Consider the following 113,233-nt stretch of genomic DNA (forward strand, 5'->3'; position numbering starts at 1 on the left):
GGCCCGGTCTCGGACACGGCGTAGTTCGGGATCTGCGGGTCCATGTGCATCTGGGTGCCGATGCCGTGACCGACGTACTCGTCGACGACGCCGTAGACCCGGCCGTCGCGCTCGGCGGCGGCGTCGACACTGGCCTCGACGGCATCCCCCACGGCGAAGAGGCGACCGCCCACGGTCATGGCGGCGATGCCCGCGTAGAGGCCCGCCTCCGTGGCGGCGATGAGGTCGCGGTCGGCGGGGGAAGCCGCCTCGTCGCCACCGACGACGGCGGTGAAGGCGGCGTCGCCGTTCCAGCCCTTCACCTCGGCGCCGCAGTCGACCGAGAGCACGTCGCCGTCGTGGAGCACCCGCGAGCCCGGGATGCCGTGGACGACCTCCTCGTTGACGCTCGTGCAGAGCGTGTGCGAGTAGCCGGGGACGAGCTGGAAGTTCGGGATGCCGCCGTGGTCGCGGATGAAGGTCTCGGCGAGCGTGTCGAGCTGGAGCGTCGTCACACCCGCGCGCACCTCAGCCCGGAGCATCTCGAGGGTGCGCCCGACGAGCAGGCCCGCCTCGCGCATGAGCAGCAGCTGCTCGTCGGTGCGGCCCTGCAGCTTGCGGCGTCCGAACATCGGGGTGGCCTCAGCGGGCCGGCAGGGCGGCCATGACGCGGTCGGTGACCTCGTCGACCCCGCCCATGCCGTCGACCTGCACGAGGAGGTCGGCCTGCTTGTAGTGGTCGGCGAGCGGCGCGGTCTCGCGGCGGTAGATCGCCTGGCGCTCGCGGATGACCTCCTCCGTGTCGTCGGAGCGGCCGTCGGTCTGCGCCCGGTTGAGCAGGCGCTGCACGACGACGTCCTCGTCGACCGTCAGCTCGAGCACGGCGTCGAGCGCGTGGTCGTGGCGGGCGAGCATCGCGTCGAGCGCGTCGACCTGGCCGGCGGTGCGGGGGAAGCCGTCGAGCAGGAAGCCGCCCTCGGCGTCGGGCCAGGTGAGGCGGTCCTCGACGATCTCGTTCGTCACCTCGTCGGGGACGTAACCGCCCGCGTCGAGGATGGCCTTGACCCGGCGGCCGAGCTCGGTGCCGTCCTTGATGTTGGCGCGGAAGATGTCACCCGTCGAGATCGCGGGGATCGACAGGCGCTCGGCGATGCGGGCCGCCTGGGTGCCCTTGCCGGCACCGGGGGGGCCCAGGATGATCAGGCGCATCAGCGGAGGAACCCTTCGTAGTGACGCTGCTGCAGCTGGGCCTCGATCTGCTTCACCGTCTCGAGGCCGACGCCGACGATGATGAGGATCGAGGTGCCACCGAACGGGAAGTTCTGGTTGGCCCCGATCGCCACGAGCGCGATGAGCGGGATGAGGGCGACGACGGCGAGGTAGATCGCGCCGGGCACGGTGATGCGCGTCAGCACATAGTTGAGGTACTCCGCCGTCGGGCGGCCGGCCCGGATGCCGGGGATGAAGCCGCCGTACTTCTTCATGTTCTCGGCGACCTCGGTCGGGTTGAACGTGATCGAGACGTAGAAGAAGGTGAAGAAGAGGATGAGCAGCGTGTAGATCGCCATGTAGATCGGGTGGTCGCCCCGCACGAGGTTCTCCTGGACCCACTGCACCCAGCCCGGGGCCGTGCCGTCGGAGCGGGTGTTGAACTGCGCGACGAGGCCGGGCAGGGCGAGCAGCGAGCTGGCGAAGATGACGGGGATGACGCCCGCCATGTTGACCTTGAGCGGGATGTAGGTCGAGGTGCCGCCGTACTCGCGGCGACCGACCATGCGCTTGGCGTACTGCACCGGCACGCGTCGCTGCGACTGCTCGACGAAGACGACGGCGGCGATCACGAAGATGCCGAGGATGAGGATGAGCAGGAACGTCCCCCAGCCGCGGTTCTCCTTGATGGCCCACAACGAGCTCGGGAAGCCCGAGGCGATCGAGGTGAAGATCATGAGGGACATGCCGTTGCCGACGCCCTTGTCGGTGACGAGCTCGCCGAACCACATGATGAGGCCGGTGCCGGCGGTCATCGTGATGACCATGATGAGGATCGTGACCAGCGACTGGTCGGTCATGATGTTCGTGCAGCTGGCCCCGAAGAGGCTCGAGGGGTTGCGCGCGAAGGTGATGAGCGTCGCCGACTGCAGGATCGCGAGGCCGATCGTGAGGTATCGCGTGTACTGCGTCAGCTTCGTCTGCCCCGACTGGCCCTCCTCCTTGAGCGCCTCGAAGCGCGGGATGACGACCGTCAGCAGCTGGATGATGATGCTCGCCGTGATGTACGGCATGATCCCGAGCGCGAAGACCGAGAGCTGGAGCAGCGCTCCCCCGCTGAAGAGGTTCGCGAGGTTGAGGAACCCGCTCTGGTCGCCGCTGGCGTTGCCCTGCGCCCGGCTGGCGTCGAGGCAGTTCTGCACGAGGGAGTAGCTCACCCCGGGCGTCGGCACGTGGGAGCCGAGCCGGAACAGGGCGATGATCCCCAGCGTGAAGAGCAGCTTTTTGCGCAGGTCCGGGGTTCGGAACGCGCGGGCGAAAGCGGCAAACACAGGTCCTCCTGGGTCGCGCCGTGGGCGCGACGGGTCAAGTCGAGCGATCCGTCGAAGGTTAACGCACGTGCACAACGCCCCGGGTGCCGCTCCGGCCGCGCCGACGGTGGTCGGTGGGCCGGGAGGTGGCACCCGGGGCGTTGGTCACAGCGGGTGGTGCGTGGCCTGGCCGCACGAGGGGTCGTGCGGCCGGGCCGGTCACGCTCCGGTGAGCGCGGAGACCGTGCCGCCGGCGGCCTCGATCTTCTCCTTGGCGGAGGCCGAGAACTTGTGCGCCTCGACCTGCACGGCCACGGAGATCTCGCCGGTGCCGAGCACCTTCACCAGGTGGCCGTCGCGGACGGCACCCTTGGCGACGAGGTCGTCGACCGAGACCGAACCGCCCTCGGGGAAGAGCAGCTGCAGGCGGTCGAGGTTGACCACCTGGTACTCGGTGCGGAACGGGTTTTTGAACCCGCGCAGCTTCGGCAGTCGCATGTGCATCGGCATGGAGCCGCCCTCGAACCGCTCGGGCACCTGGTAGCGGGCCTTCGTGCCCTTGGTGCCGCGACCGGCGGTCTTGCCCTTGGAGCCCTCACCACGACCGACGCGGGTCTTGGCGGTCTTGGCTCCGGGGGCCGGACGCAGGTGGTGGACCTTGAGGGCCGAGCCCTCGGTGGTCTTGTCGGCCGTCTTGTCAGCCATGGTCAGTCAACCTCCTCGACGGACACGAGGTGCGTGACCGTCTTGACCATCCCGCGGATCTCGGGACGGTCCTCCTTGACGACGGTGTCGCCAATGCGCTTCAGACCGAGGCTGCGCAGCGTGTCACGCTGGTTCTGCTTGCCACCGATCTCGGACCGGGTCTGGGTCACCTTGAGACGAGCCATCACGCACCACCCTTTGCAGCCGCGGCCTCGGCGAGGCCGGCGGCACGGGCCCGGAGCATGGCCGCCGGGGCGACCTCCTCGAGGGTCTTGCCACGACGCGCGGCGACCGACTCGGGGCGCTCGAGGTCGCGCAGGGCCTGGGCCGTCGCGTGGACGATGTTGATGGCGTTGTCCGAGCCCAGCGACTTGCTGAGCACGTCGTGGATGCCGGCGCACTCGAGCACCGCACGCACCGGGCCACCGGCGATGACACCGGTACCGGGGGCGGCGGGGCGCAGCATGACGACACCGGCGGCGGCCTCACCCTGGACGGGGTGGGGGATGGTGCCCTGGATGCGGGGGACGCGGAAGAAGTTCTTCTTCGCCTCCTCGACACCCTTGGCGATCGCCGCGGGCACCTCCTTGGCCTTGCCGTAGCCGACACCCACGGTGCCGTCACCGTCGCCGACGACGACGAGGGCGGTGAAGCTGAAGCGACGACCACCCTTGACGACCTTGGCGACACGGTTGATGGTCACGACGCGCTCGACGTACTGGTTCTTGTCCTGGTCGCGGCTGTCGCGGTTGTCACGACCGCCGCGGTTGTCACGGCGGTCTCCGCGCTCGGTGCGCTCGCCGCCAGTGGCGGGGCCTCCGACCCCTCCGCCTCGACGCTGCTGTCCGGGCATCAGATGTTCCTCATCTCAGAGATTGCGTTCACGTGCTTGCTCACAGGGACAGACCGCCTTCGCGGGCGCCCTCGGCGATGGCCGCGACGCGACCGTGGTACTTGTTGCCGCCACGGTCGAACACGACGGCCTCGACACCGGCATCCTTGGCCCGGGCGGCGACGAGCTCGCCGACCTTCTTGGCCTTGGCCGTCTTGTCGCCTTCGAACGTGCGCAGGTCGGCCTCCATGGTCGACGCCGACGCGACGGTCTTGCCCACGGTGTCGTCGACGACCTGAACGAACAGGTGACGGCTGCTGCGGGAGACCACGAGGCGGGGACGGGCCGTGGTGCCGGCGATCTTCTTGCGACCGCGCACCTGGCGGCGGATGCGTGCAGCGGCCTTGCTCTTGCCGCGCTTGATGATCATTGCCATGGCTTACTTACCGGCCTTTCCGACCTTGCGACGGATCTGCTCGCCGGCGTAACGGACGCCCTTGCCCTTGTACGGGTCGGGCTTGCGCAGCTTGCGGATGTTCGCGGCGACCTCGCCGACGAGCTGCTTGTCGATGCCCTGCACGGCGAAGCGCGTCGGGTTCTCGACCGTGAAGCTGATGCCCGCCGGTGCCTCGATGGTGATGGAGTGGCTGTACCCGAGCGAGAACTCGAGGTTGGCGCCACGAGCCGCGACGCGGTAACCCGTGCCGTGGATCTCCATCTTCTTCTCGTAGCCCTCGGTGACACCGAGGACCATGTTGTTGATGAGCGAGCGGGTCAGGCCGTGGCGCGAGCGCGAGTCGCGCTCGTCGTTGGGCCGCTTGACCTCGAGGTTGCCCTCGCCCACCTCGACGGTGATTGGGTTCGGGACGGTGAGCTCGAGCTGGCCCTTGGGGCCCTTCACGAGCACGTCCTGACCCTGCACCGTGACGTCCACACCCGAGGGGATGGAGACCGGAAGTCGTCCGATTCGCGACATGTCAGTGTCTCCTTACCAGACGTAGGCGAGGACTTCCCCACCCACGCCCTTCTCGTGTGCCTGACGGTCGGTCAGCAGACCGGTCGACGTCGACAGGATCGCCACGCCGAGGCCGCCGAGGACCTTGGGCAGGTTGGTCGACTTCGCGTAGACGCGCAGGCCGGGCTTGCTCACGCGGCGGACGCCGGCGATGGAACGCTCCCGGTTGGGGCCGTACTTGAGGTCGATGGTCAGCGTCTGGCCGACCGTCGCCTCCTCGATCTTCCAGGAGGCGATGTAGCCCTCCGCCTGGAGGATCTCGGCGATGTTCTTCTTGAGCTTCGAGTACGGCATGGAGACGACGTCGTGGTGCGCCGAGTTGGCGTTACGCACGCGGGTCAACATGTCCGCGATCGGGTCTGTCATGGTCATGTGGGCTCTCCGCCCTTCCTCACCGGGGTTTCGGCCTCGGGCTCGATGCCCTGCGGCGGATGCCGCCGAAGCCGACCTACGGTGTCAGAGGTGTGTGTGGGTGTGGGGTGGGTCTTACCAGGAGCTCTTGGTGACGCCCGGCAGCTCGCCCGCGTGCGCCATCTCGCGAAGGCAGATGCGGCAGAGGCCGAACTTGCGGTACACCGAGTGCGGGCGACCGCACTTCTGGCAGCGGGTGTACGCGCGGACCTTGAACTTCGGCTTCCGGTTCGCCTTGTTGACGAGAGCGGTCTTGGCCATGTCAGTTCTCCTTGAAGGGGAAGCCCAGCTGCTTGAGCAGCGCGCGACCCTCGTCATCGTTGGTCGCCGTGGTGACCACGGTGATGTCCATGCCACGGACCCGGTCGATGCGGTCCTGGTCGATCTCGTGGAACATGGACTGCTCCGTCAGACCGAAGGTGTAGTTGCCGCGGCCGTCGAACTGCTTCGGCGAGAGACCGCGGAAGTCACGGATGCGCGGGAGGGCGATCGTCACGAGACGGTCGAGGAACTCCCACATGCGGTCGCCACGCAGCGTCGTGTGCGCGCCGATCGGCATCCCCTCACGCAGCTTGAACTGCGCGATGGACTTGCGCGCCCGCGTCACGACCGGCTTCTGGCCGGTGATGGCGGTGAGGTCGCGGACGGCACCCTCGATGAGCTTGCTGTCCTTGGCCGCGTCGCCGACACCCATGTTGACGACGACCTTGACGACACCGGGGACCTGCATGACGTTCGCGTAACCGAACTGCTCGAGCAGGGCGCCCTTGATCTCGTCCTGGTAGCGCGTCTTGAGGCGCGGCTTGGTGATGGTGCTGGTGGTCTCGGTCATCCTCAGAGGTCCTTGTCCGACGTGACCGCGACGCGCACGCGGGCGGCCTTCTGGCGGCCACCGCGCTCGACGGTCTCGACCCGCGTCTTGACGCGCGTCGGCTTCTTCGACTCCGGGTCCACGACGGCCACGTTGCTCACGTGGATCGCGGCCTCGGTGTGGGTCAGGCCACCGGTGCGCGTGCCGCGCGCCGTGGCGCCGGCCTTGACGTGCTTGGTGACGCGGTTGATGCCCTCGACCAGCACGCGCTGGTTCTCGGGGTACACCGCGATGACCTTGCCCTGCTTGCCCCGGTCGCCGCCGTTCTTCTGCGTGCGGCCGGAGATGACCTGGACGAGGTCACCCTTCTTGATCTTCATCTTGGCGGGTGCCTTCTTCGCGTTCGCCATGTTCACAGCACCTCCGGCGCCAGCGAGATGATCTTCATGAACCGCTTGTCGCGCAGCTCGCGGCCGACCGGGCCGAAGATGCGGGTGCCACGGGGGTCACCGTCGGTCTTGAGGATCACGGCGGCGTTCTCGTCGAACTTGATGTACGAACCGTCGGCGCGGCGGCGCTCCTTGACGGTGCGCACGATGACGGCCTTGACGACGTCGCCCTTCTTGACGTTGCCGCCGGGGATGGCGTCCTTGACGGTGGCGACGATGGTGTCACCGATGCCGGCGTACCGACGGCCCGAACCACCGAGAACACGGATGCAAAGGAGCTCCTTCGCACCGGTGTTGTCGGCGACGCGCAGTCGCGACTCCTGCTGAATCACTGTCTAACTCCTGTCGTCGTGCCGGTTCTCACTGGTTGCCCAGCTGAGCCTGGCCGAACGGAAATGGGGGGTGGCTTACTTGGCCTTCTCGAGGATCTCGACGAGACGCCAGTGCTTCGTCGCCGAGAGCGGACGCGTCTCCATGATGAGCACGCGGTCGCCGACGCCGGCCTCGTTCCTCTCGTCGTGCGCCTTCACCTTGCTGGTGCGGCGGATGACCTTGCTGTAGAGCGCGTGCTTGACGCGGTCCTCGACCTCGACGACGACGGTCTTGTCCATCTTGTCGCTGACGACGTAACCCTGGCGGGTCTTGCGGTCGTTGCGCGTCGCGGTCGCCTGGGCGGCCTTGTCCTGCTCGCTCATGCTCCAGCCTCCTCGTCGGCCTTGGCCTTCTTCTTCTCGGCCTTCGCAGCCTTCTTGTCGGCCTTCGCGTCGGCCTTGGAGTCGCTCTCGCTCGCGGCGGCGGGCGCGGCCGGGGCCGAGCCGATGCCGAGCTCGCGCTCGCGCATCTCCGTGTAGATGCGGGCGATGTCCTTCTTGACCGCACGGAGGCGACCGTGGTTGTCCAGCTGGCCCGTGGCCGACTGGAAGCGCAGGTTGAACAGCTCGGCCTTGGCCTTGCTGAGCTCGTCGGCGAGCCTGCTGTCGTCGAGACCGCGCAGCTGCTCGCTGGCCAGGTCCTTGGTTCCGACTGCCATCAGATGTCACCACCCTCTCGCGTGACGAAGCGGCACTTCATGGGGAGCTTGTGCATCGCGAGACGCAGGGCCTCGCGAGCGACCGGCTCGGTGACGCCCGACAGCTCGAACATGATGCGGCCCGGCTTGACGTTGGCGATCCACCACTCCGGCGAACCCTTACCGCTACCCATGCGGGTCTCGGCGGGCTTCTTGGTGAGCGGGCGGTCGGGGTAGATGTTGATCCAGACCTTGCCACCACGCTTCATGTAGCGGGTCATGGCGATACGAGCGGACTCGATCTGACGGTTGGTCACGTAGGCGGGCTCGAGAGCCTGGATGCCGTAGTCACCGAACGCGATCGTCGTCCCACCCTTGGCCGCACCGTGGCGGTTGGGGTGGTGCTGCTTGCGGTGCTTGACACGACGGGGGATCAACATGGTCAGGCCTGCTCATTCTCAGTCGCGGGAGCCGCCGGGGCGGACTCGGTCGCGGCTGCCTCGGGTGCCTGCGCGCCGGCGTTGTCACGCTCGCCACGACGGGCACGGTTCGGGCGGTCGGCGCCGTCACGACGCGGGCCACGCGACGGGCGCGGGGCGGCGGCCTGCTGGGCCGCGAGCTCCTTCGCCGTCATGTCGCCCTTGTAGATCCAGACCTTGACGCCGATGCGGCCGAAGGTCGTGCGCGCCTCGTAGAAGCCGTAGTCGATCTGCGCACGCAGGGTGTGCAGCGGGACGCGGCCCTCGCGGTAGAACTCGGTGCGGCTCATCTCGGCGCCGTTGAGGCGGCCCGAGACCTGCACGCGGATGCCCTTGGCGCCGGCGCGCTGGGCGGACTGCATGCCCTTGCGCATCGCACGACGGAAGGACACACGGGCCGAGAGCTGCTCGGCGATGCCCTGGGCGACGAGCTGGCTGTCGATCTCGGGGTTCTTGACCTCGAGGATGTTCAGCTGGACCTGCTTGCCGGTGAGCTTCTCGAGCTCGCCGCGGATGCGGTCGGCCTCGGCGCCGCGGCGACCGATGACGATGCCGGGGCGGGCGGTGTGGATGTCGACGCGGACACGGTCACGGGTGCGCTCGATCTCGACCTTGGCGATGCCGGCGCGCTCCATGCCCTTCTCCATCAGGCGACGGATGGAGACGTCCTCCTTGACGTAGTCACGGTAACGCTGACCGTCCTTCGTCGAGTCGGCGAACCAGTGGCTCTTGTGGTCGGTCGTGATGCCGAGACGGAAGCCGTGGGGGTTGACCTTCTGACCCATATCAGCGGGCTCCCTTCTTCTCACGCTGGGTGACGACCACGGTGATGTGGCTCGTCCGCTTGTTGATGCGGCCGGCGCGGCCCTGGGCGCGCGGGCGGAACCGCTTCATGGTCGGGCCCTCGTCGACGAACGCCGCCGAGATGACGAGCTCACGCTCGTCGAAGGCGACCGACTCGCGGTCGGCCTTGACGCGGCAGTTGGCGATGGCGCTCTCGAGCACCTTCTGCACCGGGTCGGAGGCCGACTGCGGGGCGAACTGCAGGACCGTGACGGCGTCGGTGGCGGCCTTGCCGCGGATGAGGTCCACGACACGGCGAGCCTTCTGCGGGCTGACGCGCACGTGGCGCGCCGAAGCCTTGGCTTCCATGACTTCTTCCTTGGTCTGGGTCGGGGCGGCCATCAGCGACGACGACCCTTCTTGTCGTCCTTGATGTGACCCTTGAACGTGCGCGTCGGCGCGAACTCACCGAGCTTGTGGCCGACCATCGACTCGGTGACGAACACCGGGACGTGCTTGCGGCCGTCGTGCACGGCGAACGTGTGGCCGAGCATGTCCGGGCTGATGACCGAACGACGCGACCAGGTCTTGATGACGGTCTTGGTGCCCGCTTCGTTCTGGGCGTCCACCTTCTTCTGAAGGTGGTCGTCGATGAAGGGGCCCTTCTTCAGGCTACGAGGCATTCCAAAGGCTCCTTATCAGCGCTTCTTGCCAGTACGACGGCGACGCACGATGAGCTTGTCGCTTTCCTTGTGACCCTTGCGGGTGCGGCCCTCGGCCTGACCCCAGGGGCTGACGGGGTGACGTCCACCGGACGTCTTGCCCTCTCCACCACCGTGCGGGTGGTCGACCGGGTTCATGGCGACACCGCGGACGGTCGGGCGCTTGCCCTTCCAGCGCATGCGGCCGGCCTTGCCCCAGTTGATGTTGCTCTGCTCGGCGTTGCCGACCTCGCCGACGGTGGCGCGGCAGCGCGCGTCGACGTTGCGGATCTCACCGGACGGCATGCGCAGCTGCGCGTAGGGGCCGTCCTTGGCGACGAGCTGCACGCGCGTTCCGGCCGAGCGGGCCACCTTGGCGCCGCCACCCGGCTTCAGCTCGATCGCGTGCACGACCGTACCGACGGGGATGTTGCGCAGCGGCAGGCTGTTGCCCGGCTTGATGTCGGCCGCGGGGCCGTTCTCGATCGGGTCGCCCTGCTTGAGGCGGTTCGGCGCGAGGATGTAGCGCTTCTCGCCGTCGGCGTACTGGACGAGCGCGATGCGCGCGGTGCGGTTGGGGTCGTACTCGATGTGAGCGACCTTGGCCGGCACGCCGTCCTTGTCGTGGCGACGGAAGTCGATGAGGCGGTAGGCACGCTTGTGGCCACCACCGATGTGACGCGTCGTGATGCGACCGGCGTTGTTGCGACCACCGCTCTTGGTGAGCGGACGGACCAGCGACTTCTCCGGCGTGCTGCGCGTGATCTCGACGAAGTCGGCGACCGACGAGCCACGGCGGCCCGGCGTGGTCGGCTTGTACTTGCGGATACCCATGTTCGTTTCCTTACGACTCGTCGAGCTCAGGCGCCGGCGCCGAAGATGTCGATCGTGCCCTCACGGAGGGAGACGATCGCGCGCTTGGTGTCCTTGCGCTTGCCGAGGCCGAAGCGGGTGCGGCGGGTCTTTCCCTGGCGGTTCAGGGTGTGCACCTTGTCGACCTTGACGTCGAAGATCTGCTCGATGGCGATCTTGATCTCGGTCTTGTTCGCGCGGGGGTCGACGAGGAAGGTGTACTTCCCCTCGTCGAGCAGCCCGTACGACTTCTCCGAGACGACCGGCGCGATGAGGATGTCGCGGGGGTCCTTGGTGTGGATGCTCACTTGGAGTCCTCCTTCACGGCGGCGAGGCCGGACTTGTCGGCCTTCACGGGGCCGGCGACGAACGCGTCGAGCGCCGCCTGCGTGAAGACGATGTCGTCGGCGCAGAGCACGTCGTAGGTGTTGAGCTGGTCGGCGACGAGCACGTGCACGTTCTGCAGGTTGCGCACCGACTTCAGCGAGACCTCGTCTCCGCGCGTCAGCACGACGAGCAGGTTCGGGCGCTCGGTGATGCCCGTGAGGGCGGCCAACGCCTGCTTCGACGACGGGGCGTCGCCGGTCACGAGGGCGTCGAGGACGTGGATGCGGCCGAAGCGGGCCCGGTCCGAGAGGGCACCGCGCAGGGCGGCGGCCTTCATCTTCTTGGGGGTGCGCTGGCTGTAGTCGCGCGGCTGAGGGCCGTGGACGACGCCACCGCCGGCGAACTGCGGCGCGCGGGTCGAGCCCTGACGGGCGCGGCCGGTGCCCTTCTGGCGGTAGGGCTTGCGGCCACCGCCACGCACCTCACCGCGGGTCTTCGTGGAGTGCGTGCCCTGACGGGCCGCGGCGAGCTGGGCCACGACGACCTGGTGGATGAGCGGCACGTTCGTCTGGACGTCGAAGATGTCGGCCGGCAGGTTGGGGGTTGTGGTTGCCATGTGGATCATGCACCCTTCGCAGCCGTGCGGATCAGGACGAGGCCACCGCGGGGGCCGGGGACGGCACCCTTGATGAGCAGCAGGCCCTTCTCGGCGTCAACGGCGTGGATCTGGAGGTTCTGGGTCGTCTGGCGGACGCCACCCATGCGACCGGCCATGCGCATGCCCTTGAAGACACGGCCCGGCGTGGAGCAGCCACCGATCGATCCCGGCTTGCGGTGGTTCTTGTGGGCACCGTGCGAGGAGGAGACACCGGCGAAGCCGTGACGCTTCATGACACCGGCGAAGCCCTTGCCCTTGGTCGTGCCCGTGGCGTCGACGCGCTGGCCGGCCTCGAACACCTCGGCCGTGACCTCCTGGCCGAGCTCGTACTCGCCGGCGTCGGACGTGCGCAGCTCGACGAGGTGGCGGCGCGGCGTCACGCCGGCCTTGGCGAAGTGCCCGCTCATGGGCTTGTTCACCTTGCGGGGGTCGATCGCACCGAAGGCGATCTGCACCGCGCCGTAGCCATCGGTCTGCTCGGCACGCACCTGCGTCACGACGCAGGGGCCGGCCTTGACCACGGTCACGGGCACGAGGCGGTTGTCGGCGTCCCAGACCTGGGTCATGCCGAGCTTCTCGCCGAGGACACCCTTGACGGTCTTCTGGGGAACGTTCGTCGCAATGGTCGTCATCTCACCCACCGCCTCAGAGCTTGATCTCGATGTTGACGTCCGCCGGCAGGTCGAGACGCATCAGCGAGTCGACGGCCTTGGGCGTCGGGTCGATGATGTCGATGAGGCGCTTGTGCGTGCGCATCTCGAAGTGCTCGCGGCTGTCCTTGTACTTGTGCGGCGACCGGATGACGACGAAGACGTTCTTCTCCGTCGGCAGGGGAACCGGGCCCACCACGGTCGCGCCAGCGCGTGTCACCGTGTCAACGATCTTCCGGGCCGAGTTGTCGATGACCTCGTGGTCGTACGACTTCAGCCGGATGCGGATCTTCTGTCCCGCCATCTGAAGTTACGTCTCTCTCTCGCCGTACTCTTCCTACCGGTTCCCTTGGCCCTCCGACCCCCGAGGTCGGGCGTGTCGCGCCCGCTCCGCGGCCCGGATCGCGCACCTGAGTGCCGATCCAGGGATGGAGTGCCCGGCCGAACCGGGCTGCCTGCGCTTCCCTCGGGCCTCCCGCGGCGCCCGGGGGCGTGCGGTGCAGTCCTGCAGAGTCCTACGAGGGGTGGCCTCGCCGACATGGGTCAGCGACGCGCGTCAAGCAACCCCGACAGTGTGCCAGAGGGCGCGGGGACGTATCAAATCGTGCGTCCGGCCCCGCTCCCGGATGCCGGGTGGCGGGCGGTCAGCGCGGGTCGAGGAAGGCGGCCAGCGCGGCGACGTACATCGGCACGTCGTGGGCGCCGCACAGCTCGCGGGCGCTGTGCATCGACAGCATCGGGGCACCGAAGTCGACGGTCGTGGCACCGGTGAGCGAGGAGGTCACCGGGCCCACCGTCGACCCGCAGGGCAGGTCGCTGCGGGTGACGAAGGTCTGCACGGGGACACCCGCCTGCTCGCAGGCGAGGCGGAAAGCGGCGGCGCCCACGGCATCCGTCGCGTAGCGCAGGTTGGTGTTGACCTTGAGCACCGGGCCACCGTTCATCGCGATGCGGTGCATCGGCTCGTGGCGGTCGGCGTAGTTCGGGTGGGTCGCGTGCGCCATGTCGCCCGAGGCGATGACGGTGGCCGCGAGGGCGCGCCAGTAGTCCTCGCGCGTGCCCCCGCCGGCGGTGACGATGCGCTCGAGCACGGAGGGCAGCAGGGTCGAGGTCGCACCGCGCTCGCTGGTGCTGCCGATCTCCTCGTGGTCGAAGAGCACGAGCACCGGCACGTGGGCGGGCTCGGACGCCGCGGCCCGCAGCAGCGCCCGCGTGCCCGCGTACGAGGTGGCGAGGTTGTCCAGCCGCGGGGCGGCGACGAGCTCACGCTCCAGGCCGATGCGGGCGGAGGGCTGCACGGGGTGGGTCATGACGTCGTAGGACAGGACGTCCTCGCGCTCGGCGCCGACCTGCTCGGCCAGGTAGGCGGTGACGTCGCCCGGCGCCTCCCCCAGCCCCCACAGCGGCACCATGTGCTGCTGACGGTTGAGCGAGAGCTCGTCGTTCTGGGTGCGGTCGAGGTGGATCGCCAGCTGGGCCACCCGCAGCAGCGGGTCGCGGTCGTGGAAGAGCCGGGTCGTCACCCCGTCGGCCGTGCGCACCGCGACCCGACCGGCGAGGCCGAGGTCGCGGTCGAGCCACGAGTTGAGGATCAGGCCACCGTAGGGCTCGACGGCGAGCATCTGCCAGCCGGCCTTGACGTGGTCGGCGTGCGGCTTGAGGCGCAGGTTGGGGCTGTCGGTGTGCGCGCCGACGACCCGGAAGCCGGCGGCCGGCCCGGCCCCGGCGGCGTGCGTCCCACGGGTGTCCCAGGCGATGAGCGAGCCGCCACGCAGCAGCAGGTGGGCCCCGGGCGCGGTCGGGAAGGGCTCGCGCTCGTCGAGCCGCACGAACCCCTCGGCCTCGAGGCGGGCCGCCGCCTGCTCGCACGCGTGGAACGGGGTCGGTGAGGCGTCGACGTAGTCGATGAGACCCTGCGCCTCGGTGTCGGAGTCGAAGCGGGGAGCGGAGCCGTCAGCCATGCGGGCGACCCTACCCACGCCCCCTGGGACGCCTGCGGGTGGCACCATGCCTCGATGCGACGCTCCGAGCTGGACGACACCCTCACCGGCCTGGCCTCCCGCGACCCGGAGGTGCGGGACGGTCGGGCGCTGCCGACGCTGCTCGCGGCGGTGCAGGCCGGCCTCGACGCCGACGACGCGGCCCACGTGGCGGCCGTGGCCCTGGAGCGGCTCGACCACCCCGAGACGCAGGCGCGCACGTTCGCACCGCTCGTCATCGCCGCCCTCGTGGAGTCGGGTCGCTTCGACCCGACGTGGTGGCACCGCGTCGCGCGGTGGTGGGTCGGGGAGCACGACCTGCGCGGCCACGACGACGGCCTGGGCTGGCTGCACGCCGTGGCCCACGGCGCCGACCTCGTCGCGACGTGTGCGGCCGCCCGGGTCGTCGACCCCGGCGACCTGCTCGACGCCACGGTCGCGCGGTGCATCGAGCCGACCGACACCGTGTGGCGCGACCAGGAGGACGACCGCGTCGCCCACGCGCTCGTGCAGGTCGTGGCCCACCCGGACCTCACCGCCGACCGGCTCGTCGCGGGCCTGTCCCCCGTCCGCCGGATGTTCGAGAGCGGTGAGCCCGGCCCGGTCCCGGCGCCGGCGACCAACACGATGCACGTGCTGCGCTCCCTCGTCGTGGCCCTCGGTCAGCAGCCCCTCTGGGACGACGAGCCGGTGCGGGTGCCGCTCGCCGACGTCGCCGTGGCGGAGGCCTGCTCGCTGCTCGCTCTCGTCACGCCGTGGTCCTGGCGCCCGGCCTGACGGCGGACCCGGCGGCGGACGACGCGGACTCGGCGGCCGCGAGGTCGGACTTCCAGACCCGGAACGACTCCTCGGTGCGGCCGCGACGCCAGTAGCCCGAGATCGACGCGTCGGCGCGGGGCACCGCCCGCTCGCGCAGCAGGTACGGCCGGATGCCGTGCATGACCGTGCGCGCCTCACCGTGCACGAAGGCGTGCACCCGGCCGTCGCGCCAGGGCAGAGCGCGCACGGCGCTGACGAGGGCCCGCTCACGCGGGCGCCCGCCCGGCTCGTCGGTGTCGTCGCTCGCGGGGTGCGAGGTGATGCTGTCGTTGAGCCAGATGACCTCGAGGCCGTCGGGCGCGCCGAGCTCGACCTCGTGCTCACGGTGCGGCACCTCGAGCACGGCGTATCCCACGGCGTCCGCAGGCAGGGCCTGGACCGCGGCGCGGATGGCGGGCAGGGCCGACTCGTCGCCGACGAGCAGGTGCCAGTCCGCGGTGGGGTCGGGCCGGTAGCCGCCGCCGGGGCCACGGGCCTCGAGGCGGTCACCGGGCCGGGCGCGGGCGGCCCAGGGACCGGCCACGCCCTCGTCGCCGTGCACGACGAACTCGACGGCGACCGTGCCGGCGGCGACGTCGGGGTCGAGGGCGGTGTAGGTGCGCACGACCGGCTCGTCGCCGTCCCCCGCCCCGGCGAAGACGAGCTTGACGTAACGGTCGGTGTCGGCGCTGCCCTCGAAGGCCGACAGGTCCTCGCTCGCGAACTCGACCCGCACCATTCCCGGGCTCACCGGTGAGGTGGTGGTGACGGTCAGGGCGGTGGTGCCGGGCACGGTGGTCCTCACGGGTCTGCGGTCACCCCCGAGGCGGCCGGTAAGGCGACCCTAACAAACGACCCGGGCACTCTCCCCCACCCCGGTCTGCGCGCGATCCCGCCCCGGCCGACGTCGTCCGGGTGGATCATCAGGCATGGGCGACGACGGTGACCGGCAGGCGGGTGTGGCGCGACTCTTCGACCAGCTGGCCGAGGTCTACGACCAGGGCGGGGTGCCGTTCTTCCGGCCGATCGCCGGGCGGCTGGTCGCGCTGCTGGCGCCGCAGCCCGGCGAAGAGGCCCTCGACGTCGGCTGTGGACGCGGAGCGGTGACCCTCCGACTGTGCGACGCGGTCGCACCCGGGGGCCGCGTGGTCGGCGTCGACCTGTCGGCCGCCATGGTCGAGCTGCTGCGTCGGGATGCCTCCCGGAGCGGTGTGACCGACCTCGACCTGCTCGTCGGTGATGCCGCCGACGTCGGTCTGGCGCCGTCGAGCTTCGACCTCGTCACGGCCTCGTTGGTGCTCTTCTTCAGCCCCGACCCCGCCGCCACGCTGACGCAGTGGGTGTCGCTGCTGAAGCCGGGAGGACGCATCGGCCTCACCACGTTCGGTGGGCGCGACGCCGTCTGGAGCGAGGTCGACGACCTCTTCACGCCCCACCTGCCGCCGGCCCTGCTCGACCCGCGGACCACGGGAGTGGACAGCCCCTTCGCGAGCACCGCCGGCCTCGAGGCCCTCGTCGTGCGCTGTGGCGCCGCCACCGTGCGGTCACGGCTCGAGCGCGTGGAGCTCACACTGCCGGACGCCGCCGCGTGGCGGGCGTGGACGATGAGCGTCGGTCAGCGGGCGATGTGGGCCGCCGTGCCGGAGACGGAGCGGGAGTCGCTCTTCGCCGCGGCCACCACGCTGCTCGAGCGGGCGCGCGGCGGGGACGGCCTGATCCGGCTCGGCCAGGACGTGCGCTACACGGTGGCGTCCCGCTGAGGCGACCGACCGGCATCCGGCCCGGGCGACCGCCCCACCGCTCGGGCACGCGGAAGGGCCCGCCCCGCCGAAGCGGAACGGGCCCTGCCGATGGTGCTGGTGCCGACCCGAGGGCCGGCTCAGATCACTTGAGGATCTTGGTGACGCGACCGGCGCCGACCGTACGGCCACCCTCACGGATGGCGAACTTGAGGCCGTCCTCCATGGCGATGGGCTGGATCAGCTCGACGACCATGTCGGTGTTGTCACCGGGCATGACCATCTCGGTGCCCTCGGGCAGGTGCACGACACCCGTGACGTCCGTCGTACGGAAGTAGAACTGCGGACGGTAGTTGTCGTAGAACGGCGTGTGACGGCCGCCCTCGTCCTTGCTCAGGATGTAGACCTGCGCCTCGAAGTCCGTGTGCGGGGTGATCGAACCCGGCTTGACGATGACCTGGCCGCGCTCGACGTCCTCGCGCTTCGTGCCACGGAGCAGGAGACCGACGTTCTCACCGGCACGACCCTCGTCGAGCAGCTTGCGGAACATCTCGACACCGGTGACGGTCGTCTTGGCCGGCGGGCCGGTGTGGATGCCGACGATCTCGATCTCCTCGTTGACCTTGAGGACACCGCGCTCGATGCGGCCGGTCACGACGGTGCCACGACCGGTGATCGTGAAGACGTCCTCGACGGGCATGAGGAACGGCTTGTCGATGTCGCGCTCGGGCTCCGGGATGGCCGTGTCGACGGCGTCCATGAGGTCGAGGACCGACTGGCCCCACTCGGCGTCGCCCTCGAGGGCCTTGAGCGCCGAGACCTTGACGACGGGGAGGTCGTCACCGGGGAACTCGTACTGCGAGAGGAGCTCACGGACCTCCATCTCGACGAGCTCGAGGATCTCCTCGTCGTCGACCATGTCGGCCTTGTTGAGCGCCACGACGATGTAGGGGACGCCGACCTGGCGGGCCAGGAGGACGTGCTCCTTCGTCTGCGGCATGGGACCGTCGGTGGCGGCAACCACGAGGATCGCGCCGTCCATCTGGGCCGCACCGGTGATCATGTTCTTCACGTAGTCGGCGTGGCCGGGGCAGTCGACGTGCGCGTAGTGACGACCCTCGGTCTGGTACTCGATGTGAGCGATCGAGATCGTGATGCCGCGCTGGCGCTCCTCGGGGGCCTTGTCGATGTCCTCGAACGCGAACTGGGGGTTCAGGTCGGGGTACTTGTCGTGCAGAACCTTGGAAATCGCAGCCGTCAGCGTCGTCTTGCCGTGGTCGATGTGACCGATGGTGCCGATGTTGACGTGCGGCTTGGTCCGCTCGAACTTTGCCTTCGCCACTGTGGGTCCTCCTCAGGACTTATGTGTGTGGTGCCGTACGACCAGGGCAGGACGTGGCGGCTGTGGGTGGATTCCGATGGAAGAGACTACGGGATGTCCCGCAGTCACTCGCCCCGGGTCTTCTTGATGATCTCCTCGGCGACCGCCTTGGGGACCTCTGCGTAGGAGTCGAACTCCATCGAGTAGTTGGCGCGTCCCTGGGTCTTGGACCGCAAGTCGCCGACGTACCCGAACATCTCCGACAGCGGGACGAGGCCCTTGACGACCTTGGCGCCGCTGATGTCCTCCATGGCCTGGATCTGGCCACGGCGGGAGTTGATGTCACCGATGACGTCGCCCATGTAGTCCTCGGGCGTACGGACCTCGACGGCCATCATCGGCTCGAGCAGCACGGGGTCGGCCTTGCGGATGGCCTCCTTGAGGACCATCGAGCCGGCGATCTTGAACGCCATCTCCGAGGAGTCGACGTCGTGGTAGCCACCGTCGACGAGCGTGGCCTTGATGCCCACGAGGGGGTAGCCGGCCAGCACGCCGTACTGCATGGCGTCCTGGATGCCGGCGTCGACCGACGGGATGTACTCGCGCGGCACGCGGCCACCGGTGACGGCGTTGACGAACTCGTACATCGAGCCGTCCTCGGTCTCACCCAGCGGCTCGAAGCTGACCTGGACCTTGGCGAACTGGCCCGAGCCACCGGTCTGCTTCTTGTGGGTGTAGTCGTACTTGAGGACGGGACGACGGATCGTCTCGCGGTAGGCCACCTGCGGCTTGCCGACGTTGGCCTCGACCTTGAACTCGCGCTTCATGCGGTCGACGAGGATGTCGAGGTGCAGCTCGCCCATGCCGGCGATGATCGTCTGGCCGGTGTCCTCGTCGTGGTGCACCTGGAAGGTGGGGTCCTCGGCCGAGAGCTTCTGGATGGCCGTGCCCAGCTTCTCCTGGTCGCCCTTCGTCTTGGGCTCGATGGCGACCTGGATGACGGGGTCGGGGAAGGTCATCGACTCGAGCACGATCTGCTCGTTGACGTCCGACAGCGTGTCGCCCGTCGTCGTGTCCTTGAGGCCGATGGCCGCGTAGATGTGGCCGGCCATGGCGTCCTCGACCGGGTTCTCCTTGTTGGCGTGCATCTGGAAGAGCTTCCCGATGCGCTCCTTGCGACCCTTCGTCGAGTTCACGACGCTCGTGCCCGAGCTGATGTGGCCCGAGTACACGCGGATGAAGGTCAGCGTGCCGAAGAACGGGTGCGTCGCGACCTTGAAGGCGAGGGCCGAGAACGGCTCGTCCTTGCTCGGCTTGCGCGTCAGCTCGACCTCCTCGTTGCCCGGCTTGTGGCCGATCATCGGGGGGACGTCGAGCGGGCTCGGCAGGTAGTCGACGACGGCGTCGAGCATCGGCTGCACGCCGCGGTTCTTGAAGGCGGAGCCACAGAACACCGGGTAGAGGTCGGAGTTGACCGTGAGCTTGCGGATACCCGCCTTGAGCTCGTCGGTCGTGAGCTCCTCGCCACCGAGGTACTTCTCCATGAGCTCGTCGTCGGCCTCGGCGACGCGCTCGACGAGGGCCGTGCGGTACTCCTCGGCCTTGGCCAGCATGTCGGCGGGGATCTCGGCGATCTCGTACTTGGCACCCATGGTCACGTCGCCCTTGGCGTCGCCGGGCCACACGAGGGCACGCATGTAGAGCAGGTCGATGACGCCGAGGAAGTCGTTCTCGGCACCGATCGGCAGCTGCATGACGAGCGGCTCCGCACCGAGGCGGTCCTTGATCGTCTGCACCGTGAAGTAGAAGTCCGCGCCGAGCTTGTCCATCTTGTTGACGAAGCAGATGCGCGGCACGTCGTACTTGTCGGCCTGGCGCCACACCGTCTCGGACTGCGGCTCGACACCCTCCTTGCCGTCGAACACCGCGACGGCACCGTCGAGGACGCGCAGCGAGCGCTCCACCTCGACCGTGAAGTCGACGTGCCCGGGGGTGTCGATGATGTTGATCTGGGTGCCCTCCCAGAAGGAGGTCACGGCGGCAGACGTGATCGTGATGCCGCGCTCCTTCTCCTGCTCCATCCAGTCGGTCGTCGACGCACCGTCGTGGGTCTCACCGATCTTGTGGTTGACACCGGTGTAGAAGAGGATGCGCTCCGTCACCGTGGTCTTGCCAGCGTCGATGTGCGCCATGATGCCGATGTTGCGGACCTTCTTGAGGTCCGTCAGGACGTCGAGTGCCACTTGAGGTTTCTCGTCTCAGTCGTCGTGGAGTGTTCTGGGTCCCGGGCGGATGCCGGTGAGCGGGCTCACCGGCATCCGTCCCGGACCGCCGGGGTCACCAGCGGTAGTGCGCGAAGGCCTTGTTCGACTCGGCCATCTTGTGGGTGTCCTCACGGCGCTTGACCGCGGCACCGAGGCCGTTGCTCGCGTCGAGGATCTCGTTCATGAGGCGCTCGGTCATCGTCTTCTCGCGACGCTGCCGCGAGTAGCCGACGAGCCAGCGCAGCGCGAGGGTCGTCGAGCGGTTCGGCTTGACCTCGATCGGCACCTGGTAGGTCGCGCCACCGACGCGGCGGCTCTTGACCTCCATGGCCGGCTTGACGTTGTCGAGCGCACGCTTCAGCGAGGCGACGGGGTCGGTGCCGGTCTTCGCGCGGACGCCCTCGAGGGCGCCGTAGACGATGGTCTCGGCGATCGACTTCTTGCCGTCGAGCAGGATCTTGTTGACGAGCTGCGTGACCAGCGGGCTGCTGTAGACCGGGTCGACGACGAGCGCGCGCTTCGGAGCGGGTCCCTTACGAGGCATATCAGCGCTTCTCCTTCTTGGCGCCGTACAGGCTGCGGGCCTGCTTGCGGTTCTTCACGCCCTGCGTGTCGAGCGTGCCGCGGACGATCTTGTAGCGGACACCCGGGAGGTCCTTCACACGACCGCCACGCACGAGCACGATCGAGTGCTCCTGCAGGTTGTGGCCGACGCCGGGGATGTAGGCCGTGACCTCCATGCCGCTGGACAGGCGCACGCGGGCGACCTTGCGCAGCGCCGAGTTCGGCTTCTTGGGGGTGGTGGTGTACACGCGGGTGCACACGCCGCGGCGCTGGGGCGAACCCTTGAGCGCCGGGGTCTTGGCCTTCGTGGCCTTGTCCTGGCGGCCCTTGCGGACCAGCTGGTTGATGGTAGGCAACCTGACTCCGTATGTGTTGCGGTCGGTCGGTCGTCCGGATGGACGGCTCCTTGGCTGTTCGGCGCGACCCCCGAGGTCGGGTGTGTCGCGGCCGGTGCTCTCCCCTGCACTCCCACGTCCGTGAGGACGGGACGCCCGGCGAGAGGTGTGCCCCGGCTGCGGTGATGTCGTCTGCCGCGAGGCGGTCGGACAGGGCACCGTGGTGGCCGTGGGCGCATGACTGAGGGCGTGCCTCAGACACAGTGTTCAAGCGTACCGGCGGGCCTGTCGGCCACCAAATCGGTCATGGGCCGCCACCGGGGTCGCGATCGGCCCGGACCACGCCTTCACCGCCGTCACCCCCTGCACAACGCACGAGGATGCCGTTCCATGCCCGTCGGGCGGCAAAGGGCGGCAACGGGCGGTGGTGCGGCTCAGCCGAGGCGCCAGTCGCCCGCGTACATGTGCAGGACGGGCAGGCCGAGCTTCTCGCGGGCCTTGGAGGCCCAGTCGGTGTGGAAGGTGTCCTCGACGGCGTGCGGCTCGGTGACGACGACGACCTCGCGGGCGCCGAGGCGGCCGACCTCCTCGAGCAGGGTCGGCATCGGGTCGTCCGCGGTGATCTCACCGGTGGCGGCGACGTCGTGCGACGCGAACTCGGCGAGGGTCGTGGCGAGCGCCTGCTCGGCGTCGGCGTGCGCCTCCTGCCGGTCGACGGGGCGCAGGCTGTCGAGGGCCTCGCGCATCTCGAAGAGGCTGAGGTGGTCGAGGAAGCTCGAGAGCACGTGTCGGTCGGTGTCGGCCGGGACGAGGACGCGGTAGGTCGCCTCCTCCTGCTGGTGCAGGGAGACGATGCGCTCGACGTCGACGGGCTTGAGGGCCTCCTCCGTCAGCACGATGACCGTGGGGGCGGCGGACGCGGGCTCGCTCATGCGCTCACCCTAGTCGTGCCGCCGCCCACCACCGGGACCGGTGGTGGGCGACGGGTGGGACGGCGCCGTGCGCTGTGAGGGGGTCAGCGCGTCAGCGCAGGGCCTCCTGCATCTGACGGGCGGTGACCGGGGTGGCGGCGCCGTTGTAGACGGCGTTCGTCACGACGGTCCACGCGGCCCGCGGCCAGGTGCGGAAGGTGATGTGGCCGCCGGCGATCGTCGCCTGGCCCTTGCCGACCGTGAAGGTGGCGATGTTCGCCGCTCCCCCGATGGCCTCGCTGCCGCGGGCGTAGCCGCTGACGAGCAGGTCGTCCTGGTCGGGGTAGCGCGAGGCCACCTGCGCGTCGCCGGTGACGGTGAACGCCGGGTCGTTGTTGAACCACACCGGCCACGACGACGGCATCCCCCACGCGGCCGGCACCTTCGTGTCGAACGTCTGCGCGAGCAGGGCGCCGGGCGCCGTGAAGGTGTTGCGGTCGGTCGGCGTGACGTTGGTGACCGGCAGCGACATCGCCGAGGCGGCCGTCAGCGACGAGCTGCCGAGCGCGACGAGGTTGCCGCCGCCCTCGACGAACGCCTTGAGCTTCGCCGGGCCGTCGGGCACACCACGGGCCCAGTGGAACTCCTCCGGGTAGCGCGCCGGGTCCAGGCCCGTCGTGATCGACGTCGCCGAGATGCCGGGGGCGAGCACGACGGTGTCGAACTGGCCGGCGAGGTCGGCGTAGTCGTCGGCCTCGATGACCTGCACGTCGACGCCGTACTGCTCCATCATCCAGCGCAGCCAGCCGCCGGGCATGTTGTTCGCGCCGCGCACGAGGCCGACGCGGGTCGTCGCCTCGAGCTTGATGCCGCGCACCTGCGGGGCGGCGGCGAGACCGTAGACCGGCAGCCCGGTCTCGGCGCTCGCGGCCTGCAGCGCCGCACGGGCGCCGTCGGCGCTCGCGGGCACGAGCAGCGCGCCGGGCGGCAGGGTACGGCCGAGCACGGGGACCCGCGCCGACGCGCGGTACATCGGCACACCGGCATCCTCGAGCCTCGTGATGACCTTGCCGAGGCCGTACGACGTCGGGCTGACGACGTAGGCGGCGGCCGCCTGCGCCTCGGTCGGGAAGACGGGGGCGGCGGGCGTGATCTGCGTGACCGCGGTGGTGGGGGCGGTGAACTCGTCCTCCACCGACGCGACCGAGACGCCCATGAGCAGACCGAGGTTGTCGGTGGTCTCGCTGTACGGGAGGATCAGCGGGCACGTGCTGCACTTGCGCGCGTTGTCCGGGTAGACGTCGACGCGCAGCAGCTGGTCGACCCAGCGGCCGAGCGGCTGGTTGGTGCGCAGGACGTAGCTGCCCTTGGGGTAGCGCACTCCATCGGCGGTGAACGCCGCGGTCGAGGCCTCGATGCGCACCTTGCCCGTCTCGAAGATCTTCATCATGTCGTAGAGGGCGTAGGGGTCACGCTGGTTGGCCGAGACGACGTAGGCGTACGGGCCGCCCTCGTAGCTCTCGCTGTTCGCGTTGACCTGGTAGGCGTTGCGGTACAGCCACTCCTGCGGGTTGCCGGCCACGGTCTCGAGGCCCGAGTACGCGGCGGTCTTGGCGTACTCGACGGTCTGCGCGGGCGTCCAGGTGTTGCTGTCGTAGGCGAGCGGGGCACGCAGCGTCGCCTTGGCCGGCGGCAGGATGCTGTCGGCCGTGTAGTTCAGCCAGAGGTTCGGGCCGAGGCTGGCGATCTCCGTGAGCCACGTCGTCGTGCCCTGGAAGGTGCTGTAGCCCATGACGTCGGCGTTCCACATGATGCCGTAGGCGTCGTCGGTGGCAGCGCCCTTCTTGCCGCCCGCGATGAGGTCGCGGTTGGCCTCCTGGCCGATGGCGTTGGCCGAGCTGACGGTGAGCGGGTCGAGCACCGGGCTCATCGGCTCGTCCCACGGGGGCGACCAGATGCGGGGGCTGGTCGTGCCGGCGCCGTGCATGTAGTGCTGCACGACGGGGCGGTACTTCTGCTCGAGGCCGAGGCGGATCTTCGACTCCGCCTGGGTGAACATGAACCAGTCGCGGTTGTTGTCGTGCCCGACGTACTTCTGGTAAAGGTCGGGGTAGATGCGCGCGAAGTCGGTGCCCGTCGTCGCGTTGAAGTAGTTGTTGATCTTGTTCGTGCCGTCGGGGTTCTGCGAGGGCACGACGAGCACGATCATCGAGCCGAGCACCTTCTCGGTGTAGTCCGAGCGCTCGGTGGCGAAGCGGTGCACGACGTCGACGACGGCCTGGGTGTTCATCACCTCGGTCGAGTGGATGCCGGCCTCCATGTAGTAGACCGGCACGCTCTGCTTCGCGAGGTCGCGGGCGTAGTCGTCGCGCGACATGCCGGCGGCCGCCGCCTCCTGCGTCATGCGGGCGGGGTCGGCGAGGCGGGCGTTGATGTCGAGGATCTGCGGCAGCCGCGCGAGGTTGGCCTCGCTGCCGAGCCGCACGACGGGGAACTCCTCGCCCTCCGTCGTCGTGCCGACGACCTCGTAGTCGACCTCGGGGGAGGCCGTGGCGAGGTCGCTGAGGTAGGCCTTGATGCGGTCGAACTCGGCCAGCTTGCCCTCGGTGCCCATGGCGAAGCCGAAGAACTCGGCGGGCGTGGGCACGTCGACCTTGGGCGCGTCGGTGGCCGCGACGAAGGCGCTGCCGGATGCCGTGGTGTTCCCGCCGCTCTGGCCGGGGGCGCCCCCGGTGCCGAGGGTGAGCGCGGCGGTGACCGCGACGGCCGAGGCGATGGTGAGCGTGCGGCGGGCGAGCGAGCGGCGTGAGGTGCGGGGGGCGCTCGGGGTGCTGCTGGGTGGTGGTTCGGGGGTGGGCACGGGGGTCCTTCCGTTCGGCGAAACGGCGACTGCGCCGGCCGGTCGGCCGGAGAAGGCTCACCCTCGCGAGGGGGTCGGGGGGCGGCAACCCGAAGTGGTGCGGTGGCCGCGATGCGAGACGGATTGCGGCACAGCCGGGTTCGCGGGGGCCATTCGTCTCGCCGGATGCCGGGTGGCCGGTTAGCGTCGAGGTGGGCCCGACGACGACGAGGGCCTTGGGACGGGTGCGAGGGGGTGGCGCGTCGTGTCGCGCATCGACGCCGTGGACCGGCAGATCCTGACCGAGCTCGTGGGCGACGCGCGCGTGTCGATGCGCGACCTCGCGGCGCGGGTGCACGTGTCGCGGGCCAACGCCTACGCCCGGGTGCGGCGACTGATCGACGACGGCGTCATCGAGCGCTTCACGGCGCAGGTCGCGCCCGAGGAGGTCGGGCTCGGCACGACGGCGTACGTGTCGATGCGCATCCAGCAGAACTCGTGGCAGGCCGTGGCCGACCACCTGTCGGGGGTCCCGGGTGTCGAACACATCGCGCTCTGCTCGGGCGACTTCGACGTCGTGGCGCTGGTGCGCACCCGCGACACGAGCCACCTGCGCGACCTCGTGCTCGAGGACATCCGCGCGGTGCCGGGCGTCGTGACGACGCGGACGGTCGTCGTGCTCGACGAGGTGCGGCCGGTGTTCGGTGTGGGTGGGGCGGCCACTGCTATGGCTAACGGAGCGGAGCCCGCGCCCGGCTCGTGACGGTGATCGTCACTCCCCCGCCGATGCCCTCGAGCGCCCAGCCCGTCATCGGCAGCTCGGCCCGGCCGGTGAGGGTGACGACGGCGGTCTCCCCGTCGGGAGTGGTCCAACCTCGACCGAGCCTTCGGCGAGGCAGGGCTCACGTTCTCCCGCACCGAGGCAGTCCGCGTGGCGCGTGCCGACAACGAGGTCGGACAGTCCTCGGCCTATCGTGCCGTCGCCGAACTCGTCTCGCGCCGAGTCCTTCGGCACGTCAAGACCGTGCCCTCGGACCCCAGCGACCGGCTCCGCATCGACCGGGACCGCGCCGAGGCCCAGGGTCTGCCCTTGTGGTACTCCCCAACCCTGCCGATCCCGACCGCCAAGCCGGACGCCTCCCGCCCGTTCTGAGCGACCCCGTATCAGGCTGACGTTCGGACGCGCCCCCTCTCCGTCCCCTCCACGACCACTTGAGAATGGGCGTCCCCTTTGGGCGTTCCGAGCCGCCTTGCCCGAGCCGAATCCCTCTGGGGCACAGGGCCTCTCTCTCATTCTCACCGGTCTGTTTCCCAAGGTGGAGAGCCTGAGAATCCGCCCGCTCCCTCAACGCCTCATAGCCCCCACAACGCGCCCAGCCCGCACCGGGCGCACCCAACAAGAAAGGCACCACCCCACCATGTCCTACTTCCACACCCCCGTCGAAGTCCTCCGAGTCAACGCTGACATGGCCGCGGCCCTAGACGCCGTCAATGCCGCTAACGTCGCACGGTTCGCCGCAAGCGAGCGCCAGAGCGAACTGCTTCACGCTGCCTACGACCTCGCCAACGAGCGCGGAACAGACCTTAAGACGCTCGCCGGAACGGGCGCCCTCGTCGACCTCCGAGCCGCAGAGAGGGCCTACACCTCAGCCGACGCCGCCGTCGACCGCGCCGAGCGGTCCGCCGACGAGGTCTTCGCCCGAGACGACGTCCGCCAGAGCCTCGTCCGCGCCGCATCCCGCTACTACCTCGACGCTCAGAGCCGCGCCGAGACCGGCCTCGACATCGCTCTCGCAGCCCTTACCGAGCGCCAGAGCGTCGAAGCAATGGCGCGCGTCGGGCTTGGTTCCCACCCCTACTTCGGGAACCGGCTGAACCCCATGGGCCTTGGCTCGGTCGTCGACGCCTTCACGACCTACGTCCGGATCGTCCCCGTCGACGCCGTCCGCGCCACCGCGGAAGGGAAGTGATCGACGATGTCGTCCGCATCCGACGCCGAAGTCCGCGCCGCCATCGTCGCAGTCCTCGGCCCCGAGACCGGCCGATTGCCCCTCCCCTTGAGCCAGTACACGTGGACGGAGCGCGTCGTCGCCGAGGTCGAGCGCAGCTCGCCCGTCACCCGCAGGACCATCGCCGTCGAGGACGACCCGACAGTCCTAACCCGTCACAGCGAGCAACTCAACGGAATCGCCGAGGTTGTGGACCGCGTAACCAGCGTGCACGGCCTGCCGAGGACGTGGTCCGACTTCCTCACTGAGGTCGAGGCCGAGCTCGCCCATGCCAAGCCCGCGTCTGACGACGCCGCGGCACCCGCGCCCGCACGTTCGACGCCGAAGCCGTGGCCCGCGAAGCCATGGGCACCTGACCCATCCTCCGAAGGGCTCGCCCGCAGGCTCCCGCGGCCGGACGAGCCCGCGCGGCATCAGCGCCCCGTAACTCCGCCTTCTCCTCGTTCACTCCCCGCGCCGCGTCTCCGTCGACGCGGGCGCCGAACCCCTACACAAAGGAACCCAACTCATGTCCCGCACGTATCGCCGACGCTCCAACTACGACGATCCCTTCGCTCCGCGGTATGCGCCCTACTCAGACCGCGCCTTCCTCCGACGCCGTTACGCTCACGTCGCCGACGCAACCCTGATGCGAAGCCGCTACGCGCACACAATGGCACCCCACAACACCGAAACCACCCGGCAATCGAAGGCCATTTGAGCGACTCCCCCGAGCAGGGCCGACTACTCAGGGGTCTTCTTCTGTCGCTTGGTCTTTGGCCCGGCAATACCATCAAGGACCCTTGATGCCAACGGATGCTTAAGGATTGCCAGCAGGCCAAGGACATCAAGAAGATTCGAAGCCAGCGCGTACAACTCGGGGTCAGTCAAGTAGATCTGCGCAGATCCAAGCACCATCATCACCGCCACCCAGATTTGCAGGGCCAGGCGCTGCCGATTTACCTCAGCGGGATCGGTCTTGAAGAAAGCAGCGCCCTCGGTCTGCTCAGGGGTGATGGGATTCCTTGCGAGCTCGACGAGCCCGCGCACAAGCGATGCTGGAGCAACTCGGGGGTAGGCCCCGGAGAGAGCAAGCGCCGCATTGGCGATGTCTGCGTAGAGGTCAGCCGCGCCTCGCGCAATGGCCCGCTCGTCGAGCCCCGCGGCGAAGCGAGGGGTCGCGCCACTGAACATGTCGCGCTGCCAGTCCGGCACCAGCGGCTTCTGGAACAACTGTCGCTGCCAGTCCGGCACCAGCGGCTTCTGGAACAACTGTCGCTGCCAGTCCGGCACCAGCGGCTTCTGGAACAACTGTCGCTGCCAGTCCGGCACCAGCGGCTTCTGGAACAACTGACGCTGCCAGTCCGGCACCAGCGGCTTCTGGAACAACTGACGCTGCCAGTCCGGCACCAGCGGCTTCTGGAACAACTGACGCTGCCAGTCCGGCACCAGCGGCTTCTGGAACAACTGACGCTGCCAGTCCGGCACCAGCGGCTTCTGGAACAACTGACGCTGCCAGTCCGGCACCAGCGGCTTCTGGAACAACTGACGCTGCCAGTCCGGCACCAGCGGCTTCTGGAACAACTGACGCTGCCAGTCCGGCACCAGCGGCTTCTGGAACAACTGACGCTGCCAGTCCGGCACCAGCGGCTTCTGGAACAACTGACGCTGCCAGTCCGGCACCAGCGGCTTCTGGAACAACTGACGCTGCCAGTCCGGCACCAGCGGCTTCTGGAACAACTGACGCTGCCAGTCCGGCACCAGCCGGATCTGAAACAACTCGCGTTGCCAGTCCTTGCTCGTCACACCCAAGGCCTGCCGCGGCCAGTCCTTGGGGGCGCCGCGTCCTGAGCCGCTGTGTTCCGTAGTCATCTCGTCCGCCCATTCCGACGTTCTCTCTGTTCAAGATCATGCACGACATCGATAGGAGGGTGACCCAACCCGCACATCGTGTCGGCCGGTAACGCCGCAGCCTCCCCCTTCGCCAGGACCGCGTCGAGCAACCCCTCCCGTACCCCCTCCCCCAGGGGCTCCCTCCCTATCGGTCCGCTCAGCAAGACGGGGTGCCTGCTAGCAGGCCTCCTGATTTCCCAACCCTTCAACGCAAAGAATCGAGCTTTCATGAGTACAAATGCGAACCGCGACGACCCTTTCCAGCCTCCCCACGTCGCCGACTCCCTATCGACAGCGCAAGACACAGAAACTGATCCGCTATCCGCGTGGAGCCTTCCCGAGCATTGGGGTGACGAGGCCCGAGATTCGTTCGCCGAGGTATTGGCCCACATGCCTAACATCGAAGGTCCGGACCTCAATGCCGCGCTCCAAGCCACGGAGATGGTGGACACCGCTACGCGACTAGACCGCGTGGCACGCACCGCCCACTACATGACCAAAGGCTCTGCCGGACAAGACGTCCTCCACCCGGCGGCGGCAGAGGCTCGCCTCAACCGCACTGCGGCCTCGGCTATCTTCGCGCGGCTCAACGGCGTCGCCCACGGCGCCCTCACTGCCAGCGATCGAGTACGCATGGCGGCACGTGTCCGGTGGAGCGGCGGCCACCGATGACGAGACGTCCGCCATCGAATCCAAGTGCCCAGAGTGTTGGCGCCGCCTCAATTGACGTCCCCGGCCCCGATCTTCCCCCGATCGCCCTACCCGCTCGGGGCGATTGGAATCTGTCGAACGTCTACGCCCTGGCAAGTGCCTACGCTGACGAGCTGGTGTCCAGTGCTGTTGACAGGGAAGACTATTGGAGCCCGACAACCAGGAAATGGCTCAGGCTCCAGGCCCTGGCCATATACGCCCTAATCCGCCACCTGGACGGCAGCACGTCCCGGTTGCAGCAGCAAGACCTACGTGGGCGCGCATTCGGCGACTAACTCAACCTCTGGCTGAACCGTACGCCGTAGGGCTTCAGCCTTGCGATCGAGTCGCTTACTCATGGCCGACAAAAAGGCGATGTAGCGGTTGACGTCAGACACAGTGGGCCGCCGCGACAAGTCGCCGTGCGAAATGTCGTTACGGCACTTGACTACGTCGGTCAGGCTGAGTCTGATGTTGACGGGCAGCGTCTCACCGTCGGCATCAGGAACGTCAATGTCACCATCACACACATTGCCTTTGCTACCCATGAGGACGAACAGTCGGTCAATGGTCAGGCCATATGCATTCGTGACCTCGCGGGACAGCGTTGCCGACTTCAGAGTCCCTGGAGGAGGCTTGGCAGAATCGTTCCATAGCGCCATTAGCGGCGTTAGCTTGCGCAGAAGCGTCGCCCGTTGCGCCGCATCATTGCTTTCCACAATTTCATTCAAGCGCGGGATTGTGTGGAGCTCTCGTAGGCCATTGGGGATTTGGCGAGATTCCAAAGTCCCTGAATCAAGTAGGTCTACGAAGTCCTCAGCAATTGCCTTGAGGAAGCTTTCGAAATGGCTGACGAGCAGCACAACGCTCGCCCGATAGACAGCATTGTTTTGCTCGACAGTTGGCAAATCCTCCTCGACATGCTCAGAGGTGAGCCCAAGAAGCAGTCGGACTTCGGACACGCCGAGCTCGAATTGATCGATCGTACTCATTTCAGAAGCCGAATCAAGATTTGGCGCTAGGTGAATCGGGTAGGCCGAGACCCTCTGGCAGGTTGACCCGTACGCCGCTTGAGCGGAGGCGATCCGCGACAACCCCAACCCGGTAGAGCATCCGTTGGCGATCCGCCGTGGCTCTCCCGATGGCTGTTCGGAATTCCTCCTCGCCCACGATGTCCTGCACCAAGCCTCGCAGCTCAGCCTTCTTGGCCTCATCGATCCCGTCGAGCTCGGCAAAGGCGAAGGGCACCATGAAGGCGTCGAACATCGCCTTATTGACCACGTTCTTTGAGCCTGGGACTCGGAAGGGGGCGCTCCCAAGGACATCATGAACGGTTCTACACGTGTGCTCGAAGAGCGTCTCTAGTCTGCCTTCAGGAGTCAGACTTCGGTTGGTTCGCATATACGTGTTGAGAAACTGGCGCAGAGGGGGCTTATATGCCTGAAGCCCCTCCGTCAGTGAGAAGAACCTGAGAATAAGCTCTTCGAAGTCCATTCGCCTATTGCTCGAGGTGCCAAGAAGGTCAATGAAGTATCCCTTGGTTGCAAGAACCTTGAGCGCGTCATTGAACGAGCCGCGATATACGGAGTTCCTAAGCTCTTGCGCCGTCAGCGTCGCGGCGCCCGTATTGAGGCGCTCGAAGACGTCAAACTTGATGTCGGGATTGCTGTCTTCGGTGATCACGATACAGCGAATGGTTCGATTCTCCAGACGCCGCTGGTCGCGTGGAGCAAGCTCCGAAAACTTCTTCCCGTCGAGTTCTGAGAGCACCGAAAGGCCACTCAGCGCGAAGTGGCCTTCCAGGTAGTTCTTGATCGTGGTGAGGCGCTGCAATCCGTCGATGACTTCATAACTGCCATTTTCATCTTCGGCGAAGTAGCAAACAGGAATCGGCACGTTGAGCAAAAGGGACTCAATCAGCCGACTGGCCTTCCCAGAGTCCCAAACATACTTGCGTTGATATTCGATACTGAGCTTGATTCGACCGTTCTGAATATCCGTGCTGATACTCTTCACGCCCAAGTCATAGGGCTGCGTCACCAGTTTGCGCTCATCCGCAGAAAGATCTAGCGCCTCGGCCTGTTCTTTCGACGGCTCATAGTCTTCCGCCTCGTCATCTTCCGCCTCCACATCCACGTAGGCTTCGGATGTCACGTTCGGGTCCTCAGACAAGATGTCTCCCTGTTCGTATGAGTGGCGCCCGGCGAGCCGAAGGCGTGTTGTGTGCCGAGTCAAACTACCAATGCTTGCTTCGTCTCGGAGGCATGGACACAAGCGACTGACTCAGACGATCTGAGCGGAAGGCGGCGAGCCGCCCGCGTGGTCTGCTTCGAGCAAGGAATCTCTGTGATTGTGCTCACCGTGACACGTGCGACGGCGACGACGATGCCGTCGACGAAGCGGCTCAGGCTCATCAGGCCCGTGCGGTCGGCCAGACCCTGCAGCGCGGTCGGCAGGTTGGCCCCGGCGCGGGCGTCGGCGAGACAGCGGCGCAGCTCGCCCGACAGCTCACCGTGCGAGAGCCGACAGACCCGTTCGAGGGCACCGGTGGCACCCTCCCCCGCGCTCACCGCGAGGGCGAGCAGCTCGGCGATGGTGGGGAACTCGTTGAGCATGCGCACCTCGCGCCGCCGCGCCGAGACCGACAGCGCGTTGTCGCGCAGCACGACCCCGAGGCCGACGCAGATGAGGGTCGTGAGCACGAGGACGGGGACGGACAGCCGTTGCCGGCTGACCGCGACGAGGCCGGTGGTGACGAGCCCCGCGAGACCGCCGAGCGTCCCCCACAGCACCTGCTCGGCCCGGAAGCGCTCGACGTCGGCCGCCCGGCCTGCCCGCAGCTGCCGTCTCACGACGGACGGCGCGCCGCCGAGCACCCGCTCGATGACGGAGCCCACACGGGCGACATACGGCGCGAGCAGCTCGCCGAAGCCGAAGGGTCCGCGGGCGGGTGCCGCCGACGCGAGCAGCGACGACGGCCTCGGGGTGTCGCGCAGGTAGGGCTCGAGGCGGTCGTCGAGGGTCGGACGTCTGCGGGCCGGCAGCCCGGCGACGATCAGCGACAGGCCCGCGAGCAGGACGATGCCCAGCACCGCGCCGGTCCACGACCACTCGGTCGCCAGGCCGGTCATCGCAGCACCCTCTCCTCGTCAGGGAGCCGCCCGACCCAGACCATCACCCGGTACGCGAGGACGGACAGGGCGGCGCCGATGGCGAGGATGAGCCAACCCGTCGGTGCCGAGTAGGCGCGCAGCGACTCACCCCGCAGGGCGAGCATGGCCAGGACCAGCCACGGCGCGGCGACGGCCAGCCGGGCGGCGTTGACGGTCCAGCCCTGTCGGGTCTCGAGCTCGGCGCGGGTGTGGGCGTCCTCACGCAGGAACGTCGAGAGCGTGCGGAGCAGTCGACCGAGGTCGCTGCCACCGACCTCACGGGCGATGCGGAGGGACTCGACCATGCGGTCGGCGACCGGGTCGCTGAGCCGCTCCTTGAGACGGTCGAGACAGTCGTGGAAGCGGCCGGTGGCGCGGTAGTCCTCGGCGAAGGCGACGAACGCCGGGCGCAGCTCGACCGGTCCGTGCACCGACAGCTGCGACAGCGCCTCCGGCAGGGCCAGACCGGCCCGGACGCCGGAGGTGATGTTGTCGACGGCGTCGGGCCACAGGTCGCGCATTTTGTTGCGACGGTCACGGGCGCGCATGCGCACGAGCGAGATCGGGACCGCACCGGACATGACCGCGAAGCACAGGGCGACGGGCAGGACCCTCGTCAGCACCACGCCGAGGGCGAGGACGAGCAGGAAGAGGACGACCGAGCCCACGAGGACGTTCACGGGTGTGACGGACGGGTAGCCCGCCTGGGGCAGGTGGTCCTGCAGCTCGGACGCGAACCGGCTGCGTTGCCGGCCCCGTCCGACGCCGGGGTCGGTGGGCCAGAAGGACCAGTAGATGCAGAAGACGCCGGCGCCGAGCAGCAGACCGACGGCGAGCGGCGAGCTCACGGGTCCTCCTGCGTCAGCAGGGCGGTCACGTCGTAGCCCGCCCGCTCGAAGGCCTCACGGCGGGGCGGGTACCCGTCGGCTCGCCGCAGCCGTCCGCCCCGGGTGACGAACAGGTCGGCGATCTCGATGACGTCGCCCTCGGCCCGGCCGGGGACGCCGACGATCTCGCGGACCCGACGCACACCGTCGCGCTCGAGGGCGACGTGGACCACGATGTCGACCGACGCGGCCACCGTCGGGACGACGAAGCGGCTCGACACGTTCTCACCCGCGAGCAACGGCAGCGTGCACATCTTTACGACCGCCTCGCGGGCGCTGTTGGCGTGCACGGTGCACATCCCGGGCACCCCGCTGTTCAACGCGATGAGCAGGTCGAGGCTCTCCTCCTGTCGCACCTCGCCGACGATGATGCGGGAGGGGCGCATGCGCAGGGCCTCCTTGACGAGGCGGCGCAGCGGGACCTCGCCCGTTCCCTCCAGGCTCGGCTGCCGGCACTGCATCGCGGCGACGTCGCGCAGGGGGATCTTGAGCTCGAACACCTCCTCGCACGTGATGACCCGCTCGCGCGGCGGGATCGCGGCGGCCAGGCAGTTGAGGAGCGTCGTCTTCCCTGCCTGGGTGCCTCCCGCCACGAGGACGTTGAGCCCGCTCGCGACGGCGGCGCCGAGGAACGACGCCGCCTGTCGCGTCAGCGAACCCAGCCGCACGAGGTCGTCGAGATGGTCGGCCTTGACAACGAACTTGCGGATATTGACCTGCCAGTGCGTCCTCGCGATGTCGGGGATGACGACGTGCAGGCGTGACCCGTCGGACAACGTCGCGTCGACGAAGGGGGAGCTGAGGTCGACCCGCCGGCCCGACGCCCGCAGCATCCGCTCGACGAGGTCGCGCACCTCGTCGGCGGTGAGGATCGTCGGCGTCAGCTCGGAGACACCGCCCCTCGCGACGAACACCTGAGAGGGCGAGTTGACCCAGATCTCCTCGACCGCCGGGTCGTCGAAGTACTGCTGCAGTGGACCGTAGCCGGCGACGACGGCCATGATCGCGTGCACCGCGACCCGCGGGTCCCCCAGCGCGGGCAGACCGCCGTGCAGCGATCGTTCGTCGTAGTCCTGCACCGCGTCCTGCACGAGCCGGTGCACGTCGGCCGCGTCGTGGGCCGGGTCGAGCCCGGACCGTCGGATGAGCTCGCGCACCTCGCCCTCGACATGGCGCACGGCATCGGTCGTCGACACCATTCGACCCCCTGACTGGTCAATGGATGTGGCACATCATGCACAGGATCGGCCTCGGCGTCACCCGTTGCCGGCCTGCGGCGTCGCCCCGACCGGGCCCCCACGGCCCGTCCTCGACGACGTTGCGGTGGACCATAGCCCACCCTCTCGGCCCCGTGTCGAGAGTCGTCCACAGCTGTGGATGCCGTCGACGACCGTCGCGCCGGATGCGCTGGACTGTGATCCCGGAGCCGATCACACCGCGTCGAGGAGGGAGCCGACATGCGCCTCCGACTGCGCCTGACCAACCGACGGCAGCCCGCCCGCCCGCCCGCCGACGTGCTCCTCGACTGTCCCGACGGCACCCGCCTCGGCGACGTGCGGTCGGCGCTCGCCCCAGACGAGGACGACAACCCGGGCGGCCCCTGCGCCGTCCGGGTCGGGGCGGTCGAGTTCGGCGACGACCACCCGGTCGGCACATTCCCGTTGCTCGACGGCGTCGAGGTCACGCTGGCCCCTGCCGGCGACCTGCGCACCGACCACGGGTCCACCCCTGCGGCCGGGCTGGTCGAGCTCCATGTCGTCGGCGGCCCGTCAGCCGGGCGGCGGTACCGCTTGGCGCGCGGTGAGCACCTCCTCGGCCGCGGGCCGGGATGCGGCTTCGACCTCCCCGACCTCGGCGTCTCGCGGGCTCACGCCCGTGTCGTCGTCGGCGACGAGGGCACGACCATCGCGGAGCTCGACCCGACCAACCCGACCCTGCTCGACGGCGTCCGTCTGCCCGCGGCGGGTTCGGCACTCGCAGCGGGCTCACGGTTGACCCTCGCCTCGACGACCCTGGAGCTGCGCCGGCCCACGAGCCGACCCGCGCGGGTGACGGTCGGGGGCGGTCGATGGCTCGTCCACCGGCCTCCCCGCTTTCCCGACGTGCACCAGGCGGAGAGCATCCCCCTCCCCGCCGAACCTGTTGCAGCACAACGCCTTCGGATGCCACTGCTGGCGTCGCTGGCGCCGGTCGTCCTGTCGGCGCTGCTCGCGTGGGTGATGCACTCACCAGCCATGCTGCTCTTCGCGCTCCTGTCCCCGGTCATGCTCCTCGGGCAGTGGTGGAGCGACCGACGGCACGGCCGGCGCTCGCACCGACGCCGGCTGGCCGAGTATCGGCTGGCCGTCGCCGAGGCCGAGCGCGAGTTCGCCAGGGCGGTCGACGAGGAGACCGCGGCACGTCGCGAGGCACAACCAGATCTCGCGACCGTCCTCGCCGTCGCCGAGCAACGCGACGCCCGCCTGTGGCAGCGCAGAGCCGGCGACGTCGACGACCTCGTCCTGCGACTGGGATCGGCCGACCAGCCCGCGCGTACCACGCTCGAACAGGCAAGCGGCAGTGCGAGTTCCGCGCCGCCCACCCACTCGGCGACCTGCCCCGACGTCCCGGTCGTCGTCGACCTCTCGACCACTCCGGTGGTGGGGCTCGCGGGTGGTCGGGCTCGGACGCTGTCCCTCGCCTCGTCGCTCATCGGCCAGGTGGCCGTCTGGCACTCTCCCCAACGGGTGAGCGCAGTGCTGATGAGCACCTCCCCAGAAGCCGAGCACGACTGGGCGTGGATGACGCGCCTGCCCCACCTGAGGGGTGACACGTCCTCGGTGAGCCTTGGACTGACCGATGGCACAACCAGTCTGGCAACTCGCGTCGCCGAGCTGAGCGACCACGTCGACCGCTTGACCGGCCCCTCAGGTGCCCCCGGTCGCGACGACTCAGGGATCTCGTCGACCGTCGTCGTCGTGCTGGACGGCGCTTCCCGACTGCGCACGGTCACCGGCGTGGAACGGCTGCTGCGGCTCGGGCCGGCGGCCGGGCTCCGCTTTGTCTGTCTCGACGAGAGGGCCGAGCGCCTGCCGGCCGAGACCGTGTGTCGCGTCGACGTGCATTCGGGGCCGGGCGCCACCGCGACGGTCACCCGCACCGGCGTCGGGCCCGCGACTCTCGTGCCCGACCTGCCCGATGTCGGCTGGAGAGAGAGCCTGGCCGCGGCGATGGCACCTCTCGACGACGCGACGCCGTCCGACCACGAGGGGTCCTTACCGGCATCCGTGCCCTTCGACCGACTCGCCGCCGAGGCGGGTGTCGACGTCCTCTCCACGACGGGTCTCGTTGCTTCGTGGTCGAGTTCACGATCTCCACGCGCTCTCATGGGGGTGACTGCCGACGGGCCGTGGTGGCTCGACCTCGCGACCGACGGGCCCCACCTGCTCGTCGGCGGCACGACCGGAGCCGGCAAGAGCGAGCTGCTGCAGACGCTCGTGGCCGGGCTGGCCTGTGCCAGCCCACCGACCGACGTCTCGCTCGTGCTCGTCGACTACAAGGGCGGCTCGGCCTTCGGTGAGTGCGCCGGGCTCCCTCACGTCCTCGGCCTGGTCACCGACCTCGACGCCGCCCTGACCGAGCGCGCTCTCGTGTCGCTCGAGGCAGAGCTGCGGCGCCGCGAGCGCGTGCTGTCGACGAGCGGTGCGAAGGACCTCGACGACCACCGCCGTCGTCGCGCCGCCGACCCCTCGCTGCCGCCGTTGGCCCGTCTCGTCCTCGTCGTCGACGAGTTCAAGGTGCTGGCCGACGAGCTGCCCGACTTCGTCGCCGGCCTCGTCCGACTGGCCGCCGTCGGCCGGTCACTCGGGGTGCACCTCGTGCTGGCCACGCAGCGTCCGGGCGGTATCGTCAGCGCCGACATGCGCGCCAACGTCTCGCTGCGCGTGGCCCTGCGCGTCCGTGACCGCAGCGACAGTGACGACGTCATCGAGTCCCCCGAAGCCGCGGCCATCAGCGACCGGATGCCGGGTCGTGCCTTCGCGCGTGACGCCGGGGGCCGCCTGACCGAGGTCCAGGTCGCCCACGTGGGTGCCGGCGTGACGGCGCGGTCCGCGACGACGGGCGCCGTCGTCGAGACGCCGGACCGCCTCAGGGCCGAGGTGCACGTCCGGCGGCTCTCGTTCCCGGAGCTGGGGCTGCCTCGACCGCTGACTCCCGGAGCCTCGTCGCATGGGGGCACGACGGTCCTCGCCGAGGTCGTGCGGTCGGCGCGAGCGGCCGTCGTGCGGCTCGGGCTGACGCCACCGGTGCCACCGTGGCCGCCGCCCTTGCCGGTGACGCTGCCGTTGTCCGTCCACGAGGCGGACGGGCCGGACACGGCCACCCTCGACTCCCGGTCTCAGCCAGGAGCGGTGAACTGGGGGCTGCGGGACGAGCCCGAGCACCAGCGTCAGGAGCCGATGACCTGGCATCCCGACGACGGTCACGTCGGCATCGCCGGGGGCGCCCGGACGGGTCGGACGACGGCGCTGCGCTCCCTCGTCTGCACCGTGGCAGAGCGGTACACGCCGGCAGAGCTGCACGTGCACGTCCTGCAGGGTCGCGCCGGCGGTCTCGACGACCTGCTGGGCCTCCCGCACGTCGGCGCGGTCATCGCGGCCGACGCCGACCCGGCATCCGCGAGGAGACTCGTCGCCCACGTGTCGGAGCTGTGCCGGCGACCCCGCACGGAGGGCGACCCCCTGACGGTGCTGGTCGTCGACGGCTGGGAGGCCGTCGACGAGTCGCTGGCCGGCGCCGACCACGGCGAGAGCAGTGACCTCCTGCTCCGGGCCGCCCGCGACGGCCTCGGAGCCGGCCTCCGCTTGTTCGTCGGCGGCGGACGGGCGGTGGCGTCCGGGCGGCTCGCGTCGGTGCTGCAACGGACCGTCGTGATGGCCATGCCGGACCCGCTCGACCTCACGCTCGCCGGAGTCGACGCGAGACGGGCAGGGGAGGCGAGCGGCCCGGGCCGCGGGTTCGAGCTGCCCGGCATGCACCTCGTCCAGATCGGGCACGTCGGCGTCACCCCTCACACCCTCGACCAGACGGTCGCGGCTACGGCCCTGGCGGCCCGGCTGACCGGACGCCACGTCAGCGTGCCGCGATCGAGGCGCGCGGCCCGGTTCCGGCCGGTCCCGACGGCGGTGTCGCTGCGCGACCTGGCCGAGGGCGACCACCTCGATGACGCAGGCTCTTGCGGGGTCGCCGTGGGGCTGGGACCGGACGACGTGGGGGCAGTTCGGCTCGACACGTCCGGTGGGCGGGTCGTGGTGTCCGGACCTCCGAGGAGCGGACGGTCCACCGCCCTGGCGACTCTCGCGGCCGGCCACCTGCGGCGCGGGCGGCACGTCGTCGCCGTCCTCCCCCGACGGTCGGCGTTGTCGCGGCTGAAGTCACGGTCACTGACCACCATCGCGGTCGACGACGTCGAGGCACTCGTCGCCACCCACCGCGACCATCGTGACGTCGGCGTCCTCGTCGATGACGCCGAGCTACTGGCAGGCACCCCGATGGAGGACGCACTCGTGCAGCTGAGCGAGATCGTCGGTGGCACCGGCGGGTTCGTGGCCGCCGCCGTCGACGCCGGTCGGGCGACGGGTATGTTCCGCGGCCTCGTGCCGACGCTGTGCCGTGACGGCGTCGGCCTCGTGCTGGCGCCCACGTCGGCCGCGGACGGCGACCTGCTGCGGGTTCGCCTCGACCCGGTCGCGGTCCGGCGCCCCGGTCTGGCCGTACTCGTGGACGGCGGTGTCACCGTGCCGGTGCAGGTCGCCGACGCGCTGGCCGATGTGGTCGACCAGCAGAGCACCTGACGGCGGGGGCGGCGACCTGTCACCCTGTGCGACAGCGCCGGGTGAGCCGGTGGCGTGTCACGACCGGGAGGAGCCGCCGTGCCCACAGGAACCCGAGAGCTGACCCTGCGCTTCCTCGCCGCGCCGACGGATGCCGGGTACTCCGGCAACGTCAGTGGTGGCCGGGTGCTCGAGTGGATCGACAAGGCCGGCTACGCCGCCGCCGTCGGCTGGGCCGGGAGGTACTGCGTCACGGCGTACGTCGGCAACGTGCGGTTCACGCGTCCGGTGGAGGTCGGCGACCTCGTCGAGGCCACCGGGCGCCTCGTCCACGCCGGACGCAGCAGCATGCACGTGCTGGTGTCGGTGAGCTCGGGCAACCCCCGCGAGGGCCACCTCACCGAGGCCACCGAGTGCCTGATGATCTTCGTCGCCGTCGACGAGGACGGCCGCCCCACGCCGGTGCCGGCGTACGACCCCGAGACGGACGAGGAGCGACGGTGGCAGGAGGCGGCCGTGGCCCGCATCGCCCTGCGCGCCGACATCGAGGCCGCCATGGGGGCGCAGACCTACAGCGAGGCCGGAACGGCGCCGCGGACCGTCCTGCGCTTCCTCGCCGCCCCCACCGACGTCAACTGGGGCGGCAAGGTGCACGGCGGCATCGTCATGCGGTGGATCGACGAGGCGGCGCACGTGCTGGCGACGTCGTGGACCGGCTCCGCCAACAACGTCGCGGTCTACTCGGGCGGGGTGCGGTTCTACCGACCGCTGCGCATCGGGCACCTCGTCGAGGTGGAGGCCAGGCTGCTGCTCACCGGCGACTCGAGCATGCACATCAGCGTCCACGTGCGCTCCGGCGACCCTGCCACCGGTGACCTCGAGCTGACGACCCACTCGCTCATCGTCTTCGTCCCCCTCGACGAGTCGGGCAGGGCGGTGACGGCGCGACCGTGGGTGCCGTCGTCAGCGGAGGACGTCGCCCTGCGTGACCATGCGCTCGAGCTCGTCGAGCTGCGCAACCACGTCGACGTCGAGCGCCACATCCCCTGAGTCAGCAGCTCGTTGGCCCGCACTCCGCCGCGGGAACAGCTCGTCGAGCGTGGAGGCGAACTCTTGCAGGCCCTCGATGGCGGAGAGGTGGATCGGCCGGAGGAACGACCGCAGGTCGTCACAGTCGGTCTCGGAGAGCGTGCGTGACCGGGGCGGCGGGGCGTCACTCATCGGCGGGGTCGGTGGCGGGACGCCGGCTCTGCTTCGGTCACCGGGAGGGGCGCCGGGGAGCAGCGGTGGTGCTTCGGAGTCGTAGCTGTGCCCGGTGCCGGTCGTCACCCTCACCGTGTGTCCACTCCGACCTGTACCGCGGCTGTCCGGGGGCAGGGTGGTGCTGGTGAGGGCGGGGTGCTCCTTCGTCAGGTTGCACGCGACGCACAGGCCCTGCCCGTTTGCCGCAGTGGTGGGTCCGCCGTCGGCGTGCGGGGTGACGTGGTCGATGTGGCGGGCGGGGGCGTCGCACCACGGGGTGCGGCAGGTCGCGGCGTCACGGGTGAGGACGAACCGGCGTAGCCCGTCGGTGAAGAGGCGTCGTCGCGAGTCCATGGCGACGAGCTCTCCGGTGTCGGGCCGCACGAAGAGTCGTCGGATCCAGACCTTCCCGGCGCGGGACAGACCACCCCCACGATCAGAGGCCTGCCCGCCGCCTGCGTCGGCGCTTAGAGGGTCGTCGTCCAGGTCGGACGGTCGCAGGTAGTCCCGGGCCCAGCCGGCGGGGACGGTGCCGTACCCGAGCAGCTGGGCCGGGGTGTCGGCGCCGTCACCGGTGTTGAAGAGGGCGTCGAGTCCGATGACGAGCTGCACCTCGACGTCTACCCCGGCCCGGTCAGCCGACTCCGGTGGCGGGGCGTCCGTGCCACGGGCGGGACGGGGCTGACCAACGGCGCCAGTCGCGTTGCTTGCGTCGTGCGGTGCCGACGGCTTGTCGGTAGCGGGCTCTCCGTCGAACTCATCGGGGGTGTCGGTCTGGGCGTCGGTGGCGGCGGCGTCGGTGGCGGTGGCGGTGGCGCTGTGAGCGGAGGTCTCGTCGATGTCACTTGGTTCGCTGGCGACGCGGCCGAGGACGCGGTCGACGAGGGTGTCGGCCATGACCTGACCCTTGCCCCGCTCGTCACCGGCCGCCTTCGCGCCCGCCGCCGCCCCGGTCAGCGCGGCGTACGCCGCGACGGCTTCGGCGGCGGGGAGCAGAGCGGTCAGGTAGGCCATCGTGTCCGGGGCCGCTTTCACGGTGACTCGCCGCTCCGACTCCGCCTTCCGGGCCCGCCGCAGCACGCTCTCCGGGTCCAGGCGGTACGCGACCGCGCGGACGAGACGGTTGAGCTCCCGGTCACCCAGACCGCCGAGGCGCTCGCCATAGGTGTCGTGCAGCTCCTGGTCCAGCAGACGCCGGTGCTCGGGCGACAGGATCGCGGCCTCCTTCGTGATGTTCAGGGCCCGCCACTCGCTCAGCACCCCCGCCTCGAGCAGCGCCAGCGTGTGCGGCATGTCGTGCGTGAGGGACAGGGAGAACCGGATGCCCTCGGCGCCCTTGAACGGTGACAGGTGTCGGGCCAGCGCGACCTGCGCCGCGACCCCACCCTTGGCGATGAGGTTCCGCCGGGACGAGGACACCGGCCGCTCCGGCTCACTCGAGCCGTCTGTCCCGCCGGGCCCGTCAGAGCCGGCCGAACCGCCAGAGCTGTCACCTGCAGCCTCATCGTTCGCGCGGGACCCGCGGGTGTCGGTGTGCGCGCCGAACTCGAGCGCCGCCGCCCACGAGGCCAGGTCCGCCTTCTCCCGCGCATGCAGCCAGCCGCCGAAGTCGTTCGCGTCCAGCGCCGCCTGCGACTGCGCCCGCCACCCGATCGACTCCTGCTCCTGCGAGGCCACGAAGCCCGCCGTCACCCGCACCTGCGCCGCAGAAGCCGCGGCCTTGACCCGCTCGAACGCGGCCAGGAGGTCGATGCGCTCCGCGTCGGTGAGGCGCCGCCGCGCCCCGGCCGCCGCCGGCCGGGACGGGTCAGATGGCGGCGCCGTCGTGCCGCTGGCGCTGGCGCTGCAGGTGCTCGCGCTACAGGTGCTCGCGCCGTAGGCGTGTGCGTAAGCGTGTGCGCCAGGGGCGTGTGCACCGTGGGTTCCGTACGAGCAGGTCTCGGCACCGGCCGTATCCACGTCCCCGTCCGAATCACTGCAGGCACCCGGCTCGGACTGCTCGACGGCCGCGAATGCCACCAGCAGGGCGTCGAGCCCTGCCGGTGTCATCAGCGCGTCGCTATCGAACATGTGTTCTATTGTAGCGCCTCGCAGCGCTGCACGCCAGCACTTTGCACAGGTCAATTCACCTGTCGTGCAGCAGGATCGGCGAGAAGACGGACGGTACATAGAACGCGCAGCCCTGACGACCAATCACGCGAGCAGCACGGGCTCGAACCCGGAGTGCGGGCAGGTCTCGAGGCCCCGCTCACACCCGACCACACGGCATCCGTCTCATTCGCGTGTCCCGATGGTGGACCGGTTAATGCCCTCGAAACCTCCGCACGGTACGACTGTCACATGACGACCCAGGACCGCACCGCGACCGAGCGCCTCCTCGAGGCCGACCGGCGCGAACCGAACGTCGCCACCTTCGCCGCGGGGGTGTCGTCGGCGCAGCAGCACGCCGCCCTGCGCGCCTCGGTGCGCCAGCTGGGCGCCCTGCTCGGCGAGGCCCTGACCCGCCACGAGGGGCCCGAGCTGCTCGAGCTCGTCGAGACGGTGCGCCGCCTCGCCCGCCGGCCCGACGCCGACGAGCTGCGCGCCACGCTGGCGGGCGTCGACGCTCCCACGGCGGTCGTGCTCGCGCGCGCCTTCACCGCCTACTTCCAGCTCGTCAACATCACCGAGCAGCTGCACCGCTGGCAGGAGGTCACCGCCCTCGAGCAGGGCCCCCTCGCGGCCACCGTCGAGCGCATCGGTGACGCGCTGGATGCCGGTCGCATCGACCGCGACCTCGTGACCGACGTGCTCGGCCGGCTCGAGTACCGCCCCGTCTTCACGGCGCACCCGACCGAGGCGACCCGCCGCACCGTCATCGACCTGCTGCGCCGCATTGCCGACACCGTTCACCTGCTCGAGGATCCGCGCCGCCCGGCCGCCGAGCAGCCGCGGCTCGACCGCCGCCTCGCCGAGCTCGTCGACCTGCTGTGGCAGACCGACGAGCTGCGCGTCGTGCGCCCCGAACCGACCGACGAGGCCCGCACCGCCATCTACTACCTGCACACGATCGCCGAGCAGGTCGTGCCCGAGCTGCTCGCCGAGCTCGACCGCACCCTCGAGACGATCGGCGTCCGGCTGCCCCCGGAGGCCCGCCCCCTGCGCTTCGGCGCCTGGGCCGGCGGCGACCGCGACGGCAACCCCAACGTCACCCCGGCGGTCACCCTCGAGGTCATCGGCCTGCAGCACGACGCCGGCCTGCGCGAGCTCGTCGCCCACGTCGAGGAGCTGCTCGCCGAGCTGTCGAGCTCGACCCGCGTCGTTCCCGTCACCGACGAGCTGCAGCAGAGCCTCGAGCGCGACGCCCAGGCCCTGCCCATCACCTACAGCACCGTCGAGCGGCTCAACGCCGAGGAGCCCTACCGGCTCAAGCTCAGCTTCGTGCGCGTGCGCCTCATGCGCACCCGCGAGCGCCTCGCCGGGGGCACCGCCCACGAGCCGGGCCGCGACTACGCCGGCTTCGACGAGGTCATGGCCGACCTCAACCTCGTGCGCGACTCGATGCTCGCCGAGGGTGACCGCCTCACCGCCGACGGCGCCATCCTGCGGCTCATCCGCACCGCGACCGCCATCGGCATGGGCCTGGCCACCCTCGACATCCGCGAGCACAGCGGCAAGCACCACGAGGCCCTCGCCGAGCTCTACGACCGCATCGGCGAGCTCGACACCCCGTACGGCGAGCTCGACCACGCCGAGCGGATCCCGTTGCTGAGCAAGGAGATGCAGTCGCGCCGACCGCTCACGGGCAGCGCGGCCGCCGACCTCGGCCCCGCGGCATCCGGTTCGCTCGAGCTGCTGACGACGATCCGGCGCGCCCTCGACACGTACGGCCCCGAGACCGTCGAGACGTACATCGTCTCGATGACCCACGACGTCGACGACCTCTTCGCCGTCGTCGTGCTGGCCCGCGAGGCGGGCCTCGTCGACATCGGCCCTGAAGCCGAGTCCACCACGGCGAGAATCGGTTTCGCCCCGCTGTTCGAGACCGTCGCCGAGCTCGAGGCCGCCGGGCCGCTGCTCGAGGCGCTGCTCGGCGACCCCGCCTACCGCCGCGTCGTCGCCGCCCGTGGTGACGTGCAGGAGATCATGCTCGGCTACTCCGACTCGTCGAAGGATGCCGGGATCGCCGCCTCGCAGTGGCAGATCCACCGCGCGCAGCGCGCGCTGCGCGACATCGGCCGGCGGCACGGGGTCGTGCTGCGCCTTTTCCACGGCCGCGGCGGGTCGGTCGGGCGTGGTGGCGGACCCACCGGCGAGGCGGTGCTCTCGCAGCCCTACGGCAGCCTCGACGGGCCCATCAAGATCACCGAGCAGGGCGAGGTGATGAGCGACAAGTACACCCTGCCCGGGCTCGGCCGCTTCAACCTCGAGGTCGCCCTCGCCGCCGTGCTCGAGGCGTCGGTGCTGCACCGCACGTCGCTGCTGCCGCAGGACGTCATCGACGGCTGGAACGGCACGATGGACCTCGTCGCCGGCCACGGCCAGACCGCCTATCGTGCCCTCGTGCGCGACCCCGGGCTCGTGCCCTTCTTCGTCGCCGCCACCCCCGTCGACGAGCTCGGCAAGATGAACATCGGCTCCCGCCCGGCCAAGCGCCCCGGCGGCGAGGGCGGCCTCGACGACCTGCGCGCCATCCCGTGGGTGTTCGGCTGGACCCAGTCGCGCATCATCCTGCCCGGCTGGTTCGGCGTCGGCTCCGGCCTCGAGGCCGCCCGCGAGGACGGCCGCGGCGAGACCCTGCGCGAGATGTACGGGTCGTGGGCGTTCTTCCGCACCTTCATGTCGAACGTGCAGATGACACTGGCCAAGACCGACCTCGAGATCGCCGCGAGCTACGTGCGCGAGCTCGTACCCGCCCACGCCGCAGGGCTCTTCGACGTCATCCGCGACGAGCACGAGCGCACGGTGCGCGAGGTGCTGCACGTCACCGGGCAGACCGAGCTGCTGCAGTCGGCGCCGATCCTGCGCCGCACCCTCGACCTGCGCGACACCTACCTCGCGCCCCTGCACGCCCTGCAGACCTCACTGCTGGCCCGGTCGCGCTCGCTGCCCGACGACGCGACGCCCGACCCCGACGTGCAGCGCGCGCTGCTGCTCACCATCAACGGCATCGCCGCGGGGCTGCGCAACACCGGCTGAGCCGCCCCGCCCTCATCCTTCACCGACCGCCGCGAGCAGCCGGCGGCCCTGGGCGAGCACGACCTCGCGCAGCTCGGGGGGCGACAGCACCTCGAACGGCCACGGGAGCAGGGCGATGTGCAGCGCCATGCCCGCGAGGTCGTTGCCGCCCGCCTCGAAGACGCAGTGGTCGGGCCCGTCGGCCGTCACCGTGCCGACCGACGGCGGCACCCGCTCGTCGACCTCCCGTCTCGGCGCCGCGATGCGCACCCGCGCCACGTGGTCGTAGCCCGACTGCGTGATCGAGCGCCGCACGAAGGTGGCCGCGTCGGGCGCCTCCCGCGGGCGGAAGCGCCACCCCCGGGCCCGGATGCCGTGCACCCGGTCGAGGCGGAACGTGCGCCAGTCGTCGCGGTCGAGGTCGAAGGCCATGAGGTACCAACGCCGCCCGGTCGACACGAGCCGGTACGGCTCGACCCGCCGCTCCCCCTCGCCGCGCGGGCCGACGTAGTCGAAGACGACCTGCTCGGTCTCGCGGACGGCCCGGGCCAGGGTCAGCAGCGTGCGCGAGTCGACGATGGGTCCGGTCGAGTCGAGGGTCACCGTCGCCTCGTGGATCGCCTCGACCTGCCCGCGCAGCCGCCCCGGCAGCACCTGGTCGAGCTTGGCCAGAGTGCGCACCGCCGCCTCGCCGAGCCCCTCGACCGTGCCGCCGGCGGCGAGGCGCAGACAGACCGCGACGGCGACCGCCTCGTCGTCGTCGAGCAGCAGCGGGGGCAGCCGTCGCCCGGCCCCGAGCTGGTAGCCACCGCCGGCCCCCTGCGCCGCGTTGACGGGGTAGCCGAGGTCCCGCAGCCGGTCGACGTCGCGGCGCACGCTGCGCGTCGTCACCCCTAGCCGCTCGGCCAGCTCGGTCCCGCTCCAGACCGGCCGTGACTGGAGGAGGTCGAGCAGGCGCAGGACACGTCTCGTGGGACCGCGCCCACCGGCATCCCGGCCCTGCGCCCCGCCGGGCACCCCGGGCACCCCGGGCACCCCGGGCACCCCGGGCAATCCATCGACATGGTCGCTCGTCATGCCCACACCCTCGCAGAGACTGCGGACAGGAACTGTCCTAGTTGGTCGAGAGAGTCGTGTCATGAACTCCACGACGGCCATCGACGTCAACGACCTGCTCGTCGAGCAGGTCGACTGGCACTGGCGGACCCAGCTGCGCCCCCGACTCGACGGGCTCACCGACGACGAGTACCTCTGGGAGCCGGTGGCCGGTATGTGGTCGGTGCACCCGCGCGGCCACGGGCGCACCGAGCTGCAGGGCGGCTCGGGCGACACGACCATCGACTTCGCCCACCCCGAGCCGACGCCCGCCCCGGTCACGACGATCGCGTGGCGCATCGCGCACCTCGTCGTCGGCGTCCTCGGGATGCGGGTGCACGGCCACTTCGGCGGGCCGCCCGTCGACTACCTCGGCTTCGACTACTCCCCGACCGCAGCCGGTGCGCTGGCCCAGCTCGACGAGCAGTACGCCGCCTGGCTCGCCGGCGTCCGCGGCTGGGGCGAGGAGGGTCTGCGCGAGCCGTGCGGCCCGGCCGAGGGACCCTGGGCCGAGCACTCCCGCGCCGACCTCGTCGCCCACATCAACCGCGAGCTGATCCACCATGGCGCCGAGCTCGCGCTGCTACGCGACCTCTACGCCCACCGCACGACCGAAACCCAGGAGAACTGACATGCCGTTCCACGTCCCACCCGTCGCCGACGAGCGCGAGGCCCTCATCGCCTTCCTCGACATGCAGCGCGACGCCTTCCCCGCCGCCGCCTACGGCCTCACCGAGGAGCAGATCCGCCTTGCACCGACCGCCGGCGCCCTGTCGATCGGCGGCCTCGTCAAGCACGTCACGACGTGTGAGCGCGAGTGGGCCGACCGCATCGCCGCCGCCCCCGAGGCGCCCACGGCTCCCGACGCCTCCGCCGAGGACCAGGAGCAGGCGTGGGGCGACGACTTCAGGGTCACCGACGACGACACCCTCGAGAGCCTGCTCGCCGCACTGGCCGAGGTGGGCGAGCGCACGCGCACCCTGCTGCGTACCGCCGACCTCGACGCCCCCGTCCCGGTGCCGCGCGACGCCCCGTGGTTCCCGCAGGACGTCGACGCGTGGTCGGTGCGCTGGGTGGCCATGCACGTCGTGGAGGAGCTGGCCCGACACGCGGGTCACGCCGACATCGTGCGCGAGTCCATCGACGGCGCCACGCTCTACGAGCTCGTGGCCGGGCGCGACGGCGTCCCCGAGACGCCGTGGCTCAGGCCGTGGCGCCCGCGCGAGGCCACTGCGCAGGACTGACCCCACCGCACCGGATGCCGGCCGGTCGACCCACGTCGCCCAGCCGGCTCCCAGCGCGCTCCCAGCGGCACCGACGCCCGGCGTTTGTACAGTGACGGCATGACGACGACGGCCACGGTGAACGTGCGGGGGCGGGTGCAGCGGTTCGTCGCGGCGCTCGACACCCACGAGCGCACCGCCGCCCCAGTCGCCGACCCGCGACAGCGGCGCGGCCTGCGCGTCGAGACCCTCATCGTGCTCGGCGTCTCCCTCGGCAGCTCGGCCGTTTACTCCGTGCTGCAGATCATCGACAAGCTGACCCGCGCCGCACCCCTGTCGGCCCAGACGACGTCGATGAACAACAGCCAGACGCCCGACCGGCCCTGGCTCGACCTCGCCTACCAGCTCGTCAACATCGCCATGCCGCTCGTACCGGTGCTGCTGGCCCTCTACCTGCTGGGCCACGTCGCCCGCCCGGCGGTCGGCGTGCGCGCGGGCCGCTTCATCGGCCTCGACCGCCGTGAACCCGGCCGAGACCTCGCCCGCGGGGCGGCACTCGCCGCGCTCATCGGTATCCCCGGTCTCGGTCTGTACCTGCTCGCCAAGGCGCTCGGCGTCAACACCCAGGTCGCGGCGGCCAACCTCACCGCCGTCTGGTGGGCGGCGCCCGTGCTCGTGCTCGCCGCCGTCGGCAACGCGGTGCTCGAGGAGGTCGTCATGGTCGGCTACCTGCTGACCCGCTGGCGGCAGACGGGGTGGTCGTGGCCGCTCGCCATCGGGCTGTCGGCCGTCATCCGCGGCAGCTACCACCTCTACCAGGGGTTCGGCGGGTTCGTCGGCAACATCGCGATGGGGCTCATCCTCGGCGTCGTCTTCGCGCGCACCCGGCGGGTCATGCCGCTCGTCGTCTGCCACACCCTGCTCGACGTCGTCGCCTTCGTCGGCTACACCCTGCTGCGCGCCAACGGCGTCTCGCTCTAGGTCGGCACGGCGACCCCAGCGGGTCTGCATACGATGTCGCCCATGAACTCGGCCCGGCAGGTGCGTGCCCGCCTGCTCGGGGACCCGGCCGACGACTTCCGGCGGCTGCGATGGCTCGGCTGGGGCGGGCCGCTGTTCTTCATGCTCGTCGGCGGGTTCATCCGCTTCTGGCACGTCGGCTCGCCGCACGAGCTCGTCTTCGACGAGACGTACTACGTCAAGCAGGGCTGGTCGATGACCCAGTTCTGGTTCGAGATGAAGAACAACCCGGTGCTCGACGAGGCCAAGCAGGTCGACCAGCACTTCACAGCGAACGACCCGATGATCTACGGCACCGAGGGCGACTTCGTCGTGCACCCACCGGTCGGCAAGTGGCTCATCGGCTGGGGGGAGGTGCCGTTCGGCATCCTCAACTCCTTCGGCTGGCGCTTCGCGGTCGCCCTCGCCGGCACGCTCTCGATCCTCATGCTCGGCCTCATCGCCCGTCGCCTGTTCCGCTCCGACCTGCTCGGCACCGTCGCCGCCGCGCTGCTCGCCTTCGAGGGCCACCACTTCGTCCACTCCCGTACGGGGCTGCTCGACATCTTCGTCATGTTCTTCGGGCTCGCCGCCTTCGGGGCGCTGCTCGTCGACCGCGACCGGGCCCGGGCGGTGCTCGCCGAGAAGGTCGCGGGCCGGCCACGCGACCTCGTCTCGTGGTGGGGCCCGTGGCTGGGCTGGAGACCGTGGCGGTGGGTGGCCGGGGTGATGCTCGGCCTGTCCACCGGCACCAAGTGGTCGGGCCTCTACTTCGTCGTCTTCTTCGGCGTCATGACGGTGCTGTGGGACGTCGGCGCCCGGCGGGCGGCCGGCATCCGGGGCTGGACCGTCGGCGGTGTTCTCAAGGACGGCCCCTACGCCTTCGTCCAGCTCGTCGGCACGACCGTCGTCGTCTACGTCGCCAGCTGGACCGGCTGGATCCTCACCACGGGCGGCAGCTTCCGCACCTGGGCCGAGACGAACCCGACGACGCACACGTGGCTGCCCGACTGGTGGCGTTCGCTGTGGGCCTACCACCAGCAGATGTTCACCTCGACGCAGGCGATCGACAACGAGCACCCGTACCGCACCAGCCCGTGGTCGTGGCTCATCCAGGGCCGCCCGACGTCCTTCTTCTACCAGGGGCCGAAGCTCGGCGACCAGGGCTGCACCGTCGACCAGTGCAGCCGGGCCATCACCTCCATCGGCACCGTCACGGTGTGGTGGGGCGCGACGCTCGCCATCGTCGTGCTGCTGTTCATGTGGGCGCTGCGCCGTGACTGGCGCGCCGGCGCGGTGCTCTGCGGGCTGGCCGCCGGCTACCTGCCGTGGTTCTTCCTCGCCGACCGCACCATCTACTCCTTCTACGAGGTCGCGTTCGTGCCGTGGGTGGTGCTGGCCTGCGTCTACGTGCTCGGCCTGCTCATCGGGGGCAGCGAGGCCTCGCCCGGACGGCGCCGCGTCGGGATCGCGGTGACCGGCGTCTTCGTGCTCTCGACCATCGCGCTGTTCGCGTTCTTCTACCCCATCTACACCGGCCAGGTGATCCCGCTGCAGGAGTGGCAGCGGCGCATGTGGTTCCCCAGCTGGGTGTGACAGCCGGTTTCTCGGCCCCTGCGGCCGGGTGGTACATTTCCTGACGCACGAGGGGCTGTGGCGCAGTTGGTAGCGCGTCTCGTTCGCAATGAGAAGGCCCGGGGTTCGAATCCCCGCAGCTCCACCCCGAGACGAAGGCCCGGTCACCCGACCGGGCCTTCGGCGCATCCCGGGTACGTCCTTCCCATGAGCGCTCCCGAGCCGGTCGACACCATCGTCATGGACGTCGACGGCACCCTCGTCGACAGCAACTACCAGCACGCCCTCGCCTGGTACCGCGCCTTCCGCCGGTACGGGGTCACCGAGCCGGTGTGGCAGATCCACCGGGCCGTCGGCATGGGCGGTGACCAGCTCGTCGCGCACGTCGCCGGCGACGAGGTCGAGCGTCAGCACGGTCACGCGCTGCGCGACGCGTGGACCGAGGAGTTCGACCCCATGCTGCCCGAGGTCGCCCCGCTGCCCGGTGCCCACGAGCTGTTGCAGGCCGTCAAGGATGCCGGCCTGACCCTCGTGCTCGCCAGCTCGGGCCAGCAGCAGCACATCGACGCCTTCCTCGACCTCGTCGACGGGCGTGACCTCGCCGACGGGTGGACGTCGTCGGACGACGCCGACGCGAGCAAGCCGGCCCCCGACCTGCTGCAGGTCGCGTTGGAGAAGGTGGGCGGGCGCCGGGGCCTCATGGTCGGCGACTCCATCTGGGACGCGCGGGCGGCCGCCAACGCCGGCATGCCCTGCGTCGCCATCCTCACCGGCGGCTTCTCGGAGCAGGAGCTGCGCGAGGCCGGCGCCCGCGAGGTGTACCACTCCCTCGACGACCTGCGTGCGGCCATCGCGTCGGGCGAGCTGACCGGCGGCGGCGAGCCGTCACCCCGATGAGCCCGCGGGCCCTCGTCGGCGTCTCGGGCTGGCGCTACCCGCGCTGGCGCGGCGACTTCTACCCGACGGGCCTGCCCCAGCGGCTCGAGCTGACCTACGCCGCCGAGCGCATGACCTCGGTCGAGCTCAACGGCTCGTTCTACTCGCTGCAGAGGCCGGCGTCGTACGCCGGCTGGTACGAGGCCACCCCGCCGAACTGCGTCCTCGCCGTCAAGGGCGGCCGGTTCGTCACCCACCTGAAGCGGCTGCGTGGGGTCGAGCGGGCCCTGGCCAACTTCTTCGCCTCCGGCGTGCTCGTGCTCGGCGAGAAGCTCGGTCCCGTGCTGTGGCAGCTGCCGGAGACGATCGAGTTCGACCCCGGCCTCGTCGGTGACTTCCTCGCCCTGCTCCCCCGCGACACCGACGCCACCGCCGCGCTGGCCGTGACGCACGACGGGAAGGTCAAGGGCGTCGACACCACGCCCCGCACCCACGGCGCGGTGCGGCACGCGCTGGAGCCCCGGCATCCGAGCTTCGACAGCGACCGGGCCCGTGCTCTCTGCGCCGAGCACGGGGTGGCGATCGTCGTCGCCGACAGCGCGGGCCGCTGGCCGACGATGCCCGATGCGACGAGCGACTTCCGTTACGTGCGCCTGCACGGCGAGACCGAGCTCTACGCCAGCGGCTACACCGACGCCTCGCTGGACCGCTGGGCGAAGCAGTGCGAGACCTGGCTCGGCGAGGGTCACGACGTGCACGTCTACTTCGACAACGACGCCCGCGGGCACGCTCCACACGACGCGGTGCGCCTGCTCGCCCGGCTCGGGGTGCCCACCGCCGCCACCACCACGCCGGACGCCACCTGACGCGGCCCGCCCGCTGCGGCTAGGTTCGTCGTGTGAGCCGCAGCGTCTACGTCGCCTCCCCCGAGGGTCTCACCGGAAAGTCCGCGGTGGCGCTCGGCCTGCTCGACGCGCTCGTGCGCGAGGTGGGCTCGGTGGGGGTGTTCCGCCCGCTCACCACCCTCGGCGGCTCGGGCCCCGACGAGGAGATCGACCACATCGTCGACATGCTCGTCAGCCAGCCCGGCATCGAGCAGACGTACGAGGAGGCGCTCGGCGTCACGTACGCCGACGCCCGGCAGGACGACGACGAGGCCCTGCACGTCATCGTCGAGCGGTTCGGCCGCCTGCAGGAGCGCTTCGACGTCGTGATCGTGCTCGGCAGCGACTACACCGACGTCTCGACCGGCACCGAGCTGTCGTTCAACGCGCGCGTCGCGGCCAACCTCGGCTCGCCCGTCGTGCTCGTCGTGCACGGTCGTGACCGCACCCCCGAGCAGGTGGCCGTCGCCGCCGAGGGCGCGATCGGCGAGCTGCGCGCCAACCACGCCACCCCGGTGGCCGTCATCGCCAACCGGGTCGAGGGTGACGAGGTCGAGGCCGTGCGCGGCGCCCTCACCCGCCTCGGGATGCCGGTCACCGCGGCCCTGCCGGAGAGCCCCCTCCTGCGCGCCCCCACCTTCCGGGCCCTGGCGCAGGCGACCGGCGCCCAGCTCGTGCTCGGCACGGACGCGTGGATGGACCGCGACAGCCTCGGCCTCGTCGTCGCCGCGATGAGCCTGCCCAACGTGCTGTCGCGGCTCGAGACCGACGTCACCGTCATCGCCCCGAGCGACCGCACCGACCTCGTCCCCGGCCTCATGCTCGCGCACCAGTCGGGCACCTTCCCCAGCCTCGCCGGCATCCTGCTGACGGGTGGCTACGAGATCCCCGACACGATCCGGCGGCTGTCGGCGGGCGTGCAGCAGGACCTCCCCATCGCCCTCACCGACCTCGGCACCTTCACGACGGCCGAGCGGCTCATGCAGGTGCGCGGGCCGATGACGAAGGGGTCGCGCAACAAGATCGAGACGGCGCGACGGCTCTTCTCCGAGGGCGTCGACCAGGCCGCGCTGCTCGAGGCCATCGACGTGTCGGGGTCGGAGGTGCGCACCCCGCTCATGTTCGAGTTCCAGCTCATGGAGCGGGCGCGCAGCGACCGCAAGCACATCGTGCTGCCCGAGAGCCAGGACGACCGCATCCTCGAGGCGGCGGCGATCCTGCTGCGTCGGGGCGTCGCCGACCTCACGCTGCTCGGCGACGAGAACACCGTGCGGGCGAGGGCCTCGGCGCTCGCCCTCGACCTCGACGAGGCGGCGGTGGTCTCGCCGACCGACCCGCTGCTCGTCGACCGCTTCGCCGCCGAGTACACGAAGCTGCGGGCGCACAAGGGCGTCACGTTCGAGCGGGCCCGTGAGCTCGTCACCGACATCTCGTACTTCGGCACGATGATGGTGCACCTCGGCCTCGCCGACGGCATGGTCTCGGGCGCCGTCAACACGACCGCGCACACCATCCGCCCCGCCCTCGAGTTCATCAAGACGCGGTCGGGCGTGCGCACGGTGTCGAGCGTCTTCCTCATGTGCCTCGACGACCGCGTGCTCGTCTACGGCGACTGCGCCGTCATCCCCGACCCGACCACCGAGCAGCTCGCCGACATCGCCGTGTCGTCGGCCGAGACCGCCCGCCAGTTCGGCATCGAGCCGCGCGTGGCGATGCTGTCGTACTCGACCGGCACGTCCGGCTCCGGCGTCGAGGTCGAGAAGGTGCGGGCCGCGACCGCGCTCGTCGCCGAGCGTGACCCGGCGCTGCTGCTCGAGGGACCGATCCAGTACGACGCGGCCGTCGACCCCGTCGTCGGGGCGGCGAAGCTGCCGGGCTCGCCCGTCGCGGGGCGCGCGACCGTCTTCATCTTCCCCGACCTCAACACCGGCAACAACACGTACAAGGCGGTGCAGCGCAGCGCCCACGCGGTCGCGGTCGGCCCGGTGCTGCAGGGCCTGCGGCGCCCCGTCAACGACCTCTCGCGCGGCGCCCTCGTCGACGACATCGTCAACACCGTCGCCATCACCGCCGTGCAGGCGCAGGGCCTGCCGCCCAGCCCACCACCCCCGGGGACACCGTGACCGAACCGCCCACGCAGCCGACCACCGAACCGACCACCGACCAGCCCGTCCTCGTCCTCAACGCGGGCTCCTCGTCGCTGAAGTACCAGCTCGTCGTGCCCGAGAGCGGGCACGTGCTCGCCTCGGGCACGGTCGAGCGCATCGGCGAGGGCGGCGGCGACGGGGGTGGTGGCCCCGCCGACCACGCCGAGGCGCTGCAGCAGATGCAGCAGCGGCTGCGCGACGACGGCGTCGACCTGCAGGCCGTCGGGCTGCGCGCCGTCGGCCACCGCGTCGTGCACGGCGGTCCCGACTTCAGCGACCCGGTGCTCGTCGACGACGAGGTGCTGAGCCGGGTGCGCGACCTCGTGCCCCTCGCCCCGCTGCACAACCCCGGCGCCATCACCGGCATCGAGGCGGCGCAGGAGGCCTACGACGTGCCGCAGGTGGCCGTCTTCGACACCGCCTTCTTCAGCGACCTGCCCGCCGCTGCCGCGACGTACGCCCTGCCGCGCGACCTCGCCCGCGAGCACCGGCTGCGGCGCTACGGCTTCCACGGCACGTCGCACCGCTACGTGGCCGGCGCCACGGCCGACCTGCTCGGCCGCCCGCTGGCCGACCTCGACCAGGTCGTGCTGCACCTCGGCAACGGCTGCTCGGCCTCGGCCGTGCACGGCGGCCGCGCCGTCGACACCTCGATGGGGCTCACCCCCCTCGAGGGGCTCGTCATGGGCACGCGCTCGGGCGACGTCGACCCCGGCCTGCACGCCTTCCTCCACCGCGAGGCGGGCCTCTCGCTCGACGAGGTCGACGAGCTGCTCAACAAGCGGTCCGGCCTGCAGGGCATCGCCGGGGTCAACGACTTCCGCGAGGTGGTGCGCCGCAAGGATGCCGGTGACGACGACGCGCGCCTCGCCTTCGACGTCTTCGTCCACCGTCTCAAGCACTACGTCGGCGCGTACCTGGCCCAGCTCGGCCGCCTCGACGTCCTCGTCTTCACCGCCGGCATCGGGCAGAACAGCCCGCCGGTGCGCGCGGCCGTCGTCGAGGGTCTCGGCGGGCTCGGCCTCTCGGTCGACCCGGAGCGCAACGAGGCCCGTAAGAACGAGGCCCGGGTCATCTCGCCCGACGGCTCCCCCGTGACGGTCGCCGTCGTACCGACGAACGAGGAGCTCGCCATCGCCCGCCAGGCGGCCGAGGTGCTCAGCCGCGGCTGAGCACCTCGCGCAGCGAGAGGGGTAGGCGGCCGGTGAGCCGCTCGACGTCATCGGTCACGCCGGCCAGCTCGCCGGCCGCGATGGCGGTGTACGTCGACACCCAGGCGTCGACCTGCCAGTCGGGCGCGCCGTAGACCGCACGGCTGGCGTACGCCTCCTCGACGGTCTCGTCGACGTACGTCGTCTCCAGTCCCTGCACCTCGGCCACGACGTCGGCCACCTCCGCCAGGGTCAGCGCCTCCGGTCCCGTCAGCGAGTACGTCTCCCCCGCGTGTGCGGCCGGGTCGCGCAGCACGGCCCCGGCGGCCGCCGCGATGTCGGGGTGCGACACGGCCGCCACGCGCCCGTCGCCGGCGGGCCCACGGATGGCGCCGTCCTCGCCGCGCAGCTGCCCGAAGAACTCGAGGTAGAGGTTGTCGCGCAGGAAGGTCCACGCCATGCCGGAGGCCCGCAGCGCCTCCTCGGTCGCCGCGTGGTCGCGGGCGAGGGTGAAGGTGGCGTCGGGCGCGGCCCCGTAGAACGAGACGTAGACGACGTGGCCCACGCCGGCCCGGGCGGCGGCCCGCACGAACCCGAGGTGCTGGCCGAGGCGGTCGGGGTGCTCGGCGGCCGAGACCATGAAGAGCGTCCGTACCCCCTCGAGGGCGCGCACGGCCTCGTCGTCGTCGCCGTAGGCACAGCGCCGCACGTCGGCGCCGTCCAACGCGGGCGCCCGGTCGGGGTTGCGCACGAGCAGCCGCTGCCGGATGCCGTCGGCCGCGAGGTCACGGGCCACGAGCCCACCCAGCCACCCGGTCGAACCCGTCACGGCCAGCGCTGGTGCGTCCATCGGCCCATGCTAGGGCGCGGACGGCACGGGCCGGGGTGCGCCGGGCATACGGTTGGGTCGTGACCGACAAGACCACGCCCCCCACCGACGCCCCTGCCGCGGCGCCGGTCGCCGGGGCGCACCACGACCAGGCGGACGTCCCCGCCGCCCGACCCGACCCGCTGTCCCCGCAGTCCATCGCCCGCCACACCGACGGCAGCCGCGCCGTGCCGCCGCTCGTGCGCGCCACGAGCGAGTGGGCCGCCCGGCTGCTCGTCATCGGGGTCGGGCTCTACGCCCTCGCCTGGGTGCTGCGCCAGGTGTCCGAGATCGTCGTGCCCATCGCCATCGCCGTGCTGCTCACGGCGCTGCTCGGCCCGCTCGCCAAGTGGCTGCAGCGCTGGATGCCGGCCGGCCCGGCCACGGGCTTGACCCTCGTCGGCCTCCTCGTCGTCGTCGGCGGCCTGTTCACCCTGGTCGGCTCGCAGTTCTCCAGCGGGTTCTCCGACCTCACCAACCAGGTGGCCGGCGGCCTCGAGCAGGTGCGCGACTGGGTGCGCACCACCTTCAAGATCACCGACTCGCAGTTCAACGACTACTTCGACACCCTCCGGCAGCAGGTCGGCAACAGCGGCAACCTCGGCGACACGGCATCCTCGATCGGGCTGAGCGCGACGCACTTCGTCGCCGGCATCTTCATCGCCCTGTTCGCCTTCTTCTTCTTCACCTACCAGGGCTCGAGCATCTGGGCCTGGGTCGTGCAGCTCTTCCCCCGGGTGGCGCGCCCGCGGGTCAACTCCTCCGGCCTCATCGCGTGGGGACAGCTGTCGGCGTTCGTGCGCGCGACGGTCATCGTCGCGCTCGTCGACGCCATCGGCATCGGCCTCGGCGCCGCCATCCTCAAGGTGCCCTTCGCCCTCGCGATCGGCATCCTCGTCTTCCTCTTCGCCTTCATCCCGATCGTCGGTGCGCTGCTCTCGGGCGCGGTCGCCGTGCTGCTCGCGCTCGTCGCGCACGGCCCCGGCATCGCGCTCATCATGCTCGCCGTCGTCATCGCCGTGCAGCAGGTGGAGTCGCACGTGCTGCAGCCGTTCCTGCTCGGCAAGGCCGTGCACGTGCACCCGCTGGCCGTGATCCTCGCGGTGGCGGGCGGGTCGGTCGTCGCCGGCATCGTCGGCGCGCTGACGGCGGTGCCCTTCGCCGCCGTCGTCAACGCGGTCGGCCGGCACCTGCTCTCGGGCGAGACGCCCGACGACATCAGGAGACAGCTCGAGGAGACCGCCGACGAGGGCGGCTCCACCGCCCAGTCGTAGCCCCCGCGCCACCGGACGCACCCTGACACGCGAGAACCCCACCGAGCCGAGCTCGGTGGGGTTCTCGCGTACCGGGTGCAGGCGCCCTGTGGGGCGACCGGCGGACGGCTACTGCGAGGCGGCGCGACGGGCGAACAGGCCGCGCTCGTCGAGCTCGTCGGCCTCGTCGGCGAACTCGGGGGTGGCGAAGACGTCGGCGGGGATGCCGTTCTCGGTGAGGCGGGGCTCGGCCTTCGCCTTGAGCGTGTACGTCGGGCGGGGCACGGGGACGGGGCTCCACGTGCCCGCGGCGGGCTCGGCGACCTCGTCGATCTGAGCGGCCGGGGCGGCCTGCGAACCGGCGGACGGACCCGTGGGCCGGGCCGCCGCAGCGGCCGTCTCGGCCTGGAGGTCGAAGGGCTTCGAGGCGGACGACACGGCCGGCGACGGGTCGGACGCGGCCGGGGCAGCAGCCGAGCGGCCCGTCTGCGAGGGGCGGGCGTAGAGGTGCGAGGCGACGGCCTGGGTGTCGTCGACCGAGGGCACGAAGGCGTCGTCGGCGTCGTCCACCACGTACTCGTCACGCGAGCGGGCGCGGTCGGAGGCCGCCTCGGTGCGCAGCCACACGACGACGGCGGCGACCGTCAGCAGGGAGAAGGGGATCGAGATCCAGGTCAGGGTGCCCGTGGCGACGAGCACGACCGAGACCGGCACCCAGAGCAGGGCCGCGAGCAGCAGGCCGGCCCGCAGCCGTCGCTGGCCGAGGGTGGGGCCCTCCGGTCGCACGGTGGACGGGCGGCGGGGCGGGGTCATCGGGGGCACCTCTGCGGTCTGGGGTCGGGCGGTCGTCGGTCGCGACGTCTCGGGACGAGCCGCCGGTGAACCGGTGACCGAGGGTATGGCGGCGACCTGTCGGCGCGAACCCGACCTGGCCGACAGCGGCGACCGGGCCGGGGTGACGGAGGCCCGGGCCGCGGACGATCGACGCTGCAGCACCCGCATGCCGGCGCTGAACGCGTCGGCCGAGCGGGCGGCGGCGGCGTGCTCACGGCGACGGACCCAGTGCTGCACCAGGAAGGCAGCCCAGATCGCGACGATGACGACGAAGATGAGGCTGCCTTGCACGAGCCCAACGGTAGGGCGAACGACGTTGTCTTCCCGGCACATCCGGAGCGTGTCGCCCCAGCGGCCGAACTCGGTTCGCCGCCGTCAGTCGTCGTCAGCCGTCGTCAGCCGTCCCGGCGTGAGACCCGCCCCAGCAACGAGCCGGCCGACTCGACCTCCTCGCGGGTGACGGCGAAGGTGCGGTGGTCGTGCCACCGGCCGTCGATGTGCAGGAAGCGCTGTCGAACGCCCTCGTCTCGCAGGCCCAGCCGCTGCACGACGGCCAGCGACGCCGTGTTGTCGCCGCGGACGTTGACCTCCACGCGGTGCAGCCCGGCCGGGCCCAGCGCGTGGTCGGCGACGAGCGCCACTGCGCGCGTGGCGATCCCGCGACCCGTGGCCGACTCGGCGAGCCAGTAGCCCACGGCCGCCGACTGCTGGGCCGCCCGCACGATGCCGAAGAGGTGCACCTGTCCGACGATGGCCCCGCCGACCTCGATGCACCACGGCAGCGACAGGTCGTCGCGGGCGTCGGCGTCGAGGTCATGCACGAAGCGCCGGAACGACACCGTCGGTCGCGGGCCGGACCCCGGCGGCAGCGTCGGCTCCCACGGCGCGACGAACGAGGCGTTCTCGCGGCGCACGCGGTGCCACTCCTGCTGGTCGGCGACGGTCAGCGGACGCAGCACGATCGCCGGATCGGCACTCGCGTCTCGCAGCACGAGGGGCCACGGCCCCGGTGACCCGGTCGTCGTCGACCGGCGCCCCCCGAGCCACTCAGGCCTGCGGATGGTCGCCCCCCGCGAGCTGCGACAGGGCGTGACCGAGGACGGGCTCGAGGACGTCGAGGGCGTCGCGCACGCCGCCGCGCGACCCCGGCAGGTTGGCCACGAAGGTCGCCCCCGTCGTGCCGACGAGGCCGCGCGACAGCATCGCCGTCGGCACGCCCTTGGCGACGCCGGCGGAGCGCAGCGCCTCGGCGACGCCGGGCACGAGCCGCTCGAGCAGCGGGGCGGTGCGCTCGGGCGTCTCGTCGGTCGGGGTCAGACCGGTGCCCCCGGTCGTCAGCACGACGGCGGGCCGGGCGTCGAGGGCCTCGGCCAGGGCCCGCCCGAACGGCTCCCCGTCGGCCACCACGACGGCATCCGGCACCTCGAAGCCCCACGCGCGCAGCCGCTCGACGACGACGGGGCCCGACGTGTCGGCGTAGACCCCGGCGGAGGCACGGTTCGACGACGTGATGACGACGGCCCGGCGGCCGGCGCCGAACGGCTCACTCACGCCAGTCCCCCGAGCGACCGCCCGACTTGGCCGTCACCCGCACGTCGGTGATGCGGGCGTGCTTGTCGACCGCCTTGACCATGTCGACGAGGGCGAGGGCGGCGACGCTGACGGCGGTGAGCGCCTCCATCTCGATGCCGGTGCGGTCGGCCGTGCGCACGGTGGCCTCGATCATCACGCCGTCGTCGACGACGGTGACGTCGACGTGCGCCGCGTGTACCGCCACGGGGTGCGCGAGCGGGATGAGCTCGGGCGTGCGCTTGACGGCCTGGATGCCGGCCAACCGGGCCACGCCGAGGGCGTCACCCTTGGGCACGGCCCCCTCACGCAGGGCCGAGACGGCCGCGGCACTGAGCAGCACCCGCCCGGCGGCGCTCGCCTCGCGCGCGGTGACGGCCTTGGCCGAGACGTCGACCATGTGCGCCGTCCCGTCGGACCGGACGTGGGTCAGGCCACCGGTGCGGCCGTGGTCGTCGGGATGCGGTGACACCTCAGACCTCGAAGTCGAGCAGCACGACGTCGACGACGTCGCCCGAGTCGAGCTGCGTGACGTCGTCGGGGACGACGAAGAGGGCGTTGGCCTTGGCGAGGTCACCGACGAAGTGTGACCCCTGACCGGCGACCGGCGCCGCGATGAGCGGCCCGTCGGGCGAGCGGGTCACGACGGCACGGCCGAACTGGCGACGACCGTCGGGCGAGGTGACGCCCGAGGTGAGGGCGGCCCGGCGCAGGCGGCGCTTCTCCGGCTGCAGACGCATGAGCCGGCGCAGGGCGGGTCGCACGAAGACCTCGAACGAGACGAACGACGACACGGGGTTGCCGGGCAGGGCGAAGAGCGGCACGCGGCGACCACCCGGCCCGGTGAGGAAGCCGAAGCCCTGCGGCTTGCCCGGCTGCATGGCGACCTTGACGAAGTCGACGCCCTCCGAGGACAGCGCGCTCTTGACTACGTCGTACGCGCCCATCGACACGCCGCCGCTCGTGATGACGACGTCGGCCTCGCCGACGACCGCGTCGAGCGCGGCGAGCAGCTCGGCCTCGGTGTCGCCGACGGCGGTGCGGATCTCGGCGGTGGCGCCGACGTTGATGGCCTCGGCCCACAGCATCGAGGAGTTGGAGTCGTGGATCTGCCCGCGCCCCAACGGTTCTCCGGGGCTCACGAGCTCGGCGCCGGTCGAGAGCACGACGACGTGGGGGCGCTGGTGCACCTGCACCTCGGCGTGCCCGCAGGCGGCGAGCACGGCGATCGAGCGCGGGCCGATGACGTCACCGGCCGGGACGACGAGGCTGCCCTGGCGGACGTCCTCGCCGCGGGGGCGCACGTACTGGCCGCGGCGGACCTTGGCGCGGCACTCGACCTGGCCGGCGGCCGCGCCGTCGGTGTCCTCGACGGCGATGACGGCGTCGGCACCCTCGGGCAGCTCGGCGCCGGTCATGATGCGCACCGCCTCACCCGGACCGACACGCAGGGCCTTGCCGTCGCCACCGGCGGCCACCTCACCGACGAGGCGCAGCCGCACGGGCCGCTCCCCCACGCCCGACAGCGAGTCTGCCTGGACCGCGTAGCCGTCCATCGACGAGTTGTCGAAGCCGGGCAGGTCGAGGCGGGAGCGGACGTCACGGGCCACGACGAGGCCCATCGCCTCGGTGAGCGGGAGCGACACCGTCGGGGCCGGCTGCAGGGCGCCGAGGATGGCACGCAGGTGCTGGTCGACGGAGCGGATGTCGCGGTGGCGCGGCGGCCGCGGCCGCTCGCCGATGACGGCTCCGTCCTGGATGCGCGCCAACCCGTCGATGAGCACGTCACCGACGCAGCGCACGTCCTTGCCGAAGACGGGGTCGCCGATGACGCGCAGGCTGGTGCACTCCGCCATCGACGGCACGCCGTGCCGGAAGCGGTTCTCGAAGCCGGGCACGAAGCGGTAGGCGGAGTCGAGGTCGACGTAGGGCTCGGGCCCGGGGCGGGCTGCCACGACGTGGTAGCTGTCGTCGAACGAGAAGTAGTCGGAGCGCAGCACGAGCAGGTCGTTCGTCGTCTTGACCGGGCGGAAGCGGGTGCGCGGCACGAGGATCGCCTCGGAGCCCTCGAACACCTCGATCGCCGTGCCCATGGCCGACTCGACCTGGATGACCTCGGGGCTGTCGGGGTCGGCCGGGTCGACCGACTTGTGGTTGACGATGATCGGCAGACCGAGCACGCCGCCGTGGCTCGTCATCCGCTCGCGCAGCACCTCGAGGTTGATCCAGATGTTGTTGGCGTTGAAGGTGCTGTGCCGTTCGATGTCGCGGAAGTAGCGCTCCTCCCCCTCCTCGACCATCGCCGTGTCACGCAGGATGAGGCGGCCGTCGCTCTTGCGCACGGCGAGGTGACCGCCCTTGCGGTCGCTCTTGGTGCGGCGGCAGACCTCGGCGACGAATGGGAGGTCGTGCTCGACCATCCACGCCGCGACGTCGGGGTCGCACGTGGCCCCGAGGTTGTCGCTGTTGGACAGGAACGCGAAACGGATCCCCTTGGCCAGCAGCGAGTCGAGCACGCCCGAGGTGACGAGCGAGACGTAGACGTCGCCGTGGCCGGGCGGGCACCACTCGAGCTCGGGGTCGGCCGGCCAGTCGACCGGCGTGAGGGCGCCGGGGCGCAGCTTGGGCTCGGCGTTCTGGATGAACTCGAGCGGCAGGCCGTCGACGGGCAGGTCGGGGTACTTGCCGAGGATCTTCAGCGACTCGTCGCTCGTGCGGAAGCTGTTCATCAGCACGAGGGGCAGCTCGACGTCGTACTGCTCGCGCAGCGAGAGCACCTGCAGGGCGATGATGTCCAGGAAGGTGAGGCCGTCCTTGACCTCGAGCGCCGACTTCGCCCCGGTCATGCCCATGCCGGTGCCCAGACCGCCGTTGAGCTTGATGACGGCCGTCTGTGACAGCGCGCGGCGGGCCTCCTCGGCGTTCACCGGGGCCTCGCCCAGCGCCCTGACCTCGCCGAGCGGCTCGATGGTCGCCTCGGGGATCGTGCCCTCGGCACCGTGCTCCAGCTCGTGGAAGTAGTGCTCGAAGACGGTGATGGCCTCCGGGCCCAGTCCACGCCGTCGCATGCGGTCGACAGCCTCGGCAAGGCCCCTGTGAGTCATGCGTTCCAGAGTACGGTGGACGATGTGGGGCAACTGGGAAACCGCAGAATGAAGCACGGATGAGCGCCCTTGACAAGGGTGATCTGCGTCACGTCCTCCGGCGAGAGCGTCGGGAGCGTGTGGCGGCCCTCACACCGGCCCGTCGCGAGGCCGCCGGGGCAGCCCTCGCGAGCGCCGTGCTCGGCTTCGTCCCACCGGATGCCGGGCCCGCGACGGTCGCCGTGTACGAGTCCCTGCCGGACGAGCCCCCGACCGGTGAGCTCGTGCGACGGCTCGTCGAGGCCGGTCACACCGTGCTCGTGCCGGTGACCCTCGACGACTGGTCACTCGACTGGACCCCGGCCCGCGTCGGCACGGTGGCCGACCGGGCGACGACCTCGAGGACGACCCGCGAGCAGACGGCCGAGGGTCTCACCCTGCTCGGCCCCGACGCCCTCGCCCGGTGCGACCTCGTCGTCGTGCCGGCCCTGGCCGTCGACGCCCACGGGTCACGGCTCGGGCAGGGCGGCGGCTGCTACGACCGGGCGCTCGCGCACCGCGACCCCGCGGCCCCCGTCATCGCCCTCGTGCACGACGGCGAGCTGAGCCCGACGCCCCTGCCCCGCGAGCCGCACGACGTCCCCGTCGACGGCTGGGTCACGACGACCGGGGAGGTCGGTCGGGCGTCCTCAGCCGGCGGGTGACCCCGGCGGCGTGAGCGTCAGCTCGACGTCCGAGGCGTCGCTCACCGCCTGACGGCTGAACGGCCACGGGAACGGCTCGTTCGCGACCCACGCGTTGATCTGGTCGGCGTAGTGCGCGTTGTAGGCGTGCCCCGACTGGCCCGTGGAGTTGACCCAGCGGGAGGCATCGAGGTCGGACAGGTCGACGACCATGCGCATCGACGGACCCGAGGTGACGGCGTAACCGGGCTCCGCGGCATCCCAGCCGTTGGCGTTGACGATCGAGCTGCCGCCGCCGAGCTCGATGCCGCCGCGGTCGAAGATGCTGCGGACGACCTCCGGCAGCGACGGGTCGCCCATGACCTGGTGCGTGAGCTCGAGCTGGTGCAGCCGGCCCCAGCGCCACGTCGCCGGCACCTTGCCGAGCTCGCGGGCCAGGTCGAGGCGCGCCTCGACGAGGGCCCGCTTGAGGATCTCGCCCGAGCCCTCGACGACGCCCGGGGTGGTCCGGTCGTCCCACCAGTCGTTGTCTGGGTCCTTGAGCAGCTGCTCCATGACGACCATCCAGCGGCTGCCGCCGTTGGGCGCGATGTCGTTGGGCAGCTCGTCGAACGTGTACTCGAGCAGGTGCTTCCACACCGCGTTGTAGTAGGCGGCCGAGGCCGAGTCGCGGCCCGTGCCGCTCGGCTGGCTGCCGTCCCAGTCGCGCAGCAGCAGCTGCGCCTGGGCGGTGAAGTCGTCGACCTGCACCTGCAGCAGCCGCTCGCTCAGCATCGGCGCGAAGGTGTTGCGCACGTCGCCCTGGATGTCGCTCATCTTCTGCGGCGAGACCTTGCCCGCCCCGTTGATGAGCTCACGGATGCGCTGGGCGCGGAAACCGGCATCCCACTCGGTCGTGAGGAACGGCTCGTCGGCCGCCGTGACGGCCTGGTTGGCCGTGACGATGTAGCCCTCGGGCGGGTCGTAGGCGTACGGCATCTCGTCGAAGGGGACGGTGCCGCGCCAGTCCCACTGGCTGTCCCAGCCGGGCGAGGGCCAGTAGCCGGGGGGCGCACCCGAGGTGGCCGAGCGGCGGACGGGGATGACGCCCGGCGCCTGGTAGCCGATGTGGCCGTCGGTGTCGGCGTAGACGAGGTTCTGCGACGGCACCGCGAACAGCTCGGCGGCGGAGCGGAACTCCTGCCAGCTCGTGGCCCGGTCCATCGCGAAGATGGCGTCGGCGGTCGTGCCGGGGGTCAGGGCGGTCCACGCGAGCGAGACGGCGAAGCTGCTGCTCTGCGGGGCCCCGCGCACGACGACCCGGTCACCGGCCTCCTCCACGGAGGGGACGGCATCCGAGAGGATCGGCCCGTGCACCGTCGAACGGACGGTGATCGGCACGTCGGCGCCGCCGGCGACCTTGATCGTCTCGGTGCGCGACTGCAGCGGCACCTGCTGGCCGTCGCGCAGGTACGTGTCGCCGGTGACCTGCTCGAGGTAGAAGTCGGTGACGTCGGGGCCGAGGTTGGTGAAGCCCCAGGCGACCTTCTGGTTGTGGCCGATGACGACGCCCGGCAGCCCGGAGAACGAGAAGCCGGAGACCTGGAACGGGCACGACGTCGAGAGCGTGCGGCACTGGAGGTTGACCTGGCTCCAGATGCTCGGAATGGCGAGGGACAGGTGCGGGTCGTTGGCGAGCAGCGGCTTGCCCGTCGTCGTGCGCGAGCCGGAGACGACCCACGAGTTCGACCCGATGTCCTCGCCCTTGCCGAAGGTGGCCGGGATGGCCTCGATGGCGGAGGCGGTGCGGTCGAGGGCCGACTGTGTCGTCGGGGCGCGCAGGGCGGACGCGACGGCCGGCACCGGGGCGGCGGCCTGCGACGTGGCGTCGGCCGACCGCGGCTTCCAGTCGTCGGACGACAGGATCGGCAGGTTCCGCTCGTACGGGTAGGGCGGGTAGAGCAGGTTGATCTGGCTGACGGGGGTGCGGCCACCGCGGGAGAGGCGGGCCCGGGTCAGCTCGTCGTCGTAGTCGCCGCGCAGGTCCCACGCCATCGCCTTGAGCCACGCGAGCGAGTCGACGGGCGACCACGGCTCGACCCGGTAGTCGGGGTTGCGGGTGGCGAGCAGGCGGTACTCGAGCGACATGCTCGCGGCCGAGCCCTCGGCCCGGATGTAGGCGTTGACGCCGTCGGCGTACGCCTGCAGGTACTGACGGGTCTCGGGGGCGAGGCGCGGCAGCTCGGCCTCGGCGACGCGGCGCCAGCCCATCGTGCGGATGACCCGGTCGGTCTGCAGGCCGCTCGCGCCGACGAGCTCGGACAGCCGCCCGGCGGTGATGTGGCGGCGCAGGTCCATCTCGAAGAAGCGGTCCTGGGCGCTGACGTAGCCCTGCGCCCGGAAGAGGTCGGTGGCGGTGTCGGCGTAGATCGTCGGGATGCCGCGGGCGTCGCGCGAGACCTGCACCTGACCGCTCAGCCCCTCGACCTCGAGTGTGCCCCCGGTCTGCGGGAAGGGCTGGCGGACGGTCGAGATCGCGAAGATGCTCAGTGCCACCACGGCGACGAGGACGAACGCGAGGGCCGACAGGCCGACGCGGCGGACGAGCTTCTTGCGGGGCACGGGTCGAGACTAGGCGATGCCGCAGGGCCCTTCGCGACGGCGCACGGGCCGGATGGTTGGATGGTCGCAGCGATCGCGGGAGGCCGGGCATGCCGCTGCTGACGACCATCACGTCGTCGGGGATGACCCTCGACGACCTCACGCGTGTGCTCCTCATCGGCTCGCTGGTCATGCTCGTGGCCGTCGCCGCCGTGCGCCTCTCGACCCGCTCGGGCCTGCCGTCGCTGCTCATCTACCTCGCGATCGGCCTCGCCCTCGGAAACGCCGGTGCCGGCATCCAGTTCGACAACGCGTCGGTGACGCGGGTGCTCGGCTACGCCGCCCTCGTGCTCATCCTCAGCGAGGGCGGGCTGACGACGTCGTGGGGCAACATCAAGGATGCCGTCGCACCCGCGGCGGTGCTCTCGACCGTCGGCGTCGCCGTGTCGGTCATCGTCGTCGCGGTCGCGGCGCACACGATCCTGCCGCTGTCGTGGACGATCTCGCTGCTCGTCGGCGCCATCGTCACCTCGACCGACGCGGCGGCCGTCTTCGCGGTGCTGCGCAACGTGCCGCTGCCGAAGCGGCTGTCGGGGATGCTCGAGGCGGAGGCGGGGTTCAACGACGCGCCGGTCGTGATCCTCGTCGTCGCCTTCGCCGCGCAGGGTGTGCCCGGCGCGGAGGCGGAGCCCTGGTACCTGCTCGTCGGCAGCGCCGCCTTCGAGCTCGTCGGCGGGGCGCTCGTCGGCGTCGCGGTGGGCTGGGTCGGCGGGCAGCTGCTCAAGCGGGCGGCGGGCGGGTCGTCGGCGCTGTTCTCCATCGGCATCGTCACCCTCACGGTGCTGGCCTACGCGCTCGGCACGGCCGTGCACGTCTCCGGCTTCCTCGCGACGTACCTGTCCGCGCTCGTGCTCGGCAACATGGGCCTGCCCTACCGCACGGCGTTCCAGAGCTTCGGCAACGCCCTGGGGTGGATCGCGCAGATCGGCCTCTTCGTGCTGCTCGGGCTGCTCGCCGACCCCTTCCGCCTCGACGAGCAGATCGTGCCCGCCGTCGTCATCGGGCTCGTGCTGCTGCTCGTGGCCCGGCCGCTGTCGGTCATCGCGTCGACGTCGTGGTTCGGGCTCTCGTGGCGCGACCAGGCCTTCCTGTCGTGGGCGGGGCTGCGCGGCGCGGTGCCCGTCGTGCTCGCGACCGTGCCGCTCGTCGTCGGCACGCCCGACACCGAGTGGATCTTCGACCTCGTCTTCATGCTGGTCGTCGTCTTCACCATCGTGCAGGCGCCGACGCTGCCGTGGGTGGCCCGCCGGCTCGGGCTCGTCGAGGACGTCCACTCGGTCGACGTCGACCTCGAGAGCACGACCCTCCTCGAGATCGGGGCCGACGTCCTGCAGGTCTCGGTCGGCGACCAGTCGCGCCTGCACGGGGTGGCCGTGTTCGAGCTGCGCCTGCCGAAGGGGGCCAACGTCACCCTCGTCGTGCGCGACGGGGAGTCGTTCGTGCCCGCGCCGCACACGACGATCCGGCACGGCGACCGGTTGCTCGTCGTCGCCCCGTCGAAGGTGCACCACCGCACCGAGCAGCGCATCCGCGCCGTGAGCCGGGACGGGCGGCTGGCGGGCTGGCCGTGATCGCTGGCCCGCTGGCCCGCTGGCCGTGACGTCCGGGGCGCGGGCGCCCGTGCGCGGCTGCGTACACTTCCCTGCGTCACCGCCGCGGTGACCGACCCCTGCACCAGACGCGCGAGGACCCGCCGATGCCCACCTACTCGTACGCGTGCACCTCGTGCTCGCACGCCTTCGACATCCGTCAGTCGTTCACCGACGACACGCTGACCTTCTGCCCCGAGTGCGGTGAGCACACGCTGCGCAAGGTCATCCACCCCGTCGGGATCGCGTTCAAGGGCTCCGGCTTCTACAAGACCGACTCGCGGGCGAGTGCATCGAAGCCGTCGGGCTCGAGCTCGGGCGACAAGGGCTCGGGCGACAAGGGCGACAAGGGCTTGGGTTCGGGTTCGGGCTCCTCGTCCGGTGGCGACACGTCAGGCGCCTCGGGCTCCTCGGGCTCGTCGGGTGCGGCGTCGAAGGGCACGGGTGCCGGGTCGTCCTCCTCGGGGTCCTCGTCCTCGTCCGGGTCATCGGGCTCGGGCTCCTCGTCCGGTGGCTCGGGCTCGTCGTCCACATCCTCCTGACGACGCGACGGCCGGACGGCCGTCGTCCACAGGCCCGTCGACGACCGCCGGTCGCCGGCGGGGCGCCCCTAGAGTCGGGGGCATGGCCGACCCTGCGCTGACCGCGTCCTCCCCCGCCCCGACCGTCGACGGTCCGCGGGCCGACATCGGCGTCATCGGCGGCTCCGGCCTCTACGACTTCCTCGAGACCTACGACACCGTCGAGGTCGACACCCCGTTCGGCCCGCCGAGCGACCCCCTCGTCGTCGGCGAGGTCGACGGCCGGCGCGTGGCCTTCGTCGCGCGGCACGGCAAGGGCCACCGCTTCGCGCCGCACCGGGTCAACTACCGCGCCAACCTCTGGGCGCTGCGCGCGGTCGGGGTGCGGCAGGTGCTCTCGCCGTGCGCCGTCGGGTCGCTGCGACCCGAGAACGGGCCCGGCACCGTCGTCGTGCCCGACCAGGTCGTCGACCGCACGTGGGGTCGCGGCCACACCGTCTACGAGCAGGAGGGGCCGGTCGTCCACATCGGTTTCGCCGACCCCTTCTGCCCGCGCGGCCGGTCCGTCGCCCTCGGCTCGGTGCGGCGGGCGGGCCTCGACGCCGTCGACGGCGGAACCCTCGTGGTCGTCAACGGTCCGCGTTTCTCCAGCCGCGCCGAGTCGGTCATGCACCAGCAACAGGGCTGGTCCGTCGTCGGCATGACGACGATGCCCGAGGCCGCCATCGCGCGCGAGCTCGCCCTGTGCTTCACGACCATCGCCATGGTCACCGATCACGACGCCGGGGTCGAGGGCGGCGAGGCCGTCTCGCACGACGAGGTGCTGCGGGTCTTCGCCGCGAACGTCGACCGCCTCAAGGGGGTCCTGCGCGACGCCATCGGCGACCTGCCCGAGCCCGAGTCCGACGCCGATGCGACGTGCCCGTGCCGACGGGCTCTCGACGGCATCGAGCTGCCGTTCGCGTTGCCGTGAGCCTGCCGTGGCCCCCGCGACGGCGGGCGGCGCCCAGCTCACGTCGTCGCCGCGCCCGCCGGGCCCGGGTCCGGCGGGTTGTGGCCGCCCTGCTCGCCGGCTCGGCCGTGCTCGTCACGCTCTCCGCGCTGGCCCGTGACCGGGCGCCCGTCGTCGGCGCGCCGACGGTGGTGGCCGTCCGGGCCATGGCCGCCGGCACGGTCGTCGGCGCCGACGACGTCGAGGTCGTGTCGCTCCCCGTCGCGCTGCGCCCCGAGTCGGCGATGACGGCATCCTCGTCGGTCGTCGGGCGCACGACCGCTGCGGCGCTCGAGGCCCGCGAGGTGCTGACCCCGCCGCGGCTGGTCGGCGCCGACCTGCTCGCGGGGCAGCCGGCCGGGCACGTCGCGATGACCCTGCCGGTGCAGGGGGCGAGCACGCTCGGGGCCACCGCCGGCAGCCACGTCGACCTCTGGGCGACGGGCACGGGCGAGCGCGCGGTCGACGACGCCGTGGTGCTCGCGGTCGCGGGTGGCGGCGCCAGCGCCCCGACGTTCGGCGAGCAGGCCCCGGCCACGGTTACGCTCGCCCTGTCGTCCGACGCGGCGGCCCGCGTGGCGACGCACCTCAGCGCGCTCGGCGCCGGCGACCGTTTCGTGGTCGCCCTCCGCCGTCTGCCCGCCTCGTCCCAGTAGTCTCCCCGTGTCACACCGTTCCGGGTGACTTCTCTGGCCACACCATCCACCGGCACGAAGGACACGACCATGCTCAAGGGATTCAAAGACTTCCTCATGCGAGGCAACATCGTCGACCTCGCGGTCGCCGTCGTCATCGGCACCGCGTTCGCGGCCGTCGTCAAGGCGTTCGTCGACGTCATCATGGGCCTGATCGGCAAGATCGGCGGCCAGCCCGACTTCAACGGCTGGACGCCCCTCGGCATCCCGTTCGGCGCCTTCATCACCGCCCTCATCAGCTTCGTCATCATCGCCGCGGTCGTGTACTTCGTGGTCGTCGTGCCGATGAACAAGCTCGCCGAGCGCCGCGCGAAGGGCATCGAGCCGGAGACGGAGGCCCCCTCGGAGGAGGTCGCCCTGCTCACCGAGATCCGCGACTCGCTGCGCGCCCGCTGACCCGAACGCCCGAGAGGGGCGGGAGCCGACCCGGCTCCCGCCCCTCTTCGCGTCCCCGCCCCGTTCGCGACACCGTCGAGAGGCCAGATGGACGTCACCGAAAGGCCAACCCGGATGCCGGTCAGCGCCGTCCGGAACCGGACCCGTGGCCCGATCGCGGGTGTCGGGAAGAGGCCACTCGACGGTCAAGGACGACCTCGGGTGTCGGGAAGTGGCCTCTCGACGGTTCGAGCGGTCAGGCGCGGTGGGGGTGGAGGTCCTTGTCCTCGTAGTCGCCGAGCACCTGGGCCAGGGCGAGCGGGCGCGCCGCCTCCTCGTGCCGGCCGGCCCGCGACAGGGTGCGACCGAGCAGCAGGTGCGCGTAGGCGTCGGTCGGGCACTCGTCGGTGAGCCGTCGCAGCACCGCCTCGGCCCGACCGAGCTGGGCCGAGTGGAAGTAGGCGCGCGCCAGCAGCAGGCGCAGGTCGGTGGTCGGGTGCAGCGAATGCCCGCCGGTCGAGGCAGCGGCCTCCTGCTCGACCTCGCTCACGAGGTCGGCGAGGGCCCGCGAGGCGGCCAGGTACTCACCGCGCTCGAACTGCTGCTGGGCCAGGGACAGGCGCAGGGCGAAGGTGCTCGAGGTCATGGCCGCAGAACGTCGATCGCCCGCGCGGCATTCCGGCCGGCGGTCGGCGTGGCGGGCGTGGCCGGAGCGGTCTACTCGTAGTGCGGCGGACGCTGCTGCCGCAGCCAGGTGTCGCGGGCTCCCTCGCTGCCGGCCGGGGCCTCGTCGCGCCCACGCTCGACGGGCGACTCCGTGTAGTCCTCGGCGTCGGCCGCCGCGCCGGTCCCCTTGCGGAACACCCGACGGCGCCGACCCCGGCGCCCACCGGAGTCCGAGCCGGCCGCGTCGTCGGCGTCGGTGCTGTCGTCGCGCTCGCCGGCTTCGGCGGCGTCGGCCTGTGCCTCGGCCGAACGTCCAGCCGTGATCTCCTCGTCGGCTTCCCGGGCGTCGGCGTCCACCGTCTCGGTGTGTCCCGCGGCGTCTGTCGACGCCTCCGACTCGACCGCAGGTTCGGCTCCCGCGCCGGCCTGACCCGTCGCAGGTGCCGCGGCCGCCGTGGAGCGCACCAGCCTGACGATGCGGGCCACCTCGCGGGCGGGGTCGCGGAAGATGTCCGTGCTCCACACGCGGGTGTGGGCCCAGCCGAGCCGCTGCAGCTGCTCGGGCCGCAGGCGGTCACGGTCGCGGGTGCTCGGCATGGCGGCGTAGCGGTCACCGTCCGTCTCGACGGCGACGAGGGCACGGCCGCGGTGGTGCGGGTCCTCGACGGCGAGGTCGATCCGCTGGCCGGCGCTGCCGAACTCCTCGTGGACGGTGAGGCCCTCGCGGCGCAGCCGCCGGGCGAGGTCGCGACGCAGGTGGTCGACCGTGGCACCGGGCGCACCGGCAGGGGTGGGCGTACCGGCATCCGCCGCCGGGTCGACTCCCCCGCGCTCGGCGTAGGTGAGGAAGTCGCGCAGCATGACGGCGCCTCGGGCCTTGAGGCGCTCGGGGTCGAGGTCGCTGCCGCGCAGGGCGGACACCACCGTCATGCGCACGCGGGCACGGGTGACGGCGACGTTGAGGCGACGCTCGCCGCCCTCGATGTTGAGGGGGCCGAAGCGGTGCAGCACCCGGCCGTGGCGGGTCTTGCCGTAGCCGACGGACAGGATGATGGCGTCGCGCTCGTCGCCCTGCACGCGCTCGAGGTTCTTCACGAAGAAGCGCTCCGGCGCCGCGTCGTCGAAGAAGTCGGCGACGTCGGGGTTGCTGCGCAAAGCGGCGGTGACGGCGTCGTCGAGGCGCGTCGCGTGCCGCAGGCCGAGCGCGATGACGCCGAGCGACTCGTCGGGGCGGGTGCGCGCGTGCTCGAGGACGAGCTGCACGACGCGCTCGACCTCGGCGTCCGTCGTCTCGATCGACGACTGTCCCTGCACGACGTCGGCCTGCCCGTCGACGGGCTCGAACGTGACGGCGGAGTCGAGCGACGTACCGGGGAAGGTCGTCAGCGCCCCGTCGTACATCGCGTCGTTGGCGAAGGCGATGAGGCGCTCGTCGCGGCTGCGGTAGTGCCACGTGAGCCGGCGCGTCGGGAGGGCGGCGGTGAGCACGTCGAGCACCGACTCGAAGCCGTCGGTGAGCACGTCGGGCTCGTCGGCGGAGCCCTGCTCGTCGTCGCTGACGACGGTGAAGAAGTTGGTCGGCGGCAGCTGGCGCTCGTCGCCCGCGACGACGACCTGACGGGCACGGGCGATGGCGGAGACCGCCTGGGCGGGCTGCACCTGCGAGGCCTCGTCGAAGATGACGACGTCGAACCAACGGCCGGGCGGCAGGGTCGAGGCGACGACGAGCGGGCTCATCGCCCAGCACGGCTTGATCGCCGTCAGGGCCGGCGCGGCGACCGGCATGAGGTCGCGCAGCGGACGGTGGCGCCGGGCCTTGCCGGCCTCGGCGCGCACGAGCGCCTCCTGGCCGGGGTGGTCGGCGACGACCTCGCGCACGTTGCGGGCGACGGCGGCCCGGACCCGGCCGACGGTGGCGATCTGGTGCGCCCGGTCGGCGGCGACGTACTCGTCGACGGCCCGGCGCAGGCCGGGCCCGTCGTGGCTGCCGTAGGCCGGGTCGCGCAGCATGATCTCCTGCGCGACGCTGGCCCACCACACGTACTCGACCTCGGACGTGACGTCGTCGGTCGCGACACCGCGGCGGGCGAGGTCGTCGACGGCGTCTCCGAGACCGGCCTCGCGCACCCCGTCGAGGGCGGCGGTCACGTGGGGCAGCACGGCGATGCGCTCCGGCCGGGCGGCCAGCTCGGCCAGCCGCTCGCGCAGCCGGTCGAGGGGCAGGTCGACGAGGCGCGGGCGCTCCGTGTCGGGGCGCAGGCGGGTGCCGAGCCACTCGAGGTCGCCGACGAGCCCGCCCAGCACCTCGATGCCCTCGTCGAGCCGCGGTGAGATCTCGGGTCGGCCGCCACCGCCGACGAGGTCGAACCAGTGCTGGCGCTGCTCGCTCGCCGACACGAGCTCGTCATGAAGGCGCGCCGGCGGGCGGCCGGGGCGCAGCAGCCGCTTCGTCTGGCGACGGATGCGCCAGCGGGAGAGCGCGCCCATCTGCACGTCGCGGTTGGCCCGCCAGTCACGGGTCGCGGTGGCGGCGATGTGCTCGTTGAGCGGGATGTCGAACACCTCGGGGCGGAACACCTCGAGGGTGTGCCGCACGGCGTGCATGGTGTCGAAGGCCGCCCGCCAGTCGCCGACCGAGTTCGCCTGCGGGACATGCGACTCGGCCAGGATGCCGTTGAGCTCGTGGGCGATGCCGTCGAGCCCACCCGTGCTGTACCGGGTCGTCACGTCGAGCGCGCGGGAGGCCTCGTCGGGGGTCGTGATGCGGGCCGCGAACCACGGGTCGTCACCGTCGGGGGCCCACGCCCCCAGCCCCGCGGCATCCCGCAGTCTGCGTCCTTGCTCGACCGCGCGGGCACGGGAGATGGACGCGATCGCGTTGCCGCGCAACCGAACTCGTGAGCTGGGCGACGGCTTGCGGGTGGCGAGCTCGGCCATGGCCTGCTCGACGTCGTGGGCCGAGACACCCCACGGCTCGCGCACGGCGTGCCGCGCGGTGAGGTGGCGGGTGACGCGCGAACGCCGGTCGCGCAGCGTGCCGACCGCGCCGTCGTCGGGCGCGGCCACGTGCTCGAGCGCGGCGTCCAGGCTGGTCGCGAACTGTCGCGCGACGGCCCGCTTGTTCGTCGTGCCGTCGTAGGCGTCGAGCACGAGGTCGCCGAGACCGAGTCGGTCGAGGCGGCCGAGCACGGCGTCGATGGCGGCGCGCTTCTCGGCGACGAAGAGGGCCGACTTGCCCTCGGCGGCCAGGGCCGCGATGAGGTTGGCGATGGTCTGCGACTTGCCGGTGCCGGGCGGGCCCTTGATGACGAGGTGGGCGCCGGCGCGGACGGCGTCGATGGCGGCGTGCTGGCTCGAGTCGGCGTCGAGCACGAGGTACTCGTGCTCGGGGTCCGGGTCGGGCTCGCTGTCGGGCAGGCGCAGTCGCACGGCGGCGAGCGCCGACTCGTCACCGGCGAGGGCGGCGACGACGTCGTGGTCGGCCAGGGTGGCGCCCTGCAGGGCGAGGTCGGCGACCATGGGCAGCTTGGCGTACGAGAAGGTGCCGAGCACGAGCCGGGGGGCGATCTCGAAGTCGGGCACGCCTTGGCACAGCCTCTTGAGGGCGGCGTACGACGGGTAGGGGTCGAAGGAGTTGCCGACCGTGGCCATCTCGGCCAGCGACTCGGCATCCAGCTCGATGCCCTGCTCGGAGCGCAGGTACTCGCGCAGCACGGGGTTGAGCTCGACCTCCGGCCCGAGGTCGAGCTCGAAGTCGTCCTGCGCGGCGCCCGTCGGGCGCAGCACGCACGGGCGCAGCAGCACCGGGGATGCCGGGGGGCGGGCCGCGCGCGGGACCGACCACGTCGCCATGCCGATGGCGACGAAGCCGGCGGCGATGCCGCGCTCCTCGCGCAGCTCGAGGGCCTTGCCGCGGATGGCGCGGGCCCGACGGCGGGCCTCGCCGAGGGCCTGCGGCTCGCGGACGAGGTCGGACAGGCGGGTCGGCTTGCCGGCGAGCAGCTTGGAGACGCCGCCGGGGTGGGCGGTCGTCAGGTCGAGGGTGCCCGAGGGCAGGTCGCGGTACCAGAGCAGCGTGTTGCGCCCGCCGAGGTCGACGAGGGTGCGCTGCCAGGTCCGGACTGCGGCGGCGACGCGCTCGGCGCGGGGGTCGGCGTCGGGCGTGGTGAGGGGGGCTGCCGACGCCGACACGCCCCCACGGGCAGGGTCGGGCCTGGATGCGTCGGTCACCCGTGAAGGCTAACGAATCGGAGGGGGTGCTCCGTCGTGGCTCGGCCAGCGGACGCCGGGCGTGGCCGCGGGAGGCCACCACCCGGCATCCGACGTGGCGGTGAGGTCAGCGGTCGATGAAGCGGGCCATGGCCTCGGGGTAGCGCTCCCCCTGCACCTTCACGCTCGTCGAGGCGTCGTCGAGCTCGGCGAGGTCGTCGGTGGTGAGCTCGAGCTCGGCGGCGCCGAGGTTCTCGTCGAGGCGCTCGAGGCGGCGGGTGCCCGGGATCGGCACGACCCACGGCTGCTGGGCGAGCAGCCACGCGAGGGCGACCTGCCCGGGGGTGGCTCCCTTGCGCTCGGCGACCGCCGTGACGCGGTCGACGAGCGCGAGGTTGGACTGCAACGCCTCGCGCTCGAAGCGGGGCAGGGTGGCGCGGATGTCACCCTCGCCGAACTGGGTGGCTGCGGTGACCTGACCGGTGAGGAAGCCGCGGCCGAGGGGGCTGAAAGGCACGAAGCCGATGCCCAGCTCGGCGATGGCGGGGAGGATCTGCTGCTCGGGCTCGCGCCAGAAGAGGGAGTACTCGCTCTGCAGGGCGGTGACCGGCTGCACGGCGTGCGCGCGGCGGATGGTGTCGACGCCCGCCTCGGAGAGGCCGAAGTGGCGCACCTTGCCGGCGTCGATGAGCTGTTTGACGGTGCCGGCGACGTCCTCGATGGGGGTGTCGGGGTCGACGCGGTGCTGGTAGAGCAGGTCGATGGTGTCGGTGCGCAGTCGCCGCAGCGACCCGTCGACGGCCTTGCGGATGCTGTCGGGGCGGCTCGTGACGCCGGTCTGGGTGCCGTCGTCGTCGAGGGCGAAGCCGAACTTCGTCGCGATGACGACGTCGTCGCGGACGGGCGCGAGGGCCTCGCCGACGAGCTCCTCGTTGTGCCACGGCCCGTAGACCTCGGCGGTGTCGAAGAGGGTGACGCCCCGCTCGACGGCGGCGCGGAGGAAGGTGACCATCTCGTCGCGCGGCGGGCGCTCGCCGAACGACTGGCTCATGCCCATGCAGCCGAGGCCGAGGGCCGAGACGGTGAGGCCGGACGTGCCGAGGGTGCGGGTCTGCATGGTGCTCCTTCTGGGCGGTGCGGTGCTGCGGGCCCCGTGGTGGTACCCGGATGCCGGGTGGTGCGGTTGCCGTGGGACCGATGCGCGCGGCTCTGAGGGTGGGGACGGGTCCAGTAGCCTTGGCCGCGTCGCCCCGCCCTCGTAGCTCAGGGGATAGAGCACCGCTCTCCTAAAGCGGGTGTCGCAAGTTCGAATCTTGCCGGGGGCACCACACGTTTGCGCAGGTCAGCGGCGGTGTCACTCATCCACTGCTCCCCCTTCAATGAGGCCGAACGGCTCGTTGTGGCACATCTGTGGCACATGGAGGTCCAGGGACAGGGCCACGGCGTCGAGGTCGTCGGGGAACAGACCGGCGTAGATGTCGAGCGTCATCGCGGCTGACGCGTGGCCGAGCATCTGCTGGATCGCCTTGACGTTCGCGCCACCGCGGACCGCGAGCGAGGCCGCCGTGTGGCGCAAGTCGTGCGGCGTCACCCCGACAAGACCGGCTGCCACGCAGGCCGGGTCGAACACCCGCCGTCGCCAGTTGTTGAGGATGATCGGGCCACCCATCGCGGCCGGGAACAGCAGGTCGTCGCGCTCCTTGCCCTGGCACATGCCGAGCAGCGCAGGCATGAGGGCCGGCGGCACCGGGACCGACCGGGTGCGATGGGTCTTCGGCGTCGAGAAGACCATGGTCGAGCCGACCCGGGTCACGCTCTCGGAGGTGGTCAGCCGTCGCCGTTCGACGTCGAGGCGGGTCAAGTCCCGGTGAGTGGTGTAGCGCTGCGTGATCCAGTGTTGCTTAAGCGGTCAGGGCGGGCATGGCGTCAGCTCCGATCTCGGGGTCGTTGGCGGTGATGGCGGTGAGCCGGCAGCGGGCGAGGACGTCGAGGCCGAGGTAGCGCCGGCCTTCGGCCCATTCGTCGGTCTGCTCGGCCAGGACAGCGCCGACGAGGCGCACGATCGCTTCACGGTTGGGGAAGATCTCGCGCTGACAACGCGGAGTCGGTGCGGCGGCGGATCTCGCGGTTGAGGCGCTCGGCGGGGTTGTTCGACCAGATCTGGGTCCACACGTCTTTGGGGAAGGAGGTGAACGCGAGGATGTCCTCACGGGCCTCAGCGAGGTGTTCTGCGACGGCGGGAAGCTTGTCGGTGACGTAGTCGATCAGCCGGTCGAACTGGGCGTGCACGGCCGGGGCGTCGGGCTGGTCGTACACGCTGTGCAGCATCGCCTTGACCGCGGGCCACATGCTCTTGGGAGTGATGCTCATCAGGTTCGCGGCGTAGTGGGTGCGGCACCGCTGCCAGGCTGCGCCGGGCAGGTTCGCCGCGATCGCCTCCCGCAGCCCGACGTGGGCATCGGAGGTGACCAGCCGGACCCCGGTCAGTCCGCGGGCCAGCAGATCGGCGAAGAACTCGTTCAGGTGGTGAGCAAGCCGCGCCGGTTTCGCTGGTCGCGACGCGCATGCCCAGGACCTCGCGGTGGCCGTCGCCGTTGACACCGGTCGCGACGAGAACCACGGCGTTGACGACACGGCCTCCCTCACGCACTTTCATCGTCAACGCGTCCCGTCGGTCAACCAGCGAGGAACGTGAACGGGCCCGCGGTGTCCAGGGGGCGGTGGCGGAACTGCTCGACGTGCTCGTCGAGGTCGGTGGCCATCCGAGAGACCTGCGACTTAGACAGCGAGTCGATCCCGTGCTCACAACAGGGTCTTGACCAGCTTGTCCATCCGGCGGGTGCTGACACCGGCGAGGTAGCAGTCGGCCACGACGGTGACCAGCGCGGACTCTGAGCGTTTGCGACGCTCGAGGAGCCACTCCGGGAAGTAGGTGCCCTTGCGCAGCTTCGGCACCGCGAGCTCGATCGTGCCGACACGGGTGTCCAGGTCGCGGTGGCGGTACCCGTTGCGTTGGGCCCCTCGTGTGCTCGAGGGGCGGCCGTACTCTGCGCCCACGACGGCGTCGGCGTCCGCCGACAGCAACGCGTTGATCACCGTTTGCAGCAGCGAGCGCATCATGTCGGGGCTGGCTTCGGACAACGCCTCGCCGAGCAAGCCGGCAGGGTCGACAATGTGGGGTGCGGTCATCGTGATGGCTCCGTTCGAGGGTGCTTTGGAAGGTTCACTCGAAGGATCACGCGGTGGCCGCACCCATGTCCACGACCGGGACGAACTCGGCGACCGCGCTACACCACTATCAGGGACTCAACTTTCGTGGCACACAGCGTCCGAGTCGACGGCCCCCGCGATCCCAACAACAACACCCGATCACCCACGCCAACACAGAGCCGAAAACTTTTAAAAACAGGTTCGAATCTTGCCGGGGGCACTGCATACGTCTCCAGGAGAATTGACGAACCGGCTGTTTCGCCAGTGTTCTGGCAACCCCGCCTGTGCGGCCTTGGGGCCATCCTGGTGCCGTCGGCCACCGACGGTGTTCTCTCGCCGGTGGGTCTTTGGGGACTGTTGACGGACGAACCTAGTCGTCTAGCGACTTGGGCTTCCGACAGTTGGAAGCGCTGATGACCTGTCTGTCGATGACAGTGTGGGTTGTTGGCCGTCCAAACTCCTGCACAGTCCGCACCGATGTGAAAATCGCGGCTGGCTTGCGCTCGCGCCGAACCATCGTGAGCGACCAGACGGCGACCGCGTTCCAGGGTGGGGCTGCACCCATCTTGGCCCTGGATCTTGAGCGACCACGCACCTACGTGGGGAGTATCTTTACGCGACTACTAATTTGCACGTGATGGCGTAAGTACCTGCCGCGCCAGACCGAACCTGCGAGACTGATCCTTTCACTCAGAGGTAGAAAGGAGCAGCAACATGGGTATTTGGGATCGTCTTACTGGCGCTGAAGCGGAACGGGAGCGCGAGGGCAGGGAGGCCGCCGAGGCCGCGCGGGCGGCCGCTGAGTCCGCGCAGGCGCGCGCTGACGCCGCGAAGGCAAAGTCCGACGCGACGGCGCAGCGGCTCCGCGAGCGACTTACGAGCGAGGTGGACGACCACCGTAGGACACAAAACAAGCTTGACGAGGCCCGCGGTGACCAGTTCAAGCAGAAGCAGGACAAGACACCGCCGGACCCGCGACTGGCCAAAGAACAGAGGTACCGCGAGGCTGGTGGCCACGATTCAAGACCCACCCGGTGAGTAACGCGGTTGCTAGCTTCGCCATTGGCCCTAATACAAGCTTGCATTGCAGACGCGCCTCAATCAACTTGTGATCTCGAAGTTGATTGAGGCTGTGAGCCAACACCGCCGGGCGCCTCGCTAGTCCGTCCCCGACGTGCCGCCCAATTGGGCGCGCCGCCACGACGCGCTTGAGATGACGGCCGCGCACGTTCAGCCCGATCTCAGCAAATGCCCCGTATCCAGTCACCACGCGCACTACCGTCGCTGCATGGGGAGACGGGGACGGGTCGACAAGACGTTCAAGGCCGCTGCGGTGGCCGGTCTGCTTGCGGCGGGGGTGTTCGCGGTCGTGCCGGGCCAGGCGCTGGCCGCCGACGCGAAACCCGGCCTGCCGAGCGAGATGGCCGGGTACTCGTACCTGACGGGGAACGTGACGAGCGCCCCACCGGGACGGGCCGTCGCCCTGTGGCAGTACGGCTTCGGCGTCGAGTTCATGGACTTCCCGCAGGCCGTCGTGCTGGGCGCGTCGAGCGACGTCTACCGCCGGCTCGACGTGGCTGAGGGTCGCCACGGCGCCGAGACGCAGGGCGATCCGGGCCCGATGCTGCTCTCCCCCGACGGCACGAAGGCCGCTGTCGGCCACTACGACATCGACCCGCCGGACCTCGCGGTCGTCGACCTCGCCACCGGCGACGTCACGACGCATCCGCTGCCGGAGGGCCACTCGGTCATCCCCCTCGCGTGGTCACCCGACTCCACCCGGCTCGCCTACGGCGCCTCGACCGGTCCCGACAACCCCTACTCCGGCGACCCCCGCTGGCCCGTCGGCTCACGGCTGTCGGTCGTCGACACGACGAGCGGCGCCGTGACAAAGCTGCCCGTCACCGACTACGCGGCGGTCGCCTTCGCGCCCATCGGCACCGACGTGGCCGTCGAGACACCGGGCTCCATCCGGGTGCTCGACGCCACGGGCGCCGAGCGGCGCAGGCTCCCCCTCCCGGCCGAGCGCCACCTCGCCGGGCCGTCGGCCTGGTCACCGGACGGGCGCCTGCTCGCCATCACGCGCCCGATGACGACCTGTTTCGACCCCGCCGACTACGTCGACCCGACCGGCCTCGTGCAGGACTGCGACCCCAGCACAGACGGCCTGTCGTTCGTCGACGCCACCGGTACCGGCGCGGCCGTCCCCCGCCCGCTGAAGGGCGACCTCTCGGGCACCCGCGACGTGCTCGGCTGGACCAGCCCCACCGAGGTCGTCGTCCTGGACGACCTCACCGCACCCACGTCCCCCGACTTCACCGACCAGAAGCACTGGGTGACAGCGGTGTCCGTCGACGGGCAGCAGAGCCGGCGCCTCATGTCCGTGCCCGACGACGGCAACTACGGCGTCGGCCGCTTCCACCTCGCCAGCGCCCTCGCGCCCGACCTCGAGGTACGCCCCGCCGGCAGCGCCGACCGCGGCACCTGGCCCACCGTGGTGCGCATCGGGGCGATCGCCGCCGCCCTCGGCCTCCTCGTCAGCTACGCCCGCAGTGCGTGGCGCGGGCGTCAGCGTGCCCGCCGGCGCGCGGCCTACCGCGCCGCCCGCCTCGCCGCCGCCGACACGGTGGCCGGCCACCCGGCATCCGCCCCGTAGCCCGAAACCGTCACGATGCGCGACGCCGGCCGTGTCGCGGCGGCGTCAGTCGAGCGCTCAGGGGTATGCGTACCCCATGAGCGACCGCCACCAGCGAGATGCCCCCGCCCCCGAGGATGCCGGCAAGCCGGACTCCCCGACCGACGTCACGAAGCCGTCGTGGAAGTACGTGCTCAAGCGCACGGTCCGAGAGTTCAACCGCGACGAGTGCACCGACATCGCCGCCGCCCTCACCTACTACGCGGTTCTCGCCCTCTTCCCCGCCGTCATCGCCCTGCTCTCGCTCGTCGGTCTCGTCGGGCAGGGCCAGCAGGTCGTCGACGCCCTGACCCAGGTGCTGCGCGACGTCGGCGGCGGCTCGGTCGCCGACGCCATCACCCCCGCGCTCCAGTCGCTCAGCTCGACCTCTGCCGCCGGGTTCGCCTTCGTCTTCGGCCTCGTGGCCGCGCTGTGGTCGGCATCCGGCTACGTCACCAGCTTCGGGCGCGCGATGAACCGCATCTACGAGGTGCGCGAGGGGCGCCCGTTCTGGAAGCTGCGCCCCGTCATGCTCGCCCTCACCCTCGTCACCGTCGTGCTCATCGCCCTCGTCGCCCTGTCGCTCGTGCTCACCGGCCCTGTCGCCCGCGCGGTCGGCGACGTCATCGGCCTCGGCGACACCGCCGTCACGGTGTGGAACATCGCCAAGTGGCCGGTCATGCTCGCCGTCGTCATCGTCATCGTCGCGCTGCTCTACTACGTCACGCCGAACATCAAGCAGCCGAAGTTCCGCTGGATCAGCGTCGGGGCCTCGCTCGCCATCGTCGTGTGGATCGTCGCCTCGGCCCTCTTCGGGCTCTACGTCGCCAACTTCAGCGACTACAACAAGACGTACGGCTCGCTCGCCGGTGTCGTCGTCTTCCTGCTCTGGCTGTGGCTGACCAACCTCGCCCTGCTCTTCGGGGCCGAGCTCGACGGCGAGCTCGAGCGGGGCCGTCAGCTGCAGGCCGGGATCGCCGCCGAGGAGAAGATCCAGCTGCCGCCGCGAGACACCACTAAGATCGACAAAGCGGACGAACAGCGCAAGGAGGAGATCGCCGAGGGCCGAGCCCTGCGGGAGTCGGAGGGCCAGACCTCCGACGAGCGCGAGGCCTCGTCACCCGACGGGGAGGAGCGCGTGCGGCACTGACGCCCACGCCACCCGCCCCCGGCGTCACCTGACTCGCAGACAGGGGTGATGAGGTGGGCACGTGCTGAGCACGAGGGCGAGTGCGGTCGCCGTGGCCGGGCCGGCGCTGCGCGACGAGTCGCTGGCCTTCGCGCGCGACGGCCACCGCGCCGCCGCCCGCGTCTGGGTCGAGGCGGCCTCGCGTGCCGGCGCCGACCCCCACGCCCTCGACCGGATGCCGGTGCGCTGGCTCGGGCGTCGCGCCGTGCTCGTGCGCGGCCCCCTCGCGGAACGACTCCTCGCCGACGAGACCGCCGTGCGACGCGGGGGCTCGCTGCCGCGGGCGCTCGCCGTCGGCGCCCTCGGCCGGGGCGGCACCCCCGGCGTCACCGAGGGTCCCGACGACGCCTCGCTGGCCTGTCGCAGCTCGGCCCTGGCCCGCGCCCTGCGCGCCGCCCCTGCCCGGCAGGTCGCGCTCGCCCTCGACCTTGAGCTCGACGAGATGGAGTCGGCGTGGCGGGACGCCGGCACCGGCCTCGTGCACGACTCGGCCTCCGTCGCCTTCGGTCGGGTCGTGCTGCGCTGGGCGGGGCTGCCCCAGTCGATCTGGGGCGACGACTTCCGCTGCCGCACCCTCGTGCGCGCGGCGGAGGCTTCGCCCGCGTCGGCGCGCTCGGCGATGTCGGTGCCCGATGCCCGACGGGCCCGGCGCTGCCGCGGCAGCTGGGAGGCGTGGGCGCTCGAGGCGGTGCTCGCCACCCGGTCGGGCGACGTCACCCCCCGGGTCGGCTCGCTGCTCGACGACCTCGCCGGCCTGCGCCGCTCCGACGGCGCCCACGTCGCCGCGCCGGAGGTCGCCTCGCTGCTGCTCGACGCGGTCGCGCCCGTCGTCGGGTCGGCCTGCCTCGCCGCCTGGACCGCCCTCGCGCTCACCCACCACCCGCACTGGCAGGCCCGCCTCCGCGTCGAGCACCTCGGCCCCCGTCGCGGTGAGGCCCGGGTGGGCCACCGCGCCCCCACCCGCAGCACCCGCGGCACCGCCCGCACCGCGTCGAGCACCCCGGCGACCCCGACCGGACCGGTCGCCACCGCCGTCGCCCTGGAGGCCCAGCGCCTGTTCTGCGCCGCTCCCCTGCTCGTCGTGACCGCGCGCCGCGACCTCGACGTCGCCGGCCTCGCCGTCGGCGCGGGCGACCGTGTCGTCGTCGACGTGCACGCGAGCAACCACGACGAACGCCGGTGGGACGACGCAGAGTCGTTCGACCCCGGCCGCTTCCTGCCGCGCACCGGCGAGCGACGCGCCGGGCCCCGTCCCTTCGACGCGACCCTCGACCCGGTGCAGCAGCAGCTCGTCACCGTGCTGCTCGCCGCCACGATGACGCGCATCGCGACGATGCTGCCCGACCTCGGCCCCGACACCGGGGCGGAGTCCGACGCCGAGGCCGACTCGTGGGTGCGCACGGCCCTCGGGACCCGGCCCGACGGCATCCGCGTCGACCTCACGGGCACCCGGTGAGGCTCGAGCGGGGCAATCTCGACGACCCGGCGCTCGTCGCCCTGCTCGAAGGCCACCTCACCGAGCTGCGCGCGCTCTCGCCGCCCGAGAGCACGCACGCGCTCGACGTCGACGCCCTCCGCGCGCCCGGCATCGAGGTGTGGGTGGTGCGCGATGGCACGTCGCTGCTCGGCTGCGCCGCCCTGGCCCCCCTCACGCTCGACGGCACGGATGCCGGTGAGCTCAAGTCGATGCGCACCGTGGCCTCTGCGCGGGGCCGGGGCGTCGGCGCCCTGCTCGTGGGGCGCCTCGTCGAGCGCGCCCGCGAGCGCGGCCTGGGCGGCCTCTGGCTCGAGACCGGCAGCGAGGAGTTCTTCGCCCCGGCCCGGCGGCTCTACGCCCGGGCCGGTTTCGTCGAGTGCGGTCCGTTCGGGTCGTACCGGCCCGACCCGCTGTCGACGTTCATGACGCTGCCCCTCGTCGGCGACCGGAGCCGCTGAGCCGACGGCGCCGACCCGGCGCGGACCTCACGACAGGTCAGGTCGGAAGAGGTCCTCGATGCGGCACTCGAAGGCGGCCGCGAGGCGGAAGGCGAGCGGCAGCGACGGGTCGAAGCGCCCCCGCTCGATCGAGATGACGGTTTGCCGCGAGACGCCCAGGCGCTCGGCGAGCTCGACCTGCGACCACCCCTGCGCGGCGCGCCGGGCGGCGACCTCGTTGTCGATCAGGACTCCCGGCGCGAGACGAGGACGTGGCGCAGGGTGAGGTCGGCCAGCCCCAGCACGACGAGGGCGACGAGGACGGGCTGGGCCGGCAGGTCGGCGTCGACGACGCTGACGACGGTGAGGGCCAGGCCCGCGGCGACGAGCAGGTCGATGCACGTGCCGGACGCCGCCTGCTCGGCCCACCGCGCCTCGACGCTCTCGTCGTCGTGCGGGTTCGGGCGGTGCACGTGCGGGTGCGCGAGGACGAGCCAGGCCAGCCCGGCGACCGGCCCCACGGCGCAGGCGCCGAAGACGAGGGCGGCGGCCCACGGGTCGCCGGGCCGGGCCCACGCCGCGACCAGGGCGACGAGGCCCACGACGAGAAACGTCGCCCCGGCGACGGCGAGGCGCACCCGCCACGGCACCGTGGCCGAAACCTGCTCGGAGGCGGACGGGCGGTCGGTGGTGTTCACGGGCTCCCCTGTCGACGGGTGGCCCTCGGTGTGACGGGGCCACGACGGCTGTCAAGCGTGCTTGACAGCACCAGCCTGACGGCATCCGACGTGGGTGTCAAGCACCCTTTACGTGCGGTCGGCGTCCGCCCGGTGCGGCCGCTCGGGGCCGAACCCGTGGTTCAGCCCCCACAGCACCGCCTGGCTGCGGGTCTGCACGCCCATCTTGCGGTAGGCCGTGCGGATGTAGCTCTTGACCGAGTTGATGCTGAGGAACGTCGCGGCGGCCACCTCCTGGTTCGAGCGGCCGAGGGTGATGAGCGCGACGACCTCCGACTCCCGCGGGGTCAGGCCCTCGTCGCGACCCGGCCAGTCGCCGGGATCGGCGATGCCGGTGCCGGCCTCGGGGCGCACGACGACGCCCCGCTCCCGGTAGGCCCGTTCGAGCCCGGCCACGAGCTGGCCGGCGGGGAGGCTCTTGGCGAGGTAGCCGGCGGCCCCGGCGGCCAGAGACCGCTCGATGAAGTCGTCCTCGTCGCTCCACCCGTAGACGACGACAGTCTCGGCGAGCCCGTTGGCGACGATCTTCTGCAGCGCGATGTCGTCGGTGCGGTCCTGCCCGAAGGTGTCGACGAGGGCGACGTCGACGGGCTCACCGACCGGTGCCTCGACGTCGAGCTCGACGAGGCGCACCCGGTCGCGGTAGGAGGCGAACATGCGGGCCAGTCCCTGCACGACGATCTCGTAGTCGTCGACGAGGGCGACCCGCAGCGGGCGGCGGTCGGCATCGGACACGACGGGGTCGTACCCGGTCGGCGAGGTCGGCTCAGCACACGGCCGCACACCCCAAAGGATGTGCCTCCCCTGTGAGTGCTCGCCTACGTTGCGAGGATGCCGTCACCGCGCCCGGTTCTGCTGGCCCCCGCCTCGGCGGGGGCCGTCACGGGCGTGCCCGACCTCGGGTCGGTGGCGAAGGCGGCCACCGCGGCGGCCGGTGACGTCGACGCCGCCCTGTGGCTGGCGCGGGACCTCGCCACCACCCTGCCCCTGCCCGGCTCGGGCGCCACCCGGGCGCTGTGGGAGGCCCTCGCCTCGCTCGGGGCCGCCGACCTCACCGTGGCCCGGGTGGTCGAGCCGCACCTCGACGCCCTCGCCGTGCTCGCCCAAGTCGAGGCCGACGGGCTGCTGCCCGACGGAGCCCTCGACGCCGTGGGCGTGGACGACGGAGCCACGTGGGGCGTCTACGCGGCCGAGGGACCGGGGGCCCGCCTCGAGGCGCACCCGGACCGCGACGCGTCGGGTCACGAGGTGGCCCTCCTCACCGGGCGCAAGCCGTGGTGCTCGCTCGCCGGCCGCGTGAGCCACGCCCTCGTCACCGCCTGGTGCGGTCCGGACGAGCGTCGCCTCTACGCGGTCGACCTGCGCCACGCGGGCGTCACCGTCGCGACCGACGTCGCATGGGCCGCGCGTGGGCTCACCGCCGTGACGAGCGGGCCCGTGGACCTCGTCGACGTGCCGGCCGTGCCCGTCGGCCCGCCCGGCTGGTACCTGCACCGCCCCGGGTTCGCGTGGGGCGGCATCGGGGTCGCCGCCATCTGGTTCGGGGGCGCCGTCGGCGTCGCGCGCCGGCTCGCGGAACAGGCCGCCCGTCGGGAGCCCGACCAGCTGGCCCTCGCCCACCTCGGCGCCGTCGACGGTGCCCTGCACGCCGCCCGGGCCGCCCTCGCCGAGGCCGCCGCGGTCGTCGACGCGACGTCAAACGGCACGAGCACGGGTGTCGACCCCGCCGTGCTCGCCCTGCGCACCCGCCAGGTCGTGGCCCGTGCGGCCGAGACCGTGCTCGAGCACGTGGCCCACGCCCTCGGCCCCGCCCCGCTCACCCTCGAGGACGAGCACGCCCGCCGGGTGGCCGACCTGCAGGTCTACGTGCGCCAGGAGCACGCCGAGCGCGACCAGGCCACCCTCGGGCGGCTGCTGCTGCAGCACGGCGACGCCCCGACCGACGGCCCGGCGCCGTGGTGAGCCCCACCGCTGCGGCCGCGACGCCTCCCACCTTCCGCCACGACGACGCCGGCACCCCCGAGCAGCAGTGGCTGGCCCTGCCCGACTGGGACGGGGTGCGCGCCCTCGAGCCGTTCGGCCCCTCGGGCGCCCGCCGGCTCGTGGTCGTCGCCGCGCACCCCGACGACGAGAGCCTCGGCGCCGGCGGCCTCATCGCCACGGCGGCCGAGCTCGGCGTGCCGGTCGAGGTCGTCGTGCTCACCGACGGGGCCGCCTCGCACCCGGGCTCGACCTCGGTGACCGGCGACGCCCTCGCCGCGCTGCGCGCCGACGAGACCCGCTCCGCCGTCACCGCCCTCGCGCCCCTCGCGGGCGTGCACCTCGTGGGGCTGCCCGACGGCGAGCTCGCCCGGCACGTCGACGCCGCCGTCACCGCCCTCGTCGCGGTCGTCGGCGAACGCGGCCCCGACACCCTGCTCGTCGCCCCGTGGCGGGGTGACGGCCACACCGACCACGAGGCCGCGTCGGTCGTCGCCTCGACCGCCGCCGTGCGCACCGACAGCCATGTCGTCGAGTACCCGATCTGGTTGTGGCACTGGGGAACTGGAGAGGACGTGCCGTGGCACGACCTCCGCGGTCTTCGGCTCGACGACGGCGCCCGCGCCGCCAAGGCGGCCGCCCTCGCGGCCCACGCCAGCCAGGTGACGCCGCTCTCGGACGGGCCCGGCGACGAGGCCCTGCTCTCACCGTCGATGCTCGCGCACTTCGACCGGCCCCACGAGGTCTTCGTGACGCCGCGCGCCCCGCACGACGACGACGCCTTCGAGCGCCTGCACCGTGAGGTCGAGGAGCCGTGGGACACCCCGACGTCGTGGTACGAGCAGCGCAAGCGCGCCGTCACCCTCGCCGCCCTGCCGCACCAGCGCTACGGCCGCGCCCTCGAGGTGGGCTGCTCGACCGGGCAGCTGGCCCGGGCCCTCGCCGACCGCTGCGACCACCTGCTGGCCCTCGACCGGGCCGACTCGGCGGTCGAGCGGGCCCGCGCCGCCATCGCCGGGCAGCAGCACGTCGAGGTGCGCCGGGCGACGGTGCCCCGCGACTGGCCGCACGCGCAGTTCGACCTCGTCGTCGTCAGCGAGGTGGGCTACTTCCTCAGCCCCCTCGACCTCGACGGCGTCATCGACCGCGTCGAGCGCTGCCTCGCCCCCGACGGCGCCGTCGTGCTGTGCCACTGGCGCCACCCGATCGAGGGCTGGCCCCTCACCGGTGACCGCGTCCACGAGCGCTGGGCCGAGCGCACCGGCCGCCCGCCCGTCGTCACCCACCTCGAGCGCGACTTCGCCCTCGTCGTGCACGCCGCCCGCGGGGTGTCCCCGTGAGCGCCGTGCCCGTCACACCGGTCGAGCGGGTCGAGGTCGTCGTGCCCGTCCGCGACGAGCAGGACCTGCTCGGTCGCTGCCTCACCGCGCTCGAGGTGGCGGTCACGCGGCTCGCGAGCGAGCGACCCGGCATCCGCTGCGGGGTGACCGTCGTGCTCGACCGCTGCACCGACGGCTCGGCGGGTGTCGTCGCCGGCTTCCCGACCGTGCGCGTCGTCACCTCGGATGCCGGCTCGGCCGGCGCCGCGCGGGCGTGCGGTCTGCGCCACCTCGACGACGCCACCGCCCCGGACGGCGTGTGGGTGGCCAACACCGACGCCGACAGCGTCGTGCCCGCGCACTGGCTCACCGGGCAGGTCGAGCTCGCCGAGGCGGGCGCCCGCCTCGTCGTCGGCACCGTCGCCCCCGACCCGGGCGACGTCGACACGGGCGTGCTCGACCGGTGGTGGGCCCAGCACCGGCTCGCCGACGAGCACGAGCACGTCCACGGCGCCAACCTCGGCTTCCGGCTCGACGTCTACCGGGCCGTCGGAGGCTGGGCCCCGCTCGCCGAGCACGAGGACCTCGACCTCGTCGTCCGGCTCCGCGCCCGTGGGGGCGCGGTGGCCACGGACGCCGTTCGGGTACTCACCTCTGGGCGACAGCACGGCCGCACGCCGGGCGGTTTCGCCCGGTACCTGCGCGAGCTGGCCGCCTCCACCCGACCGCTGTCGACCGCTCCCCCCGTGGTGGGTGGGCCGTGAGGAGTCCGTTGCACGCCGTCCCGACCCCCCTGCTCACGCCGCTGCCGACCCCCCTCACGCTGGGTCTGGCGACCCGACGCACCCGCCGACCCCTGCGCATCGGGGTGATCGGGCCCTGGAAGTACCCCCTCGTGCAGCCCTTCGCCGGTGGCCTCGAGTCGCACGTGAGCGAGCTGACCGCCCGCCTGCGTCAGCTCGGCCACGACGTGAGCCTCTTCGCCCGCGAGGGCAGCACCGGGGTGGCCACCGGTGACGAGCTCGAGTCGGGGTGGATCCCCAGCCTGGCGGCCACCCGCGACGTGTCGATGCCGTCGATGGCGGCCATGCTCGAGCACCACGCCTACCAGCGGCTCCTGCTGCGGCTCGTGCACGGCGAGGCGGAGCAGCGGTTCGACCTCATCCACATCCACGCCGTGCACCACCTGCCGGTCGCGATGGCCCCCTCGCTGCCGGTCCCCGTCATCGCCACCCTGCACACGCCGCCCACCGCCTGGCTGGAGTCGACCCTCGCCGTGACGCGCGGCGCCGGAGTGCGCTTCACCGCCGTCAGCTCGCACGTCTCGAAGGCCTGGTCCGTGCTCGAGCAGCGACCCGAGGTCGTGCTCAACGGCGTCGACACCGACGTCTGGCGCGCCGGGCCCGGCGGCGGCCGCGTCGTCTGGTCGGGCCGGCTCGTGCCCGAGAAGGCCCCGCACCTCGCCATCCGAGCCGCGCGCCTGGCCGGTCGCCCGATCACGATCGCCGGCCCGGTCAGCGACCCCGACTACGTGCGCCGCGAGATCGCCCCCCTGCTCGGTGACGACGTCACCTACGCCGGGCACCTCGGCCAGCAGGCCCTGGCCGCCCTCGTCGGCAGCGCCGCCGTGGTGCTCGCGACCCCGGTGTGGGAGGAGCCCTTCGGCCTCACCGTCGCCGAGGCCCTGTCGTGCGGCACCCCCGTCGTCGCCTTCGACCGGGGCGGCATCCGCGAGGTCATCGGCAGCTCGGGGTCGGGTGTGCTCGTCCCCGCCGACGACGTCGCGGCCATGGCCGCCGCCATCCCGCTCGCCGAGCGCATCGACCGCGAGGCGGTGCGACGTCACGCCGAGCGGCGGCTGTCACTGGGACGCATGGTCGAGCGCTACGTCGACCTCTACCGCGTCGCCGTCCGCGCCGGTCACGACCCAGAGGTCTCGCGCGGCGTCGTGACGGGCCAGGCCCAGGCGCTCGAAGCCCTCCAGCCAGCCCTCCATCGGGAACCAGCCCCACTGCTCACGAAAATGGTTGGCGTTGCGGACGACTGACTCGAGGTGACGCACCGGTGGGCTCTCGACCGGGTGGTGCTGGTGGTAGGCCTCGGCCCCACCGACCCAGTAGAGGCGCCCGCCGGCCGCGGCCAGCCGCATCCCGAAGTCGGTGTCCTCGCCGCCGTAGCCGCGGTAGGTCGTCGCGAACCCGCCGACCCGCTGCCAGTCGCGCGCCGACAGCGCGAACGACAGCGACCAGAAGAGGCGCAGGTCGTCGGCGAGCACGAGCTCGCCGGGAGGCGGCGCCGGCCGGGCCGGGTGGGGGTCGGCCAGCAGGTGCAGGCCCTCGAGGGGGTAGCCCGAGCGTGACCGCGGCGGCGGCAGGTAGGCGACCGGCCCCGACAGCACGACCGGCCCGGCGCCCGGGCCGGCCGTCGCCTCGACCCGCAGGTGGGCGTCGACGTAGGCGGCCAGGGTCGAGCGGGTGACGAGGCAGTCGACGTCGAGCATGACGACGAGGTCGCAGCCGGCGTCGACGGCGGCCGCCGCCCCGACGTTGCGCGCCTCTGCGAGCGGCAGCTCACCGTCGTCGGGGACGTGCACGAGGGTCGACACGACCGAGCGCGCCGAGCCGCCCTCGTCAACGAGGTCGGCGATCTCGCGATCGCCCATCGCGACGACGACGTGCACGTCGGCGCGGGGCTCGCTGCGCGAGAGGGCCCGCAGGTGGGCGATGAGGTGGCGGTGGCGCCCGGCGACGATGGTGACGACGCCGACCCGCGGTCGTCGGCCGGATGCCGGTGGGCCGGCCGTCGGGGCGGCCGCGGTCATCGACGCCCCGCCAGACCGGTCAACACGTCGGCGGCGCGGTCGGCGGCGCCCCGGTCGGACCACTTAGCCCACCCGGCACCGCCGAGCACGGCCGCCCGGTCGAGCACGGCCGGCCACTCCGTGGGCTCGGGCCAGCGGGTGAGCCCGACGGCGATGCCGTGGCGGTCGAGCACCGTGGCCGTCTCGACCTGCTCGTCGAACGGGCGGTCCTCCGCCACGACGACGGCCGGTCGGCGGGCCGCCGCCACCTCGGCGACGGCGTTCTGGCCACCGTGCACGACGACGACGTCGGCCTGCGCCAGGAGGTCGACCAGCTCGGCCGCGGTCGCGTGGACCGGCGGGCGGCTCCAGGTCCACGCGCCCGCCGTCGCCGCGCGGGCGGCCTCGACGTCGGGGCCGGAGCCCTCACCGCCGCGCCCCCAGAGCAGCAGCACCTCGCGCGGCCCACCACCCGGCTCGGTCGCCTCCACGCGGGAATCGGCCACGCCGTCATCCGAGATCGCCTGCGCCGCAGTGGTTTCGGCGTCGGCACCGGCGGCGGCGAGTTCGTCGAGGCGCGACAGGGCGCCGACGTGCGCCGTCTTGTCGAGCCACCGCTGCGGCCAGCTCTCGCTCGCGACACCCTCCGGCCAGAAGGCGACGAGGGCGTCGGCGAGGTCGTACGCGAGCACGTGCGGGGCGTCGGTGCGGTCGCCGCGCATGGCGACGACGGCGACCGGGACGCCCATGAGCCGCACGAAGACGGCGACCTCGACGGACACGTCGACGACGACGAGTCGGGGTCGCTCGTCGGCGACCCACCCCGCGATCGCCGCCATGCGGCCGGTGTGGCCGTCGTGGCCGGTCGGCGCCCAGTGCAGGGTGCCGCCGGCCGTCGGGTCGGCGAGCTCGTCGGGCGCGGGGACGGCGTCGTGGGGCAGGCGCAGCCACGGCCCCGCCCACCCCGCGGGGCGCGGCAGCGAGCTGAGGCCGGTGACGGTCACACCGCGCCGGGACAGCCGCTCGGCGAGCAGCGCCGCGCGGGTGACGTGGCCCGCGCCGTGGTGGTGGACGTAGTAGCCGATCACGCGGTCGCGCCAGGGGTCACGGCGTGAGGACGACCTTGAGGCAGCCGTCCTCCTTGCGCTGGAAGGTCCGGTACATCTCGGGCGCCTGCTCGAGCGGCACGTGGTGCGTGGCCAGGCCCTCGACGCCGAGCACGTCCTCGCTCTGGTCGAGCACAGCGGTGATCTCGTCCGTCCAGCGGCGCACGTGGCACTGGCCCATTCGCAGGGTGAGGCCCTTGTCGAACATGTCCATCATCGGCATGGGATCGGCCATACCCCCGTAGACCCCGCTGATCGACACGGTGCCGCCGCGACGCACGGCCGCGAAGGCGGTGTGCAGCGCCGACACGCGGTCGATGCCGAAGCTCTCGATGGCCGCGCGGGCCACCGGTCCCGGCATCCGTGACGCGAGGCCGATGACCTTCTCGGACACCGGGTTGCCGTGCGCCTCCATGCCGACGGCCTCGAGCACCGAGTCGGGCCCGCGGCCGTCGGTGAGCTCGCGCAGCGCCTCGGGGACGTCCTTCGTGGTACTGAGGTCGACGACGTGGGCGCCCCACTCGCGCGCCAGCTCGAGGCGCTCGGGCACGAGGTCGACGGCGTAGACCTCCTCGATGCCGAGCAGCTTGGCCGCCCGCACGGCCAGCTGGCCGACCGGCCCGAGGCCGAGCACGGCGAGCGAGCCACCCTCGGGGACGTCCGCGAACTTCAGGCCCTGCCACGCGGTCGGCAGGATGTCCGAGACGTAGAGGTAGCGCTCGTCAGACATGCCCTCGGGCACCTTGACGGGGCCGAAGTCGGCGTGCGGCACGCGCACCCGCTCGGCCTGGCCGCCGGGCACCGCACCGTAGAGCGAGGTGTAGCCGAACAGGCTGGCGCCCTTGCCCTGCTCGACGTTCTGTGTGGTCTCGCACTGCGCGAAGAGGCCGTGCTCGCACATCCAGCAGTGCCCGCACGAGATGTTGAAGGGGACGACGACGCGGTCGCCGACGGCGAGGTTCTCGACCGCGGTGCCGACCTCCTCGACGACGCCCATGAACTCGTGGCCGAGCACGTCGCCCTCGGTGAGGTAGGGGGCCAGCACCTTGTAGAGGTGCAGGTCGCTGCCGCAGATGGCGGTGGAGGTGACGCGGACGACCGCGTCGGTGGGCTCCTGGATGACGGGGTCGGGGACCTCGGTGATGCGGACGTCCTCGATGCCGTGCCAGGTGAGAGCTCTCATCACTCGACGCTAGTCGCACGACGGCGCGGGCTGAACACCCCAAGGGGTACGTTCGAAAACCCACCCGTCGGGGTGGTTGAACCGCACGGACGGCGGGTACCCAACCCGTACGACGTCGCGCCCGCTGACGGGCCGGCACCTCGGAAAGCAGACTCCGAGCCCCTTCGGAGGAGACCGCCATGCCCACTGCCCACCACCGAGGGTCGCGCCCCCTGCGCGTCGCCCTCGTCAACGACTACGAGATCGTGCTGCGCGGCCTCGCGCAGATGTTCCGGCCCTACGCCGACCGCGTGCAGCTCGTCGAGCTCGACGCCCGGCTGCCCGTCTCGCGCCCCGTCGACCTCGCCCTGTACGACACGCACGGCCGTGCCTCCGAGCACGCCGTCGACCGCCTGCTCGCCAGCCCCGGGGTCGGCGCCGTCGTCGTCTACGGGTGGGACGACGAGGCGCAGCGGGTCTCCCGGATACTGCGGGGCCGGCGCTGCGGCTACGTGTCCAAGTCCCTCGCCGCGGCCGAGCTCGTCACCGCGCTCGAGCGGGTCCACCGCCACGGGCCGCTCGTCTCGGTCGACTCGGGGGCGCCCGGCGCTCCGGGCACGACGTCACCGGCCGTCCCGGCATCCGTCCGACGTGCGCGACGGGGGCGGCACGCCTGGCCGGGCCGCGAGCACGGGCTGACGCCCCGCGAGGGGGAGGTCGTCTCGCTCATCGCGCAGGGCCTCAGCAACCTCGCCATCGCCGAGCTGACCCACCTCAGCATCAACTCGGTGAAGAGCTACATCCGCACCGCCTACCGCAAGATGGAGGTCGAGAGCCGCAGCCAGGCGGTGCTGTGGGCGGTGCAGCGCGGGTTCACCCCCGACACGCTGCGCATCGACGGCACCACCGGGCTGAAGGTGTCGTCATGACGGGCCCGGACTCGAGCGCCCGCCGCGTCGTGCTCGTCACCGGCGGCTCGAGCGGCATCGGCCTGGCCACCGCGCTGCGGCTGGCCCGCGACGGCGCCGACCTCGTGCTCACCGCGCGGTCGGTCGACGCCCTCGAGGCGGCGGCGCGGCAGTGCGAGGCCCACGGCGCCCGCGTGCTCGTCGCCCCGGCCGACGTCGGCGACGCCGACGCCGTCGACGGTGCCGCCGAGGCCGCCCTGGAGCGCTTCGGCCGTCTGGACGCCGTCGTCCACTCGGCGGCCGCGCTCGCGTACGGCCGGTTCGAGGACGTCCCGCGCGAGGTGTTCGACGCCGCCCTCACGACGACGCTGCTCGGCACGTCCAACGTGTGCCGCACGGCGCTGCGCCACTTCCACGCCACCGGTCGTGGCCGCCTCGTCGTCGTCGGCTCGCTGCTCGGCAGCATCTCGACGCCGTACATGAGCAGCTACGTCACGGCCAAGTGGGGCGTGCACGGGCTCGTGCGCACGCTGCAGATCGAGGCGCGCCAGACCCCCGGCATCGAGATCAGCCTCGTCGCCCCGGGCGGCGTCGACACCCCCGTCTACCGCCAGGCCGGCACGTACCTGCAGCGGCACGGCCGCCCGCCGCCCCCCGTCGACCCGCCCGAGAAGGTCGCGGATGCCGTCGTGCGCTGTCTCGAGCGCCCGAGCCGTGAGCGGTCTGTGGGCCTGGCCAACGGCATCGTCGTGGCGGGCTTCCGCCTGCTGCCCGGGGTCTTCGACCGGCTCGTCACCCCGCTCATGCGCCTCGGTGGCATCGAGCGGGTCCCGGTGCCCGACTCACCCGGCAACGTGCTCGAGCCCAACGGCCCGGGCGAGGCCGTGCACGACCGCTGGAACCGCTGGGGCGGGACGCGGGCGGTCTCGCCCGTCGTCACGCCCGAGCGAGCCCACCCGGAGCGGTCCGACGACGGCCCCGTGGGTCGCGACGGGCCCGACGGTCCCCCTGTCGACGGAGGTCCCCGATGACGAGCACCCGGCCCCTTCACCCCGTCGGGACGAACGCCCCCGACGCCCCCGACGACCCGGGCGGGTCCGGGGTGCGGGTGCAGCACGACACGAGCGCCGCCCCCGAGCACGTGTGGTCGATCCTCGCCGACGGCTGGGCGTACGCGACGTGGGTCGTCGGCGCCTCCCGGATGCGCCGCGTCGACCCGACGTGGCCGGCACAGGGCAGCCGACTGCACCACTCGTTCGGGCTCTGGCCGCTCGTCATCGACGACACGACGACCGTGCTCACCTCGGTCGAGCGGGCCGAGCTGACCCTGCAGGCGCGGGGGTGGCCCGCCGGTGAGGCGACCGTCTGGGTGACCCTCACCCCGCGCGCCGGTGGGACCCGCATCACCATCGTGGAGGACGTCACCACCGGCCCCGGCACGCTCGTGCCGCAGCCGGTGCGGCAGCTGGCCATCGCCCCCCGCAACCAGGAGGCCCTGCGCCGGCTGGCCTGGCTCGCCGAGGGCCGTGGTCGGCGGTCGGTCACGGGGGTGTGAGCAGCCGACCCCACACGGTCCGGTTGAGCCGGCGCCGCACCGGTCCGCTCCAGCCCTGGGCCGCGATGGCGACCCGGGCGGCGTTCCAGCCGCACGCGCCGTGCACCCCGCCGCCGGGGTGGGCCGACGCCCCCGCGAGGTAGAGGCCGTCGACGAACGTCTCGGGGCGGCCCAGACCCGGGGTCGGGCGGAAGAACAGCTGCTGGTGCAGGCCCGAGGTGCCGGCGTTGATGGCGCCGCCGACGAGGCTGGGGTCGCGCCCCTCGAGGTCGCCCGGCGACTGCACGTGACGGGCCACGACGGCGTCGCGGAATCCCGGCGCGACCCGCTCGACGGCATCCTCCATCCGCTGCACGTGCCGCTCGAGGCGGGCCCCCGTCCAGTCGCCGTGCGGGACGTGCGTGTACGCCCACGTCGACTCCGTGCCGGCGGGCGAGCGCGTCGCGTCGGCGGTCGTCATCTGGCCGAAGAGCAGGAACGGTCGCTCCGGCTCGCGGTGAGTGGACAGGTCGGCGGCGAAGTCGACGAAGCCGTCGAGGTCGACCCCGAGGTGAACGGTCCCCGACCCGGCCAGGTCCGGGTTTGCCCACGGCACAGGCGAACTCAGGCCCCAGTTGACCTTGATGGTGGAGTTGTCCCACTGGAACCGGTCGAGGTCGCGGCGCAGCCCGGACGGCAGACGGTCCTCGCCCACGAGGTCGCGGTAGAGGGTCGGTGCGGGCACGTCGGCCAGCACCGCCCGACGAGCCTGGATGCTGCTCCCGTCGGCGAGGCGCACGCCCCGGGCCCGTCGACCGCGCACGTCGACACCCGTCACCCGCGCCCCGGTGACGAACTGCACGCCGACGCTCTCGGCCCGTCGGCGCATGGCGGCGGCCAGCTGTCCGGCCCCGCCCCGCGGCACCGGGAAGCCGACGTCCTGACCGAGCATGACGAGCAGCCAGCCGAAGATGGCGCTGCCGGCGCCGTCGGGCGGCACGTCGCTGTGCATCGCGTTGCCCGTGAAGAGCAGCGGCGCGTGCTTGCCCCGGAAGCGCTCGTCGCCGAAGCGACGCACCGGGGTGACGGCGAGCCGGGCAAGCTCAAGGGTGCCCTGGGTGCCGAGGCGACGCAGCAGCCGCGCCGCCGCCGTCGTCGGCGGGAACGGGGTGAAGAGGGCGTCGAGCAGCGGGTCGCGCACGGAGTCCCACTGCCGGACGAGCTCGAGCCAGGCGTCGCCGTCCCCGGGGGCCTCGCGGTCGAGGCGGGCGGCGGTGTCGGCCGGGTCGTGGTGCAGCACCGCCGCGTCTCCGTCGTCGAGCGCGTGGCCGACGACGTCGGGGGCACGTTCCCACCGCAGCCCGTGGGCCGGCAGGTCGAGGCCGGTGATGACCGGGCTGGCGGCGGCGAGCGGGTAGAACGCGCTGAAGAGGTCGGTGACGTAGCCGGGGGCCAGCACCTCGGCGCTCGAGACCGCCCCGCCCACCTCGTCGTGGGCCTCGACCACGACGACGTCCCAGCCCGCGTCACCGAGGGCGATCGCCGCCACGAGCCCGTTGGGGCCCGCACCGACCACGACCGCGTCCGCCTCCTGCACCATGTGCTCCACCCTCTCGCGACGTGCTGCCGCCGGGGTCCGGCGGCCTCTCCCCTGCCACCTACCCACCCGCGCGCAGGGCACGACCCGGGCCACCCGGCATCCGGGCGGTCGGTGGGGCCGCCCACCGGGTACGGGCGCTGGTGGACCGGTCCGACGGCACCATCCCGTCCGGACCCCGTCAGACCTCGACAGACCAGACGGCAGGAGTGAGCGTGACCAACTTCGGATACACCCTGATGACCGAGCAGAGCGGCCCCAAGGACCTCGTCGAGTGGGCCGTGCGGGCCGAGCGGAGCGGTTTCGACTTCGCCGTCTCGAGCGATCACTTCTCGCCGTGGCTCAAGGAGCAGGGGCACGCCCCCTACGCGTGGACCGTACTCGGCGCCGTCGCGTACGCGACCGAGCGCATGGAGCTCATGACGTACGTGACCTGCCCGACGATGCGCTACCACCCGGCCGTCGTCGCGCAGAAGGCCGCGACGCTGCAGCTGCTCGCCGACGGCCGCTTCACCCTCGGCCTCGGCAGCGGCGAGAACCTCAACGAGCACGTCGTCGGCGAGGGCTGGCCCGGCGTCGACACGCGGCAGTCGATGCTCGCCGAGGCGATCGAGATCATCCGCGAGCTGCACACCGGTGAGCTGGTCACCTTCCGCGGCGACCACTTCGACGTCGACTCCGCGCGCATCTGGGACCTGCCCGACTCCCCCGTCGAGATCGGCGTGGCCGTCGGCGGCGAGAAGGCCGTCGCCCGCTTCGGCCCCCTCGCCGACCACCTCATCGCGACCGAGCCCGACGCCGACCTCGTCTCGGCGTGGAACTCGCGTTCCGGCGCGCCGGAGATCGGCCGCGCGGCGCGCGCCATCGGCCAGATCCCGATCAGCTGGGACCCGGATGCCGACACGGCGACCACCCGCGCGCACGAGCAGTTCCGCTGGTTCGCCGGCGGCTGGGCCGTCAACTCCGACCTGCCGACGCCCCACGGGTTTCACGGCGCCAGCCAGTTCGTGCGACCGGAGGACGTCGCGGAGACCATCCCGTGCGGCCCCGACCTCGACGCCATCGTCGACGCGGTCAAGCCCTACTGGGAGGCCGGGTTCACCGACATCGCGCTCGTGCAGGTCGGCGGCGACACGCAGCAGCGGTTCTTCGACGAGGCCGCCGAGCCCCTGCTCGAGAAGCTGCGGGCGGCCGCGCCGTCGACGTGACCCGAGGGCGGTCGCTCAGACCGTGATCCACCGCTCACCGGCGAGGGCCCGGGCCACGATGCCCGGGCCCTCGTCGTCGGTAGGGCCGTCGGTGGTGTCGGGTGGCCGCCCGGACAGGGTGGCGGAGGCCCACTCGGCGGCGAGCCCGTCGAAGACGGAGTGGCGGCCGAGCATGGCGTGCTTGCCCCCGGTGACGGTGACGTAGGCGACGTCCGCCGTACGGGCGAGGTCACGCGCCACGGCGGCCGACGCGGCCGGGCTGGCGACCCGGTCGGCGTCACCGTGCACGAGGAGCACCCGGCGGCCGGCGAGGTCGAGGCGTCCCTCCTGGGGGTAGACCCACGGCGCGAGGGCGACGACGCTGCGCACCGACGGGTGCTCGGCGGCGAGGATGGCGGCCCGCCCGCCGAGCGAGTGGCCGACGAGGCAGACCGGCAGCTCGCCGAAGCGCTCCTCGGCCCGGTCGAGGGCCCACCGGACGTCGTCGACGGGGGTGTGGCCGGCGTCCCAGCCGCGGCTCGAGTTGAGCAGCCGCTGCACGACGAGGCGGTCCCGACCCGCCCGCGCGACGCGCGCCGCGACCGGCACCATGCGCAGCACCGACAGCTGGGCCGGGCTGACCCGCGCCGCGCCGGCGCGGGCGGCACCGCCGTGCAGCACCAGGACGAGACCGGTCGGCTGGGCTGGTACGGCTGTGTCGACGACGCGGGCCCGGTTCACCCTCACGACAGTAGGCGAGCCCGGTGAGCCCCTCCCCGCCGGCCGGGTCGGGCGTATTCTGTCGGGCCATCCGAGACTGCTGCGTCGACTGCCAGGAGGAGCGATGGCTGTACCGATCGAGTACCCCGGGCCCGACCGGACGAGCGAGCCCGCCACCCACCTGCAGGAGCCGGACGTCGACGACGCGGTGGAGGCGCTCTACGCGGCCGACCTGCGCGACGACGGCTACGTCATGAACCTCACCCGCGTGTGGGCGCACGACCCGGCGACCCAACCGGCCCTGTTCGAGCTGGTCGGCGCCGCCGCCCGCCTCGCGGGACTCGACCTGCGTGAGCGGGGTCTGCTCGTCACGGCCATGGCGGCCACGCTCGGTGACGCGTACTGCTCGCTGGCCTGGGGGGCGCGGCTCGCGGAGGAGGTCGGGCCGGCATCCGTCGCCTCGGTGCTCACCGGGGCTGACGACCCCGATCTCGACGCGCGCGGCCTGGCCCTCGTGCGGTGGGCGAGGGTGGTGACCCGCGACCCGAACAGCACGACGGTGGCCGACGTGGACGCGTTGCGGGCGGCCGGGTTCGACGACCAGCAGGTGTTCGGGCTCACCCTCTTCGTCGCGTTGCGGCAGGCGTTCTCGACCGTCAATGACGCACTCGGCGCCCGACCCGACCGCCAGCTCGTCGAGGCCGCACCCGAGGACGTCCGGGCGGCCGTCACCTTCGGCCGACCGCCGGCCACGTCATCCAGCCAGGCGACGACCGGCCCGCTCAGCCCGCGGCGGTGACGACGCCCCGCAGCAGGGCCAAGTAGTCGTCGGCGCTGCGCGCACCGGTGAGGGCGGCGGACCGGTTGGCCACGACGACCGGCACCTGCGTGATCCCGAGGGAACGGGCGGCGTCCTCGTCGGCTCGCACGGCGTCCTCGTAGTCGTCGGCCGCGAGCACGGCGGCGGTACGGCGCTCGTCGAGGCCGCACTCGGCACCCAGCCGTTGCAGCACCTGGTGGTCGGCGATGTCGAGCCCCTCGGCGAAGTGGGCCCGGCAGAAGCGCTCGACCGCGGCCGACTGGAGCCCGTGCCCGCCCTGGGCGAGAGCGAGGGCGATGAGGCGCTGCGCGTCGCGGCTGTCGGCGGGCACAATGCGCTCGGGGTCGAACCCGACGAGCTCGTCGTCGTCGCCGGACCGCGCGACCTCCGCGGCGTCCGCGACGGCCCGCCGAACGGCATCCTCGTCGGTGGGGCCCTGCACGAGGGCCCGCCACGTCACCGTGACGTCGGACGGCCGCTCGAACGCGTGCACAGCCGCCTCGAGGCGCTGCTTGACGACCCACGACAGCGGGCTGACGAGGTCACCCCACAGCTCGAGGTCGACGGCGGTGCTGGAGTCGGCCACCTGCTGGTTCGTCGTGCTCATCGCGTCAGTCTGGCACGCAGCCCCGACAGCCTCCGGGTGGAGGTGAGGGCCGACCGGTGTCGGTGGGCGCGGGTCGAGGTGATGATTCGCTCCCTGCCGCGGCCGTCTACCTCGACCCGGCTCGCACCCGCGGGGGTCGAGGTGATCCGCGACCACCGACGGTCGGGTTCCACCTCCGCCCGACGAGCGGAGCGCCCCGGGACGAGGCGAGGCCCCGCCCACCGAATGGTGGACGGGGCCTCGGGATCCCGGGGCGGGGTCGCTCAGAAGCGGCCGTAGCCCGAGGGCGTGGTCCAGATCGAGTGGTTGCCGATCACGGTGCCGGGGCGCTGCGCGTCGACCATGCGGCCGGGGCTCACGTAGATGCCCACGTGGTAGGCCGGGTAGCCGAAGAACACGAGGTCGCCGGGGCGGGGGCTGCTGACGCGCGTGGCGGCACGCTGCTGCGCCGACGCCGTGCGCGGGATCGACACGCCGGCCTTGCGGTACACGTACGACGTGAAGCCGGAGCAGTCGAAGCCGCTCGGGGTCGAGCCGCCGTAGACGTAGGGCACGCCGGTGTAGTTGTAGGCGATGCCGACGATGCCGGATGCCGACGGGGCCGGGTTCGAGGCCGGCTTCGGGGCCGTCGTAGTCGTCTTCGTCGGCGTGCTCGAGGAGGACGAGGACGACGAGGAGGTCGAACGGCTCGAGGTCGAGCGGCTCGTCGTGCTGCTCGAGGTCGAGCGCGAGCTGGAACGCGTCGACACGGCGGTGCGCTCGGTCGAACGCGACGAGCGGGTGGTGCTCTGCTCGCGCTCGGCGGCAGCGGCACGGGCGGCGCGCGCCTCCCGGGCTTCGCGGGCCTCGCGCGCCTCACGGGCGGCCTCGGCAGCAGCGGCGCGCTGACGGGCCTCGCGGGCCTGCTCGGCGGCCTTCGCCTCGGCGCGGGCCTTCGCCTCGGCCTTGGCCTTCGCGGCGGCCACGGCACGCTGCTTCTCGACGACGAGGTCCTCGATGACGATCGGCTTGGCCTTGGGCGCGGCGGCCGGGGCGACGTAGCCGAACGCGGTGAGCGCGGTGGTGCGGGCCGAGTCGACGGCCTGCGGGCCGACAACGGCGGGGGCCGCGGCGACCTTGGCGTCGACGGCGGCGACGACGTTCGTGTCGTCGGCGGCGGCCGCGGGCTGGACGAAGGAGGCGACGAGGCCACCGGAGGCGGCCACGATCGCGGCCCCCTTGACGGCGGGCTGGGCGGACTCCTTGGCGATGAGCGTCAGCTCGGCAAGGGGGTTGAAACGGCCGGGGGCGCGGTGGCGCCCAGGAGCGTTGTGAGCCACGGGATCTACCTCTCGACGCCTACGAGGTGAGCTGTCGGGTTCGGGCTGAGGTACTGCCCGGTCCGTGGAGCCGCAATGGCTCGTGGGACTTCACCCCGAGGACGTCTCTCGACGCCCGTGGAAGTGGGTCCCCCGCTCCTGCCGTGAAGGGTTCAAGCCGACCTTCGAACCGGTGGCAGGACTCGGCGTTCCGGTTCGAAGCCCTCGCCCGACGGGTGGGTGAGTGCCCCCAAGGTAGCGAGTCACCCCCGCATTGTCACGCCAAGGTCACGATCCGGTCCGGACGGGAACTCCGCGCGACGCGCACCCGGCGTCAGACGGTCTCGCAGTAGACGTGCACGGCGACGTCGTCGGGCAGCGAGACGCCGCTCGAGGCCTCGCTCCCCTGGCGCACCGCGACGACGCGCCCGCCCTCGCGCACGACCTCGACGTGGCTGCCGGGCAGCACCCCGGCCGCGGTGAGCAGCGAGAGCGCGTCGGGGTCGACCTGCACCGGCTCGCCGATGCGGCGGATGACGACGACGCGGGGCTGGGCGCCGGCGGCCGCGGTGAGCGCGGTGAGCCCGGCGAGGAAGTCCTCGGGCTGCTCGACCCCGAACTCGTGCAGGCCGGGGATGGGGTTGCCGTAGGGCGACTCGAGACCCTCGCCGATGAGCCCGAGGATCTTGCGCTCGACCTGCTCGGACATGACGTGCTCCCACCGGCACGCCTCGTCGTGGGCGTACTCCCACTCGAGCCCGATGACATCGACGAGCAGCCGCTCGGCGAGGCGGTGCTTGCGCATGACCCGGGTGGCGAGCAGCCGGCCGTGGTCGGACAGCTCGAGGTGCCGGTCGCCCGACACGGCGACGAGGCCGTCGCGCTCCATGCGCGCCACCGTCTGCGACACCGTCGGCCCCGAGTGCCCGAGGCGCTCGGCGATGCGCGCGCGCAGGGGCACGATGCCCTCTTCCTCCAGCTCGAAGATCGTGCGCAGGTACATCTCGGTGGTGTCGATCAGGTCGGTCACAGCCCTAGCCTCTCAGAGTTCACGCCGCCCACGGCACCGGCGCCCGGGTGTCAGGACGCCGTCGGATGCCGGCGGGTCGGGTCGTGCCGCGGCACCCACACCCGCAGCCACCCGGCCCCGACGACGGCGCCGACGCCGAGCACGACCGAGCTGGCCCCGAGCGTCATGATGCCGCTCAGCCCCGACAACGCCAGCGGGCCCGCCGCCCTTCCCACGTCGGCGAACAGGCGCCAGCCGCCGAGGAACTGGGTGCGGCCGACGGCCGGTGAGGCGTCGGCCCCGAGGGTCATGACGAGGCCCGCCCCGATGCCGTTGCCGAGCCCGAGCACGGTGGCCGCGAGCGTGATGGCGACGAGGCCGGTGGCGAGCGGCAGCACCATCATCCCGATGCCGAGCACGACCATGCTGGGCACCGCGGCGGCGACCCGGCCGTAGCGGTCCATGAGCCAGCCGGAGGGGTAGAACAGCAGCATGTCGAGGGCCCCGGCCACGCCGAAGACGAGCGCGGTCTGGGACGGGGTGAGCCCCTGCGACTCGGCCCAGAGCGGCACGAGCGCCTCGCGCACCGCCCGGGCACCCGAGATGCACAGGGCACCCGTGCCGAGGGTCAGCAGCACGAAGCGGTGCTCTCCGAGGACGCTGAAGACCGACCGGTGGGCGACCGCGGCCGCGGCCCCGTCGGCATCCTTCGTGATGTCCGGCGCGAGCAGGACGAGGAGGAAGGCGGCCCCGGCGGCGACCGCCCCGACGACGTAGGCGGCCGCGACGTCGCTGCGCGCGATGACGAAGGCGCCGATGAAGGGGCCGATGAAGGCGCCGATGCGCGTGACGCCCCCGAGCGTCGACAGGGCCCGGGCGCGCATCGCGACGGGCACCGCCTCGGTGAGATACGCCTGGCGGGCCAGGCCGAAGAGCGAGCCGGCCAGGCCGATCACGAGCACGCCTGCGAACAGCAGGGCGAGGTGGCCGGCGAGCGCGCACAGGGCCATGCCGACGGCCTCGACCACCGCGGCGGTGAGCAGGGCGCGCCGCTCACCGATGCGGGCCGCGAGCGCCCCGGACGGCAGGTCGCCGAGCAGCTGGCCGACGCCGATGGCCGCGACGGCGAGGGCGGCGACCGCGACCGACGCGCCCAGACCGCGGGCCGTGACGGCCACGACCGGCATGACGGCCCCCGAGCCGACCGCGGAGAGCAGGCTCGGGCCGTACGCCGAGACGGCGATGGAGCGCCAGCCCCCGGGCACGCCGCCCGGTGCTCCCGCCCCGCCGACCGGCACGGCGGGAGGGGTCTCGGTCATGGCACGAGACCCTAACGATTGGGCATCTCGGGTGGCCGCCCGCAGGGGCTGTGGCGAGGCTGAGGGACGTGACGAGCCCCGGTGCGGACGGGCCGGTCGCGGCCTCGTCGCCGTGGCCGGTGCCCTCACCGACCGCTCCGACTGCCCCGTCCGCTCCGGCCGCGCGGTTGCCCGGCGGACGCTCGCTCGCCTGGGCCCTCGGGCTCGTCGTGATCGGGTCCCTCGTGCTGGCCCTCACGGTCCCCGTCGGGACGGCCGCGGTCGGCATCGTGCTCTTCGGGGTGCTCGCCGTCGTGCTCGAGCTGCGCTACCTCGGTGGCCGGTTCGGCCTCATGCCGGTGCGCTCGTCGGGCACGGTCACCCTCGCCGTCGGGGCTCTCGTCGCGGTGGCCGTCGCCGCCCGCGCGGTGGCCCCGGCCGGCCGCGGTGCGGGCGCCGTCGTCGGGGTCGTCGCGACGTACGGACTGCTCACCCTCGTCGCCCACCGCTGCCTCCGCGGCCGGGTTCGCCGGGCGGCCCTCGGCGTCGTCGCCGTGGGCGCGGCGCTGTCACTCGCCTTCCCCGACCAGCACCTCGTCGTGCTGGCGCACCTGCACCACCTCGTGCCGGCCGTGCTGGTGTGGGACTGGTCGTCGCGGCGCTCGGCCCGGGGCCGGCGGGCGGTGCGCTGGGTCGTCGCGGGCTGGGTGGTGCTCGTGCCGGCGCTGCTGCTCTCCGGGGCCCTCGACGGGCTGCTCCACGCCGACGTCGACCTCGTCCGCGGCCTCGCCGACGGCGCCGTCGGGGCGTTCGGGGCGCCACCCGGGGCGGGGGCGGGAGCGCTCGCCGAGCGCCTCTTAACCCTCTTCGCGTTCAGCCAGACCGTGCAGCTCGCGGTGTGGGTGGGCCTGCTACCGCACTGGGCCCCCGACGTGTCGGCCGACCTGGAGACACGGCTGCCGTGGCTCACCGGCGCCCGGCTCTGGGTCGTCGGCTTCACCGCCGCCGCCGTGCTGGCGGTGCTCTTCGCCCGCGACTACGCACTCGGCGCCCGGGTCTTCACAGCCCTGTCGGCGGCGCCGATGCTGCTCGAGCTCGCGGCGGTGCTCCTGCTCGTGGCCGGTGGCGCAGGGATCGTCGGGGTGGCGCGAGCGCGAGCCGACCTGCCCCCGGACGTCGGCGCACCGGCATCCGACGACGGCGGCGAGCGCGCCGCCTGAGCGCTCCCGCATGGCCCGCGCCACGGTGCGGAAAAGGTCTTGAACCGGTCGGGATGCCGACGTACGGTGCAAGGACCGAGCCCGAAGGGAGGTGGTCCGAGAAGTGTCTTCTTCTTCCGGAACGTACGAGGTGGCCACGCGATAGTCGCGTCAGCGACCCGTAACCATGGATGAAGCAGGGCGGTCCGACCACGGTCGGGCCGCCCTGTTCCGTTGTCGGTCGGTCGGATGCCGTCGGATGCCGTCGGATGCCGGGTCTCAGGGCTGGCGACGGGAGCGACGCCACGCGTTCGCGGTGGCGAGGTCGCCGTCACCGACGCGCGTGAAGACGATGCGGTCATGCAGCCGGTTGGAGCGGCCGGCCCAGAACTCGACCTCGTCGCACCGCACGCGGTACCCGCCCCAGAACGGGGGCACGGGGACGTCGGTGTCGTCGCCCGTGTCGGGGAAGCGCTGTGACACCTCGGCCCAGCGGCGCTCGAGCTCGTCGCGGCCGGTGGCGGGCTCCGACTGCTCGGACGCCCACGCCGACAGCCGCGACCCGTAGGGCCGCGAGTCGAAGTACGCCTCGACCTCGTCGCGGCCGAGCGGCTCGGCGCGCCCGCGGAAGCGGATGGCCCGGTAGAGAGCGGGCCACGTCAGGCTGACGGCGACGCGCGGCTCGTGCTCGATCTCGCGGCCCTTGCTCGAGCCGAGGTTGGTGACGAAGCCGGGGCCCCGCTCGTCGAAGAAGCGCATGAGCACGGTGCGCACGTTGGGCGCGCCCGAGCTGTCGACGGTGGCGACGGAGATGGCCGTCGGCTCCGGCACGTCGTCGCGCGAGCGGGCCACCTCGGCGGCGTGCTCGACCCACGCGTTCGCCTGCTCCCACGGGGTGGCGGCGACGGCCGACTCGTCGAGGCCCTCGCCGGCGTAGTCGATGCGCGGCACGTCGGGGCCGGGGACGGAGGAGGAGCTGCTCATGGGCCCAGACTAGGCTGGGCGGACGGCCCATCGACGGGTCGCACCGTGTGCCGCAGGGGCGGCACCACCGACCACGAGGAGTCCCCCGATGGCAGGCAAGGGCAAGCTGGTCGTCTCGGCCGTGCGGCTCGGGGTCAAGTACGGGCCGCAGCTGTGGGTGGCCAGCAAGGCACTGCGCGAGCCGGCCAAGGAGGCGGGCCAGAAGCTCGTCGCGAGCGACCGGGCGCGCAAGGCGGCGTTCGAGCATGCCCAGCGGCTCAGCGACGGCGCGGTGCTCAAGGTGCCGCGCACCGGCGAGACGGTGTGGGTCGTCTTCAGCGGCGACACGGCCGTCAGCGTCTACCCCACCGTCGACGTGCCCCTGTCGGCGCTCGTCGACCGGGCCGACCTGACCCGCCGGGTGCGCCCGGGCCAGCAGGGCTCCGTGCGCGAGCGGGCCAAGGACGCCGCCGACGCCGCGCTGCGTCGCGGTGACCGCCCGGGCGCGACGCCCCTGCAGGGCGAGACGACCGACCCGCGCGGTCACTGAGACCCGCGCCCGCAGGGCCGGCGGGGCCCGGGCTCAGTCGGCGACGACGATGCCGAGCTCGGACGCGAGCGCGTCGGCGAGCTCGATGACCTGGCCTCGGGACAGCGTCGCGCCACGGAGGCCGGCGAGCCCCCGGGGCTCGCGCAGCTGCGCGCCAGACAGGTCGAGCCGGGCGTAGCGGCCGCGGCCGAACTCCGGCGCGACGAGGGTGCAGCCCTCGAAGGTGAGACCGTCGACGGTCGTCTCCTGCAGGTCGAGCTCGGTGACGACGCAGTCGACGAAGGCGACGTCGCGCAGGGCGGCCCCGCGGAGGTTGAGGAAGTCGACCTTGCCGCCGACCACCGTGACGTCGCGCCACGACGCCCCCCACGCCGACACCGCGGCAAGGCGGCATCCGTCGAAGGTCGTGTCGGCCAGGGCGCCCTCCTGCAGCGCCAGCCCCGCGCCGTGCACGCGCTCCCAGCGCGACTCGGACCAGCGCGAGCCCTCGAGGTGCGCGTCGTCGAGGGCGGCGTCGGTCAGGACGCACTCGAGGAAGGCGCCCCCCTCGGCGTGCACGCCGCTGAAGTCGGTGCCCTCGAAGTGGATGCCGTCGTGGTGGCCGAGCGCGGGATCGAACCGGTCGTGGGGGTAGGGCTCGAGGTCGTCCGGCGGCGGGGTGGCGGGGCGACGGGGGCGCTGCGACGACGGCCGGGACATGCCGCCGAGTGTGCCAGCCTCGCGGCCCCCGTGGCCGTCTCCTCGGCGTCGTCCACAGCCTCCACGTCCGCCCGGTGGCGACTGTCGGTGGTCGCGCGCATCATGGGGTGACGGAGCCGGACGAGTCGGGAGCCACCCGTCCGCCGGGGCCGTGACGTCCTGAGCGGAGCCGCCATGACCACTCGCCCGAGCCGCCTGCTCGCCTGCCTCGTCGCCGCCGTCGTCGGCGCGGGCACGCTCACCGCGACGACCGCCCCGTCGCCCGCGCAGGCCGCCCCCGCGGTGCAGGTCTCGACGGTCGTGTCCGGGCTCGACCACCCGTGGGACCTCACCTTCGTCGGCGACCTCATGCTCTACGACCTGCGCGCCGGGTCGGTGTGGAGCCAGCGCGGCACGGCCGCACCGCGGCGGGTCACCATCAGTGGGTTCCCCACGATCTTCGCGAGCGGCGAGAGCGGGCTGCTCGGCATGGTGGCCGACCCGGCAGCCGCGACGAACAAGCGGTTCTACACCTGTCAGTCCGTCTCGACCGGGGGGACGCTCGACGGGCGGGTGCTGCGCTGGCGGCTGACCTCCGACACGACGGCGGTGTCCGACGGGGCGCCGGTCGTCACCGGGCTGCCCATCACGACGGGTCGTCACTCCGGGTGCCGCCTGCGCTTCGGCCCCGACGGCAAGCTCTACGTCGGCACCGGTGACGCGGCCGTCGGCACCAACCCGCAGAACCTCGCCTCGCTCGGCGGCAAGGTGCTGCGCGTGGGGTGGGACGGCTCTGTGCCGACCGACAACCCGTTCTACTCCCGCGGCGGCAACGCCCGGTACGTATGGACCTACGGGCACCGCAACGTCCAGGGGCTCGCCTTCCGTCCCGGCACGAGCGAGATGTGGTCCGCCGAGCACGGAACGAGCCGCGATGACGAGGTCAACCTGCTCGTCCGCGGCGGCAACTACGGGTGGGACCCCGTGCCCGGCTACGACGAGTCGCGCCCGATGACCGACCTCACCACATTCCCCTCGGCGCGCGTCGCCCGGTGGAGCTCGGGCTCCCCCACGGTCGCCACGAGCGGCGCGGCCTTCCTCACGGGCGCGGCCTGGGGCGAGTACCAGGGCTGGCTCGCCGTCGCCCTGCTCAAGGCCCAGGGCGTCTACCTCATGCGGCTGCAGCCCTCGCCGACGACGGGCGACGTCGTCTCGGTGCGTCGGCTGCCGGCCACCGAGGGCATCGGCCGGGTGCGCGCACTGCAGCAGGGTCCCGACGGCTCGCTCTACGTCACCACCGACAACGGCGGCAGCGACCGCATCCTGCGAGTGCGGCCGACGGCCACCGTGCCCACCGTACGTGCCGGGTCGCTCGTGACGCCCTCCGGCGTGACCGCGGTGCGCACCGGTTCGGCCATCACCGCCTTCGTGCGCAGCACGGGCGACCGCGTCTACTTCCGTCGCAGCACCGACGACGGGCGCACGTGGGGTGCCTGGACGTCCGCCGGGGTGACCTCGTCCGACGCCCCCTCCGCGGCGTCGTCGGCATCCGGACGGGTCGACCTCTTCACCCGCGACGCGAACCGCGCGGTCGTGCACACGTGGTTCACCGACGGCGTGCGGCGCGGCTCCGCGAACCTCGGCGGCGGCGTCATCAGCCAGCACGGCAGCTCGCTCGGTGACGGCACCCTCGACGTCTGGGCGGTCGCCCCGGCCGGCGGCGGGTTCCGCAATCGCTACGACGGCTCGCGATGGTCGGGCTGGCGCACCACCGGCGGCATCTTCACCTCGGCCCTGTCGGCGGCGGCGGTCCCCTCGACGAAACAGACCGTCGTGAGCGGTCGCGGGCAGACGGGCCGGACCTACGAGGGCGTCTTCACGGCGACCGGCGGCGGCGGGTGGCCCGTACAGCCCGGTCTGGCGTCCGGCTGGAGTGCCCGTGCCCTCGGCGACCGGTGGCCCGGCGGCCCGCGGCTGTCCGTCTCCGTCGGCCCGGACGGCAGCCCGGTGGTCGAGCGCAACGGCGCGTCGCTCGGGGTGACCGCGGTCTACACCTCCGCCCCCGACGTCGTCACCCGCAGCGACGGCACCTTCGTCATGTTCGGTCGTGGCGGGAACGGGCAGCTGTACCTCTTCGACGCGCGCACCGGGGGCTACGTGAACGTCTCGCTCGGGGGCGTCGTCACCTGACGTCCGAGGCGGCGAGGCGTTCCACCCAGCGGGCAGACAGGTCCACCTGCTGGGATGGTGGGGTTCAATGACGACCGGCGGCCGGGCAGTCCCGCGTCGCCGGAAACCGACAACCGCCACGGGCTCGGCACCGCACCGGCACCCCCGGTCAGGACCCGCCGACGTGCCGTGGCCGTGACCCGAGGGTGAATCCGTGACCGACGCACCGACCGCGACCCAGACCATCGAGATCCCTGCCGACCTGCTCCCCGGCGACGGACGCTTCGGCTCCGGACCGTCGAAGGTGCGCCCCGCCCAGCTCGACGACCTCCTCGAGATCGGGCGCACCGTGCTCGGGACCTCGCACCGCCAGGCCCCGGTCAAGAACCTCGTCGGCGACGTGCGCTCCGGCCTGCGCGACCTCTTCTCGCTGCCCGAGGGCTACGAGATCATCCTCGGCAACGGCGGCTCGACCGCGTTCTGGGACATCGCCGCCTTCGGCCTCGTCCGCGACCGCGCGCAGCACCTCGCCTTCGGTGAGTTCTCCAGCAAGTTCGGCGCCGTCACGAAGGCCGCCCCCTTCCTCGGGGAGCCCACCATCGTCAAGGCCGACCCCGGCACCCTCGCGTCGCCCCACGCCGAGGCGGGCGTCGACGTCTACGCCTGGCCGCACAACGAGACCTCGACCGGTGTCATGGCCCCCGTGAAGCGGGTCGAGGGCGCCGACGACGACGCCCTCGTGCTCGTCGACGCGACGTCCGGCGCGGGCGGCCTCCCGGTCGACATCACCCAGGCCGACGTCTACTACTTCGCGCCGCAGAAGTGCTTCGCCTCCGACGGCGGCCTGTGGCTGGCGGCGTTCTCGCCGGCCGCCCTCGCCCGCGTCGACGAGATCGCCGCGACCGGACGCTGGGTGCCCGACTTCTTCAGCCTGCCGACCGCCGTCGACAACTCGCTGAAGAACCAGACGTACAACACCCCTGCCGTCGCGACGCTCGCGCTCATGCGCAGCCAGCTGGAGTGGATGAACGGCAACGGCGGCCTTGAGTTCACGACCGGCCGCACCCTCGACTCCAGCTCACGCCTCTACGACTGGGCCGAGCGCACGTCGTACACGACGCCCTACGTGGCCGACCCGGCCGCCCGTTCGCAGGTCGTCGGCACGATCGACTTCGACGACAGCATCGACGCGGCCGCCGTCGCCAAGGTGCTGCGCGCCCACGGCATCGTCGACGTCGAGCCCTACCGCAAGCTCGGCCGCAACCAGCTGCGTGTCGCGATGTTCCCCGCGGTCGAGCCCGACGACGTGACGACCCTGACCAAGGCCATCGACCACGTGGTCGCCGCCCTGGCCTGACCTCCTCACGGTCAGCACACGCGCGGATGCCGCGGGGCCGGGCCCCGCGGCATCCGCGCGTGTGCTGTGTGTCCGTGCTCGGTGGTGTGCCGGTCAGCGCACGATGGCGGCGACCACGGCGATGACGACGAAGAGCACCAGCGCCGCGACGGTGATGCGGTGACGGAACTTGAAGCTCACTTGGCGACCTCGACCGGTTCGGGGGCGAGCCGGCGCACGCGCAGGTGGGGCCGGCGGCGCAGCTCGAAGCTGACCGCCACATTGTGACGCCGGTACACCCACAGGGCCACCGCCACCAGGCTGAGGCCGACGGCGAAGGTGCCGATGGCGATGGTCCAGCGGGCGCCGAAGGCGTCGCCGATCCAGCCGATGACCGGTGAGCCGATCGGGGTGCCGCCCATGAAGATGGCCATGTAGAGCGCCATGACACGGCCGCGCATGACGGGCTCGACGCTGATCTGCACCATGGCGTTCGCGGTCGTCAGCGCCGTGAGGGCGGCGAGCCCGGTCGGGACGAGCAGCACGGCGAACGTCTCGTACGTCGGGGCGATCGCGAGCAGCGCCGTCGAGACGGTGAAGCCGGCGAGCGCGACGAGCAGCACCCGCATGCGGGGCCGCTCGCGCCGAGCCGAGAGCAGTGCCGCCGCGAGCGAGCCGACGGCCATGATCGAGCCGAGCAGGCCGTACTCGCCCGGTCCCTTCTCGAAGACCTTGGTCGCCATGAGGGCCATCGTCACCTGGAAGTTCATGCCGAACGTGCCGAGCATGAAGACGAGGAACATCACGAGCATGATGTCGGGTCGGCCGCGCACGTAGCGCACGCCCTCCCGGATCTGGCCCTTGCCGCGGGCGCGCGGGGCGGGTGTCAGCTCACGGGCGTTCATCCGCTGCAGCGCCCACAGCACGAAGACGAAGCTGGCCGCGTTGACGAACAGGGCGGGGCTGATGCCGAACCACGCGATGACGAGACCCGCGACCGCGGGGCCGACGAGCCGCCCGAGGTTGAACGAGGCGCTGTTGAGGGCGACCGCGTTGGGCAGGTGGGCGGTGTCGACCATCTCGGAGACGAACGTCTGCCGGGCCGGGTTGTCGACCGCCGTGGCGATGCCCTGCAGGAACGCGAGGGCGAAGACGTGCCAGAGCTGCACGACACCGAGCGCTGTCAGCACCGCGAGGGCGAACGCGGTCGTGAGCAGCGCCGTCTGGGTGAGGAAGAGGATGCGCCGCTTGGGGAAGCGGTCGACGATCATGCCGGCCCACGGCGCCAGCAGCAGGAACGGCAGGAACTGCAGGCCCGTGACGATGCCGAGGGCGCTGGCCGAGTGGTCGGTCAGCTGCGTGAGCACGAGCCAGTCCTGGGCGACGCGCCCCATCCACGTGCCGACGTTGCTGACGATGGCGCCGGAGGCGTAGATGCGGTAGTTGCGGATGCCGAGCGAGTGGAAGGTGGGGCTCATTCGCCGGCCACCTTGGCCAGGACCGCCCCGGCCCGGCGCAGCAGCTGCAGCTCGTCCTCGGAGAGGTTCTCGAACCGGGCCAGCATCCACTCGTCGCGGTGCCGTCGGATGCG

At 72.1% G+C, this 113,233-nt stretch carries 108 protein-coding genes, 2 tRNA genes, 2 pseudogenes and 1 riboswitch (2 of these 113 cut by a window edge); of the genes and pseudogenes, 44 read left to right on the forward strand and 68 right to left on the reverse strand.

Annotation, left to right across the window (positions count from 1 at the left end; translation table 11 throughout):
* From map to DFJ68_RS10955, 25 genes are all read right to left on the reverse strand, one after another.
* On the reverse strand, positions 1-611 hold the 5' portion of the coding sequence (gene map, locus DFJ68_RS10835; RefSeq protein WP_121033119.1) for a type I methionyl aminopeptidase. It extends 238 nt beyond the left edge of the window; the window shows 611 of its 849 coding nt (coding positions 1-611); it begins with the start codon at positions 609-611; its stop codon lies off the left edge, out of view.
* A gap of 10 nt (positions 612-621) precedes the next feature.
* Positions 622-1,188 carry an adenylate kinase gene (locus DFJ68_RS10840; protein ID WP_121033121.1) on the reverse strand — a complete coding sequence of 189 codons (567 nt, stop codon included), beginning with the start codon at positions 1,186-1,188 and terminating at the stop codon, positions 622-624.
* Complete coding sequence (secY, locus tag DFJ68_RS10845) at positions 1,188-2,519, reverse strand: preprotein translocase subunit SecY (RefSeq protein ID WP_121033123.1); 1,332 nt, start codon at positions 2,517-2,519, stop codon at positions 1,188-1,190. The genes DFJ68_RS10840 and secY overlap by 1 nt, the downstream gene beginning before the upstream one ends.
* 198 nt (positions 2,520-2,717) lie before the next feature.
* Entirely contained in the window at positions 2,718-3,203 is a 486-nt protein-coding gene (gene rplO / locus DFJ68_RS10850) for a 50S ribosomal protein L15 (protein WP_121033125.1), read from the reverse strand.
* Positions 3,204-3,205: 2 nt separating this feature from the next.
* Positions 3,206-3,388: a 50S ribosomal protein L30 gene (rpmD, locus tag DFJ68_RS10855; RefSeq protein ID WP_121033127.1), complete on the reverse strand. Its 183-nt coding sequence runs from the start codon at positions 3,386-3,388 to the stop codon at positions 3,206-3,208.
* Positions 3,388-4,056 (reverse strand): 30S ribosomal protein S5, encoded by a 669-nt coding sequence (gene rpsE, locus DFJ68_RS10860; protein ID WP_121033129.1) that lies wholly within the window; start codon positions 4,054-4,056, stop codon positions 3,388-3,390. Before rpsE ends, rpmD begins: the two co-directional genes overlap by 1 nt.
* 40 nt (positions 4,057-4,096) lie before the next feature.
* Positions 4,097-4,471, reverse strand: coding sequence for a 50S ribosomal protein L18 (gene rplR / locus DFJ68_RS10865; RefSeq protein ID WP_121033131.1), 375 nt, complete (start codon positions 4,469-4,471; stop codon positions 4,097-4,099).
* Between the two features lie 3 nt (positions 4,472-4,474).
* On the reverse strand, positions 4,475-5,011 hold the full coding sequence (gene rplF / locus DFJ68_RS10870) for a 50S ribosomal protein L6 (protein WP_121033133.1): 537 nt from the start codon (positions 5,009-5,011) through the stop codon (positions 4,475-4,477).
* A 12-nt stretch (positions 5,012-5,023) separates the two neighbouring features.
* Positions 5,024-5,422, reverse strand: a complete 399-nt coding sequence (rpsH, locus tag DFJ68_RS10875) for a 30S ribosomal protein S8 (protein ID WP_121033135.1) — start codon at positions 5,420-5,422, stop codon at positions 5,024-5,026.
* A gap of 114 nt (positions 5,423-5,536) precedes the next feature.
* On the reverse strand, positions 5,537-5,722 hold the full coding sequence (locus DFJ68_RS10880) for a type Z 30S ribosomal protein S14 (RefSeq protein ID WP_020143231.1): 186 nt from the start codon (positions 5,720-5,722) through the stop codon (positions 5,537-5,539).
* A gap of 1 nt (position 5,723) precedes the next feature.
* A complete protein-coding gene (gene rplE / locus DFJ68_RS10885; protein ID WP_121033137.1) occupies positions 5,724-6,293 on the reverse strand; it encodes a 50S ribosomal protein L5 in 570 nt (189 codons plus the stop codon).
* A gap of 2 nt (positions 6,294-6,295) precedes the next feature.
* Complete coding sequence (gene rplX, locus DFJ68_RS10890; protein ID WP_121033139.1) at positions 6,296-6,682, reverse strand: 50S ribosomal protein L24; 387 nt, start codon at positions 6,680-6,682, stop codon at positions 6,296-6,298.
* A gap of 2 nt (positions 6,683-6,684) precedes the next feature.
* Positions 6,685-7,053, reverse strand: a complete 369-nt coding sequence (gene rplN, locus DFJ68_RS10895; protein ID WP_121033141.1) for a 50S ribosomal protein L14 — start codon at positions 7,051-7,053, stop codon at positions 6,685-6,687.
* Between the two features lie 75 nt (positions 7,054-7,128).
* Positions 7,129-7,416: a 30S ribosomal protein S17 gene (rpsQ, locus tag DFJ68_RS10900; protein WP_121033143.1), complete on the reverse strand. Its 288-nt coding sequence runs from the start codon at positions 7,414-7,416 to the stop codon at positions 7,129-7,131.
* Positions 7,413-7,751, reverse strand: a complete 339-nt coding sequence (rpmC, locus tag DFJ68_RS18965; RefSeq protein ID WP_121033145.1) for a 50S ribosomal protein L29 — start codon at positions 7,749-7,751, stop codon at positions 7,413-7,415. The genes rpsQ and rpmC overlap by 4 nt, the downstream gene beginning before the upstream one ends.
* Positions 7,751-8,170 (reverse strand): 50S ribosomal protein L16, encoded by a 420-nt coding sequence (gene rplP, locus DFJ68_RS10910; RefSeq protein ID WP_121033147.1) that lies wholly within the window; start codon positions 8,168-8,170, stop codon positions 7,751-7,753. Before rplP ends, rpmC begins: the two co-directional genes overlap by 1 nt.
* A 2-nt stretch (positions 8,171-8,172) precedes the next feature.
* A complete protein-coding gene (gene rpsC, locus DFJ68_RS10915; protein ID WP_121033149.1) occupies positions 8,173-8,994 on the reverse strand; it encodes a 30S ribosomal protein S3 in 822 nt (273 codons plus the stop codon).
* A gap of 1 nt (position 8,995) precedes the next feature.
* Positions 8,996-9,361 (reverse strand): 50S ribosomal protein L22, encoded by a 366-nt coding sequence (gene rplV / locus DFJ68_RS10920; protein WP_121035295.1) that lies wholly within the window; start codon positions 9,359-9,361, stop codon positions 8,996-8,998.
* A 32-nt stretch (positions 9,362-9,393) separates the two neighbouring features.
* Positions 9,394-9,675, reverse strand: a complete 282-nt coding sequence (gene rpsS / locus DFJ68_RS10925) for a 30S ribosomal protein S19 (protein WP_070191534.1) — start codon at positions 9,673-9,675, stop codon at positions 9,394-9,396.
* 15 nt (positions 9,676-9,690) lie between these two features.
* The gene (gene rplB / locus DFJ68_RS10930; protein ID WP_121033151.1) at positions 9,691-10,527 is read right to left on the reverse strand and encodes a 50S ribosomal protein L2; all 837 of its coding nucleotides are present in this window, start codon (positions 10,525-10,527) and stop codon (positions 9,691-9,693) included.
* Positions 10,528-10,553: 26 nt separating this feature from the next.
* Positions 10,554-10,853, reverse strand: coding sequence for a 50S ribosomal protein L23 (rplW, locus tag DFJ68_RS10935; protein ID WP_121033153.1), 300 nt, complete (start codon positions 10,851-10,853; stop codon positions 10,554-10,556).
* Positions 10,850-11,497 (reverse strand): 50S ribosomal protein L4, encoded by a 648-nt coding sequence (gene rplD / locus DFJ68_RS10940; RefSeq protein ID WP_121033155.1) that lies wholly within the window; start codon positions 11,495-11,497, stop codon positions 10,850-10,852. The genes rplW and rplD overlap by 4 nt, the downstream gene beginning before the upstream one ends.
* On the reverse strand, positions 11,494-12,162 hold the full coding sequence (gene rplC, locus DFJ68_RS10945; protein WP_121035296.1) for a 50S ribosomal protein L3: 669 nt from the start codon (positions 12,160-12,162) through the stop codon (positions 11,494-11,496). The genes rplD and rplC overlap by 4 nt, the downstream gene beginning before the upstream one ends.
* Positions 12,163-12,175: 13 nt before the next feature.
* Entirely contained in the window at positions 12,176-12,484 is a 309-nt protein-coding gene (gene rpsJ, locus DFJ68_RS10950; RefSeq protein ID WP_009775966.1) for a 30S ribosomal protein S10, read from the reverse strand.
* Between the two features lie 340 nt (positions 12,485-12,824).
* On the reverse strand, positions 12,825-14,141 hold the full coding sequence (locus tag DFJ68_RS10955; RefSeq protein WP_121035297.1) for a M18 family aminopeptidase: 1,317 nt from the start codon (positions 14,139-14,141) through the stop codon (positions 12,825-12,827).
* 54 nt (positions 14,142-14,195) lie between these two features.
* Here DFJ68_RS10955 and DFJ68_RS10960 point away from each other — a divergent pair, with 54 nt between their 5' ends.
* Positions 14,196-14,936 carry a DUF2785 domain-containing protein gene (locus DFJ68_RS10960; protein WP_147431564.1) on the forward strand — a complete coding sequence of 247 codons (741 nt, stop codon included), beginning with the start codon at positions 14,196-14,198 and terminating at the stop codon, positions 14,934-14,936.
* Here DFJ68_RS10960 and DFJ68_RS10965 read toward each other — a convergent pair.
* Complete coding sequence (locus DFJ68_RS10965; RefSeq protein ID WP_245963593.1) at positions 14,908-15,750, reverse strand: siderophore-interacting protein; 843 nt, start codon at positions 15,748-15,750, stop codon at positions 14,908-14,910. The genes DFJ68_RS10960 and DFJ68_RS10965 overlap by 29 nt on opposite strands.
* Before the next feature lie 136 nt (positions 15,751-15,886).
* Here DFJ68_RS10965 and DFJ68_RS10970 point away from each other — a divergent pair, with 136 nt between their 5' ends.
* The gene (locus tag DFJ68_RS10970; RefSeq protein ID WP_121033159.1) at positions 15,887-16,717 is read left to right on the forward strand and encodes a class I SAM-dependent methyltransferase; all 831 of its coding nucleotides are present in this window, start codon (positions 15,887-15,889) and stop codon (positions 16,715-16,717) included.
* Between the two features lie 124 nt (positions 16,718-16,841).
* Here the strand turns inward: DFJ68_RS10970 and tuf are convergent, their stop codons facing one another.
* From tuf to DFJ68_RS11000, 6 genes are all read right to left on the reverse strand, one after another.
* On the reverse strand, positions 16,842-18,038 hold the full coding sequence (tuf, locus tag DFJ68_RS10975) for an elongation factor Tu (protein WP_121033161.1): 1,197 nt from the start codon (positions 18,036-18,038) through the stop codon (positions 16,842-16,844).
* 104 nt (positions 18,039-18,142) lie between these two features.
* Positions 18,143-20,260, reverse strand: coding sequence for an elongation factor G (gene fusA / locus DFJ68_RS10980; RefSeq protein ID WP_121033163.1), 2,118 nt, complete (start codon positions 20,258-20,260; stop codon positions 18,143-18,145).
* Between the two features lie 94 nt (positions 20,261-20,354).
* On the reverse strand, positions 20,355-20,825 hold the full coding sequence (gene rpsG, locus DFJ68_RS10985) for a 30S ribosomal protein S7 (protein WP_121033165.1): 471 nt from the start codon (positions 20,823-20,825) through the stop codon (positions 20,355-20,357).
* Position 20,826: 1 nt separating this feature from the next.
* Positions 20,827-21,201, reverse strand: coding sequence for a 30S ribosomal protein S12 (gene rpsL, locus DFJ68_RS10990; protein WP_121033167.1), 375 nt, complete (start codon positions 21,199-21,201; stop codon positions 20,827-20,829).
* Between the two features lie 413 nt (positions 21,202-21,614).
* Entirely contained in the window at positions 21,615-22,112 is a 498-nt protein-coding gene (locus DFJ68_RS10995; protein WP_121033169.1) for a hypothetical protein, read from the reverse strand.
* 91 nt (positions 22,113-22,203) lie between these two features.
* On the reverse strand, positions 22,204-24,951 hold the full coding sequence (locus tag DFJ68_RS11000; protein ID WP_121033171.1) for a M14 family zinc carboxypeptidase: 2,748 nt from the start codon (positions 24,949-24,951) through the stop codon (positions 22,204-22,206).
* Positions 24,952-25,195: 244 nt separating this feature from the next.
* On the opposite strand from DFJ68_RS11000, the gene DFJ68_RS11005 reads away from it, so the two are divergent.
* The 3 genes from DFJ68_RS11005 to DFJ68_RS11015 all read left to right on the forward strand — a co-directional run bounded on the left by DFJ68_RS11005 (position 25,196) and on the right by DFJ68_RS11015 (position 26,900).
* Complete coding sequence (locus tag DFJ68_RS11005; protein WP_211333341.1) at positions 25,196-25,693, forward strand: Lrp/AsnC family transcriptional regulator; 498 nt, start codon at positions 25,196-25,198, stop codon at positions 25,691-25,693.
* Between the two features lie 168 nt (positions 25,694-25,861).
* A complete protein-coding gene (locus DFJ68_RS11010; RefSeq protein WP_121033173.1) occupies positions 25,862-26,083 on the forward strand; it encodes a hypothetical protein in 222 nt (73 codons plus the stop codon).
* A gap of 265 nt (positions 26,084-26,348) precedes the next feature.
* Positions 26,349-26,900: a hypothetical protein gene (locus tag DFJ68_RS11015; RefSeq protein ID WP_147431565.1), complete on the forward strand. Its 552-nt coding sequence runs from the start codon at positions 26,349-26,351 to the stop codon at positions 26,898-26,900.
* A gap of 762 nt (positions 26,901-27,662) precedes the next feature.
* Here DFJ68_RS11015 and DFJ68_RS11020 read toward each other — a convergent pair.
* The 6 genes from DFJ68_RS11020 to DFJ68_RS11040 form a co-directional block, all read right to left on the reverse strand.
* Positions 27,663-28,724 (reverse strand): hypothetical protein, encoded by a 1,062-nt coding sequence (locus DFJ68_RS11020; RefSeq protein WP_147431566.1) that lies wholly within the window; start codon positions 28,722-28,724, stop codon positions 27,663-27,665.
* Between the two features lie 1,046 nt (positions 28,725-29,770).
* On the reverse strand, positions 29,771-30,493 hold the full coding sequence (locus DFJ68_RS18110; protein ID WP_147431567.1) for a HEPN domain-containing protein: 723 nt from the start codon (positions 30,491-30,493) through the stop codon (positions 29,771-29,773).
* 13 nt (positions 30,494-30,506) lie between these two features.
* Positions 30,507-31,655: a DUF262 domain-containing protein gene (locus DFJ68_RS11025; protein WP_170165746.1), complete on the reverse strand. Its 1,149-nt coding sequence runs from the start codon at positions 31,653-31,655 to the stop codon at positions 30,507-30,509.
* 77 nt (positions 31,656-31,732) lie between these two features.
* Positions 31,733-32,632 carry a type II secretion system F family protein gene (locus DFJ68_RS11030; protein ID WP_121033181.1) on the reverse strand — a complete coding sequence of 300 codons (900 nt, stop codon included), beginning with the start codon at positions 32,630-32,632 and terminating at the stop codon, positions 31,733-31,735.
* The gene (locus tag DFJ68_RS11035; protein ID WP_121033183.1) at positions 32,629-33,501 is read right to left on the reverse strand and encodes a type II secretion system F family protein; all 873 of its coding nucleotides are present in this window, start codon (positions 33,499-33,501) and stop codon (positions 32,629-32,631) included. Before DFJ68_RS11035 ends, DFJ68_RS11030 begins: the two co-directional genes overlap by 4 nt.
* Positions 33,498-34,739: a TadA family conjugal transfer-associated ATPase gene (locus DFJ68_RS11040; protein WP_121033185.1), complete on the reverse strand. Its 1,242-nt coding sequence runs from the start codon at positions 34,737-34,739 to the stop codon at positions 33,498-33,500. The genes DFJ68_RS11035 and DFJ68_RS11040 overlap by 4 nt, the downstream gene beginning before the upstream one ends.
* 258 nt (positions 34,740-34,997) lie before the next feature.
* Here DFJ68_RS11040 and DFJ68_RS11045 point away from each other — a divergent pair, with 258 nt between their 5' ends.
* Positions 34,998-39,374: an FtsK/SpoIIIE domain-containing protein gene (locus tag DFJ68_RS11045; protein ID WP_121033186.1), complete on the forward strand. Its 4,377-nt coding sequence runs from the start codon at positions 34,998-35,000 to the stop codon at positions 39,372-39,374.
* A 78-nt stretch (positions 39,375-39,452) separates the two neighbouring features.
* Complete coding sequence (locus tag DFJ68_RS11050; protein WP_121033188.1) at positions 39,453-40,403, forward strand: acyl-CoA thioesterase; 951 nt, start codon at positions 39,453-39,455, stop codon at positions 40,401-40,403.
* Here DFJ68_RS11050 and DFJ68_RS11055 read toward each other — a convergent pair.
* Complete coding sequence (locus DFJ68_RS11055) at positions 40,317-42,272, reverse strand: HNH endonuclease (RefSeq protein ID WP_211333343.1); 1,956 nt, start codon at positions 42,270-42,272, stop codon at positions 40,317-40,319. The genes DFJ68_RS11050 and DFJ68_RS11055 overlap by 87 nt on opposite strands.
* Positions 42,273-42,315: 43 nt before the next feature.
* On the opposite strand from DFJ68_RS11055, the gene DFJ68_RS18295 reads away from it, so the two are divergent.
* Positions 42,316-42,474, forward strand: a complete 159-nt coding sequence (locus tag DFJ68_RS18295; RefSeq protein ID WP_170165748.1) for a hypothetical protein — start codon at positions 42,316-42,318, stop codon at positions 42,472-42,474.
* Positions 42,475-42,935: 461 nt separating this feature from the next.
* Complete coding sequence (ppc, locus tag DFJ68_RS11060) at positions 42,936-45,773, forward strand: phosphoenolpyruvate carboxylase (RefSeq protein WP_211333345.1); 2,838 nt, start codon at positions 42,936-42,938, stop codon at positions 45,771-45,773.
* A gap of 12 nt (positions 45,774-45,785) precedes the next feature.
* Here the strand turns inward: ppc and DFJ68_RS11065 are convergent, their stop codons facing one another.
* On the reverse strand, positions 45,786-46,829 hold the full coding sequence (locus tag DFJ68_RS11065) for a helix-turn-helix transcriptional regulator (protein WP_121033192.1): 1,044 nt from the start codon (positions 46,827-46,829) through the stop codon (positions 45,786-45,788).
* 61 nt (positions 46,830-46,890) lie between these two features.
* Between DFJ68_RS11065 and DFJ68_RS11070 the strand changes: the two genes are divergently transcribed.
* The 9 genes from DFJ68_RS11070 (at position 46,891) to DFJ68_RS11110 (ending at position 55,723) form a co-directional block, all read left to right on the forward strand.
* Positions 46,891-47,478: a DinB family protein gene (locus tag DFJ68_RS11070; RefSeq protein WP_211333346.1), complete on the forward strand. Its 588-nt coding sequence runs from the start codon at positions 46,891-46,893 to the stop codon at positions 47,476-47,478.
* A 1-nt stretch (position 47,479) separates the two neighbouring features.
* A complete protein-coding gene (locus DFJ68_RS11075) occupies positions 47,480-48,091 on the forward strand; it encodes a DinB family protein (protein WP_121033194.1) in 612 nt (203 codons plus the stop codon).
* 99 nt (positions 48,092-48,190) lie between these two features.
* A complete protein-coding gene (locus DFJ68_RS11080; protein ID WP_121033196.1) occupies positions 48,191-49,051 on the forward strand; it encodes a CPBP family intramembrane glutamic endopeptidase in 861 nt (286 codons plus the stop codon).
* 42 nt (positions 49,052-49,093) lie between these two features.
* Positions 49,094-50,665 carry a dolichyl-phosphate-mannose--protein mannosyltransferase gene (locus DFJ68_RS11085; RefSeq protein WP_121033198.1) on the forward strand — a complete coding sequence of 524 codons (1,572 nt, stop codon included), beginning with the start codon at positions 49,094-49,096 and terminating at the stop codon, positions 50,663-50,665.
* Positions 50,666-50,716: 51 nt separating this feature from the next.
* A tRNA-Ala gene (locus DFJ68_RS11090) sits at positions 50,717-50,789 on the forward strand.
* 62 nt (positions 50,790-50,851) lie between these two features.
* Positions 50,852-51,541, forward strand: coding sequence for an HAD family hydrolase (locus DFJ68_RS11095; RefSeq protein ID WP_121033200.1), 690 nt, complete (start codon positions 50,852-50,854; stop codon positions 51,539-51,541).
* On the forward strand, positions 51,538-52,386 hold the full coding sequence (locus tag DFJ68_RS11100; protein WP_121033202.1) for a DUF72 domain-containing protein: 849 nt from the start codon (positions 51,538-51,540) through the stop codon (positions 52,384-52,386). The genes DFJ68_RS11095 and DFJ68_RS11100 overlap by 4 nt, the downstream gene beginning before the upstream one ends.
* Before the next feature lie 32 nt (positions 52,387-52,418).
* Positions 52,419-54,527 carry a phosphate acetyltransferase gene (pta, locus tag DFJ68_RS11105; protein WP_121033204.1) on the forward strand — a complete coding sequence of 703 codons (2,109 nt, stop codon included), beginning with the start codon at positions 52,419-52,421 and terminating at the stop codon, positions 54,525-54,527.
* Entirely contained in the window at positions 54,524-55,723 is a 1,200-nt protein-coding gene (locus DFJ68_RS11110; RefSeq protein ID WP_121033206.1) for an acetate/propionate family kinase, read from the forward strand. The genes pta and DFJ68_RS11110 overlap by 4 nt, the downstream gene beginning before the upstream one ends.
* Here the strand turns inward: DFJ68_RS11110 and DFJ68_RS11115 are convergent.
* Positions 55,710-56,552, reverse strand: a complete 843-nt coding sequence (locus DFJ68_RS11115; RefSeq protein ID WP_121033208.1) for an SDR family oxidoreductase — start codon at positions 56,550-56,552, stop codon at positions 55,710-55,712. The two genes, DFJ68_RS11110 and DFJ68_RS11115, sit on opposite strands and share 14 nt — an antisense overlap.
* A gap of 59 nt (positions 56,553-56,611) precedes the next feature.
* Here DFJ68_RS11115 and DFJ68_RS11120 point away from each other — a divergent pair, with 59 nt between their 5' ends.
* Positions 56,612-57,844 (forward strand): AI-2E family transporter, encoded by a 1,233-nt coding sequence (locus DFJ68_RS11120; protein WP_245963594.1) that lies wholly within the window; start codon positions 56,612-56,614, stop codon positions 57,842-57,844.
* 108 nt (positions 57,845-57,952) lie between these two features.
* On the opposite strand, the gene DFJ68_RS11125 is transcribed toward DFJ68_RS11120, so the two are convergent.
* From DFJ68_RS11125 to DFJ68_RS11145, 5 genes are all read right to left on the reverse strand, one after another.
* Positions 57,953-58,948, reverse strand: coding sequence for a hypothetical protein (locus DFJ68_RS11125; RefSeq protein ID WP_121033212.1), 996 nt, complete (start codon positions 58,946-58,948; stop codon positions 57,953-57,955).
* Between the two features lie 104 nt (positions 58,949-59,052).
* Positions 59,053-59,616: a GNAT family N-acetyltransferase gene (locus DFJ68_RS11130; protein ID WP_245963595.1), complete on the reverse strand. Its 564-nt coding sequence runs from the start codon at positions 59,614-59,616 to the stop codon at positions 59,053-59,055.
* Positions 59,617-59,704: 88 nt separating this feature from the next.
* Complete coding sequence (locus DFJ68_RS11135; protein ID WP_121033221.1) at positions 59,705-60,208, reverse strand: MogA/MoaB family molybdenum cofactor biosynthesis protein; 504 nt, start codon at positions 60,206-60,208, stop codon at positions 59,705-59,707.
* Positions 60,201-60,626: a cyclic pyranopterin monophosphate synthase MoaC gene (gene moaC / locus DFJ68_RS11140; RefSeq protein ID WP_211333478.1), complete on the reverse strand. Its 426-nt coding sequence runs from the start codon at positions 60,624-60,626 to the stop codon at positions 60,201-60,203. Before moaC ends, DFJ68_RS11135 begins: the two co-directional genes overlap by 8 nt.
* A gap of 73 nt (positions 60,627-60,699) precedes the next feature.
* Entirely contained in the window at positions 60,700-63,294 is a 2,595-nt protein-coding gene (locus DFJ68_RS11145; RefSeq protein WP_245963596.1) for a UTP--glucose-1-phosphate uridylyltransferase, read from the reverse strand.
* Between the two features lie 95 nt (positions 63,295-63,389).
* Here DFJ68_RS11145 and DFJ68_RS11150 point away from each other — a divergent pair, with 95 nt between their 5' ends.
* Entirely contained in the window at positions 63,390-64,013 is a 624-nt protein-coding gene (locus DFJ68_RS11150) for a 5-formyltetrahydrofolate cyclo-ligase (RefSeq protein ID WP_121033228.1), read from the forward strand.
* Here the strand turns inward: DFJ68_RS11150 and DFJ68_RS11155 are convergent.
* A complete protein-coding gene (locus DFJ68_RS11155; RefSeq protein WP_121033230.1) occupies positions 63,999-66,593 on the reverse strand; it encodes a penicillin acylase family protein in 2,595 nt (864 codons plus the stop codon). The genes DFJ68_RS11150 and DFJ68_RS11155 overlap by 15 nt on opposite strands.
* Before the next feature lie 89 nt (positions 66,594-66,682).
* Here DFJ68_RS11155 and DFJ68_RS11160 point away from each other — a divergent pair, with 89 nt between their 5' ends.
* The 5 genes from DFJ68_RS11160 to mscL all read left to right on the forward strand — a co-directional run bounded on the left by DFJ68_RS11160 (position 66,683) and on the right by mscL (position 70,824).
* Complete coding sequence (locus DFJ68_RS11160; protein WP_121033233.1) at positions 66,683-68,203, forward strand: potassium/proton antiporter; 1,521 nt, start codon at positions 66,683-66,685, stop codon at positions 68,201-68,203.
* Between the two features lie 125 nt (positions 68,204-68,328).
* The gene (locus tag DFJ68_RS11165) at positions 68,329-68,763 is read left to right on the forward strand and encodes an FmdB family zinc ribbon protein (RefSeq protein WP_121033235.1); all 435 of its coding nucleotides are present in this window, start codon (positions 68,329-68,331) and stop codon (positions 68,761-68,763) included.
* 82 nt (positions 68,764-68,845) lie between these two features.
* The gene (locus DFJ68_RS11170) at positions 68,846-69,715 is read left to right on the forward strand and encodes an S-methyl-5'-thioadenosine phosphorylase (protein ID WP_121033237.1); all 870 of its coding nucleotides are present in this window, start codon (positions 68,846-68,848) and stop codon (positions 69,713-69,715) included.
* Positions 69,716-69,795: 80 nt separating this feature from the next.
* Complete coding sequence (locus DFJ68_RS11175; protein ID WP_121033238.1) at positions 69,796-70,389, forward strand: SAF domain-containing protein; 594 nt, start codon at positions 69,796-69,798, stop codon at positions 70,387-70,389.
* A gap of 69 nt (positions 70,390-70,458) precedes the next feature.
* Entirely contained in the window at positions 70,459-70,824 is a 366-nt protein-coding gene (gene mscL, locus DFJ68_RS11180) for a large conductance mechanosensitive channel protein MscL (protein WP_121033240.1), read from the forward strand.
* Positions 70,825-71,059: 235 nt separating this feature from the next.
* Here the strand turns inward: mscL and DFJ68_RS11185 are convergent, their stop codons facing one another.
* From DFJ68_RS11185 to DFJ68_RS11195, 3 genes are all read right to left on the reverse strand, one after another.
* Entirely contained in the window at positions 71,060-71,449 is a 390-nt protein-coding gene (locus tag DFJ68_RS11185) for a tetratricopeptide repeat protein (protein ID WP_121033243.1), read from the reverse strand.
* A 71-nt stretch (positions 71,450-71,520) separates the two neighbouring features.
* On the reverse strand, positions 71,521-75,699 hold the full coding sequence (locus DFJ68_RS11190) for an AAA domain-containing protein (protein WP_245963597.1): 4,179 nt from the start codon (positions 75,697-75,699) through the stop codon (positions 71,521-71,523).
* A gap of 106 nt (positions 75,700-75,805) precedes the next feature.
* Entirely contained in the window at positions 75,806-76,795 is a 990-nt protein-coding gene (locus tag DFJ68_RS11195) for an aldo/keto reductase (RefSeq protein ID WP_121033247.1), read from the reverse strand.
* A 135-nt stretch (positions 76,796-76,930) separates the two neighbouring features.
* On the opposite strand from DFJ68_RS11195, the gene DFJ68_RS11200 reads away from it, so the two are divergent.
* Positions 76,931-77,006: transfer RNA gene (locus DFJ68_RS11200), tRNA-Arg, on the forward strand.
* 26 nt (positions 77,007-77,032) lie between these two features.
* Here the strand turns inward: DFJ68_RS11200 and DFJ68_RS18740 are convergent.
* Positions 77,033-77,539, reverse strand: coding sequence for a tyrosine-type recombinase/integrase (locus tag DFJ68_RS18740; protein ID WP_245963598.1), 507 nt, complete (start codon positions 77,537-77,539; stop codon positions 77,033-77,035).
* A 40-nt stretch (positions 77,540-77,579) separates the two neighbouring features.
* Positions 77,580-78,867: pseudogene (locus DFJ68_RS11210) on the reverse strand (IS256 family transposase).
* 735 nt (positions 78,868-79,602) lie between these two features.
* Between DFJ68_RS11210 and DFJ68_RS18120 the strand changes: the two are divergent.
* The 5 genes from DFJ68_RS18120 to DFJ68_RS11230 all read left to right on the forward strand — a co-directional run bounded on the left by DFJ68_RS18120 (position 79,603) and on the right by DFJ68_RS11230 (position 84,686).
* Entirely contained in the window at positions 79,603-79,926 is a 324-nt protein-coding gene (locus DFJ68_RS18120) for a hypothetical protein (protein WP_147431570.1), read from the forward strand.
* A 250-nt stretch (positions 79,927-80,176) separates the two neighbouring features.
* Positions 80,177-81,544 carry a TolB family protein gene (locus tag DFJ68_RS11215; RefSeq protein ID WP_170165749.1) on the forward strand — a complete coding sequence of 456 codons (1,368 nt, stop codon included), beginning with the start codon at positions 80,177-80,179 and terminating at the stop codon, positions 81,542-81,544.
* 76 nt (positions 81,545-81,620) lie between these two features.
* The gene (locus tag DFJ68_RS11220) at positions 81,621-82,712 is read left to right on the forward strand and encodes a YihY/virulence factor BrkB family protein (RefSeq protein WP_121033251.1); all 1,092 of its coding nucleotides are present in this window, start codon (positions 81,621-81,623) and stop codon (positions 82,710-82,712) included.
* A gap of 61 nt (positions 82,713-82,773) precedes the next feature.
* Positions 82,774-84,207 carry a cytochrome P450 gene (locus DFJ68_RS11225; RefSeq protein ID WP_121033253.1) on the forward strand — a complete coding sequence of 478 codons (1,434 nt, stop codon included), beginning with the start codon at positions 82,774-82,776 and terminating at the stop codon, positions 84,205-84,207.
* Positions 84,204-84,686, forward strand: coding sequence for a GNAT family N-acetyltransferase (locus DFJ68_RS11230; RefSeq protein ID WP_121033255.1), 483 nt, complete (start codon positions 84,204-84,206; stop codon positions 84,684-84,686). The genes DFJ68_RS11225 and DFJ68_RS11230 overlap by 4 nt, the downstream gene beginning before the upstream one ends.
* Positions 84,687-84,713: 27 nt before the next feature.
* On the opposite strand, the gene DFJ68_RS11235 is transcribed toward DFJ68_RS11230, so the two are convergent.
* The 3 genes from DFJ68_RS11235 to DFJ68_RS11245 form a co-directional block, all read right to left on the reverse strand.
* On the reverse strand, positions 84,714-84,911 hold the full coding sequence (locus DFJ68_RS11235) for a helix-turn-helix transcriptional regulator (protein ID WP_121035302.1): 198 nt from the start codon (positions 84,909-84,911) through the stop codon (positions 84,714-84,716).
* On the reverse strand, positions 84,911-85,363 hold the full coding sequence (locus DFJ68_RS11240; protein ID WP_121033257.1) for a hypothetical protein: 453 nt from the start codon (positions 85,361-85,363) through the stop codon (positions 84,911-84,913). The genes DFJ68_RS11235 and DFJ68_RS11240 overlap by 1 nt, the downstream gene beginning before the upstream one ends.
* Positions 85,364-85,471: 108 nt before the next feature.
* Complete coding sequence (locus DFJ68_RS11245; RefSeq protein ID WP_245963599.1) at positions 85,472-86,137, reverse strand: helix-turn-helix transcriptional regulator; 666 nt, start codon at positions 86,135-86,137, stop codon at positions 85,472-85,474.
* A 96-nt stretch (positions 86,138-86,233) separates the two neighbouring features.
* Between DFJ68_RS11245 and DFJ68_RS11250 the strand changes: the two genes are divergently transcribed.
* Genes DFJ68_RS11250 through DFJ68_RS11265 form a run of 4 tightly spaced genes read left to right on the forward strand, consistent with a single transcriptional unit; the run spans position 86,234 to position 90,748 of the window.
* A complete protein-coding gene (locus DFJ68_RS11250) occupies positions 86,234-87,364 on the forward strand; it encodes an acyl-CoA dehydrogenase (protein ID WP_121033259.1) in 1,131 nt (376 codons plus the stop codon).
* The gene (locus tag DFJ68_RS11255; protein WP_121033261.1) at positions 87,358-88,722 is read left to right on the forward strand and encodes a bifunctional PIG-L family deacetylase/class I SAM-dependent methyltransferase; all 1,365 of its coding nucleotides are present in this window, start codon (positions 87,358-87,360) and stop codon (positions 88,720-88,722) included. Before DFJ68_RS11250 ends, DFJ68_RS11255 begins: the two co-directional genes overlap by 7 nt.
* Entirely contained in the window at positions 88,719-89,465 is a 747-nt protein-coding gene (locus tag DFJ68_RS11260) for a glycosyltransferase family 2 protein (protein WP_121033263.1), read from the forward strand. The genes DFJ68_RS11255 and DFJ68_RS11260 overlap by 4 nt, the downstream gene beginning before the upstream one ends.
* Complete coding sequence (locus DFJ68_RS11265; protein ID WP_420823658.1) at positions 89,462-90,748, forward strand: glycosyltransferase; 1,287 nt, start codon at positions 89,462-89,464, stop codon at positions 90,746-90,748. Before DFJ68_RS11260 ends, DFJ68_RS11265 begins: the two co-directional genes overlap by 4 nt.
* A 48-nt stretch (positions 90,749-90,796) precedes the next feature.
* On the opposite strand, the pseudogene DFJ68_RS18745 reads toward DFJ68_RS11265, so the two are convergent.
* The 3 genes and pseudogenes from DFJ68_RS18745 to DFJ68_RS11280 form a co-directional block, all read right to left on the reverse strand.
* Positions 90,797-91,522 (reverse strand): annotated as a pseudogene (locus DFJ68_RS18745) (galactosyltransferase-related protein); the annotation flags it as partial.
* The gene (locus DFJ68_RS11275) at positions 91,519-92,589 is read right to left on the reverse strand and encodes a glycosyltransferase (RefSeq protein ID WP_121033265.1); all 1,071 of its coding nucleotides are present in this window, start codon (positions 92,587-92,589) and stop codon (positions 91,519-91,521) included. The pseudogene DFJ68_RS18745 and the gene DFJ68_RS11275, both read right to left, overlap by 4 nt.
* A gap of 16 nt (positions 92,590-92,605) precedes the next feature.
* The gene (locus tag DFJ68_RS11280; protein ID WP_121033267.1) at positions 92,606-93,790 is read right to left on the reverse strand and encodes a zinc-dependent alcohol dehydrogenase; all 1,185 of its coding nucleotides are present in this window, start codon (positions 93,788-93,790) and stop codon (positions 92,606-92,608) included.
* A 179-nt stretch (positions 93,791-93,969) separates the two neighbouring features.
* Here DFJ68_RS11280 and DFJ68_RS11285 point away from each other — a divergent pair, with 179 nt between their 5' ends.
* Genes DFJ68_RS11285 through DFJ68_RS11295 form a run of 3 tightly spaced genes read left to right on the forward strand, consistent with a single transcriptional unit; the run spans position 93,970 to position 96,232 of the window.
* Complete coding sequence (locus DFJ68_RS11285; protein ID WP_121033269.1) at positions 93,970-94,698, forward strand: response regulator transcription factor; 729 nt, start codon at positions 93,970-93,972, stop codon at positions 94,696-94,698.
* Positions 94,695-95,708: an SDR family NAD(P)-dependent oxidoreductase gene (locus DFJ68_RS11290; protein ID WP_121033271.1), complete on the forward strand. Its 1,014-nt coding sequence runs from the start codon at positions 94,695-94,697 to the stop codon at positions 95,706-95,708. Before DFJ68_RS11285 ends, DFJ68_RS11290 begins: the two co-directional genes overlap by 4 nt.
* Positions 95,705-96,232, forward strand: a complete 528-nt coding sequence (locus DFJ68_RS11295) for an SRPBCC family protein (RefSeq protein WP_121033273.1) — start codon at positions 95,705-95,707, stop codon at positions 96,230-96,232. Before DFJ68_RS11290 ends, DFJ68_RS11295 begins: the two co-directional genes overlap by 4 nt.
* Here DFJ68_RS11295 and DFJ68_RS11300 read toward each other — a convergent pair.
* Positions 96,219-97,811 (reverse strand): phytoene desaturase family protein, encoded by a 1,593-nt coding sequence (locus tag DFJ68_RS11300; protein WP_211333347.1) that lies wholly within the window; start codon positions 97,809-97,811, stop codon positions 96,219-96,221. The two genes, DFJ68_RS11295 and DFJ68_RS11300, sit on opposite strands and share 14 nt — an antisense overlap.
* 212 nt (positions 97,812-98,023) lie before the next feature.
* On the opposite strand from DFJ68_RS11300, the gene DFJ68_RS11305 reads away from it, so the two are divergent.
* Positions 98,024-99,016, forward strand: coding sequence for an LLM class F420-dependent oxidoreductase (locus DFJ68_RS11305; RefSeq protein ID WP_121035306.1), 993 nt, complete (start codon positions 98,024-98,026; stop codon positions 99,014-99,016).
* A gap of 15 nt (positions 99,017-99,031) precedes the next feature.
* On the opposite strand, the gene DFJ68_RS11310 is transcribed toward DFJ68_RS11305, so the two are convergent.
* On the reverse strand, positions 99,032-99,736 hold the full coding sequence (locus DFJ68_RS11310) for an alpha/beta fold hydrolase (RefSeq protein WP_121033275.1): 705 nt from the start codon (positions 99,734-99,736) through the stop codon (positions 99,032-99,034).
* Positions 99,737-99,839: 103 nt separating this feature from the next.
* Here DFJ68_RS11310 and DFJ68_RS11315 point away from each other — a divergent pair, with 103 nt between their 5' ends.
* Positions 99,840-100,514 (forward strand): carboxymuconolactone decarboxylase family protein, encoded by a 675-nt coding sequence (locus DFJ68_RS11315; RefSeq protein ID WP_245963601.1) that lies wholly within the window; start codon positions 99,840-99,842, stop codon positions 100,512-100,514.
* Here DFJ68_RS11315 and DFJ68_RS11320 read toward each other — a convergent pair.
* From DFJ68_RS11320 to DFJ68_RS11340, 4 genes are all read right to left on the reverse strand, one after another.
* Complete coding sequence (locus DFJ68_RS11320; protein ID WP_121033277.1) at positions 100,498-101,142, reverse strand: DsbA family oxidoreductase; 645 nt, start codon at positions 101,140-101,142, stop codon at positions 100,498-100,500. The genes DFJ68_RS11315 and DFJ68_RS11320 overlap by 17 nt on opposite strands.
* A gap of 263 nt (positions 101,143-101,405) precedes the next feature.
* On the reverse strand, positions 101,406-102,461 hold the full coding sequence (locus tag DFJ68_RS18750) for a C40 family peptidase (protein ID WP_245963602.1): 1,056 nt from the start codon (positions 102,459-102,461) through the stop codon (positions 101,406-101,408).
* A 1-nt stretch (position 102,462) separates the two neighbouring features.
* Positions 102,463-102,630: riboswitch (cyclic di-AMP (ydaO/yuaA leader) on the reverse strand.
* Positions 102,631-102,774: 144 nt separating this feature from the next.
* Complete coding sequence (locus DFJ68_RS11335; protein ID WP_121033279.1) at positions 102,775-103,470, reverse strand: iron-dependent transcriptional repressor DtxR; 696 nt, start codon at positions 103,468-103,470, stop codon at positions 102,775-102,777.
* Between the two features lie 50 nt (positions 103,471-103,520).
* The gene (locus DFJ68_RS11340; RefSeq protein WP_121033281.1) at positions 103,521-104,768 is read right to left on the reverse strand and encodes an MFS transporter; all 1,248 of its coding nucleotides are present in this window, start codon (positions 104,766-104,768) and stop codon (positions 103,521-103,523) included.
* A gap of 68 nt (positions 104,769-104,836) precedes the next feature.
* Between DFJ68_RS11340 and DFJ68_RS11345 the strand changes: the two genes are divergently transcribed.
* A complete protein-coding gene (locus DFJ68_RS11345) occupies positions 104,837-105,967 on the forward strand; it encodes a hypothetical protein (protein ID WP_147431571.1) in 1,131 nt (376 codons plus the stop codon).
* Positions 105,968-106,225: 258 nt separating this feature from the next.
* Here the strand turns inward: DFJ68_RS11345 and pdxH are convergent, their stop codons facing one another.
* Positions 106,226-106,930 carry a pyridoxamine 5'-phosphate oxidase gene (gene pdxH / locus DFJ68_RS11350; protein ID WP_121033285.1) on the reverse strand — a complete coding sequence of 235 codons (705 nt, stop codon included), beginning with the start codon at positions 106,928-106,930 and terminating at the stop codon, positions 106,226-106,228.
* Positions 106,931-107,018: 88 nt separating this feature from the next.
* Here pdxH and DFJ68_RS11355 point away from each other — a divergent pair, with 88 nt between their 5' ends.
* Complete coding sequence (locus tag DFJ68_RS11355) at positions 107,019-107,459, forward strand: hypothetical protein (RefSeq protein WP_121033287.1); 441 nt, start codon at positions 107,019-107,021, stop codon at positions 107,457-107,459.
* A gap of 33 nt (positions 107,460-107,492) precedes the next feature.
* On the opposite strand, the gene DFJ68_RS11360 is transcribed toward DFJ68_RS11355, so the two are convergent.
* Positions 107,493-108,158, reverse strand: coding sequence for a pentapeptide repeat-containing protein (locus tag DFJ68_RS11360; RefSeq protein ID WP_211333348.1), 666 nt, complete (start codon positions 108,156-108,158; stop codon positions 107,493-107,495).
* A gap of 174 nt (positions 108,159-108,332) precedes the next feature.
* Here DFJ68_RS11360 and DFJ68_RS18510 point away from each other — a divergent pair, with 174 nt between their 5' ends.
* Both DFJ68_RS18510 and serC read left to right on the forward strand, forming a co-directional pair.
* The gene (locus DFJ68_RS18510; RefSeq protein WP_211333349.1) at positions 108,333-110,327 is read left to right on the forward strand and encodes a PQQ-dependent sugar dehydrogenase; all 1,995 of its coding nucleotides are present in this window, start codon (positions 108,333-108,335) and stop codon (positions 110,325-110,327) included.
* 193 nt (positions 110,328-110,520) lie between these two features.
* A complete protein-coding gene (serC, locus tag DFJ68_RS11370; RefSeq protein ID WP_121033289.1) occupies positions 110,521-111,663 on the forward strand; it encodes a phosphoserine transaminase in 1,143 nt (380 codons plus the stop codon).
* Between the two features lie 176 nt (positions 111,664-111,839).
* Here serC and DFJ68_RS11375 read toward each other — a convergent pair whose 3' ends face one another.
* Positions 111,840-113,120 (reverse strand): MFS transporter, encoded by a 1,281-nt coding sequence (locus DFJ68_RS11375; RefSeq protein WP_121033291.1) that lies wholly within the window; start codon positions 113,118-113,120, stop codon positions 111,840-111,842.
* Positions 113,117-113,233 carry the final stretch of a MarR family winged helix-turn-helix transcriptional regulator gene (locus tag DFJ68_RS11380; RefSeq protein WP_245963603.1) on the reverse strand. Its footprint extends 357 nt past the window's final position, so only the last 117 of its 474 coding nucleotides appear in the window; the start codon falls outside the window, past its right edge; the stop codon is at positions 113,117-113,119. Before DFJ68_RS11380 ends, DFJ68_RS11375 begins: the two co-directional genes overlap by 4 nt.

The organism is Terracoccus luteus, assembly GCF_003635045.1.
Taxonomy (GTDB): Bacteria; Actinomycetota; Actinomycetes; order Actinomycetales; family Dermatophilaceae; genus Terracoccus; species Terracoccus luteus.

Coding starts and splice junctions, on each gene's coding strand:
- DFJ68_RS11360 (WP_211333348.1), bottom strand. CDS start 108,158: ATGTCCCGGCCGTCGTCGCAGCGCCCCCGTCGCCCCGCCACCCCGCCG.
- DFJ68_RS11015 (WP_147431565.1), top strand. CDS start 26,349: ATGTCCTACTTCCACACCCCCGTCGAAGTCCTCCGAGTCAACGCTGAC.
- DFJ68_RS10840 (WP_121033121.1), bottom strand. CDS start 1,188: ATGCGCCTGATCATCCTGGGCCCCCCCGGTGCCGGCAAGGGCACCCAG.
- DFJ68_RS11280 (WP_121033267.1), bottom strand. CDS start 93,790: ATGAGAGCTCTCACCTGGCACGGCATCGAGGACGTCCGCATCACCGAG.
- DFJ68_RS11075 (WP_121033194.1), top strand. CDS start 47,480: ATGCCGTTCCACGTCCCACCCGTCGCCGACGAGCGCGAGGCCCTCATC.
- DFJ68_RS11215 (WP_170165749.1), top strand. CDS start 80,177: ATGGGGAGACGGGGACGGGTCGACAAGACGTTCAAGGCCGCTGCGGTG.
- rpsQ (WP_121033143.1), bottom strand. CDS start 7,416: ATGAGCGAGCAGGACAAGGCCGCCCAGGCGACCGCGACGCGCAACGAC.
- DFJ68_RS10880 (WP_020143231.1), bottom strand. CDS start 5,722: ATGGCCAAGACCGCTCTCGTCAACAAGGCGAACCGGAAGCCGAAGTTC.
- DFJ68_RS11160 (WP_121033233.1), top strand. CDS start 66,683: ATGCCGCTGCTGACGACCATCACGTCGTCGGGGATGACCCTCGACGAC.
- DFJ68_RS11030 (WP_121033181.1), bottom strand. CDS start 32,632: ATGACCGGCCTGGCGACCGAGTGGTCGTGGACCGGCGCGGTGCTGGGC.
- DFJ68_RS10960 (WP_147431564.1), top strand. CDS start 14,196: ATGCGACGCTCCGAGCTGGACGACACCCTCACCGGCCTGGCCTCCCGC.
- DFJ68_RS11100 (WP_121033202.1), top strand. CDS start 51,538: ATGAGCCCGCGGGCCCTCGTCGGCGTCTCGGGCTGGCGCTACCCGCGC.
- DFJ68_RS11040 (WP_121033185.1), bottom strand. CDS start 34,739: ATGGTGTCGACGACCGATGCCGTGCGCCATGTCGAGGGCGAGGTGCGC.
- DFJ68_RS10970 (WP_121033159.1), top strand. CDS start 15,887: ATGGGCGACGACGGTGACCGGCAGGCGGGTGTGGCGCGACTCTTCGAC.
- DFJ68_RS11185 (WP_121033243.1), bottom strand. CDS start 71,449: ATGACCTCGAGCACCTTCGCCCTGCGCCTGTCCCTGGCCCAGCAGCAG.
- rplV (WP_121035295.1), bottom strand. CDS start 9,361: ATGGAAGCCAAGGCTTCGGCGCGCCACGTGCGCGTCAGCCCGCAGAAG.
- DFJ68_RS18120 (WP_147431570.1), top strand. CDS start 79,603: ATGGGTATTTGGGATCGTCTTACTGGCGCTGAAGCGGAACGGGAGCGC.
- DFJ68_RS18110 (WP_147431567.1), bottom strand. CDS start 30,493: ATGAGTACGATCGATCAATTCGAGCTCGGCGTGTCCGAAGTCCGACTG.
- DFJ68_RS11295 (WP_121033273.1), top strand. CDS start 95,705: ATGACGAGCACCCGGCCCCTTCACCCCGTCGGGACGAACGCCCCCGAC.
- DFJ68_RS11150 (WP_121033228.1), top strand. CDS start 63,390: ATGAGCGCCCTTGACAAGGGTGATCTGCGTCACGTCCTCCGGCGAGAG.
- rpmC (WP_121033145.1), bottom strand. CDS start 7,751: ATGGCAGTCGGAACCAAGGACCTGGCCAGCGAGCAGCTGCGCGGTCTC.
- DFJ68_RS11320 (WP_121033277.1), bottom strand. CDS start 101,142: ATGAGCACGACGAACCAGCAGGTGGCCGACTCCAGCACCGCCGTCGAC.
- DFJ68_RS11080 (WP_121033196.1), top strand. CDS start 48,191: ATGACGACGACGGCCACGGTGAACGTGCGGGGGCGGGTGCAGCGGTTC.
- DFJ68_RS10955 (WP_121035297.1), bottom strand. CDS start 14,141: ATGGCTGACGGCTCCGCTCCCCGCTTCGACTCCGACACCGAGGCGCAG.
- pdxH (WP_121033285.1), bottom strand. CDS start 106,930: ATGAGCAGCTCCTCCTCCGTCCCCGGCCCCGACGTGCCGCGCATCGAC.
- DFJ68_RS11355 (WP_121033287.1), top strand. CDS start 107,019: ATGGCAGGCAAGGGCAAGCTGGTCGTCTCGGCCGTGCGGCTCGGGGTC.
- rpsH (WP_121033135.1), bottom strand. CDS start 5,422: ATGACCATGACAGACCCGATCGCGGACATGTTGACCCGCGTGCGTAAC.
- rplX (WP_121033139.1), bottom strand. CDS start 6,682: ATGGCGAACGCGAAGAAGGCACCCGCCAAGATGAAGATCAAGAAGGGT.
- rpsC (WP_121033149.1), bottom strand. CDS start 8,994: ATGGGTCAGAAGGTCAACCCCCACGGCTTCCGTCTCGGCATCACGACC.
- rplB (WP_121033151.1), bottom strand. CDS start 10,527: ATGGGTATCCGCAAGTACAAGCCGACCACGCCGGGCCGCCGTGGCTCG.
- rplP (WP_121033147.1), bottom strand. CDS start 8,170: ATGTTGATCCCCCGTCGTGTCAAGCACCGCAAGCAGCACCACCCCAAC.
- rplO (WP_121033125.1), bottom strand. CDS start 3,203: ATGGCTGACAAGACGGCCGACAAGACCACCGAGGGCTCGGCCCTCAAG.
- DFJ68_RS11290 (WP_121033271.1), top strand. CDS start 94,695: ATGACGGGCCCGGACTCGAGCGCCCGCCGCGTCGTGCTCGTCACCGGC.
- DFJ68_RS11095 (WP_121033200.1), top strand. CDS start 50,852: ATGAGCGCTCCCGAGCCGGTCGACACCATCGTCATGGACGTCGACGGC.
- rpmD (WP_121033127.1), bottom strand. CDS start 3,388: ATGGCTCGTCTCAAGGTGACCCAGACCCGGTCCGAGATCGGTGGCAAG.
- DFJ68_RS11170 (WP_121033237.1), top strand. CDS start 68,846: ATGGCCGACCCTGCGCTGACCGCGTCCTCCCCCGCCCCGACCGTCGAC.
- rpsE (WP_121033129.1), bottom strand. CDS start 4,056: ATGCCCGGACAGCAGCGTCGAGGCGGAGGGGTCGGAGGCCCCGCCACT.
- DFJ68_RS11300 (WP_211333347.1), bottom strand. CDS start 97,811: ATGGTGCAGGAGGCGGACGCGGTCGTGGTCGGTGCGGGCCCCAACGGG.
- DFJ68_RS11285 (WP_121033269.1), top strand. CDS start 93,970: ATGCCCACTGCCCACCACCGAGGGTCGCGCCCCCTGCGCGTCGCCCTC.
- DFJ68_RS11085 (WP_121033198.1), top strand. CDS start 49,094: ATGAACTCGGCCCGGCAGGTGCGTGCCCGCCTGCTCGGGGACCCGGCC.
- rplD (WP_121033155.1), bottom strand. CDS start 11,497: ATGATCCACATGGCAACCACAACCCCCAACCTGCCGGCCGACATCTTC.
- rplC (WP_121035296.1), bottom strand. CDS start 12,162: ATGACGACCATTGCGACGAACGTTCCCCAGAAGACCGTCAAGGGTGTC.
- rplE (WP_121033137.1), bottom strand. CDS start 6,293: ATGACCGAGACCACCAGCACCATCACCAAGCCGCGCCTCAAGACGCGC.
- rpsG (WP_121033165.1), bottom strand. CDS start 20,825: ATGCCTCGTAAGGGACCCGCTCCGAAGCGCGCGCTCGTCGTCGACCCG.
- rpsS (WP_070191534.1), bottom strand. CDS start 9,675: ATGCCTCGTAGCCTGAAGAAGGGCCCCTTCATCGACGACCACCTTCAG.
- moaC (WP_211333478.1), bottom strand. CDS start 60,626: ATGGTCGACGTCTCGGCCAAGGCCGTCACCGCGCGCGAGGCGAGCGCC.
- DFJ68_RS11220 (WP_121033251.1), top strand. CDS start 81,621: ATGAGCGACCGCCACCAGCGAGATGCCCCCGCCCCCGAGGATGCCGGC.
- rplF (WP_121033133.1), bottom strand. CDS start 5,011: ATGTCGCGAATCGGACGACTTCCGGTCTCCATCCCCTCGGGTGTGGAC.
- DFJ68_RS11195 (WP_121033247.1), bottom strand. CDS start 76,795: ATGCAGACCCGCACCCTCGGCACGTCCGGCCTCACCGTCTCGGCCCTC.
- DFJ68_RS11045 (WP_121033186.1), top strand. CDS start 34,998: ATGCGCCTCCGACTGCGCCTGACCAACCGACGGCAGCCCGCCCGCCCG.
- DFJ68_RS11070 (WP_211333346.1), top strand. CDS start 46,891: ATGAACTCCACGACGGCCATCGACGTCAACGACCTGCTCGTCGAGCAG.
- mscL (WP_121033240.1), top strand. CDS start 70,459: ATGCTCAAGGGATTCAAAGACTTCCTCATGCGAGGCAACATCGTCGAC.
- DFJ68_RS11115 (WP_121033208.1), bottom strand. CDS start 56,552: ATGGACGCACCAGCGCTGGCCGTGACGGGTTCGACCGGGTGGCTGGGT.
- rplR (WP_121033131.1), bottom strand. CDS start 4,471: ATGGCAATGATCATCAAGCGCGGCAAGAGCAAGGCCGCTGCACGCATC.
- DFJ68_RS11250 (WP_121033259.1), top strand. CDS start 86,234: ATGCCGTCACCGCGCCCGGTTCTGCTGGCCCCCGCCTCGGCGGGGGCC.
- DFJ68_RS11065 (WP_121033192.1), bottom strand. CDS start 46,829: ATGACGAGCGACCATGTCGATGGATTGCCCGGGGTGCCCGGGGTGCCC.
- DFJ68_RS11315 (WP_245963601.1), top strand. CDS start 99,840: ATGGCTGTACCGATCGAGTACCCCGGGCCCGACCGGACGAGCGAGCCC.
- DFJ68_RS10995 (WP_121033169.1), bottom strand. CDS start 22,112: ATGAGCGAGCCCGCGTCCGCCGCCCCCACGGTCATCGTGCTGACGGAG.
- DFJ68_RS11145 (WP_245963596.1), bottom strand. CDS start 63,294: ATGCGACGGCGTGGACTGGGCCCGGAGGCCATCACCGTCTTCGAGCAC.
- rpsJ (WP_009775966.1), bottom strand. CDS start 12,484: ATGGCGGGACAGAAGATCCGCATCCGGCTGAAGTCGTACGACCACGAG.
- DFJ68_RS11375 (WP_121033291.1), bottom strand. CDS start 113,120: ATGAGCCCCACCTTCCACTCGCTCGGCATCCGCAACTACCGCATCTAC.
- ppc (WP_211333345.1), top strand. CDS start 42,936: ATGACGACCCAGGACCGCACCGCGACCGAGCGCCTCCTCGAGGCCGAC.
- DFJ68_RS11340 (WP_121033281.1), bottom strand. CDS start 104,768: ATGACCGAGACCCCTCCCGCCGTGCCGGTCGGCGGGGCGGGAGCACCG.
- DFJ68_RS18510 (WP_211333349.1), top strand. CDS start 108,333: ATGACCACTCGCCCGAGCCGCCTGCTCGCCTGCCTCGTCGCCGCCGTC.
- DFJ68_RS11165 (WP_121033235.1), top strand. CDS start 68,329: ATGCCCACCTACTCGTACGCGTGCACCTCGTGCTCGCACGCCTTCGAC.